Origin of the sequence: Streptomyces sp. A1277 (assembly GCF_004795015.1) — a bacterium.
Taxonomy (GTDB): domain Bacteria; phylum Actinomycetota; class Actinomycetes; order Streptomycetales; family Streptomycetaceae; genus Streptomyces.
In genome coordinates this window covers 1-111,524 of sequence record NZ_SSBI01000021.1, presented here as the reverse complement: position 1 = coordinate 111,524, position 111,524 = coordinate 1, and the positions used below count along the sequence as shown (strand labels likewise).

Below are 111,524 nucleotides of genomic sequence, written 5' to 3'. Positions count from 1 at the left end.
GATCTCCGGCCGGAGCCGCCCGGAGGGGGCGGCGCCGGCCGGTCGATGTCGCGCGGTCGGGGACTGCGTGAAGTGGCGGGTGGAGGGTGCCCGTCGTCGGGCGACGGGGCGGGGCGCCGGGGCCGGTCGGTGCCGGCGCCGGGCCCCGTTCGCGCGGTCCGCCCGGGTGCCGGGCGGAGCCGCGGCGTTCGTCAGCGGCAGCCGACGGTTTCGATCGCTCCGGCGTTCGGCGGGGTGCCCAGCGGTGCGCCGGAGAAGTCCCGGCCGCCGCTGCCTGCGATGACGGCACCGGCGTCGACGGCGGGAGAGCCGGTCTGGAGGCGGTAGCCGCCGACGGTGCCGAGGCCGGTGGCGTGGCCCGGGTTGCACAGCATCGGGTTCGCCCCGCTCCCGGCGGGGTCGGCCGGCCGGTTCTGCACCCAGGAGGAGATGACGTTGTTGCCGAAGGTGAAGCCGGTGCCGGCCGCCAGGTCGAACCCGGCCGTTCCGCTGCCGCCCTTGTAGACGATGTTGTTCCGGAACCTCACGTTGCGCGGGGCGTCGACGTCCTCGTTGACGACGGTCTGGGTGATGCCCTCACCTATGTAGATGGTGTTGTTGTAGAACTCGGCGCTCTCGATCTGCCCCCGGCAGGTCTCGATGCCGCGGTGGTGGTCGTTCTGGCTGATGTTGTAGCGCACCACCGAGCCGCGCTGGATGTTGTCGTGGGTGCAGAGCAGGAAGAACCCGCCCTCGTTGTCGTGGCTGAGGTTGTACTGGAACGTCGAGTCGACGGTGGCGCCGTCGATGTCGTAGGCCATTCCGTCCTTGGTGCCCTTGCCGCCGGACACCTCGTTGAACTGGGCGAGTGTGCCGTTGGCGTTGTACGGCCAGATCCCGGCGTTGTACTCGGCAGAGCGGCGGTTGAAGCCCTCGACGGTGTTGTGCTCGATGAGGGCGCCGAGGGTGGTGTTGACGACGATGCCGTCGCCGCCGATGTCGCTCAGGTGGTTGCCCCGGATGACGACCTGCCGGGCGCCCAGCCAGTTCGCGGCCTCGGTACAGCCGACCTCGGGGCGGCAGTTCCAGGTGCTGAGCTGGATGTTGACGCCCTGCCGGTCGACGCGTTCGAGCCGGTTGTCGAGGATGCTGACGTCCTCGAAGGTGGTCGGGGTCCGCTCACCGGTCACCAGGAACGCGATGCCCTGCGACCCGTCCGGTCCCTTGGTGTCGTCGCCCGCCACGTCGTGCATGTACACATCGCGGATGACATAGCCCCTGCCGGTCCCGAAGTCCTCCAACTGGGCGGTGATGCCCCGTCGTTGGGTACCGGGCCGGCCGGCGTTGGTGATTTCGAGTTCTTCGACCACCACGTGCTGCTGGTTGAACAGGCGGACGGCCGTGGCGGCTCCGGCCCCGTCGACGACGGCGCGTCCGGCCGCGTCCCCGTAGCTCGCGATCGTGAAGGGCGCCTCGGCGGAGCCCGAGCCCTTGGTCTCAAGGGCCCCGGTGCAGGTGGTTCCCCGCTTGAGGAGCAACTGGTCGCCGGGGCCGAAGGTGTGCGCGGCGAACGCGCCGAGGCTGTTCCACGGCGCCGACTTGCTGCCGTCGCCCGCCTCGGTGGCCGAGCAGTCGACGTAGTACGGGGCCCCGGACGGCGCCGCCTCCTGTGTGCCGGACCCCGGCGCGGCTGCCGCGGAGGAGGCGGCGGGACTCAGTACGGCAAGGGCGAGGGCGGCACCGAAAACGACGGCTCGCTTCCGGCCCGGGAGCCGTGGGGGGATCATCCTCATGTGTTCTCCTTTCCTGGACCTGCTGCGTTGCGTGGGCCGGCCCCGGGGGCTCCGGGGCCGGTCACGGTCATTCGGCGAGGAGGCGGCGTTCCTCGCGCCGGCGGCGCTGGCGGGACGGGTCGGGGACCGGTGAGGCCATGAGCAGCCGCCGGGTGTAGGGGTCCTGCGGCTCGCTGGTCACCTGCTCGGCGTCACCGACCTCCACGAGCCTGCCTCGGTACATGACCGCCACCCGGTGGCTGATGTGGCGGACGACGGCGAGGTCGTGGGAGACGAACAGGTACGCCACACCGGTCGTCTCCTGGATTTCCAGGAGCAGGTCGAGAATGCGGGCCTGGGTGGGGAGGTCCAGGGCGGAGACGGGTTCGTCGCAGACGATCAGCCGGGGTTCGAGCGCCAGGGCGCGGGCGATGGCGACGCGTTGACGCTGTCCGCCGGAGAACTCCCTCGGGAGCCGCGCCGCGGCGTCGTGCGGCAGCTGTACGCGGTCGAGGAGCTCGGCGATGCGGCGGTGCACCGCGGTGCGCTCCCCGCCCTGGACGAGCAGCGGCTCGGCCAGGGTGTCCCCGATGGTCAGTGCCGGGTTGAGCGAGGTGTACGGGTCCTGGAAGATCACCTGGACCCGGTTCGCGACCCGGCGGCGCTCCCGCACCGAGAGGTGGGAGATGTCCTCGCCGTCGAAGTGCACCGTCCCCGAGGTCACCGGCGCGAGGCCGAGGACCGCACGGCCGAGCGTGGTCTTGCCCGAGCCGGACTCCCCGACCAGGCCGACGGTTTCGCCGGGGGCGACGTCGAGCGAGACCCCGTGCAGAACGCGGAAGGGCTTCTGCCGCCGCCTGCGCGCGGGATACTCGGTGACCAGGTCGCTTATGGCGAGCAGCGGAGAGGTCATCGGGCGAACTCCTTGCCGACGGGCTCCTTGAGCAGGGGGGTCCGCGGCGGCTTCCCCTCCAGTACGGAGTCCAGCATCATTCGGGTGTAGGGGTGACGCGGGCTCTCGAAGAGGGGATCGACCTCGTTCTGCTCGACGATCCTGCCGAGCCGCATGACCGCCACCCGGTCGCAGATGTCGGCGACCACCCCGAGGTTGTGGGTGACCATGACCATGGCCATCCCGCGTTCCCGCTGCAGGTCCCTGAGCAGGTCCAGGACCTCGGCCTGCACGGTGACGTCCAGCGCGGTCGTCGGCTCGTCCGCGACGAGGACCTTCGGGTCGCAGGAGACGGCGCCGGCGATGAGCACCCGTTGGGCCATGCCCCCGGATATCTGGTGGGGGTAGCTGCGGTAGGTGCGCTCCGGGTCCGCGATGCCGACCCGGTCCAGCAGTTCGAGGGCACGGGCCCTGGCCGCCGCCCGGTCAAGACCGAGCCGCCGCCTCATCGGGTCCGCGAGCTGCGAGCCCACGGTGAAGGAGGGGTCCAGGTTCGACATGGGTTCCTGCGGCACGTAGGCGATGCCGGTGCCGAGCAGGCGGCGGCGTTCCTTCGCCGAGCGGGCTTCCAGCCGCTCCCCCTGATACGTGATCGAGCCGCCGAGGACCGTCGCGTCACGCGGCAGCAGGTCGAGGAGGGCCCAGGCCGTCTGGGTCTTGCCGGAGCCGGACTCGCCGACCAGGCCGAGCACTTCGCCCGCGCGCACGTCGAAGGAGACGTCGTCGACCACGGCTTTGTGCCCGTCCGGGACGGGGTAGCCGATGGTGAGTCCTCGTACCGAGAGCACGGCGTCCGGGCGCTCCGCGTGCGCCACCGGGGCGGCGGTGGTGTCCTTCGTGCCACGGGGCTCGGCGGCCTGCGCGGCGTCCTGTCCCCGGTCCCCTGCCCGGCCGGCGCCCGCGCGCTTGCGGCGCCCGCGGGAGGGGCGGTCCTCCAGCACGTCGCGCAGGCCGTTCCCGAAGAGGATCAGTGCGACGTTGACCAGGCCGAGCGCGATGCCGGGCCACAGCATGAGCAGGGGGGCGATGTACAGGTTGACCAGGGCCTCGTTGAGCATCGTGCCCCACGCGGGCACGGAGGTGTCGGCCAGCCCGATGAACTCGAGACCGGCCTGGATGCCGATCGCCGCCACCGCGGTCAGTGCCGCGTGGATGATGAGGGGAGCGCGTACGGCGTTGAGTACGTGCCGCGTCATGATCCGCAGGTCGGAGAGGCCGGAGACGCGGGCCGCGTCGACGTAGAGCTCGTTGCGCACGCCCATGACGATGTTCCGGGACAGCCGGTGGAAGCCGGGCGCCAGGAGCACCCCGAGGACGGCCATGCTCAGCCAGACACCGCTGCCGAAAGCGGCGCGCACCGCGAGCAGCACCATGACGTTGGGCAGGGCCATCAGCAGGTTGTTGACCCACTCGGCGCCGAGGTCGAACTTCTTGCCCGTGTAACCGGAGATCAGACCGGTCGTCACGCCGAGCCCGACCGCCACGAGCAGGGCGAGCACCGCACCGCCGAGCGTGGTCCGCCCGCCGTACAGGAGGCGCGAGAGGACGTCCCGGCCGGCGCTGTCGGTGCCCAGCAGGTGTTCGCCACCCGGGCCCTGGAGGGCTCGGGTGATGTCGCCGGTGTGCGCGTCGAACGGCGCGATCCACGGAGCCAGGAGTGTGGCGAGCGTCAGCAGGAGCAGGATCGCGAGGGAGGTCGCGGCCATGGGCGAGCGCAGGAGTTTGCCGGTCAGCCGCTGCCGTCGTGGCGTGGGCAGGCCGCCGGCGAGATCGCCGGGAGGGGGCAGGGGGGCGGTCATGACAGCCTCACCTTCGGGTTGAGCCATCCGTTGAGGAGGTCGGTCAGTACGTTCACGACGACGACGATCAGCACGGAGATGATCACGGCACCCATGACGATGGGAATGTCGCCCTTGGTCGTCGCCTCCACCGCGAGCGATCCGATGCCCGGCAGGGCGAAGACCTGCTCGATCATCACGGCACCGGACATCAGGCCGATGAAGTTCAGGGACAGCACGGTGAGGGTGGGCGGTGCCGCGTTGCGCAGCACGTGGCGGAGCAGCACCGTGCGTTCCGCGGTGCCCCGGCTGCGCAGGGTGCGTACGAAGTCCCGGTCGAGCGTGGCGATGGTCGCGCTGCGGACCTGCTGGGCGAGTCCCGATACGGCTCCGAAGGCCAGCGAGAACACCGGCAGGGCCAGCGAGGAGAACCAGCCGCCGACCGAGGTCTCCATCGGGGTGTAGCCCGTCGCGGGGACCAGGCCCCACTGGATGGCCACGACCGAGACGAGGACCAGCGCGAGCCAGAACCCGGGGAAGACGAGACCGAGCACGGAGACGGCCTGGAGCGCCCGGTCCACCCAGCCGCGCCGGACGGCCGCGATCAGCCCGAGGACCACCGACACCGCGCACGAGACGACGATGGTGCCGACGGCCACGGAGAGGGTGACCGGAATCCGGTTGACCAGCAGGTAGGTGACCGATTCCCCGTTGAGCCAGGAGGTGCCGAGGTCTCCCTTCAGGGTGCCGCCGAGCCAGTCCCAGTACTGGACCAGGACGGGCTTGTCGAGACCGAGCGAGGCGGCCTTGTGGGCGACGGCCTGGTCGGACGCCTCGTCGCCCATGATGATGCGGGCGATGTGCTCGCTGTTGACCAGCATGAGCAGGAAGACGACCAGTGAGGAGCCCAGGACCAGGATGATGCCCGCGCCGAGGCGCCGGGCGACGTAGCTAACCATGCCTTCTCCCTGGTGGTGCGCCCGGGGCGCGGCCTGCCGCCGCGCCGCCGGGTCGGTGACGGTGCGCGATCACTTGGCCGACGCGTAGTTGTAGATGGAGGGAACGGCCTGCCCGTTCTGCATCTCCACGGTGATGTCGGGGCCCGTGTAGTACGGCTGCTGGATGCGGTACCAGGGGCTGAACCAGGCGTTCTCGACCAGGTAGGTGTTCAGTTCCCGGTAGGTGCCGCCGCTGTCGCCCCCGGAGGCGGTGGTGATCTTCGAGAGCAGGCCGTCGACCTTGTCGTCCTTCGAGCCCAGGACGTTCCACGGGGCCTTTTCGGTGATCAGCTGCGAGATGTTGCCCCAGGCCACGACCTGCTGGCCGAAGGCCGTGTAGGCGGCGCCGTACTTCCCGGACTGCTGCTCGGGCTGGTACTGGGCGGAGGGCACGTTCGTCCAGCTCACCTTGATGCCGACCGCGGCGAGCTGGTCCTTGACGACCTGCGGGATCGCGGGGTCGACGTCGGAGGACGACGGCATCTTCAGGGCGAAGCCATTGGGGTATCCGGCCTCGGCGAGCAGGCTCTTGGCCTTCTTGACGTCGTACTCGTACCTGTCGTCGAGTTCCTTGACGTACGCCTCGGACGCCGGGTTGAAGATCTGGCTGGTGACCTCGCCGTAGCCGAGTCCGACGTTCTTCAGGACGGCCTTCTTGTCGATGGCGTAGTTGATCGCCTGGCGCACCTTGACGTCGCGGAGGGCCGGGACCTTCTTGCCGCCGCGGTCGAAGAGCGACAGCCCCTGCCAGTCGCCCGACACGGTGTGGACGGTGAGCGTCTTCACCGCCTTGACCTGGCTGATGGTCTTGGCGGTGCCTATCGCGCCGTCGATCTGGCCGGAGCGCAGCGCGTTGAGCCGGGCGTTCTCGTCGGCCATGGGCTCGATCACGATGCGGTCGAACTTCTGCAACTCGGGGTTCCAGTAGTCCTTGTTCGCCGTGTAGACGTACTTGGCCCCCGGAGTCGTCTGCCCGCGGTCGAGGCGGTAGGCGCCGGAACCGACCGGCTGGGTGGCGATGTCCGGGTTGTCGAACTGCTTGGTGGACTGCATGAGTCCGGCGGGGCCGCCGAGGTTGTACACGAGGGAGGGGTCCGGCGTGGAGAGGTCGATGACCAGTGTCGCTGCGCCCGACGTGCTGATGTCCTTGACCGCGCCGAGGCTGCCGGAGAGCGGTCCGTCCGCCTTGCGGAAGCGGTCGAGGTTGGCCTTGGCCGCCTCGGCGTCGAAGGCCGTGCCGTCGGTGAACTTGACGTCGTCGCGCAGTTTCAGCGTCAGCCGGGTGTTGTTCCGCGCGTACTCCCAGCCGGTCGCCAGCATGCCGGTGGTCTCACCGCTGGGCAGGCGGCGGACCAGTGTGTCGAACACGGGCTGGAAGTACTGGACGAACTGGGCTTCCCGGGACTGCGCGGGGTCGAACGACTGGGGTTCGACGCCGGCACCGAGCACGAGTTCCTTCGTGGCGCTCCCGCTGTTCGCCGCCGTACCGCCGCCGCAGCCGCTCAATGCAAGCATCAGGGCGGCCGCCGCGGCCACGGCGGTCTTACGTCCGGGTGAGTGCACGATGACTCCTTCGAGTTCAGCACGTAAGCGGTGCGGACGGCTCTCGCGGTTCCCACAAGCGCTGACCCAGCTAGCTATGTGCATGGTTCTATAGGTGGCGTTGACTGTACGGCCGGTTTCCCTGAGTGTCTATGGGTATTGAGATATAGTGAGGTTCTTATGAACGAGCCAACGCGTCTGACCAAGATGGAGTGCATCCTCCTCGGCCGGCTGGCCACCAGGCCGATGGCCGGGTACGACCTGCACAAGTGGCTCGCCAAGGAGGGGCCGTTCTTCGGCTACGTCCCGCAGCCGTCGCAGATCTACCGCCAGCTGGGCAAGATGCTGGACAGGGGCTGGGTGCACCTGGAGATCGACCGCAGGAACACCGGGCCGGACGCCAAGCTCTACCGGCTCACCGACGCCGGTCTCGACACCTTCCGGGCGTGGGCGGAGTCGCCCTACACGCCGAGCGTCCGGCCGCTGGACGCCGACTTCCAGATGCGGATGCTGCTCACCGGGGTCCTCGGCCCGCACATCGCCCTGCGGGTGCTGAAGACGGAGATCGACTACCGGCGCGCGCAGGAGAGCGCCAGTCAGCCCTACCAGGACGACATCGACCCCGACGAGGTCCGGTTCCCGCTCGACATGGACTGGCACCGGGAGCTGGTGCGGACGGTGGGCGAACGTTCCTTCCTGCTCGGTCAGACCAACCTCAACTGGCTGGAGATGACCTACGCCCGTCTCACCGCGGAAGCGGAGAACGCCGCCGCGGCACAGTCCGCGACATCCAGCCACAGCTGAGGAGCCACCCCATGCGGATCATCTACGTAGACGTCGACACGCTCCGTCCGGACCACACGGGTCCGTACGGGTACGGGCGCCGGATCACGCCCAACCTCGACGCGTTCGCCGAGCGGGCCGCGGTGCTGGAGGGCTACTACGCCAGCGACTCCCCGTGCGTCCCGTCCCGGACCGCGCTGACCAGCGGACAGTTCGGCATCACCAACGGCGTCGTCGGGCACTTCGGCGACGCGGCACGCTTCCGCATCGACCTCGGGCACGGTCTCGAAGGCGGGCGTCCCCTCCTCGGCCAGCACCTCGGCGCCCACGGCTACCTGACCGCCGGCATCTCCTCCTTCGCCGAACGGCACCGGGCCTGGTACTTCTCCGGCAACTTCCGCGAATCCATACGGGCCACCCCCGATGTCGGCGACGAGCCGGCCGACATCATCACCGACCGGGCGCTGGAGTGGATCGGCGGCCACCGGGACGACGAGGACTGGTACCTGCACCTGACCTACTGGGATCCGCACATGGATTACCTCCAGGACCCGGAATGGACCGACCGGGCCCGCGCTTCCGGCCCCCCGCCCGCCTGGCCGGACCAGAGCGCGATCGACGCCCACGCCGAGGTCTACGGCCCCCGGTCGGCCCTGGACTTCATGTACTCCGACGGGCTGTTCGAACCCCGGGTCCCGTACAACTTCCCGCAGTCCATCCGCACCCGCGCCGACTACGAGAAGCTCATCAACGGCTACGACGGGGCGATCCTGTACTGGGACCACCACTTCGGGCGCCTGCTGCGGGGGCTCGAGGAGCTCGGTCTGCGCGAAGAGGTCGCGATCATCGTCAGCGCCGACCACGGCGAGTCCTTCGGCGAGCAGGGATCCTACGCCGAACACGGCCTCGCCAGCGAGTCCGTGCACCGCCTCCCGCTGATCATCCACTGGCCCGGTGTCACCGGCGACGAGCAGCGGCGCAGCGACGCCCTGCTGTACAACCTGGACCTGGCGCCGACCATCTGCGACCTGCTGGACCTGCCCGTTCCGCACAAGTGGCAGGGCAGTTCGTTCGCGGAGCTCGTCCGCGGCGGCGAGATGGAGTCGCGTGAGTACCTGGTCCTGAGCCACGGCGCCCACACCTTCCAGCGGGCGGTGCGCGACCGCGACCACCTGTACATCCGCACCTACCATCCGGGGGCCTTCCGGGCCGAGTGGGAGTCGCTCTTCCACGTCACCGAGGACCCGTACCTGACCAAGGACCTCTCGGAGTCGGACCCGGAGCGGATGACCCTGATGCGCTCCCGCCTCACCGAGTGGTGGAACACCTACGCCGGCCGGCCCGGGTCGCTGCCGGACCCCATGCAGACGGCCCTCCAGCAGGGGCCGACCCTCTACAACGACCCCGACCTCTACATCGAACACCTGCGCCGCACCGGCCGGGACCATCTCGCCGACGACCTGCGGGCCCGGCTGACCCCGGACAACGGCGCGGTCGTCACCTCGTGGACGGCGCAGGCGGACCCGCACCGCGCCGGAAAGATCGGTCCGCGCCCCGGCCGCCGGTTCGCGGAGACGCGTGAGGACCTCTTCTGAAGCCGGCTCCCTCCCCCGGGAAGGAAGCCGTAGGGAACGAGATGACGAAGTGGGAAAGCCGATGGCCCCGAACAACTCCCCCGCCACGCCCGCGACCGGTACGGGCGCCGACCCGGCCCCCGTACCCGCGCCGGTGAGCGCCTGCTGCTCGCCGGGGCGCAGGACCACGCCCGAGGGCGGTGTCCGTGTGCCGCGCGGCCGGGCGCGGGGCGGGGCCACCGGCCTGGTGACCCTGCCTGGCGGGGCCTTCCGGATGGGTACGGACCACGCCGACCGGTTCGAGTCGGACGGTGAGGGGCCCGTGCGGGAAGTACGGCTGAGCCCTTTCAGGATCGCGGCGACCACGGTGACGAACACGCAGTTCGCCCGCTTCGTGAAGGAGACCGCGTACCTGACCGACGCCGAACGGTTCGGCTGGTCGTATGTCTTCCACCTGCTGGCGTCACCGGCCGCGCGCCGGGCCGCGCCGCCCGCCGCGGACCGGACGCCCTGGTGGCTCGCCGTCGACGGCGCCTGCTGGCGCGCCCCCGAGGGCCCCGGTTCCACCGTCGGTGACCGGCAGAACCACCCCGTCGTCCACGTCTCCCACAACGACGCGCTGGCCTTCTGCGCCTGGGCGGGGGCCCGGCTGCCCACCGAGGCCGAGTGGGAGTACGCGGCGCGCGGAGGGCTGGACCAGGCGCGCTATCCCTGGGGGGACGAGCTGACCCCGCGCGGCGCGCACCGCTGCAACATCTGGCAGGGCGCCTTCCCGCACCACAACACCCTGGCGGACGGGTATCCGGGGACCGCGCCGGTGAAGTCCTACCGCCCCAACGGGTTCGGCCTGTGGAACGTCGCGGGCAACGTCTGGGAGTGGTGCGCGGACTGGTTCGGCGTCGACCACCCGGCAGCCCCCCTGACCGACCCGGCCGGCCCGCCCGAGGGCACGGACCGGGTCATCAAGGGCGGTTCGTACCTGTGCCACGACTCCTACTGCAACAGATACCGCGTGGGTGCCCGGAGCAGGAACACCCCCGACTCGTCGACGGGCAACACCGGCTTCAGGGTCGCGGCGGACGCGTCGAACGGGGCCTGACCCGCGCACCCCGCCTCAGGGCGCCGTGCCCCACGGCGCCTCCGCCTCCAGCTGCGCCGCCAGGGCGAGCAGCGTTCCCTCTCCGCCGAGCGGGGCGCCGAACTGGACGCCGAGGGGCAGGCCCCGGCTGTCGTGGCCGAAGGGGAGGGACATGGCGGGCCTGCCGGTCACGTTGTAGACGCTGGTGAAGGCGGAGCTGACGGAGGCGTGGCGGTAGATCGTCTCCGGGGCCGCGGTGTCGAGGGTGCCGAGGAGGGGGGTGGGCTGGGCGAGGGTGGGGCTGAGCAGGACGTCGAAGTGGTCGAAGGCGGCCGCGGTCTCCCAGCCGATCTCCTGGGCGCGGCGCAGAGCGCGGCTGACGTCGGCCGCCGGCAGGGCGCGGTAGGTGTCGTACACGACGCGGGTGAAGGGTTCGATGTCGTCGTCGGCCAGCGGCCTGCCGAGGGCGGTGAGGCGGGCCTCGATCTGGGCGACCAGGTCGGCGCCCATCAGGACGGCGGAGGTGGCGGCGACGTCTCCGGGGCGGTAGCGGGCGGTGGTCTCGGTGACGTCGTGGCCGAGGCGTTCGCACAGCAGGGCGACGGCTCGGGCCGCTTGCGCGCACTCCGGGTGGACCTCGGGTCCTTCGGGGAGGGCGGTGAGCAGGCCGATCCGCAGCCGGCCCGGGGCGCGGCGGGCGAGTTCGGTGAAGGGGGCGGCGGGGGCCGGGGTGGCGTAGGCGTCGCCGGGCAGGGGCCCGGCGGCGACGTCGAGGAGCAGGGCGCTGTCCCGGACGGTCGTGGTGAGGGCGTGGTGGACGGAGACGAGGCCGGAGAGGGTGGTGGGGCGGGGCGCGGGCGAGACGCGTCCCCGGCTGGGCTTGAGGCCGAAGAGGCCGCAGGCGGCGGCCGGGATGCGGATCGAGCCGCCGCCGTCGCTGGCGTGCGCGACGGGGACCATCCCGGCCGCGACGGCCGCCGCCGAACCGCCGCTGGAGCCGCCCGGGGAGCGGTCGGTGTCCCAGGGGTTGCGGGTGGGGCCGAAGAGCGCGGGTTCGGTGGAGGCGTTGAGCCCGAATTCGGGGGTGTTGGTGGTGCCGAGGACGACGGCCCCGGCGCGCCGGTAGCGGGCCACGAGCTCGCTGTCGCGCCGGGCGGTGGCGGTGGCGAAGAGGCGGCTGCCACCGGTCGCGGGCAGGCCCTCGACGTCGGTGCCGAGGTCCTTGATCAGGACCGGGACGCCGTGCAGCGGGCCCTCGGGCAGTCCGGCCGCCACCTCGGCGAGCGCGGCATCGAAGCGGGTGTGGATCACCGCGCCCAGGCGGGGGTTGTCCTTCTCGATGCGGGCGACGGCCTGTTCCGTGACGGTCCGGGCGTCGGTGGCGCCGCTGCGGACCGCCTCGGCCGTGGCGACGGCGTCCCGGGCGCTCACGACACGTACCCGGCGGGCTTGCCCCAGGTCTCGCGGCGGGTGGTGTCCCGGTCGACGAGGACGCAGCGGGTGCCGGTGAAGTTGGTCGGCATGCACTTGTTGCAGTGGATGCACAGCGAGGGCGTGGTGTCGTCCCGGCTCAGGCGGTTGATCAGGTCGGGCTCGCGCAGCAGGGCCCGGGCCATGGCGACGAACTCGAAGCCCTCGCGCATCGCCCGGTCCATGACGGGCTTGGTGGTGATGCCGCCGAGCAGGATCATCGGGAGCTTCACGGCGGCCCTGATCTGGCGGGCGTCCTCCAGGAGGTAGCCGTCGCGGTAGGGGTAGCTGCGCAGGAACCGCTTGCCGACGAGCTTGACGCCGAGCTTGATCGGCTGCGGCATGATCGCGGAGAAGTCGTCCAGCGGGGCGTCGCCCTTGAAGAGGTACATCGGGTTGAGCAGGGAGCTGCCCGCGGTCATCTCCAGGGCGTCGACCGTGCCGTCCTGTTCGAGCCACTGCGTGACGGGGATGGCCTCGTCCAGCCAGAAGCCGCCGGGCACCCCGTCGTCCATGTTCATCTTGGCGATGACGGCGATCCGGCCGCCGACCGCGTCGTGGACGGCCCGCATGATCTCCCGGGCGAACCTGGCCCGGTTGGCCAGGCTGCCGCCGTACGCGTCGGTGCGGTGGTTGACCTTGGGGCTGAGGAAGGAGCTGGCCAGGTAGTTGTGGCCGAGGTGGACCTCGACGGCGTCGAAGCCCGCATCGACGGCGCGGCGGGCGGCCTCGGCGTGGGCCTCGGTGACGCGCCGGATGTCGGCGAGGCTCGCCTCCTGGGCCCAGCTGAGGGTGGTGGCGTGGAAGTGTTTGGACGGGGAGAGCGCGGGGGCGCCGTTGCCCTTGGGGTTGGCGACGGGGCCGCCGTGGCCGATCTGCGCGCTGACCGCGGCGCCCTCGGCGTGGACCGCGTCGGTGAGCGCGCGCAGGCCGGGCATCGCCTCGTCGGTCCAGTGGATCTGGTGGCGGTCGGTACGCCCCTCCTTGGCGACGGCGCAGTAGGCGACGGTCGTCATGCCGACGCCGCCCTTGGCGTAGGCGACGTGGAAGTCGACGAGGTCCTTGGTCACCAGGGACTTGTGGCTGAGCCCTTCGTAGGTGGCGGCCTTGATGACGCGGTTGCGGAGCTTGAGCGGGCCGAGCTGGGCCGGGGCCAGGACGTCGGGCGTCTCGGTGGTGGTCATGCGGGGTTCCTCTCGGACGGGGCGTGGTGGCAGGCGATCCGGTGGCCGGGGCGGATCTCCCTGAGCAAGGGCTCCTGCTCGGCGCACCGGTCGGTGGCGAGCGGGCAGCGGGTGCGGAAGCGGCAGCCGGAGGGCGGGTTCAGCGGGGACGGGAGTTCGGCGGCGGTCCCGGCGGGCGAGGGCTCCGGTTCGCCGAGCGGTCCCGGGCCGCGCTGGACCTCGGGGAGGGAGGCGAGCAGCAGCCGGGTGTAGGGGTGGGCGGCCTCGTGGTGCATGCCGTCGGAGGGCAGGACCTCGCAGACCTTGCCGAGGTACATCACCATGACGCGGTCGCTGATGTTCTTCACCACGGAGACGTCGTGGGCGATGAACACCATGCTCAGCCCGCGCCGGCTCACCGTCGTCTCCAGCAGGTTGAGGATCTGCGCCTGGACGGACACGTCGAGGCTGGAGACGGGTTCGTCGCAGATCAGCACCTCGGGGTCGAGGAGCAGGGCGCGGGCGATGCAGACCCGCTGGCACTGGCCGCCGGAGAGTTCGTGCGGTCTGCGCTCGCGCACGGTCGCGGGGTCGAGGCCGACGTCGCGCAGGGCCGCGTCGATCCGCTCGTCCTTGCCGCGGGGGTCGTCGCCGCTCCCCCAGATCGAAGGCCCTTCCCACACCAGGTCCTTGACGCGGCGGCGCGGGTTCAGGGCGGAGACCGGGTCCTGCATGATGATCTGCATCCGGGCGCGGGCGCGGCGCAGCTCTTCGGGGGCGAGCCCGGTCAGGGTCACGTCGCCGAGGCGTACGGTTCCGGAGTCCGGGGGCGGCAGCTGGATCAGGCAGCGGCCGACGGTGGACTTGCCGCAGCCGGACTCGCCGAGGATGCCGAGGGTTTCGCCCGCCGCGACCTCCAGGCCGACGCCGGAGACGGCGTGCACCTTCTGCCCGCGGCCTGCGGGGTACTCCACGACGAGGTCGTCGGCGCTCAGCGCGGGGGCGGGGCGGGTGCTCGTCATACGGCGGCCTCCTCGGCGGCTCCCAGGGGGTGGTGGCAGGCGACGGCGCCGGATTGGCCGTGCCCGGTGAGCCGGGGGGACTCGGTGGCGCAGCGCTCGGTCGCCAGGGCGCAGCGGGGGGCGAACCGGCAGCCGGGTGGCGGGTTCAGCAGATGGGGCGGGCGGCCCTCGATGGTGGGCAGCAGGGTGTGCGGGGGCTGGTCGATGCGCGGCACGGAGGCGATGAGGGCGCTGCTGTACGGGTGCCGGGGGCGGTCGAACACGGCGGCGGTGGGGGCGTATTCGGCGAGGCGGCCGGCGTACATCACCGCGACCCGGTCGGTACGGCCGGCGACCGTGGCGAGGTCGTGGCTGATCAGGATCGTCGCCATGCCCAGGTCCCGGGTCAGCGTCTGGAGCAGGTCGAGGATCTGCTTCTGCACGGTGACGTCGAGCGCGGTGGTCGGTTCGTCGGCGATGAGCAGGCGCGGCCCGCAGGCCAGGGCCATGGCGATGACGACGCGCTGCCGCATCCCGCCGGAGAGCTCGTGCGGGTACTGGCGGGCGCGGCGGGCCGGTTCGGGGATGCCGACCTGCCGGAGCAGGTCTACGGCGCGTTCGCGGGCCGCCGTACGGTTCAGTTTCTGGTGCAGCCGGACGCTCTCGGACAGGTGGGTGCCGACCTTCTTGACGGGGTTGAGCGAGGTCATCGGGTCCTGGAAGACCATGGCGACCTCGGTGCCCCACAGGGCTCTGCGCCCGGCCGGGCCGAGGGCGTGGACGTCCTGGCCGCCGAGCAGGACGGTGCCGGAGACGGTGGTGGCGGGGCCGTCGGTGATCAGGCCCATCAGGGTGCGGCCGAGGACGGACTTGCCCGAGCCGGACTCCCCGACGATGCCGAGCGTTTCGCCTTCGCGCAGGGCCAGGCTGACGCCGTCCACGGCCTGTACGGGGCCCTGCGGGGTGTGGAAGACGGTCCGTACGTCGGTGGCGCTCAGCAGGACGGGCGCTCGGGCGTCCGTGGTGGCCGGGGGCGTTTCGGACAGGGGCTTGGTGGTCACAGTTTCACGCTCCGGGAGTCCCAGCGCCCGCGAGCCTTCTCGCCGACGATGTTGAAGGCGAAGACGGTGAGGAAGAGGAACGCGCCGGGGACGAGCACGATGTGCGGGTGCTGCTCGAACACCCGGCCCTCCCCCTCCGCGATCATGTTTCCCCAGGTGGGTTCCGGTGGCTGGATGCCGAGTCCGAGGAAGCTGAGGGACGCCTCGGCGACGATGAGGACCGAGATCATGACGACGGCCAGTGACAGCAGGGGCAGCAGGACGTTGGGCAGCAGTTCGCGCAGGAGGATGCGGGAGCGGGTGGCTCCCATGGCCCGGGCGGCGACGACGAATTCGCGGTTGGCGTACGCCATGGTCGTGGCGCGGGCGAGCCGGACCATGCCGGGGATCGTGAGCAGGGCCAGCGAGAAGGCGATGTTGCGCAGGTGCGGCTGGAGGACGGTCGCCAGGGCGATGAGCAGGATCAGCGGGGGCACGGCGAGCAGGGAGTTGGTGGCCATGCCCACGACCCGGTCGGCGGCCTTCCCGAAGTAGCCGGCGACCATGCCGATCGCGCCGCCGACGACCGTACCGATGGCGACCGCCGACAGGGAGATGAGCAGCGAGGAGCGGGCGCCGTACAGGGATCTGGACAGCAGGTCGAGCCCGAAGCCGTTGGTGCCGAGCGGGTGGCTGCCGGCGAACACCGGTCCGCTGAAGACGGGTTCGGCGACGGTCATCGCCACGTCCCGGTCCTCGGCGAGCGGCAGCCAGGGGGCGGCGAGCATCGCGAGGCCGAGCAGTACCAGCCAGCCGGCGCCGAACCAGAACACCACGTCGAAGCCGGGCCCCGCCCACCGCTTGCCGAGCCGGGAGGCGCCGGCCAGCGTCAGGCCGAGGCCGGCCAGGGCGACGGCGGTCCGGGCGAGCGGGACGAGCCGGCCCGTGCGCGCCCCGTACACCAGCAGGACGAGTCCGGCGGTGGTCAGGGCCAGGGCGGTGAGCAGCGGCAGCGGGAAGGCGGTCCGCGCACGCGGAACGATCTCAGACATGGACACGTCGCGTCCTCGGGTCTAGGTAGCCGTAGGAGAGGTCGATGCCGGCGTTGATCACCACGTAGATCACGGCGATGGTGAGCACCGCCCCCTGGACCATCGGATAGTCGCCCTGGCCCGCCGCGTTGACGATGAGCGTCCCCATGCCGGGCAGCGAGAACAGGTACTCCACCACGACGGTGCTCCCGATGAGCCGGCCCAGGCTGAGCCCGAGCAGGGTGACCAGGGAGAACGAGGAGGGGCGCAGGGCGTCGGAGAACAGGATGCGCAGCGGGTTCATGCCCTTGGCGCGGGCGGCGAGGATGTAATCCTCGCGCAGGGTGACGATGAGGTCGCCGCGCAGGACCCGGGTGAACATGGCGAGTTCGGCGAGCCCCACGGTCAGGGCCGGCAGGAAGGCGTGGTGCAGGTTGCCCACCAGGTCGCCGTCGCCGATGCGCACCCATTCGGCGCGCGGGAACCAGCCCGCCGAGTCGACCAGGACGAGCACCAGCAGCAGACCGGCCAGGAAGCTCGGCACGGACAGCACGCCGAAGGTGCCCGCGCCGATGACCCGGTCGGCGGCCGAACCCTCCCGGTACGCCGACCACATGGCCAGCGGCACCGCGATGGCCAGGGCGATCAGCAGTCCGAGGACCGCGATCTCGAAGCTGACCGGCAGCGCGGACAGCACCCGGTCGGTGACACCGCTCTGCGGGGGTACGACGGAGTGGCCGAGGTCGCCGGTGAGGGCGTTGCCCAGCCAGTGGAAGTAGCGGGTGACGAGCGGCTGGTCGAGGCCGAGGCCGTGGCGGACCTCGGCGTACTCGGCGGGCGAGCGTCCCGCCCCGAGGATGTCGACGGCCGGGTCCGAGGGCATCAGGACCACCAGGGAGAACACCCCGATGCTCGCGACGAGGAGCACGCCCACCAGTTCCAGGGCCCGCAGGGCGAGGCGGCGCAGGGCGGCGGGACTCATGGTTCCTCCAGTTCCGCCGGTGGCGGCAGGCCGGTCGACGGGGTCACTCGCTGATCCATGCCTCGCCGAAGAGGGCCATGTACTCGTCGGTGGGCACGATGCCGTGCACGTTCTTGCCCCAGGCGGTGAAGCCGGCGCTGGCGCCGAGGTTGACCAGGGGGACGTCCTCGTTGAAGAGGGTCTGGACGGCGTCCAGGACCCGCTGGGTCTCCGCGTCGCTGTCGGCGGCCTGCAACTCGACGAGCAGGGCGTCCATCTTCTTGTTGGCGTAGCCGCCGGGGTTGCCGTAGCTCCGGGAGTTCAGGACGCTCTGGAGGCGGTGGTAGGGGTCGCTCTCGGAGACGCTGGCCGCGCCGCGGCTGATGTCGAAGTCGTGTTCCACATAGGTCTTCGAGACCCGGTCCGCGATGGAGGGGACCATGTCGAGTTTCACCTTGAAGCCGACGCGTTCCAGCATCGCCTTGGTGACGACGGCCTTGGCGCGGGAGACGGGGTCGGTGCCGTCCATGTAGGTGAGCTTGCCGTCATAGCCGTCCTTCTTGGCCTCGGCAAGGAGCCTTTCGGCCTGGTCGAGGTCGACGCCGAGGGGCTTGACGGAGGAGTGCAGGCGCGATTCGGGCGGGAAGATCTCCTGGCCCGGCAGGCCCTTGCCGTCGTAGGCGCGTGCGGTGTCGAGCTTCGGGTCGAGCGCCAGCGCCATCGCCTTGCGGACGCGCAGGTCGCTGCCCGGACGACCGGAGCGGGTGTTGATGGTGATCATGTTGCCGAGGCCGGTGAGGGTCAGCTCCCCCGGGTGGCCCTCCTTCACCGCGTCGTCCACGACGTCGGGGCTGCGCATGTACGTCACGTCGGCGGTGCCGTCGTTGAGCGCCTCCAGCTTGGAGCGGTCGGCCTGCGGCCAGGTGAAGCGCAGCGCGTCGAGGTAGGGCGCGCCCTTCCAGTACTTCTTGTTCGCCTTGAGGACCATCTCCTCCTGCGGGGCGTACGAACCGAGCGTGAAGGGTCCGGCGCCGACCGGGCGGAAGGTCTTCGTGGCGTACGCGGCCGGCGCGACGATCATGCCGGGTGCCTGGGCGAGCATCGCGGGGAAGGCGGCCCACGCGCTGCGGAGGGTGAAGACGACGGTGTGCTCGTCGGTGGCCTCGGTCTTCGCGAGGTTCGGGGCCAGCAGCGCGGTGTCGGCGCCCTTGCTCCTCTGGTACCAGGCGATGCTGCCGACGACGGCCTCGGCGTCGAGCGGGGTGCCGTCGGAGAAGGTGACGCCGTCGCGGAGCTTCAGCGTCCAGGTCTTCAGGTCGGTGCTGCTCTCCAGCGACTTGGCCAGCCACGGTTCGTACTTCTTCGCGGCGGTGTCGTAGCGCATCAGCACGTCGTAGACGGCGGCCAGGGCGGAACCGCCGGACGCACCAGTGGCGTAGGTGACGGCGGGGCTGAGGCTGCGGGCCTCGCCGTAGTCCGCGAAGCGCAGGGTGCCGCCGCGGACCGGGGTGCCGCCCTTCGGCTGTTCACCGACGCTGCCGAAGGTGTACCGGCCGCGTTCGGTCTTCTGCTCCTTGCCGCCTGCCCCGTCGTCGGGTGAGGCGCAGGCGGAGGTGATCAGAGCCGCGGCGGCCAGAGCGGCGGCGAGGCGGGCTCTGGCCCGAGGTGCTCGCTTCATTTCTTCCTCCAGTTGTCCGGAGCCCGAAGTCGGGAAGAACAGGTGCCCGGGGCGGGAAGAGCGGTGCCCGTGGGGCGGGTGGGAAGAGCAGGTGCGGATGCGCCGGAGGGCGGGTGCCCGAGGGCGGATCGTGGGGGGACGCTATGGCCGTCGAAAACCGGCCGACGTGACGCATCCCACTCAGCGGGAACCCGGGCCGGGCCCGTTCGTACGGGGGCTGCGGGCGTGCTTCCGCTCCTCACGGCCCCGTGGCACGGTGTCCCAGTGACCGGAATCAGCCGGGGAACGAGGGCCCCCGACTGCCGAGACTGGCCTCGTCCGCGATCCCAGTGGAGTTCACGACGCCCAGGAGTCCCCGATGTCCAGCGAAACGGATCACCGCGCCGCCGCCCTCGCCCAGGTGGCCGCGCTCACCGGCCCGGGCGGCCGGTTCGAGCTTGCCGAGGAAGACGTGCTGGGCACCCGGCTGCCGGTGTTCACGCACCGCCATCGGGCCCTGCACGAGGTGCTGCACGCCTCCGTCGCCCACGCCGACCGTGAGTTCATCGTCACGGCGGACCGCCGCATCACCTTCGCCGCGCACGCGCAGCGGGTCGCGTCCCTGGCCCGGGTGCTGCGTGAGGAGTACGGCGTCGCGAAGGGCGACCGGGTGGCCATCGCGGCGGCCAACTCCCCGGAGTGGATCATCACGTTCTGGGCCGCCGTGTCCATCGGCGCGGTCGCGGTCGGGTTCAATGCCTGGTGGTCCGAGCGCGAACTGGCGCACGGCCTCGACGACGCGGAGCCCGCGCTCGTGGTGGCCGATGCCCGGCGGGCGGCGAAGCTGACCGGCTGCGTGGTGCCGGTGCTCTCCGTGGAGGAGGACATCAGCCGCTTCACCGCGGCCCACCCGGACGCGCCGCTGCCCTCCGCCGAGGTGGCCGAGGACGATCCGGCGGTCATCCTCTACACCTCGGGCACCTCCGGCCGGCCCAAGGGCGCCGTGCACACCCACCGCAACCTGCTGGCCGTGGTCGAGTACCACCGGCTGAACGAGGCGCTGGGACAGGCCCTGGGCGATCCGACGCCCCCGCAGGACCGGGTCTACCTGCTGACGCTGCCGCTGTTCCACATCGCGAGCCTGCACAACCTGGCCGTGCCGCGCCTGGCCACGGGCAGCCGGATCGCGCTGTACCAGGGCGCCTTCGACGTGGACGCCGTGCTGGGCATGGTCGAGCGGGAGCGCGTCACCAACTGGGGCGCGGTGCCCACCATGGCCCACCGGATGCTGGAACACGGCGGGGCGCACCGCTACGACACCTCCTCGCTGACGGCGTTCGCCCTGGCCTCCGCGCCTTCGTCCACCGCGTTCAAGGAGCGGCTGCGCGAGAGCCTGCCGTTCGCGAAGGACTCGCTGGTGGACAGCTACGGGCTGACCGAGACGTGCACCGCCGTCGCCGCCGCGAGCCCGCAGGAGCTGGCCGCCGCGCCCGGCACTCTGGGCCGGCCCGTCACCGGGGTACAGCTGGAGATCCGCGACCCGCTCGGCCAGGTACTCGGCGAGGGTGAGGAGGGCGAGGTCTGGGTGCGCAGCCAGTACAACATGCTGGGCTACTGGCGCGACCCCGGGGCGACCGCCGGGGCCATCGGCCCGGACCGCTGGCTGCGCACGGGTGACCTGGGGCAGCTGCGCGAGGGCCGGCTCCACCTCGGCAGCCGCAGGTCGGACCTGATCATCCGGGGCGGCGAGAACATCTACCCGGCCGAGATCGAGACGGTGCTCGTGGAGCACCCGGACGTGCGCGAGTGCCTGGTGCTGGGGGCGCCCCATCCCGACCTGGGCCAGGAGGTCGCGGCGGTGGTGGTCCTGGCGGCCGGCTCTGCGGTCACGGAGGAGGCGCTGCGGGAGTACGCGGCGGGACAGCTCTCCTACTTCAAGGTGCCCTCGCGGTGGCGGCTGACCGCCGAGGAGCTGCCGCGCAACGCGACGGGCAAGGTGATCCGGCACCGGGTACGGGTCTGAGCCGCGAGCGTGGGAGGGCCCCGGCCGCGTGAGGTGAACTCCTCGGCGGCCGGGGCCCTCGCGTGTCTGCCACGCCGGGCCCGCGCGTGTCTGCCGCACGCCGGACCCCCGTGTGTCTCCGCGCGCGCCGGGCCCGCGCGTGTCTCCGCGCGCGCCGGGCCCTCGCGTGTCTCCGCGTGCCGGCCCCGCGCGTGCCGGCCCCGCGCGTGCCGGGCCCGCGTGTGTCTGCCGCGCGCCGGGCTCAGAAGGCGCCGGGTCCGCGCAGGGTCGCCTCGGCGCCCCCGTCGATGTAGACCACCTGCCCGGTGATGTGGCTGTTGGCCTCGGAGGCGAGGAAGAGCACGGCGCGGGCGACGTCCTCGGGCTCCAGGTAGCCGCCCAGCGGCATCGGGACCGCCGCGTCCATGACCTTGCGCATCTCGGGGTCGTCGAAGAGGCCCGCGCTCATCGGGGTCAGCACGACGCCGGGCGCCACCACGTTCACCGGGATTCCGGCGTCCGCCCAGCCCTCGGCGACCGCGGTGCGCCGCGCCCACTGGGCGAGGGCCGCCTTGGACGAGGGGTACAGCTGCTGCGCGCGGCCCTCGGCCACCGCGCGGTCGGCGTGCGCGAGGGCCGTGGTCTCGTCGCCGGCCAGGCAGGCGGCGACGACGTCCGGGTCGGCCGTCTGGGTGCCGGAGACGGAGCCGATGGCCACGGCCCTCGGCCGCTCGGCCGCGGCGAGCGCCGGACGCAGAGCCGTCAGGAACTCCGTGGTGCCGAAGTAGTTGACGGTGACCATGCCGCGCCCCGGTACGGCGGTGCCGGCGCAGGTGACGACCGCGTCGACCACGGACCCGGCGGCTTCGGCGGCTGCCGCGGCGGCGGACGCGCGCCCCTGGGGCGTGGACAGGTCTGCGTCCACGTCGCCGCCCCGCAGGTCCACCCCGATCACGCGGTCTCCCTGGGCGCGGAGCAGTGCGGTCAGGGCGGCACCGATCCCGGAACCTGCTCCGGTGACGACGACATTGCGCGGCATGGGTACTCCTCAGCTCGGTGGATGACGCCTGCACCGTAGGAGTTCCGGGACCGGGCGGTGGCGCGTCGTCCCGCTGACCGGACGGGGCCGGTGCGGGCTTCCCGCCCACCGGGACCGGGTCCTCGCACGCGCGGCGGGGCGGCTTGGATGGCGTCTCGCTGCCCGTACCGTCCGGCCCGAGAGAGGTTCACCCATGCGGCTCGGCATCAACAGTCCCGTCGTCACGGCCGTCCCCGGCGTCCACTCCCCCTGGGAGCGCACCGCCGGCATCGAGGAGCTGGGGGCGGTCGCCGAGGCCGCCGACCGGCTCGGCTTCGACCACCTCACCTGCTCGGAGCATGTCGCGGTGCCCGTGGACATCGCGGAGCAGCGCGGCGGCACCTACTGGGATCCGCTGTCCACGTTCGGTCATCTGGCCGCCCGGACCAGCCGCATCAGGTTCGCCACCCAGGTCCTGGTCCTCGGCTACCACCACCCGCTGGAGATCGCCAAGCGCTACGGCACGCTGGACCGCGTCTCGGGCGGGCGGCTCGTCCTGGGGCTCGGGGTGGGCAGTCTGGAGGAGGAGTTCCGGCTGCTCGGCGCGGACTTCGAGGGCCGGGGCGCCATCGCGGACGACGCGCTCGCCGCCCTTCGGGCCTCACTGTCCCGGCGTGAACCCGCCTACCACGGCGAGCACTTCGACTACGAGGGCCTGGTGGTGGAGCCGCACGCGGTGCAGGACCGGGTGCCGCTGTGGATCGGGGGGCGTACGCCGCGTTCGCTGCGCCGGGCGCTCGCGCACGGCGACGGCTGGGTGCCGTTCGGGCTGCCGCTGGACCGGCTGGGCGAGATGGTGGGCGCGGCCGCGCTGCCGGACGGCTTCGAGGTGGTGCTGGGCGCGGGCCGCCCGCTGGACCCGTCCGGCGACGCGCAAGGGGCGGCGGAGGCGTTGCGGAAGGTGTCGGATGCCGGCGCCACGCTGGTCAGCGTGTCGTTGAGCGCCCGGTCGGCGGCCCATTACGTCGAGCAGCTGGAGGCGCTCGCCGCGGTCGCGGGCCTCACGGCCGGGGCGCGGGCGCGGGCATGAGCGAGGACCGGATCGCCGCCCTGGAGGCGCGGCTGCGGCTGCTGGAGGACGAGCGCGCCGTCGCCCGCGCGATGGCCGCGTACGGGCCGCTGGTGGACAGCGGTGAGGCGGACGCGGTGGCCGCGCTCTGGGCCCCGGACGGGGTGTACGACATCGACGAGCTCTACCTCGCGGGCCGGGAGCGGATCGGCGAGATGGTGCGGTCCCCAGCGCACCGGGGCTGGATACGGCAGGGGTGCGCGCATGTCGTGGGCCCCCCGCACATCACGGTCGAGGGCGACGAGGCGGTGGCGGTGTGCCATTCGCTGATGGTGGTGCACGAGGCGGGCCGGTACGTCGTGCGCCGGGCGACCGCCAACCACTGGCGGCTGAGGCGTGCGCCGGGGGGTGCGGGCTGGCAGGTGGTCACCCGCACCAACCGCATCCTGGACGGCCGGCCGGAGTCCCCCGCGCTGCTGGCCCGGGGCGTGCGCGGGGAACCGGCGAGCGGCTGACTCGCCCAAGCGGGGGCTCGGGTGGCACCCCGTCACCCGGCCCCCTGCGCGTACGCCGTCAGCGGGCCCCGTACACCGGCTGCGGCGCCTCGGCCTCGGCGAGCAGCTTCAGCGCCGCGTCGCCGGCCTCGGCGGGGCTCCACCGCGCGCCCTTGTCGGCGGTGGGGCCGGGCCGCCAGCCCTCCATCACCGTGATCCGGCCGCCCTCGGCCTCGAAGACCCGGCCGCTGACCCCCTCGCACGCCGGGGAGCCGAGCCAGACGACGAGCGGGGAGACGTTCTCCGGGGCCATCGCGTCGAACTCCCCCTCGGCGGGCGCTGCCATGGTGTCCGCGAAGGTGTCCTCGGTCATCCGGGTCCGGGCGGCGGGGGCGATGGCGTTGACCTGGACCCCGTACCGGCCCGTCTCGGCGGCGGCCACCAGGGTCAGGCCGACGATCCCGGCCTTGGCGGCGGCGTAGTTGCCCTGGCCGACGCTGCCCAGCAGCCCCGCACCGGAACTGGTGTTGATCACACGGGCGCAGGGGGTGCGGCCGGCCTTCGCCTCGGCGCGCCAGTGTGCCGCCGCGTGCTTGAGCGGCAGGAAGTGGCCCTTGAGGTGGACGCGCATGACCGCGTCCCAGTCGTCCTCGTCCAGGTTGACCAGCATCCGGTCGCGGAGGAATCCCGCGTTGTTGACGAGCGTGTCGAGCCGGCCGAAGGTGTCGAGCGCGGTGGCGACGAGGGAGGCCGCGCCCTCGGCGGTCGCGATGTCGCCGTTGTGCGCGACGGCCTCGCCGCCGGCCGCGCGGATCAGGGCGACGACCTCCTGGGCGGGGCCGGTGGCCGTACCGGAGCCGTCGATGCCCACGCCCAGGTCGTTGACGACGACCTTCGCGCCCTCGGCGGCGAGGGCCAGGGCGTGGGCGCGGCCGAGGCCCCGGCCGGCGCCGGTGACGACGGCGACGCGTCCGGTGCACAGAGCGGTCGATGAGGTCATGACGGGTGTCCTTTCCATCGGCGGGTCAGCGGGGGCGGGGGGGTCGTCACCACGGAGCGGTGTCCGTCACCACTGAGTGGTATGACGCTCTCCCGCCGCGTCCGCATCACTGCTACCTTGAACCAAACAAACGTTAGGTGGAAAGGTAGCTGATCTGCTCATGGGTGTCTCCACCTCCGTCCCGGAAGAGGGCATCGCCCTCGTCACCGTGGACTTCCCCCCGGTCAACGCCCTGCCCGTGCAGGGCTGGTACGACCTCGCAGCGGCGGTCCGGGCCGCCGGGGCCGACCCGGACGTGCGGTGTGTGGTCCTCACCGCCGAAGGCCGCGGCTTCAACGCGGGCGTGGACATCAAGGAGATGCAGCGCGCGACCGGACCCGAGACGCTGATCGGCGCCAACCGCGGCTGCTACGAGGCGTTCGCGGCGGTCTACGACTGCGAGGTCCCGGTGGTCGCCGCCGTGCACGGCTTCTGCCTGGGCGGCGGCATCGGCCTGGTGGGCAACGCCGACGCGATCGTGGCCAGTGAGGACGCGGCCTTCGGCCTGCCCGAGCTGGACCGGGGCGCGCTCGGCGCGGCCACGCACCTGGCCCGGCTGGTCCCGCAGCACCTCATGCGGGCGCTGTACTACACCTCCCGCACGGTGACGGCCCACGAGCTGCACCGGCACGGCTCGGTGTGGAGCGTCGTCCCGCCCGACCGGCTGGCCGCGGCCGCCCTCGCCCTGGCCCGGGAGATCGCCGCCAAGGACGGCTACCTGATCCGGCTGGCCAAGGCCGCCATCAACGGCATCGACCCCGTCGACGTACGCCGCAGCTACCGCTTCGAGCAGGGCTTCACCTTCGAGGCCAATCTCAGCGGTGTGGCCGACCGGGTGCGCGACGCCTTCGGCACGGACAAGGAGCAGCAGGCGTGACACAGGACAAGACGATGACGGCCGACGACGTCGTCGGCCGGCTGGAGAGCGGCATGACGGTCGGGATCGGCGGCTGGGGCTCGCGCCGCAAGCCGATGGCCCTGGTCCGGGCGCTGCTGCGGTCGGACGTCACCGATCTGACCGTGGTGTCGTACGGCGGGCCGGACGTCGGGCTGCTCGCGGCCGCCGGGAAGATCCGCAAGCTGGTCGCGGCGTTCGGCACGCTCGACTCGATACCGCTGGAGCCCCACTTCACGGCGGCCCGGCAGCGCGGCGCGTTCGAGATGGTCGAGCTGGACGAGGCGATGATGATGTGGGGCCTGACGGCGGGCGCCCAGCGGCTGCCGTTCATGCCGGTGCGCGCCGGTCTCGGCTCGGACCTGATGACGGTCAACCCGGCCCTGCGCACGGTCACCTCGCCGTACGAGGACGGGGAGAAGCTGGTCGCGGCGCCGGCACTGCGGCTGGACGCGGCGCTGGTCCACCTCAACCGCTGCGACGCGCAGGGCAACGGCCAGTACCTGGGCCCCGACCCGTACTTCGACGACCTGTTCTGCGAGGCCGCCGACCGGGCGTACGTCTCCTGCGAGCGGATCGTGGAGACGGCGGACCTGCTGAAGGAGCACGGGCCGCAGACCCTGCTGGTGAAGCGGCTGTTCGTGGACGGAGTGGTCGAGACGCCGAACGGGGCGCACTTCACCTCCTGCGTGCCCGACCACGACCGCGACGAGTCCTTCCAGCGCGCCTATGTGCGGGCCGCCCGGGATCCGGAGGCGTGGCCCGCGTTCGTCGCCCGGTTCCTGTCCGGGGACGAAGCCGCCTACCAGGCCGCCGTCACCGCGTTCCACCAGGAGGAGGCAGCATGAGCCGCACCGAGACCACCGCCGCCGCGCCGGCCGGCCGCGCCGAGTACTGCGTGGTGGCGTGCGCCGAGGCGTGGCGGGACGCCGGGGAGGTCCTCGCCAGCCCGATGGGCACCGTCCCGGCGATCGGCGCCCGCCTGGCGAAGCTGACCTTCTCCCCCGCCCTGCTGCTGACCGACGGGGAGGCCCTGCTGATGGGCGACACCCCCGCGGTCGGTGTGCGGCCGGGGAGCGTGGAGGGCTGGCTGCCGTTCCGCCAGCACCTGACGCTCACCGCGACCGGCCGCCGGCACGTGATGATGGGCGCCAGCCAGCTCGACCGGCACGGCAACCAGAACATCTCCTGCATCGGCGACTGGGCCAGGCCCGCCCGCCAGCTGCTCGGGGTGCGCGGGGCGCCCGTCAACACCTTGAACAACCCGACGAGTTACTGGGTGCCCAAGCACTCGAAGCGGGTGTTCGTGGAACACGTCGACATGGTGAGCGGCGTCGGCTACGACCGGGCCGCGGCGGCCGGCCCGTCCGCGACCCGCTACCACCGCATCCCGGGCGTCATCACCGACCTGGGCGTCTTCGACTTCGAGACCCCCGACCGCACCATGCGCATCCGCTCCCTGCACCCCGGGGTCGCCCTCGAACAGGTCACCGAGGCCACCGGCTTCGCCCTGTCCGTCCCCGACGACGTGCCGCTCACCCGGGAGCCCACCGAGGCCGAACTGCGGCTGATCCGCGAGGTCATCGACCCGAAGGGACTGCGCGCGCGGGAGGTCCCGGCATGACCGGGCCCGCACCGATGCCGACCGCGCTCACCGAGCTGACCGGGGTGCGGTACCCGATCGTGCAGACGGGCATGGGCTGGGTGGCCGGGCCCCGGCTGGTCTCCGCCTCCGCCCGGGCGGGGGCGCTCGGCATCCTGGCCTCCGCGACGATGGGCGTCGAACAGCTGCGTGCGGCGATCCGCGAGGTCAAGTCCCGTACGGACGCGCCGTTCGGCGTCAATCTGCGGGCGGACGCGGGCGACGCGGGCGAGCGGGTCGGCATCATGATCGAGGAGGGGGTGCGGGTCGCGTCCTTCGCGCTCGCCCCCTCCAAGGACCTGATCGCCCGCCTCAAGGACGCCGGTGTCGTCGTCATCCCCTCCGTCGGCGCCCGCCGGCACGCGGAGAAGGTCGCCGCCTGGGGCGCGGACGCGGTGATGGTCCAGGGCGGCGAGGGCGGCGGCCACACGGGCGAGGTGGCCACCACGGTGCTGCTCCCCCAGGTCGTGGACGCCGTGGGCATCCCGGTGATCGCGGCGGGCGGCTTCCACGACGGGCGCGGCCTGGTCGCCGCGCTCGCCTACGGGGCGGCCGGGATCGGGATGGGCACGCGCTTCCTGCTCACCTCCGACAGCACCGTCCCCGGCCCGGTGAAGGAGAAGTACCTGGCCGCCACCGTCAAGGACGTCACGGTCACCGACCGGGTGGACGGCCTGCCGCACCGCATGCTGCGGACCGCCATGGTCGACTCGCTGGAGCGTTCCGGCCGCGCCGCCTCGCTGCTGCGGGCCCTGCGGCACGCCTCGGCGTTCCGCCGCGAGTCCGGTGCGAGCTGGCCGCAGCTCGTGCGCGACGGGCTCGCGATGAAGCACGGCAAGGACCTGTCCTGGAGCCAGGTGCTGCTGGCCGCCAACACCCCGATGCTGCTCAAAGCCTCGTTGGTCGAGGGCCGCACGGACATCGGCGTGATGGCCTCGGGCCAGGTCGCCGGGCTCATCGAGGACCTGCCGTCCTGCGCGGAACTGGTCGAGCGGATCATGGACGAGGCGCGGGCGGCCCTGAAGGGCCTGCCGGCGGCCGGCTGAACCGGGCGTACGGGACCGGGGGCGCGCCGCTCACATGGCGCGCCCCCGGTCCGCGCCGCCCCTCAGAGGCGTTCGATGATCGTCACGTTGGCCTGGCCGCCGCCCTCGCACATGGTCTGGAGGCCGTAGCGGCCGCCGGTGCGCTCCAGTTCGTGCAGGAGGGTCGTCATCAGCTTGGTGCCGGTGGCGCCGAGGGGGTGGCCGAGCGCGATGGCGCCGCCGTTGACGTTGACCTTGTCCGGGTCGGCGCCGGTCTCCTTCAGCCAGGCCAGGACGACCGGGGCGAACGCCTCGTTGATCTCCACCAGGTCCATGTCGCCGATGGACATGCCGGCCTTCTTCAGCGCGTACGCGGTCGCCGGGATGGGCGCGGACAGCATCCGGATCGGGTCCTCGCCGCGCACCGAGAGGTGGTGGATGCGGGCCCTGGGCGTGAGGCCGTGCTCGGCGACGGCCCGCTCGGAGGCGATGAGCAGCGCGGACGCCCCGTCCGAGACCTGCGAGGAGACGCCTGCGGTCAGCCGTCCGCCCTCCACCACCGGCTTGAGCCCCGCCATCTTCTCCAGCGAGGTGTCCCGGCGCGGCCCCTCGTCCACGGTGACGTCCCCGTACGCGACGGTCTCGCGGGTGAAGCGGCCCTCGTCGATGGCGCGCAGGGCGCGCTGGTGCGAGCGGAGCGCGAAGTGCTCCATGTCCTCGCGGGAGATGCCCCACTTCTCGGCGATGAGTTCGGCGCCGTGGAACTGGTTGACGGGCGCGTCGCCGTAGCGGGCCCGCCACCCCCGGGAGCCGAGGTAGGGGCCGTCGGTGAGGCCGAGGGGTTCGGCGGCCTGGCGGCTGGCGAAGGCGATCGGGATCATCGACATGTTCTGGGTGCCGCCCGCGACGACCAGGTCCTGGGTGCCGGACATGACGCCCTGGGCGGCGAAGTGGACGGCCTGCTGGGAGGAGCCGCACTGCCGGTCGACGGTGGTCCCGGGCACCTCCTCGGGCAGGCCGGCGGCGAGCCAGGCGGTGCGGGCGATGTCCCCGGCCTGGGGGCCCACGGTGTCCAGGCAGCCGAAGACGACGTCGTCCACGGCGGCCGGGTCGATGCCGCCGCGTTCGACCAGCGCCTTGATGACATGGGCCCCGAGGTCGGCGGGGTGGACGGCGGACAGCCCGCCCTTGCGCCGGCCGACCGGGGTGCGGACCGCTTCGATGATGTATGCCTCGGCCATGACTGCTCCTTCGTTGCGAACGTGATGGGTGGGTCAGCCGCGCGCGGTGATGCCGGCGAGGACCATGGACAGGTACTGGCGGGCGATCGCCTCCGCGCTGTGGGCGCCGCCGGGCCGGTACCAGGAGGCGGCGACCCAGACGGTGTCGCGGACGAACCGGTAGACGAGGCGGACGTCCAGGTCGGCCCGGAATGCCTGTTCGGCGACGCCGCGTTCCAGCGTGCGCAGCCAGGCGTTCTCGAACTTGGGCTGTGAGCCCGCGAGATGGGCGAAGCGCGGCTGGGCGGAGAGGTGCTTGGACTCCTTCTGGTAGATGGCGACCGCGGGGCCGTGCCGGTCGATCTGCCGGAAGGACTGGGTGACGAGCGCCCCGAGGGTGTCCCGGGGGCCGAGTCCGGCGGCGAGCACGGTGTCGTAGCACGCCCACAGCTCGTCCAGGAAGGCGGTGAGGATCTCGTCGAGCATCGCCTCCTTGGAGTCGAAGTGGTAGTAGAGGCTGCCCGCGAGCATTCCGGCGGCGTCCGCGATGCGGCGGACGGTGGTGGCGTTGTAGCCCTGCTCGGCGAAGACCCGGGCAGCGGTGGCGAGGAGTTCGGCGCGTCGTTCGGCGTTGGGGTTCGGGGCGATGGCGCTCACGCCCTCTGGCTGCTCACCGAGACGGTCTCGCCCGTCAGGTACGAGGAGTAGCCGCTGGCCAGGAAGACGATGACGTTGGCGATCTCCCAGGGTTCGGCGTACCGGCCGAAGGCTTCGCGCTCGGTGAGTTCGGCGAGGAGTTCGGGCGTGGTGACCTTCACCAGGTGCGGGTGCATGGCGAGGCTCGGGGCGACGGCGTTGACGCGTACGCCGAAGTCGGCGGCTTCCAGGGCGGCGCAGCGGGTGAGGGCCATGACGCCGGCCTTCGCGGCGGCGTAGTGGGCCTGGCCGCGCTGGGCGCGCCAGCCGATGACGGAGGCGTTGTTGACGACGATGCCGCCGGCGGCGCTGTCCTTGAAGTGGCGCAGGGCGGTGCGGGTGCAGCGGAAGGTGCCGTTGAGGGTGACGTCGAGGACCTTGGCCCACTGCTCGTCGGTCATGTCCACGAGGTCGGCGGTACCGCCGAGTCCGGCGTTGTTGACGACGATGTCGAGCCGGCCGTGGCGTTCGGCGGCGAGCGCGAACAGGGCGTCGACCTGGTCCTGGTCGGTGACGTCGCAGGGCAGTGCGGCGACCCGGTCCGCGCCGAACTCCTCGGCGAGCGCGTCTGCGCTCTCGCGCAGGCGGCGCTCGTGGGCGTCGCCGATGACGATCCGGGCTCCCTCCTCAAGGAATTTACGGGCGGTCGCGCCGCCGATTCCGGCACCGGCGGCGGCGGTGATCACCGCGGTGCGTCCGTCCAGGAGGTGGTGGCCAGGTACGTAGGCCGGCCGGTGGGTCATGGGCGCAGCTCCTTGGGGAGGCCGAGGACGCGCTCGGCGATGATGTTGCGCTGGATCTCGTTGGATCCGGCGTAGATGGTGTCGGCGCGGGAGAAGAGGAACAGCCGCTGCCAGTCGTCGAGTTCGTAGGGCTCCTCGGGCGCGGTCATCCCGCCGGCGCCCAGGACGCTCATGGCCAGTTCGCCGAGTTCGCGGTGCCAGGTGGCCCAGTAGATCTTCCCGATGGACGCGTCGGGTCCCGGGGCGCCGGCCGCGACGCCGTCGAGCATGCGCAGGGCGTTGCAGCGGATGGTCTCCAGGCCGGTCCAGGCGTGGGCGAGGCGGTCGCGGATCAGCGGGTCGTCGGCGGCGCCGTTGCTGCGGGCCAGGGCGATGAGGGTTTCCAGTTCGCGCCGGAAGCCGACCTGCTGGCCGAGGGTGGAGACACCGCGTTCGAAGCCGAGGGTGGCCATGGCCACGCGCCAGCCGTCGCCGGGGGCGCCGACGATGTGCTCGGCGCGGGTGCGGGCGCCGTCGAAGAAGACCTCGTTGAACTCGCTGGTGCCGGTCAGCTGGGTGATGGGCCGGATCTCGACGCCGGGCTGGTCCAGCGGGACCAGGAGGTAGGACAGGCCCCGGTGGCGGGTGGAGCCCGGTTCGGTGCGGGCGACCACGAAGCACCACTGCGCCTCGTGGGCCAGTGACGTCCAGGTCTTCTGCCCGGTGACGACCCAGTCCGCGCCGTCCCGCTCGGCCCTGGTGCGCACGTTCGCGAGGTCGGAGCCGGCGTCGGGCTCGCTGTAGCCCTGGCACCACAGCTCATCGGCGGCGACGATCGGCGGCAGGAACCTGGCCTGCTGCTCGGGTGTGCCGAAGGCGACCAGTGTCGGCCCGAGGAGCTGCTCGCCGATGTGGTTGACCCGTGCGGGGGCGTCGGCCAGGGCGTACTCCTCGTGGAAGGCGACCTGCTGCTCGATGGTCGCGCCCCGGCCGCCGTGCTCCTTCGGCCAGCCCACACAGGTCCAGCCCTCGGCGGCCATGTGCCGCTCCCAGGCCAGCCGTTCGGCGAATGCCTCGTGCTCGCGGCCGGGGCCGCCCCGGCCCCGCAGGCCCGCGAAGGGCCCGGTGAGCCGGGCGGCCAGCCAGCCGCGGATCTCGGTGCGGAACTCCTCGACGCTGCTCATGGGGGTACGTTAATCTACCAAACACTTGTTAGGGAAGGAGGGGCCACGATGTCCGCTGCCCATGACGAACCGGTGCGCTACGAGAAGCGGGGCCCGGTCGCGACGGTGACCATGAACCGCCCGGACTACCGCAACGCGCAGAACTCCGCGATGACCTACGCCCTGGACCGGGCGTTCTACCGCGCGGCCGAGGACAACGAGGTGAAGACCGTCGTCCTGGCGGGGGCGGGCAAGCACTTCTCGGCCGGACACGACATCGGCACCCCGGAGCGGGACGCGCATCTGCCGTTCGAGCGGCGGGCGGGGCTGTGGTGGGACCACTCGGACAAGGAGGGCGCGGAGAGCCGCTTCGCCCGCGAGTCCGAGGTCTATCTCGGCATGTGCCGCCGCTGGCGCGAACTGCCGAAGCCGGTCGTCGCGTCCGTGCAGGGCGCGTGCGTGGCGGGCGGCCTGATGCTGGCCTGGGTGTGCGACCTGATCGTGGCCTCCGAGGACGCGTTCTTCGCCGACCCCGTGGTCCGCATGGGCATCCCCGGCGTCGAGTACTTCGCCCACCCCTGGGTGATGCCGCCCCGCATCGCCAAGGAGTTCCTTTTCACCGGCGACCGGATGAGCGCCCGGCGCGCCTACGAGGTGGGCATGGTCAACCGGGTCGTACCCCGCGAGGAACTGGCCGACCGCAGCCACGAGTTGGCATTGCGCATCGCGGAGATGCCGCGCATGGGCCTGGCCCTGACCAAGCGCGCGGTCAACCAGGCCGAGGACCTCCAGGGGATGCACACCGGCATGGACTCGGTGTTCGGCCTGCACCACCTGGCGCACGCCCACAACGCCGAGACCGCGCCGGACGCGCTCGGCGGCATGGACATCCGGGCGATGAAGAAGGCGGGCGGCTGATGGACCTCGACTTCGACGCGGCCGACGAGACCTTCCGTACCGAGGTGCGCGACTGGCTCGCCGCACATGTCCCGGCCACGCCCCTGCCCTCACTGGAGACCGCCGAGGGTTTCGCCGCGCACCGGGAGTGGGAAGCCGTCCTGGCCGCCGACCGCTGGTCGGTGGTCTCCTGGCCCGGGGAGTTCGGCGGGCGCGGCGCGTCCCTGCTGCGCTGGCTGATCTTCGAGGAGGAGTACTACGCGGCCGGGGCACCGGGCCGGGTCAGCCAGAACGGCATCAATCTGCTGGCCCCGACGCTCTTCGAGCACGGCACCGCCGAACAGCGGGCCCGCGTCCTGCCGGTGATGGCGCGGGGCGAGGTCATCTGGGCGCAGGCGTGGTCGGAGCCGGAGTCCGGTTCCGACCTCGCCTCGCTGCGCTCCACGGCGGTACGGACCGAGGGCGGCTGGCTGCTCGGCGGGCAGAAGACCTGGTCGTCGCGGGCCGCTTTCGCGGACCGGGCGTTCGGCCTGTTCCGCAGCGACCCGGACGCGGACCGGCCGCACCGGGGGCTGACGTATCTGATGTTCCCGCTGGACGCCGAAGGCGTCACCGTGCGGCCCATCGGGCGGCTCGACGGGAAGCCGGCCTTCGCCGAACTCTTCCTGGACGAGGTGTTCGTCCCCGACGAGGACGTCATCGGCGAACCCGGGCAGGGCTGGCGGGTCGCGATGAGCACCACCGGCAACGAGCGCGGGCTCACCCTGCGCAGCCCCGGCCGCTTCACCGCCGCCGCGGACCGGCTCACCGCCCTGTGGCACGAGCACGGCGACCCGGCGGACACGGCGCTGCGCGACCGGGTCGCGGACGCGGTGATCGGCGCCCGCGCCTACCGGCTGTTCTCGTACGCGGGTGCCTCGCGCGTCCTGCACGGCGAGGGCGGTCCCGCCGGGGCCGCCTCCAGCCTCAACAAGATCTACTGGTCCGAGCTGGACATCGCCCTGCACGAGACAGCCCTCGACCTGCTCGGCCCCCGCGGCGAACTCGCCGACCACGCCTCCGAGGCTCCGGACGGCGGCGGCTGGTCCGAGGGGTACACCTTCGCGCTGGCCGGCCCCATCTACGCGGGCACCAACGAGATCCAGCGCGACATCATCGCCGAGCGGCTGCTCGGCCTTCCGAAGGGACGCCGCTGATGCGTTTCCTCCTCGACAGGGAGCAGCGGGAGTTCGCCCGCTCCCTGGACGGTCTGCTCACCTCGTCCGACGTCCCGGCCGCGGTCCGGTCCTGGGCGGCCGGTGACCACGGCCCGGGGCGGGCCGTCTGGGCGCGGCTCGCCGATGCCGGGCTCTTCGCGCTCGCGGTGCCCGAGGAGCACGAAGGCCTGGGCCCGCTGCCCGTCGAACTGGCCGTCGCCTTCGAGGTGCTGGGCCGGCACGCCGTTCCCGGGCCGCTGGTCGAGACGGTGGCGGCGGCGGCCCTGCTGGACCGGCTCGGTGACAAGGACCTCGCCGCCGCGCACCTGCCCGCACTCGCCTCGGGCGCCCGCGTGGCCTCCCTGTGCGTGACGGCGCTCGGCCCGTACGCGCTGGACGCGGACGCGGCCGGCACGGTGTTCGTCGTGGCCGACGACACGCTGCGGGTGGCCGGCGGTTCGGGGCCCGTACAGCCCTCGGCCGACCCCGGGCGGCGCCTGGCACGGCCCTCGGGCGGTGCGGTCGTGGCCAGGGGCCCCGAGGTGACGGCCGCCGCCGTGTACGCGGCCGAGGTCGCCGCGCTCGCCACGGCGGCCCAGGCACTCGGGGTCGGCCGGACACTGCTGGCGCGTACCGTCGAATACGTCACCGGGCGCACCCAGTTCGGCGTGGCGATCGGGTCCTTCCAGAGCGTCAAGCACCGCCTGGCGGACACCTTGCTGGCGCTGGAGTTCGCCGAGCCGCTGGTGCACGGCGCCGCGCTCGCCCTCGCCGCCGGCGGCCAGGAGGCGGGCCGGGACGTCGCCGCCGCCAAGGCCACCGCCGGCGAGGCCGCGTACGGGGCCGCGCGCACCGCGCTCCAACTGCACGGAGCCGTGGGCTACACGGACGAACTCGACCTGTCCTTGTGGATACGCAAGGCCCGGCCACTGCGCGACGCCTGGGGCACCCCGGCCGCCTGCCGGGCGCGCGTACTGGCCGCCTGACCGCACACCGAGGGGAGAGCAGCCCGATGAGGCTGACGCAGGAGCAGGAAGAGCTGAGGGCGGCCGTGCGGTCGCTGCTGACGCGACATCAGGGCGGCTCGGTCTGGGCGCCGTTGGCCGAGCAGATCGGGGTCGCCGGGCTCGCCGTGCCCGAGGCGTACGGCGGGGCCGGCGGCGGGGCGCGGGATGTCCATGTGCTGATGGAGGAGCTGGGCCGGGTCCTGAGCCCGCTGCCCTGTCTGGGTTCCGCCGTCCTCACGGCGGGCGCGTTGCTGGCGTCCGGCGACGAGGAGGCGTGCGGCCGGCTGCTGCCGGGGCTCGCCGAGGGCACCTCGGTGGGCGCCCTGGCCTGGGCGGAGCAGGGCTCGTGGGACGCGGAGGCGATCCGCGCCCGTGCCGTGCCGCGTCCCGGCGGCGGCTGGCTGGTGACCGGGGCGAAGGAGTACGTCCTCGACTGGCCGGACATCGGCGTACTGGTCGTCGCGGCCCGCACGGACGCCGGGGTGTCGCTCTTCGAGGTGGCCCCGGGTGCCTCCGGGGTGCGCCGGGAACCGGTCGTGGCCATGGACTCCACCCGGGCCCTGGCGCGCTGGGTGTTCGACGGTGCCGCCGGACGCCTGCTGGGCCGGGACGGCGACGGCGGGCGGCAGCTGGAGCACGTACGGGACCTGGCGTGCGCGGCCCTCGCGGCGGAGCAGGTCGGGGCGGCCGAGCGCGGTCTGGAGCTGACCGTGGAATACGCCCGGGAGCGGGTGCAGTTCGGCCGGCCCATCGGTTCGTTCCAGGCGGTCAAGCACCGGCTCGCGGACGCCTATGTGCTGGTGGAGTCGGCACGTTCGGCGGCGCTGGGTGCCGCGTTCGCCGCCGACGAGGACCCGGGCGCACTGCCCCGGGCGGCCGCCGTCGCCCAGTCGGTCTGCTCCGAGGCGTTCTCGGCGGTGGCCGGCGAGATGATCCAGCTGCACGGCGGGATCGGCATCACCTGGGAGCACGACGCGCACCGCTACTTCAAGCGGGCGCACGGAGCGGGCGAGCTGTTCGGCGCACCCGCGCACCACCGGGCGCGGCTCGCCGCCGGGCTCGGGCTGGCCGCCCGATGAACGGGCTCCCGCAGACCGAGTCAGGAGAGCGCGACGCCATGGACATCGGCAACCCGCTGGACTTCACGGGACACGTGGTGCTGGTCACCGGCGGCACCAAGGGCATCGGCGCCGCCGTCGCCGAAGCGTTCCTGACGGCCGGGGCGGACGTGGTGGTCTGCGGCCGGAGCACCCCGCGGACCCTCCCTTCGGCCCGGGGCCGTGAGGCGGTCTTCGTACCGGCCGACGTGCGCGACCCGGAGGCGGCGTCCGCGCTGGTGGACGCCACCGTGGAGCGGTTCGGGCGGCTCGATGTCCTCGTCAACAACGCGGGCGGCTCCCCGGACGCGGACGCGGCCACCGTCTCGCCGCGTTTCGTGGAGAAGATCGTCGCGCTCAACCTCCTCGCCCCGTTCTACGTGGCGCAGCCGGCCCACCGGGTCATGCGGGCGCAGCAGGGCGGGGGCGCGGTCATCAACATCGGCAGCGTCTCCGCCCACGACCCGCAGCCCGGCACCGCCGCGTACTCCGCCGCGAAGGCCGGGCTGCTGGCCCTCACCAAGGCGCTCGCCCTGGAGTGGTCGCCGGCGGTCCGCGTCAACCACATCACCACGGGCCTGATCCGCACCGAGAGCGCCGCCTCGGTGTACGGCGCGGACGGCGGAGAGGCGGTGGCGGCGGTCATCCCGATGGAGCGGATGGCGGTCCCCGAGGACGTGGCGCGCGCCTGCCTGTTCCTCGCGAGCGGACTCTCCGGCTACATCAGCGGCGCGGACCTGGCGGTGCACGGCGGCGGGGAGTTCCCCGCCCGCTACCTCGCCGCGCGAACGGCCCGCTGACCCCGTACGCACAGCGTCCCGGACCCCCGCGGGGGTCCGGGACGCTGTGTCGTGCGACCGGGCGTCAGACGAGGTTGTCCTCGACGGTCAGGCCGAACGCGCCCCGGCCGTACATGGCGAGCGCGCGTTCCACGTCGTTGGCGACGTGGACGCTGCCCGCGTGGGCGTCGCGCCAGGCGCGTTCGACGGGGTTGCCGCGCCGCAGCGCGTTGCCGCCGGCGGTCTTGAAGAGCAGGTCGATCGCCGCGACGGCGCGCTCGGTGCCCCGGACCTGGTCGCGGCGGGTGCGCAGGCGCAGCTCCATGGGTATCTCCCGGCCCGCCGCGGCGAGTTCGGACAGTTCGCGCAGGTTGCGGTCCATCTGGAGCACGGTCGCGTCGATGTCGGACGCGGCGCGGGCGATGGCGACCTGGGCGAAGGGGTCCTCGGTGAACCGGCCGCCGCCCAGGCTGAGGCGGACGCGCTCCTTCATCCGCTGCACGTACGAGGCGTAGCCGCCGGACACCGCGCCGATCACCGGTGCGGTGATGGCGCTGGTGAAGATCGCGCCGAACGGCAGCCGGTACAGCGGGCCCGGGTTGACCTGCTGGCCCGGCACCTTCAGCCGGGCCTGCTCGTAGTTGCGCAGCACCCGGTGGGCGGGGACGAACGCCGACTCGACGATGATGTCGTTGCTGGCGGTGCCCCGGAGCCCGACCACGTCCCACATGTCCTCGATCCGGTAGTCGCGGCGCGGCACCAGGACGGTGAGGAAGTCGACGGGCCGGCCCTGCGCGCCGACGACGAGGGCGCCGAGCAGCGCCCAGGACGCGTGCTCGCAGCCGGAGGAGAAGCTCCACCGGCCGGTGAGTTCGTAGCCGCCGTCGACGGGGGTGAGCCGGCCCACAGGCGCGTACGAGGAGGAGATCCGGGTGTCCCGGTCCTCACCCCACACGTCCTCCTGCGCCTGCTTGGGGAACAGGCCCAGCTGCCAGGGGTGCACCCCGAGGACGGAGGCCACCCAGCCGGTGGAGCAGCAGACGGCGGAGATCGCCCGTACCACCTGGTAGAAGTCGGCCGGGTCGCTCTCCAGGCCGCCGTAGCGGGCCGGCTGGAGCATCCTGAACACCCCGGCGTCGGTCAGCTCGCGGACCGTGGCCTGCGGGATGCGCCGCTCCTCGTCCGTGGTGACGGCCCGCTTCTCGATGGCCGGCAGCAGGGCGCGCACCGACTCCAGAACCTCGTTGCCCATCGTCGCTCTCCCTCGCTCATCGCACCGTGAGGGGTGCGGTCAGATCGTGCGCAAGGCGGCTTTGTCCACCTTGCCCGTGGCGTTGCGCGGCAGGCTCCCGAGGACCACGACCTCGCGCGGGACCTTGAAGTTGGCGATCCGTTCGCGGCAGTGGGCGATCAGGTCGTCCGGGGCGGCACCGGCGCCGGGCCGGACCGTCACGAACGCGCGGCCGACCTCGCCGAGGCGGGCGTCGGGCACCCCGACCACGGCGGCCTCGGCGACGGCGTCGTGCCCGGCGAGCACCTGCTCGACCTCCGCCGGGTAGACGTTGAAGCCGCCGACCACGAAGAGGTCCTTGGAGCGTCCGGTGATCACCAGGTTGCCGCGTGCGTCGAGATGGCCGATGTCGCCGGTGTCGAGCCATCCGTCGGCGTCGACGGCCGCCGCGGTCGCCGCCGGGTCGTCCAGGTAGCCGAGCATGATGTGGAATCCGCGTACCAGGATGCGGCCGTCCTGACCGGCGGGCAGCGGGGCGCCCTCGGCGTCGCCGATGCGTACCTCGGTGCCGTCGATGGGGCGGCCCGCGGTGAGCGCGACGGTCTCGGCGTCGTCGTCGGCCGAGCAGACGGTGACCGTGCCGCAGCTCTCGGTCAGCCCGTACGCGGTGAGCACGTCGGGGAAGAGTTCGGCCCGCATCCGCCGCACGAGGGCGACCGGCACGACGGCGGCGCCGGTCACCGCGAGCCTCAGCGAGGACAGGTCGAACCGGTGCCGGGCGGGGGCGTCGAGCAGTTCGGTGTAGATGGTGGGCGGGCCCGGGAGCACGGTGATCCGCTCGGCCTCGACGGCGCGCAGGACCCGCTCCACGTCGAACACCGGCTGGAGGACCATGGTGGCGCCGCGTACCAGGCACGCGAGCACGCCGGCCTTGTAGCCGAAGCAGTGGAACAGCGGGTTGACGACCAGGCAGCGGTCCTCGCCGGTGACTCCGGTACGGCTGCTCCAGGCCCGGTACGTGGTGAGGTTCTGCCGGTGCGTGGTCAGGGCGCCCTTGGGGCGGCCGGTCGTGCCCGAGGTGAAGAGCAGGTCGGACGGGTCGTCGGGGTGTACGGCGGCGGCCCGGGCGGCGGCCTCGGCACCGGGCAGGTGCGCGCCCTCGCGCAGGAAGCGGTCCCAGGGCAGGGTGCCGGGCCCTCCCGGGGCGTCGTCGAACACCACGACCTGCTCCAGCGCGGGCAGTTGGGGCACGGGCCCGCCCGCATCGACGGCGTCCGGGCCCGCCCCGAGCATGGCGAGGTAGTCCTTGCCCAGGAAGCCGTTCTCGACGAACAGCAGCCGCACCCCGCCGCGGTCCAGGAGCCAGCGCGCCTCCTCGCCGCGGTAGCGGGTGTTGACCGGGACCAGCACCGCCCCGGCCGAGGTGGCGGCGAGCGCGGTGACCACCCAGTGGTGGCTGTTGGGCGCCCAGACGGCGATCCGGTCGCCGGGCCGGACACCGAGGGCGATCAGCGACTTCACGGCCGCGTGCACCCGGTCGCGCAGCTGCGCCCAGGTCAGCCGGGTGGAGCCGTCCACGACCGCGTCCCGGCCGGGGTGGCGGGCGGCTGCGAGGGCCAGGGCGCCGGGGATCGTGAGGGGGTGCTCGGTCTCGCTCATCTGCTCTCCGGGAGGGGGCGGCGGGGGGGGGGCGGCGGGCCGGTGGTGTCAGGAGGACGGCGGCAGGAGCCGCCGGGACGCCTCGTGGGCCGCGAGGGCCAGCTCGGCGCGCGGGAAGCCGCTGCGCTTCTCGGCCGCCGGGCCGTTGCCGCCCGCGATGTGGACGGGGCCGTCGGCGAGGTGTTCCAGCCCCTCCCGGGCGACGTCGTCGGGCTCGGCGACCCGCAGGCCCGGCAGGTCCATGCGCAGTCCGGCGCGCTCCATGGCCGGGGTGCGGGTCACGCCGAGCACCAGCTCCAGGACGTGCACTCCGTGCGGCCGCAGCTCCAGCCACAGGCCCTCCGCGAAGACCCGGCTGAATGCCTTGGCCGCCGAGTAGACGCTGATCTGCGCCTGGCCGAGGTAGCCGGAGAGCGAGCCGACGAGCAGGATGCCGCCCCGGCCGCGCTCCTTCATCAGGGCCCCGAAGTGGTGGGTCAGGGCCAGCTGCGCGGTGATGTTGAGGTCCAGGACGCCCTGCACCCGGTCCAGGTCGCCGGTGACGAACTCGTGGCCGTAGCTGTTGGCCCCGGCGTTGAAGACCAGCAGGCCGACCTCCAGGCCGTCCGTGGCAGCCCGGACCTTGTCCGGGGCCCCGGGGCCGAGCAGGTCGAGCGCGAGGGTGCGGACCTCGACGCCCCGGGCGCGGGCCCGGTCTGCGGTCTCCTCCAGGGGCCCGGGCTTGCGGGCGATCAGGACCAGGTTGATCCCGGCGTCCGCGAGCCGGTGGGCGAACGAGGCGCCCACGCCCTCGGACCCTCCGGCGACGACCGCCCACGGTCCGTACAGGTTCTTGTCGGTCATCGCGTACCTCTCTCGTGCCGGCCGGGCCCGGTGCCGCGACCGTAGAGCCCGTCTGCGGGGCGGTGCCCCGGGCATCCCACTGGCCGGGATGCCCGCGGCCGGGGGTCAGGCGGGCCGCCCGGCCATGTGGTGGACGGCCAGCGAGGCGAAGACCATGGCGGTGCCGATGGGGACGCCGGGGCCCGGGTAGACGCGGCCGGTGAACGAGGCGCTGGTGTTCCCGGCGGCGTACAGGCCGGGCAGCGGGCGGCCCGCCGTGTCCAGGACGCGCGCGTCGGCGTCCGTGCGCAGACCGCCCTTGGTGCCGAGGTCGGCGAGGACCAGCCGGGCCGCGTAGTAGGGCGGGCGGTCGAGCGGGACCAGGCAGGGGTTCGGCCCGGGCGCGTCGGCGGGGCTCGCGAAGAACAGGTCGTACGGGTCCTCGCCGCGGTGGTGGTCCTCGTCGGTGCCGGAGGCGGCGAACCCGTTGAAGCGGGCGACGGTCCCGGTGAGGGCGGCGGCCGGCACCCCGATGAGCCCGGCGAGTTCGGTCAGCGACTCCGCCCGCACCCAGGTGCCGGCCGCCAGGTGCTCGGCCGGCGCGGTGGGCGGCACGGTGATGGCGGGCAGGGCGCCGCCCTCCCGGGAGTCGAAGACCAGGTGGACGGCCGCGTCCGCTCCCTGGGCGGCGGCGATGGCCCGGCCCATGCGGTCGTACGGCAGGGACTCGTTGGCGAACCGCCGCCCCGAGCCGTCCACCATCAGCCCGCCGCGCAGGCCCAGGGTGAAGGCGGCCGAACCGTCCGGCAGTTCGGTCCCCGGGCACCACCACGCCTCGTCCAGGAGTGCGGTGGCGGCGCCCGCCCCGACCGCGGCGCGCAGCAGTTCCCCGGTGTTGGTCCCCCGGGGCGCCATGCTCCACGCCGCCCGGCCGGGCACCCCGTGCTCCGTGCGCAGGGTGCCGTCGCCCTCGAAGCCGCCCGCGGCCAGCAGGACCCCGCGCCTGGCCCGTATCCGGACGGTGCCGTGCGGGGTGCGGGCCTCGACACCGGTGATGCGGCCGTCCTCGGTGATGAGCCCGGTGACGTGGTGCTGGTTGCGGATGTGGGCGTTGCCGGTGCGGGTGAGGGCCAGCAGGAGGCGGCCGATCAGGGCGCGGCCCTGGGTGAGCGGGGCTGCGGGGTGGCCCTGGCCGGCCCGGTCCCGGTCGACGGCCGGGCGCACCAGGCCGGCGAGGCCGCCCAGCTCGGCCGGGTCCAGGTCGAGCGGGACGAAGGAGCGGCCGGCGTCCATGCGGCCGGGGGCGGCGACGTAGTCGGGGAACGCCTGCCACTCGAACGCGAGGGCCGGGTCGTCCTCCAGCCGGGCGACCAGGCGGGGCGCGTGCCGCAGGAAGGCGTCCCGGCGTGCCGCCTCGCCGTCGCCGAGCAGGGCCCGCAGATAGTCCCGGGCGTCTTCCGACGCGTCGCCGAGGCCGGCACGCTCCTGCACCTGGGTGCCGGGCAGCCAGCAGGCCGCCCCGGAGTAGGCGGAGGTGCCGCCGAGCAGCGCGGTCCGCTCCAGTACGACGGTGTCGAGGCCGCCCCCGGCCGCCGTCAGGGCCCCCGTCATCGCTCCCGCGCCGGACCCGACGACGATCACGTCGTGGGTGGCGTCCCAGTCCTGGCCGTCCCGCATGAGGTGTGCCCCTTCTGCCGCTCGGTGGTCGTGCGGGGCCAGCAGACCCTTTCCGGGGCGGCTGTGGCGGGGCCGGTCCCGCTGACCGGTACGGCGGGCGGACGGCACCTGACGCGGGCGGCGGGGGCGCGTATTGTCGGAGGCCGTTGACATGAACCGAACGCCGGGAGGAGGGGCGCGTGCCCAGAATCGCCGAGGCCAGGGCAGGGGCGGAGCCCAGCTCGCCCCGTCAGCGCGCACGCCGGCAGAGCATCCTGAAGGTGGCGGCGGACCTCGCCGCCGAGACCGGCCTCGAACGGGTGCAGATGCACGAGGTGGCGAAGGGCGCGGGCGTCGCGATCGGCACCCTGTACCGGTACTTCCCGTCGAAGACGCACCTGTTCACCGCGCTGATGGCCGACCGGATCGAGGGGTTCGCGGCGCGGGTGCCCGAGCGCCCGGCGGGCATGTCGCCCGAGGACGCCGTCTTCGAGACACTGGGCAGCGCCACCCGCAACCTGCTGCGCAGGCCGGCGCTGGCCACCGCGATGATCCAGTCGTCGAACGCCGCCCGCGCCTCGACCGTGCCGGACCTGGCCCGGATCGACTCGGGCTTCCTCGACCTGCTGCTGCGGGCCTGGGAGGTCGAGCAGCCCACGGAACACCACATCGCCCGGCTGCGGCTGCTGGTCCTGCTCTGGTACGGGGTCCTGCAGTCCCGTCTCAACGAACGGCTCACCCCGCAGGCGGCCGAAGCGGACCTGCGGATGGCCTGCCACCTGCTGCTCGCACCGGACCCGGACACGGACTGACCCGGCGGGCGCGGGTGCGCCGGCCGGGCCGGTACGCCGGTTGCGTGGGTACGCCGGTTCAGCGGGGCTGCTGCGTGCCCGTCGTGTCGAGTCCGGCGACGCTGTAGGCGGCGTAGCTCCGGTACGGGTCGCGGCCCTCGAAGTAGGGCGTCAGCAGGCCGTCGAGTTCCGCCGGGGTGAAGGTGCCGTCGGCGGCGGTGAACTTCTTCTCCACGGTGGGCGGGGCGAGCAGGGCGACCATGTCGCCGTAGACGACGAAGACCTGCCCGTTGATCCCGTCGGCGGCCGGTGAGGCCAGGTGCGTGACGAGGGTGGCGACGCGCTCGGGGGCCATGATGTCCAGGCCGCCGGGCGTGGTGGCGCCCTCGCCGAAGGCATCGGCGGTCATGGCGGTGCGGGCCCGGGGGCAGATCGCGTTGGCGCGCACCCCGTAGCGGGCCAGGCCCTGCGCGGTGGCCAGGGTCAGCGCGGTGATCCCGGCCTTGGCGGCGGAGTAGTTGGGCTGGCCGGGGGCGCCGAACAGGAACGCCTCGGACGAGGTGTTGACGACCCGGCCGTAGACCGGGGCGCCCGATGCCTTGCTCGCCGTGCGCCAGTGCACGGCGGCGGCGCGGGAGAGTCCGGCGTGCCCCTTGAGGTGGATGCGGATCACGTCGTCCCAGTCGGACTCGGTGAGGTTGAACAGCATCTTGTCGCGCAGCACGCCCGCGTTGTTGACGACGACGTCCAGGCCGCCGAAGGTCTCCACGGCGGCCTGCACCAGGCGGTCGCCCATCGACCAGTCCCCCACGTCGCCCGTCACGGCGACCGCGCCGCTGCCCAGCTCCTTGATCTCGGCGACCACGTCGTCGGCGGACGGGCCGACGTCGTTGACCACCACATTGGCCCCGAGCCCCGCCAGGGCCAGTGCCTCGGCGCGGCCGAGCCCCGCTCCGGCGCCGGTGACGACGGCGGTACGCCCCTCCAGGGTGTTCGCCGAGGGGGTGTTCGTCGCGCTCATGCTGCCTCTTTCCGGTGTTCCGTCGAGCCGCTGGATGGAGCGGCACACCCCGGGGTTGCGGTCGGGGTGTGCCTTCGGCTCATGAAACTAGTATTGATTTCAGTTTCGGTTCCCGTCCTGTCCCGTTGAGTGGGCGAAGGCGAGGGACACGGAGCCGAGTCCTTCGAAGTCGGCGCGGAACGTGTCGCCCGGGCGCACGTCGACCGCCGCGGTGCACGAGCCGGGCAGGATGACGTGGCCGGCTTCCAGCGTCACACCGAAGGAGGCCACCTTGCGGGCCAGCCAGGCGACGGCCTCGGTGGGGTCCCCGAGCACGGCGCTGGTGTTGCCCCGGGCGATCTCCTCGCCGTCCCGGTACAGCACGGCGGCGATGTCGGCGGGATCCAGGTCGGCCGGGCGGACGCGGGCGGCGCCGAGGAGGACCCCGGCGGAGGAGGCGTTGTCGGCGATGGTGTCGGCCAGCGCGATCCGCCAGTCCTTGATCCGGCTGTCGATGAGTTCGACGGAGGGGACGATGTACTCGGTGGCCGCCAGGACGTCGGCGGTGGTGCAGCCCTCGCCGGGGAGGCTCCGGCCGAGCACGTACCCGATCTCGACCTCGATCCGGGGGAAGCAGTAGCGGCCGGTGTCCACGGCGGTGTCCTCGCTGAGCACCATGTCGGAGAGCAGATGGCCGTAGTCGGGCTCGTCCACGCCCATCATCCGCTGCATGACCTCCGAGGACAGGCCGACCTTGTGTCCGTGGACGGTACGCCCCTGAGCGAGCTGTCTGCGGATGTTGATGAGCTGGATCTCGTAGGCGTCGGACGCGTCGATGTCCGGATAGGCCGCGGTCAGCGGCTCGACGGGGGTCCGGTCGCACTGGGCGGTCCACAGCAGGTCGGCGGCCTCGGCGCGCTGGGCGGTCTCAAGCATCGGGGGTCTCCTCGGGGGCGGTTGCGCCGGGGGCGAAGCGGGCCCGCCCGCCGGTCAGGACCGCGCGGTCGCCGGCGGACGCCTCGAAGAGCGCCGCCGCGCCCGCGGTGCCGTGCCGGGCCCGCACGTCGAGCCGGTCGCCGGGGAAGACGGGCGCGGCGAACCGGGCGTCCAGCTCCAGCAGGTCGGCGGGGTGGGCGCCGAGGCGGTCGGCCAGCGGCAGCAGGCTCGCGGCGAGCGTGCAGAGCCCGTGCAGGAACGGCCGGGGCATTCCGGCGGCCCGCGCCGCACCGGGGTCGATGTGCATCGCGTGCCGGTCGCCGAGCAGCCGGTAGAGCGCCGCCTGCCGGGAGTGGGTGGCGACGGTCGCGGTGAGCCCGGCGGGCTCCTCGGGCCGGCGCGGGGCCCCCGGTCCGCGTTCTCCGCCGAAGCCTCCCGCGCCGGGGGCGAAGAGCGACCAGGTGGCGGTGAAGTACGGGCAGTCCACCTCCACGTCGAAGACGGCGGCCGCGCCCTTGTCCCAGACCCGGGAGACCCTGGCCGTGGTGGTCAGCTCCCCGTCCGGCTCCAACGGGCGGTGCACGAGGAGGTGTTGGCTGCCGTGGACGGCGGAGGTGACGTCGAAGGCTCCGAGTGCGCCGAGCGCGTCGGGCGCCCACTGGGCCAGGGTCAGGGCGAAGGTGGGCAGCACCCGCAGGCGTTCCTCGTACACGAGGTCGAGGCGGTCGGCGGGGGCCCCGACGGCGAGGGCGTACAGGATCGCGTCCCGCGAGGTCCAGGAGACGGTACGGGTGCCGAGTGCGCGGCCCTGCCACGGGGACGCGGTCATCGGTCGGCCCCCAGGATCAGCCCGCTGGTGGGCACTGCGGTGCCGGCGGTGACCAGGACGTGGTCGGCCCGGTCGGGCTGGTTGACCGAGGCGCCCCGGATCAGCCGGACGCCCTCCGCGACGCCGTTCATGCCGTGCAGATACGCCTCGCCGAGCTGTCCGCCGTGGGTGTTGAAGGGCAGCGAGCCGCCGAGTTCGAGATGGCCGTCCGCGATGAAGTCCTTCGCCTCGCCGCGCCCGCAGAAGCCCAGTTCCTCCAGTTGGGGAAGGACCAGCGGGGTGAAGTGGTCGTAGAGCACGGCCGCGTCGATGTCGCCGGGGGCAAGGCCGCTCTGCCCGTACAACTGCCGTGCTACGAGCCCCATTTCGGGGATGCCGGTGATGGTGGGCCGGTAGTAGCTGGTCATCATGTGCTGGTCGGCGCCGAGTCCCTGGGCGGCCGAGCGGATCACGGCCGGCGGGTGGGGCAGGTCACGGGCGCGTTCGGCGGAGACGATGACGAGGGCCTGGCCGCCGTCGGTCTCCTGGCAGCAGTCGAGCAGCCGCAGCGGCTCGGCGATCCAGCGGGAGTCGCGGTGGTCCTGGAGGGTGATGGGGCGGCCGTGGAACCAGGCGGCCGGGTTGTTCGCGGCGTGCTTGCGGTCGACCACGGCGACCCGGCCGAAGTCGTCGGTGGTGGCCCCGTACTCGTGGAGGTAGCGGCGGGCGAACATGGCCACCCACTGGGCCGGGGTGCTCAGCCCGAACGGTGTCATCCAGGCGTAGGCGGCCCGGTCCGCCGTGGTGTCCATGGGCCGGTCGGCCTGCCCGAGCCCGTAGCGCTCGCCGGAGCGTTCGTTGAACGCCCGGTAGCAGACCACCACTTCGGCGGCCCCGGTGGCGACGGCCATGGCCGCCTGCTGCACGGTCGCGCAGGCGGCGCCGCCGCCGTAGCCGATGCGGGAGAAGAACGTCAGCTCGCCCATCCCGGTGTTCCGGGCCAGGTGGACCTCGGAGTTGGTCTCGGCGGTGAAGGTGACGAGCCCGTCGACGTCGGCGGGGGTCAGCCCCGCGTCGGCCAGGGCGGCGAGCACCGCCTCGCAGGCGAGCCGGAGTTCGCTGCGGCCGGAGTTCTTGGAGAATTCGGTGGCGCCGATCCCGGCCACGGCGGCGGTCCCCGACAGCGGAGTCCTGCTCATCGGCCCGCCTCCGGCAGCTGTACCGACACACTGCCGGTGACGTGGGCGCCCAGGCTGTTGGTGCCCCGGACGGCGATCTCGACGCGGCGGTCGGCGTCGGACTTCCCGGTGACGGTGCCGGTGAGCACCATGGTGTCGCCGGGGTGGTTGGGTGCGCCGAGCCGGATGCGGATGGCCTTGACGACGGCGGCGGGGCCGGCCCAGCCGGTGACGTACCGGTCGACCAGGCCGTTGCTGGTCAGGATGTTCATGAAGATGTCCTTCGAGCCGCGTTCCCGGGCGAGCCCGGGGTCGTGGTGCACGTCCTGGAAGTCCCGGCTCGCGAGCGCGGTGGCGACGATCAGGGTGCGCGTGACGGGGACGGCCAGCTCGGGAAGCACCTCCCCGACGGCCACCTCGTCGTACGTACGGGTGGGCGGGAGCGCGGTGTCCGGCTGCGGGGTCATGCGGTCACCGCCCCGCCGGTCACCAGGGCGCCCAAGTGGTCCAGGCCGGCACCGGGGCCGCCCAGGGTGGTGGAGATCTGCTTGCCCCACAGGAAGTGGCGGTGCACCGGGTAGTCGGTGTCGACGCCGATCCCGCCGTGCACGTGCTGCACCCGGTGGACGGTGTTCAGTCCCCCTTCGGCGGCCCACCACTGGGCCACGAGCGCGGCCCGGTCCGCCGCGAGGGCGTCGAAGGGCTCGGCCAGGGCGTCCACGGCCTGCCACAGCGTGACCCGCATGGCCTCGATGTCGATGTAACAGTCGGCGAGCTGGTGCTGCACGGCCTGGAAGGTGGCGAGCGGGCGGCCGAACTGCTCGCGCTCGCGCAGATGGGCGGCCGCGTGGCCGAGCGCCCCGTCGGCCACCCCTGCCTGGAGGGCGGCCAGTGCCAGCCGGGCGTGCCGGACGAGGTGGCCGAACGCCTCGCCGCCGGGTGTGCCGACGGCCTCGGCCCGGGCGCCGTCGAGGGTGAGGTGGGCGCTCAGGTCGTGGCTGGTGGTCTCGGCGTACTCCCAGCTCACCCCGGGGGCGTCGGCGGCGACCAGGAAGACGCCGGGGCCTGCGCCCGTCGCCGCGGTGACCAGGACGTGGGCCGCCCCGGCGGGCGCGGGCACCACGGCCTTGACGCCGGTGAGCCGCCAGCCGGCCCCGTCCTCGGCCGCGGTGGTCCGGGGCGCGAGCGGACCGTACGGGCCGAACTCCTCCAGCGCGACGGTGAGCCGCGCGCCGCCGTCCACCAGGTCCGCCAGCAGGGCCGCGCGCCGGCCGGCCGTGCCGTGGGCGGCGACGGTGAGCGCGCCGGTCAGCGCGGGCCACAGCGGGACCGGGGCCACGAGGCGGCCCTGTTCCTGGAGCAGGACGCAGAGGCCGGCCATGCCGAGCCCGGCGCCGGCGTCGGCTTCGGGGAGCACGGCGGCGAGCAGCCCGGCCGAGGCGAGGTCCGCCCACAGCCGCTCGTCCACGCGGGCCGGGGAGCACTCGACCTCGCGCAGCCGCTCGGGCGTGGCGTGGTCGGTGAGGATCTCCCGGGCCAGGTCACGTACCGCTTCGCACTCTTCTCCCAGGGAGAAATCCATCAGGGCGCCTCCGTCGCGGCGGGCCGGAAGACCGGCAGGGTCAGATCGGGGTCGGCGTCGAGCCAGTCGAGGACGACGGGCATGCCGATGGTGACGTCCTCGGGGGCGACACCGGTCAGGTTGGTGATGAGCCGGGTGCCCTCGGCGAGTGCGACGACGGCGACGAGGTACGGCGTGTCGAACGCGGGGTGCTTCGGGTGGTGGCTGACGACGAAGCTGTACACCTCGCCCCGGCCGCCGGCCTCCGCGGTGTCCCACTCCAGCGATCCGCACGCGGGGCAGCAGGGGCCCGGCGGGTGGCGCAGCAGGGCGCAGCCGGTGCAGCGCTGGATGAGCAGCCGGTGGTGCTTCGCGCCCTCGAAGAAGAAGGCGTTGTCCCGGTTGACGGCGGGGCGCGGGCGGAGGGCCGGCGCGGGGGTCTCCCCGGTCTTCGCCGGGCGGAACCTCAGGGTGCGCCAGCGCTGGGTGGCGACCGTCTCGCCGTCGGCGTCGGTGTAGGTCTTCACGGTGGTGACGAAGCGTCCGGGCCCGAGCCCGGTCCGCTTCTGTGCCGAGATGGACTCGACGCTCTCGCTGACGGCGACGCGGTCCCCCGGCACCAGCTCCCGCAGGAAGGTGAACTCGGAGTCGGTGGCCACCACGGAGGTGTAGCCGCCCTCGTCCAGCAGGGCCACCAGCGCGTCGAACCCGTCTTCGCCGCCGCGTGGGCCCACGGTGGCCGCGTAGCCGCGCATGGTCCACGCCTGGACCATCGAGGCGGGGGCCACCACCCCGTCGCGGCCGGTGGCGCGGGCCGCGCCGGCGTCGGTGTACACCGGGTCGGTGTCGCCCATCGCCTCCGCCCAGTGGCGGATCATCGGCTGGTTGACGGGGTCCTGGCCCGGGGTGCGGGGGCGCAGTTCGCGCCCGGTGAAGCTCTGGAGCCGTTCCTCGTACTCCTCCTGCCGCCGGTCGCCGCTCATGCGCCACGCCCCGCGCGCGGCAGCCCGAGCCCCTGGGTGGCGACCATGTCGCGCAGGACCTCGTTGACGCCGCCGCCGAAGGTGTTCACGATGCCCTGCCGGGAGAGCTGTTCGACCTGGCCGGCGAGGGCCGCGCCCGGTGATTCGGGCCGGATGCGGCCGGCCGCGCCCAGGATCTGGGTCAGGCCGCGCTGGACGTCGATGTGGGTCTCGGTGCCGTAGACCTTGGCGGCGCCCGCGTCGGCGCCGGTCAGGGTGTCGTCGGCGACGGCGGCGGTCATCTTCCAGTTCATCAGCCGCATCGCCTCCAGCCGGGCGTACGTGCGGGCGAACTCCGCCCGCACCCAGGGGATGTCGGCGGTGCCGTTCTCCCGGGCCAGGTCGAGGACCCGTTCCCACAGCTGGATCATGCGGCCGCCGAGTGCGGCGAGGCCGATGCGTTCGTGGTTGAGCTGGGCGGTGATCAGCCGCCAGCCGCCGTCCACCTCGCCGACCACGTCCCCGGCGGGGACGCGGACCCCGCTGTAGTACGTGGCGGTGACGGTCATCCCGCCGACGGTGCGGATCGGGCTCCAGGAGAAGCCGTCGTCCGAGGTCGGCACGATCAGGATGGAGATCCCCTTGTGCTTGGGCGCGTCCGGGTCGGTGCGGGCGGCGAGCCACACGTAGTCGGCGGTGTTGGCGCCGCTGGTGAAGATCTTGCTGCCGTCGACCACGTACGTGTCGCCGTCCCGGACCGCGCGGGTGGTCAGCGAGGCGAGGTCGGTGCCGGCTGCCGGTTCGGTGTAGCCGATCGCGAAGACGATGTCGCCGGAGAGGATGCCGGGCAGGAACCGTTTGCGCTGCTCCTCGCAGCCGTGTGCCATGAGGGTCGGTCCGACGGTGTTGACGGTCACGAACGGGAAGGGCAGGCCCGCCCGTTGTACCTCGTCGAAGAAGACGTACTGGTCCTCGGCGGGCCGGCCCTGGCCGCCGTACTCGGTGGGCCAGCCGAGCCCCAGCCAGCCGTCGGAGCCGAGCCGCTTGACGACCTCGCGGAAGCGGTCGCCGCCCACGCCCTCCTCGCCGACGCGGCGGCGCTCGTCCTCGGGCATCAGGCCCGCGAAGTACGCCCGCAGTTCCCGCCGCAGCTCCTGGTGCGCGGCGCTCTCGCGCAGTTGCATGTGTGGTTCTCCTCGGTTGTCGCCGGGCAGCGGGGGTGTCGGGCGGGTCAGGGCAGGAAGCGCCCGCGCCCGTTGGCCAGGAACTCGCCGCGCAGCGCGGCCTTGTCGTCGTCGGTCATCAGCGCGTACGCGGGCCGGCCGCGGCCCGCCCAGCGGTAGACCGGGTCGTCGGTGCGCCAGCCCTCCAGCTGCATCTCCTTCTTGCGGAGCTTGTTGGAGCCGGTGGTGGGCAGGGCGTGCGAGACGCGGACGAAGCGGGGTACGCCCTTGCTGCCCAGGTCCTCCTGGCGGGCCAGGAAGCCGGGCAGGTCCAGGTCCTCGAAGCGGGTGCGGCCGGGGAGTTCGAGTGCGGCCATGACCTGGTCGCCGGAGCGCGGATCGGGCACGCCGAAGACTCCGGCGGCCACCACGTCCCGGTGTCTGCGCAGGACGCGCTCGGTGAGCAGGGCGGAGGTGTTCTCACCGTCCACGCGTATCCAGTCGCCGGAGCGGCCGGCGAAGTAGAAGTAGCCCGCCTCGTCCACGTAACCGAGGTCGCCGGTCCAGTACCAGCCGTGCCGGACGCGCTCCGCGTTGGCCGCCTCGTTGTTGTAGTAGCCCTCGAAGCGGGCGGCGCCCCCGGTGTCGACGATCTCGCCGATGGCCTCCTCCGGGTTGCGCACCCGGCCGTAGGCGTCGAGCTGGGCGGGCGGGCAGGTCTCCCGGGTGGCGGGGTGGACGATGCGGACGCCGGGCCGGGCGGGCATGCCGAGCGCGCCGGTGGGGGCGTCCGGGACCCGCTTGAGCATGCCGGCGCCCTCGCTGGAGCCGTAGCCCTCGACCAGGCGGCAGCCGAAGCGGTCCAGGAAGCGGGCCGCGTCCTCGGGGGACGCCTCGGTGCCGAAGGCGTGCGTGAGCAGGTTGTCGGCGTCCTCGGCGGTCTCGGGGCGGGCCAGGATGTAGCCGATGGCCTTGCCGACGTACGTGAAGTAGGTGGCGCCGAAGTGGCGGACGTCGGGGAGGAATCCGGACGCGGAGAACTTGCGGGTGAGGGCGATGGTGGCGCCGGCGGTGAGAGCGGGGGCCCACAGCGCCATCAGCGCGTTGCCGTGGAACAGCGGCATCGGGCAGTAGCAGGTGTCGGCGCGGGTGATGTCGTACTTGGCGCTGTTGGCGGCGCCCAGCGCGGCGAGCCGGCCCTGCGAGCAGATCGCCGCCTTGGAGGTGCCGGTGGTGCCCGAGGTCAGCAGCAGCAGCATCGGTGTGGTGGTGGTGACACCGGGCGCGGCGGTCACCGGGCGGTGGACGGGCGGGGCCGGGCGCTCCCGGTACTCCGGGGTGTCCACCACCAGGAACCGGTCGCGGTCCACGCCGACGTCGAGCCCGTCCAGCAGGGCGAGGCCCGCCCGGTCGGTGACGATCATCGCGCAGTCGGTGTGCCGTACCTCGCGCTCCAGTTCGGCGCCGCGCCGGGTCGGGTTGATCCCGACGACGGCCGCGCCGGCCAGCGCGGCGGCGCCCAGCCAGAAGACGTACTCGGGCACGTTGTCCAGGAGTACGCCGATGTGGAAGGGCCCGTCGGTGCGCAGCTGCCGGGCCAGGGCGGCCCGGGCCGCGCTCTCCTCGACCACCTCGTCCCAGGTCCAGGACCGGTCGCGGGTCAGCAGGCCCGGGTGGTCGTCCCCGGCCCGGGCGAGCAGCAGGTCGGCGATCGTCTCGTGTGGCAATGTCGGTCCCTCTCACCCGGTGGACGGGTCTGCCGTTGGTACGCGGACGGGGCGCGGGGCGCGCGAGGTGTCGTGCGGTGGTGGCGCCGGAAGGGGCGCGGGCCGGCGTGCGGCGGGGGTCCGCGGGCCGGTCCGGCGCCTTCGGGCGGCGGTGCGCCCGCCCGGCGGCCGGACCCCGGGTCCGCGCCGCGCCGGTGGCGACGCTAGCCGCGGCCGGGCCGGCCTAGCGGGGGCCGTCCCGCTGACCGGGAGACGGGGCCGCGCCCGGTCAGCCGAAGTTGGCCTGGCCGCCGTCGAGCGGGATCGTGGCGCCCGTCAGATAGCGGGCGTCGGGGCCGCACAGCATCACCACGGCCCGGCCGATGTCCTGCTCGCAGTCGCCCACGTACCCCAGCGGGATGGACTCGCAGAACTCGGCGGCCTCCTCGGGGTTGGCCTCCTGCCAGCCCGCGTAGGCGGGTGAGGTGGCGTGCGGGGCGATGGCGTTGACCCGGATGCCGTCGCGGCCCCACTCGTTGGCGGCGGCCCGGGTCAGGGAGCGGAGCGCGGACTTGGCGGCCGCGTACGCCCCGTACGTGCTCAGGTCCCAGCGGACCATGGCGGAGGTGACGAGGTTGACGACCGACCCGCCGCCGTCCCGTTCCAGGTGCGGGTGTGCGGCCTTCATGAGGGCGAACGCCGCGAACGGGCCGCTGTCGAAGCCCCGCCGGAACTGCTCGTCGCTCAGTGACAGGAGCGGGCCGTAGCAGCCGGTGTAGGCGTTGTTGACGAGGATGTCGATCCGGCCGAAGCGCTCGGCCACGTCCTGGACCACGCCGGGGAGGCGTGCGGTGTCGAGGACGTCGACCACGAAGGGTTCGGCCGTCGCCCCGCGCTCGCGCAGCAGCGCGCAGGTCGTGTCCAGCTTGGCGGCGGTCCGGCCGAGGACGGCGACCGAGGCGCCTTCGGAGGCGAGGGCGAGGGCGATGCCCTGCCCGACGCCCTGCCCGGCCCCGGTGATGACCGCCACCCTGCCGTCGAGGTGTCCCATCGCTGCCGCCCCCTCAGCTCGGCCTGGGCAGGTGCTTGGCGATGAACAGCCCCTCGGCGGTGACGCAGGCGCTGCCCTTGGCGGTGATCTCGCCGACCGTGCGGATGCGCCGGCCGTCCACCGAGACCTGCCGGCCGGTGACGGTCAGCGGCTCGAACAGCGGGGTGGGCCGCAGATAGCGCAGGGTCAGCTCGGCGGTCATTCCGGAGGTGCCGCCCCAGTGGTTGGCGACCCCCAGCGTGTGGTCGAGCAGGAGTGCCGAGATGCCGCCGTGCACATGGCCGGGCGGCCCCTGGTAGGGCAGACCGAGTGTGACGGTGCCTTCGACGGAGCCGTCGTCGGCGCCGCGCAGGGTGAGCGGGGGTGCCAGGGCGTTCTCCGGACCGGTGACCGGGTCGTGCCGGGTGACGCCCTCGCCGCGCCACATCTCGGCGAGGCGTTCGCTCAGGGCGGGCGCCCGCTCGGTGAGCCCGTCCGCGAGGGCGTCGAGCCGGCCGGCGATCTCCTCCATGTCGGCGCCGGTCCCGTCCCCGGCGTGCAGCAGGGCGTCGATGACCCGGCGGGCCGCCGCCACAGCGGCGTCGACACCGTCCTTGTGCGGTTCGGCGACCAGGCGGGGTCCTTCGGTGGGCGCGGGGTGCGCCGGGCCGTCGCTCATCACGCGGTCACCGTCGCCGTCGCGTGGGTGAGCACGGGGGCGCCGTCGCGTCCGGGGCAGGCCGCGTGCAGCACGAGCCGTTCGGTGCCGTCGGCGGACGGGCCCTCGCGCCACACGGAGGTGGTCAGGGACTCGCCGGGGAGGAGGGGGCCGGCGAAGCGCACGGCGAGGTGGGTGAGCCGGGTGGCGTCGCCGTCCAGGACGCCGTCGACGAGGGCCTTGCAGAGCATGCCGTACGAGGCGAGGCCGTGCAGGATCGGCCGGTCGAGCCCGGCGGCGCGGGCGAACTCCGGGTCGGCGTGCAGGGGGTTGAGGTCGCCGTTGAGCCGGTACCACAGGGCCTGCTGGGGTGTGGTGGTGGAGGTGACGACGGTGTCGGCCGGGCGGTCCGGGGGTGTCACCCGCTCCTCCTCCGGGCCGGGGTCCTGGCTGAAGCCGCCCTCGCCGCGCGCCCAGACGCGGGTGGTGGACGTCCACAGCGGTTCGCCGGCGGGGCCCGTCGCGGCGGACTCCAGGACGATGAGGGCCGCCTTGCCCTTGTCCCAGACCTCGGCCACCCGCGAGGTGAGCGTCGCGGTGCCGCCGGCGGGCAGCGGCCGGTGGACCCGAAGCCCCTGGCCGGCGTGCAGGACGGCCCGCAGGTCGATGTCGATGCCGGGCAGGTGGAAGCCGGGCGGCTCCGCCTCGCCCGCGGAGATCCCGGAGCCGGCGACCACGGCGAAGGTCGGCAGCACGGTGAGGCCGTTCTCGTAGGTCAGGTGGAGCTCGGGGCCGGTGGCCGGGTCGGCGCCGGCTCCGAGGCTCAGGTGGTACAGCAGGACGTCGCGGGTGGTCCAGTGGATCTCGCGGACGGCGGGGTCCGCGGTCAGCGCCTTGTCGCGGTCGATGGGCATGTCAGCCTTTCCGGGTGGGCTCGGGGTCGCGGGGCAGGCCGAGCATGCGCTCGCCGATGATGTTCAGCTGGACCTCCGTCGTGCCGCCCGCGATGGACAGGCAGCGGCAGTTGAGGAACATCCAGGTGGCGTCGTGGCGCTCGCCCTCGCCGCTGAGCGATGCGGTGCCCTGCCAGTCCATGCAGGTCTCCCAGACCCGCTGCTGGTGTTCGACGCCGAGCAGCTTGGCGACGGACGCCTCGGCCCCCGGCTGCTGCCCGGAGACGCTGCGCAGGGTGGTGCGCAGGGCGAGGACGGCGCCGGTCTGCGCGTCGCAGAGGTGGCCGCCGAGCGTGGTGAGCTGTTCGTCGTCCAGGCCGTCGGACGCCGCGGCGATCTCCAGCAGCGCTTCGGCGCCGGAGCCGACCGAGTCGTGGGACAGGGCGACGCGTTCGTTGGCGAGGGTGGTCCTGGCGAGCTTCCAGCCGTCGCCCGGCGAGGCGACGAGCAGGTCGTCGGGGATGAACACCCCGTCCAGGAAGACCTCGTTGAACTCGGCCTCGCCGGTGATCTGCCGCAGCGGCCGGATGTCGATGCCGGGGCTCGTCATGTCGAGGAGGAAGTAGGAGATCCCCTTGTGCTTGGGCACCTCGGTGTCGGTACGGGCGAGCAGGACGCCCCAATGGGCGTCGAGGGCCATGGAGGTCCACACCTTCTGCCCGGTGACGCGCCAGCCGCCGTCCACCTTCTCGGCGCGGGTGGTGAGCCCGGCGAGGTCGGAGCCGGCGCCCGGTTCGCTGAACAGCTGGCACCACCTGAGGTCGCCGCGCAGGCTGGGGGCGAGGAACCGCTCCTGCTGGGCCGGGTCCCCGTGGGCGATGAGGGTGGGCACCACCCAGCCGCCGATGATCATGTCGACGGGGGTGAGCCCGGCGGCCGCCAGCTCCTCGGCGATGACCAGCTGCGCCACCGGGCCCGCCCCCTTGCCCCAGGGCGCCGGCAGATGGGGCGCGGTGTAGCCGTGGGCGGCGAGGTGGTCGGTGCGCTCCTTGCCCTCCAGCGCCTGGGCCGCCCGGAGTTCGGTGCGGACGCCTTCGCGCTGGGCCTCGGCCTCCGGCGGCAGCTCCACGCCCAGCCGGCGGCGGACCCCGTCCAGGGTGAGGGCGGCGACGCGGCGGCGCCAGGCGGCGGAGGGGCCGAGGGTGATGCGCAGGGTCTGGGCCCGGCGCAGCGCGAGGTGCGCCTCGTACTCCCAGGTGAAGCCGATGCCGCCGAGCACCTGGATGCAGTCCTTCGCCACGTCGAAGGCGGCGTCGACGGCGACCACGGCGGCGACGGCGGCGGCCAGCGAGGCTTCCCGGGGGTCGTCCGCGCCGCCGGGTCCGGCCGCGCGGGCGGCGTCCCAGGCGCAGGCGCGGGCCTGTTCGGCCCGGGCGAGCATGCGGGCGCAGCGGTGTTTGACGCCCTGGAAGAGGCCGATGGGGTGGCCGAACTGTTCGCGGACCCGGGCGTAGTCGGCGGCGGTGGTGACGCAGTGGTCGGCGAGCCCGGCGGCCTCGGCGGCGAACAGGGTCGCGGCGAGGTCCCGGGGCCTTCGCGGGTCGAGGTCGAGCAGGTCGGCGGCCGGCACGGGCACGGACCGTACGGTCACGCGGGACGAGCGGCGGGTCAGGTCGTGGCTGCGGACGTCGGCGGTGTCCACGGCGGCCCGGGGCAGGACCAGCCAGGTGGTGCGGCCCCCGTCCGAGGCGGGCAGGACGAACACGTCGGCGAGGTGGCCGCCGACGACGAGCCCCGAGGTGCCGGTGACGGTGGCCGTGCCGTCGGCGGCGCGGGCCAGGGCGAGGGTGCCGGCGTCGAGGCCGACCGCGCCGAGCGTGGTGCCGGCGGCGAGCGGGGCGAGGTGGGTGCGGTGTCCGGCGGCGTGCAGGACGGCCGACGCGAGGGTGGTCGGCAGGAAGGGCCCGGGGGCGGTGGCGCGGCCCAGTTCCTCGGTGACGACGGCGAGTTCGAGGAGCCCGTAGCCGGCGCCGCCGTCCTCCTCGGGCAGGTGCAGCCCGAGGAGGCCCTGTGCGGCGAGGCCGCTCCAGTGGGCGGGCAGGGTCTCCTTGTCGGCGTCGGCGGCCGCGCGCAGGGCGTCTTCGGTGATGTGCCGGTCGGCGAAGGCGCGTACGGCGTCGCGCAGGTCGAGGTGCTCCTCGGTGAGTCCGATGGTCATGGCGCGCCCCTCAGATGCGTTCGATGACGGTGGCGGTCGCGTGCGCGCCGCCGGCGCACATGGTGACCAGCGCGGTCGACTTGCCCGTCCGCTCCAGTTCGTGCAGGGCCTGGGTGATCAGCCGGGCACCGGTGGAGCCGACGGCGTGGCCGAGCGCGATGGCGCCGCCGTTGACGTTGACCTTGTCCAGGTCGGCCTTGTGGACCTGGGCCCAGGACAGGACGACGGAGGCGAACGCCTCGTTGATCTCGACCAGGTCGATGTCGGCGAGCGTCATGCCGGCGGTGCGCAGGACCCGTTCGGTCGCGGCGATGGGGCCGTCGAGGTGGTAGTACGGGTCGGAGCCGACCATGGCGGAGGCCACGATCCGGGCGCGCGGGCGCAGCCCTTCGCGGGCGGCGCGTTCCCGGCTCATCAGGAGGACGGCGGCGGCGCCGTCGCTGATCTGCGAGGAGTTCCCGGCGGTGTGGACGCCGTCGGGCAGGACCGGGCGGAGTGCGGCCAGGGCCTCGGGGGTGGTGTCGCGCAGCCCCTGGTCGCGGGTGACGGACACGGTATCGCCGGTGGGGCCCCCGGGGCCGAGGACGGGCGCCTGGATCTCGATGATCTGCCCGTCGAAGCGGCCTTCGGCCCAGGCGCGGGCGGCCTTCTGCTGGGAGGCGAGGCCCAGGGCGTCGGCGTCGGCCCTGGTGATGCCGCGGTTGCGGGCGATGCGTTCGGCGGCGGTGAACTGGTCGGGCATGTCCAGGGTCCAGCTCTCCGGGACCGGGGAGCCGTTGCCGGGGGTGAGCGCCGCGCCGAGGAAGACGCGGCTCATGGACTCGACGCCGCAGCCGATGCCGGTCTCGATGGCACCGGAGGCGATGAGGCCGGCGACGAGGTGGACGGCCTGCTGGGAGGAGCCGCAGGCGCAGTCGATGGTGGTGCAGGCGGTGGTCTGCGGGAGTCCGGTGTGCAGCCAGGCGTTGCGGGTGACGTTGTTGGACTGCTCACCGGCCTGGGTGACGCAGCCGCCGACGACCTGTTCGACGGTGTCCGGTGCGATGCCGGCGCGCTCCACCAGGCCCTTCTGGGCGAGCCCGAGGAGTTGCGCCGGGTGGAGCCCGGCCAGGACGCCGCGGCGCCGGCCGACCGGTGTGCGCGCGGCTTCGACGATGACGGCCTCGGTCATGGCTCTCCGTAAGGTGTGCGGGGCCCGTGGGGGGGGCCGGGACGCTGGGAATCGAAAATTAGAATTCATTCTCGAAAACGGCAAGGGGCAGTCCCGCTCAGTGGCCGGGCCCCGGTGAGCCGCCTCAGATGAGCGAGCCGCCGTCGGCCCGGACCCCGCCCCGGTGAGCAGGACCTTCTTCCCGTCGAAACGCTGCATGGGGGCTCCTTCGCGGTATGGCCCGTCGGACAGGGCGGCGGACTGTACGCGCGGCCGGCCCCGGGGCGCGGGTCCCGTCCCACCGACCGGGACGGGCCGCCCGCGGGCCTGAGGCGGCGCGTACCGGTCAGTGGGACTCCCCCGCCCGCACACCCGGGCCCCGGCCTAGCGTCCGGAACCTGGAGACCAAGGGTCCTCGAAGGGGATGAGAGCAACGTGAGCGCAGTCGACTCGGCACACGACGACGTCAGGGCCATCGAGGCCACCGCGGCACCCACCCGTTTCGCGCGCGGCTGGCACTGCCTGGGCCTGTCGGAGAAGTACAAGGACGGCAAGCCGCACGCGGTCCACGCCTTCGGGCAGAAGCTCGTGGTGTTCCAGGCGGGCGACGGCAGCCTCAACGTCCTGGACGCCCACTGCCGCCACATGGGCGGCGACCTCTCCCAGGGCACTGTCAAGGGCGACCAGGTCGCCTGCCCGTTCCACGACTGGCGCTGGGGCGGCGACGGCCGCTGCAAGCAGATCCCGTACTCCAAGCGGGTGCCGCTGCGCGCCCGGACGGCGGCCTGGCGGACGCTGGACCAGGACGGGATGCTCTTCGTCTGGAACGACCCGGAGGGCAACCCGCCGCCCGAGGACGTGCGCATCCCCCGCATCGAGGGCGCGACGAGCCCGGAGTGGACCGACTGGCTCTGGTACGAGACCGTCGTGGACGCCAACTGCCGCGAAGTCGTGGACAACGTGGTGGACATGGCCCACTTCTTCTACGTCCACTACTCCTTCCCGACGTACTTCGAGAACGTCTTCGAGGGGCACACCGCCACCCAGCGCATGCGCGCCACCGGCCGCCCCGACGCCCGACCCCAGGAGGACGGCAAGCAGCAGAAGACGATCGGCAGCACCTCGGTCGCCTCGTACCACGGCCCGTCTTTCATGATCGACGACCTCACGTACCACTACGAGACCGGCGATGTGGACTGCGTCCTGATCAACTGCCACTACCCCGTCGACGCGAACCGGTTCGTTCTCCAGTACGGCATCATCGTGCAGCGCTCGCCCGCCATGCAGGGCGAGGCCGCCGACCGACTGGCCGCCGGGATGGCGCAGTTCATCAAACTGGGGTTCGAGCAGGACATCGAGATCTGGAAGAACAAGGCGCGCATCGACAATCCGCTGCTCTGCGAGGAGGACGGCCCGGTCTACCAGCTGCGCCGCTGGTACGAGCAGTTCTACGTGGACGCCGCCGACGTGAGGCCGGAGATGACCGACCGCTTCGAGTTCGAGCTGGACACCACCCGGCCCGTCGAGGCGTGGCAGAAGGAGGTCGAGGCGAACCTCGCCCGCAGGGCCGCCGCCGCGGGAGGTCCGGCCTGATGCGGACCGACAACCGCCTCACCGACGGCACCCCGATGCGGCCGCTGACCTGCGAGCGGTGCGCCGCGCGGGTCCTGGTGCGCAAGAGCAGCTGGCAGCAGACGAGCGTGCAGTGGGACGCCCCGGCCGTGGCCGCCTGCGCGGAACGAAGCACGGCCGGCACGGCTTTCGGGGGCTGCGGTGCGCTGCGCGAGACGATCCGCGAGGCGGCGCTGGACGGCGCGATCGAGGTCGTGGACGGCTGACGGCTGACGGCTGACGGCTGACGGGGCTACTCGGCCGGCTCCCAGGCGCGGAGCAGGTCGAGCAGCCCCGCGTCCCCGTCGACCCGCAGGGCGGACGCCGGGATGCGGTCGTACAGGAAGAGGACGAGCTCACCGGCCGTGCCCCGGACGGATACGCCGGCGGGGCCGGGGCCCTGCCCGGCTGCGGGCGCCGGGATGCGGGTGGGGCGTGCGCCGTCGGCGTCGACCGTGAGGCGCCAGGAGTGGCCCTCGGCGGCGTGGAAGTCGAAGGCGGTGGGCCGGTGCGGCCAGGCGGCCGGTGTCGCGCAGCAGGTGAGGAGGAATTCCTCGACCCCGTCGAGTGCCGGCTCGGCCGGCACCGGCTGCGGCGCGCGCAGGGCCTGTCGTCACGTCACGTTATGAGGTGTGGTCACACCGACTGCCTATCACCGCGCTCCGCCGGCCGGACAGCGCATTTCACCGCCCGGGCGGGGTGAAGGCGGCCAGCGGTTCGGAGCCGGACCAGTCGTGGCCCCAGTAGCTGTCCGCGGTGATCTCCTCGGCGGTGTAGTGCCGTTCGTCCACGAGCATGCCCTCGCAGCCGTACTCGATGTCCCAGCCGCCGGGGGCGCGCACGTAGAACGACACCATCTTGTCGTTGGTGTGCCGGCCCAGCGTGGAGGACAGCGAGAAGCCGTGCTTCGCGACGTTGTCGAGGGCGCGGCCGACCGCGTCCAGGGTGTCCGCCTCGACCATGAGGTGGACGAGGCCGGGCGCCTCGCCGTGCGGGGCGGGGCAGACGGCGAGGCTGTGGTGGCGCTGGTTGACGCCCATGAAGCGGACCCGGCGCGACGACGAGCCGCCGCCGAGCCGCATCGCGCCGCGCGGCAGGAAGCCGAGCACCTCGGTGTAGAAGGCGATCGTCTCGTCCGCGCTGGGGGTGGGCACGACGATGTGGCCCATGCCCTGCGCGCCGGTGATGAACCGCTGGCCGAGCCCGGTGAGTACGGGGCTGTGGTCGAGGACGGGGGCGTGGAACACCTCGACGCCCACGCCGGCGGGGTCGGTGAAGGTGAGGGCCTCCTCCACGCCCCGGTCGTCGGCCTCCTCCTGGGTGAGCGGCTTGACCGCCGTACCGGATGCCTCGACGGCGCGGCCGACTGCGGCGAGCGCGAACCGGTCGCGCACCTCCCAGCCGACCGACAGCACCCGGTCGGTGTCGCCGGGCAGGACGACGAGCCGGGAGCGGCGCTCGTCCATGCGCAGGTACAGGCCGTCCGGGTCGGGCCCGGAGCCGACCGCGAAGCCGAGGGCGTCCACGGCGAGTTCGCGCCAGCGGCTGAGGTCGCGGGTCTGGACCCGGAGATACCCGAGTCCGCGGATCTGTGTCATGGGTCTTCCTCTCTGAACGGGCGTGGTGCGGACCGGGAACTCAGATCATCGAGCGCATCGGCCCCTGCGGCGGCTCGACGCCGATCTCGGTGAGGGCGGACGCGTGGAAGACCGAGCCGGGCACGTGGATGGCGTGCGCGAGCCCGGTGTGCGCGTCGCGCCAGAACCGCTGGATCGGGTTGTCCAGGCGCATCGCGTTGCCGCCGGAGCGGGCGACGATCTCGTCCACCGCGCGGACCGCCCGCCAGGCGGCGGCGGCCTGGGTGCGCCGGCCGACGGCGCGCCGCTCGAAGCTGATCTCCCGGCCGGCCGCGACCGCGTCGTACATCTGGCAGACGTTGTCCATGAGCGCCGAGCGGGAGGCCGCGATCTCGGCCGCCGCGTCGCTGATGGCGTAGAGGACGTACGGGTCGTCGCGCACGGCCTGGCCGGTGATCTGGACCCGGGTGCGCTGGTGGGCGAGGTGGTGGGCGAGGGCGCCCTCGCAGATGCCGATCACGGCGGCGGTGATGCCGAGCGGGAAGGCGGCCGAGAAGGGCAGCCGGTAGGCGGGGTTGGTCAGCCCGGCCTCGGCGGCCAGGGAGCCGTCGACCACCTTGGCGTACTCGATGACGCGGTGGGCGGGCACGAAGGCGTCCTCGACGACGACGTCCTTGCTGCCGGTGCCGCGCAGCCCGACCACGTCCCAGGAGTCCTCCACGATCTCGTAGTCGGCGCGGGGCAGGATGACGTGCACGGACTGCGGGGGGCTGAGCCGGTTGCCGTCGGCGTCGGCGAGGAAGCCGCCGAGGAAGATCCACCGGCAGTGGTCGGTGCCGGAGGAGAACTGCCAGCGCCCGTTGAAGACGTAGCCCCCGTCGACGGGCCGGAGCAGCCCCATCGGGGCGTAGGGGGACGCGATCCAGGTGTCGGGGTCCTCGCCCCAGATCTCCTCCTGCACCCGGGGGTCGGCCATCGCCATCTCCCACGGGTGGACGCCGACGACGCCGGCGACCCAGCCGGTCGCCCCGTCGCAGGAGGCGATCTTCATGACGGTCTCGGCGAACTCGCGCGGGTGCAGTTCGAGGCCGCCGTACGTCTTCGGCTGGAGCATGCGGATCGCGCCGACGTCCTTGAGGATCTTCGCGGCCTGGTCGTCCAGCCGGCCGAGCGCCTCGTTGGCGGGGCCGAGCGCTCGGATTTCGTCGGCGCGCTGCTCGACGGCTTCGATGACGGGATTGGACATGGGTGTACTCACTTCCCGGAAGAGTTCTTCTGTGCCGCGAGGGCGACCGCGATCTCGATGAGCTGGTCCTCCTGGCCGCCGACGAGCTTGCGGCGGCCCGCCTCCATCAGGATCTCGGCGCCGGACACCTGGTAGGTGGCCGCCTGCCGGGCGGCGTGCTTGAGGAAGCTGGAGTAGACCCCGGCGTAGCCCATGGTCAGGGAGAGCCGGTCGAGCAGGCACTCGCCGTCCATGGCGGGCCGGACCACGTCCTCGGCCGCGTCGATGATCTTCAGTACGTCGATGCCGGTGCGGATGCCCAGTTTCTCGGCGACGGCGGCGAACCCCTCGACGGGCGTGTTGCCGGCGCCGGCGCCGAACCGTCGGGTCGAGCCGTCGATCTGGGTGGCTCCGGCACGTACCGCGAGGACCGAATTGGCGACGCCGAGGCCCAGGTTCTCGTGCCCGTGGAAGCCGACCTGGGCGTCGGTGCCGAGTTCGGCGACGAGGGCGGCGATGCGGTCGCTGGTCTCCTCCATGACGAGGGCGCCCGCGGAGTCGACCACGTACACGCACTGGCAGCCGGCGTCGGCCATGATGCGCGCCTGGCGGGCCAGGGCCTCGGGCGGGCTGCTGTGCGACATCATCAGGAACCCGACGGTCTCCAGGCCCAGTTCGCGGGCGAGGCCGAAGTGCTGGACGGAGATGTCGGCCTCGGTGCAGTGGGTGGCGAGGCGGCAGATCGCGGCGCCGTTGTCGGCGGCCTCGCGGATGTCGTCCTGGAGGCCGAGCCCCGGCAGCATCAGGAAGGCGATCCTCGCCCGGCGCGCGGTCTTCACCGCGGCCTTGATGAGTTCCTGCTCGGGGGTGTGGCTGAAGCCGTAGTTGAAGGAGGACCCGCCGAGGCCGTCGCCGTGGGTGACCTCGATGACGGGGACGCCCGCGTCGTCCAGGGCGGCGACGATGGAGGTGACGTGGTCGACGGTGAACTGGTGCTGCTTGGCGTGCGAACCGTCCCTCAGGGACGAGTCGGTGACGCGGATGTCCAGGTCGGGGCTGTAGGGCATGACGCGTGTACTCCTCGGTGAGCGGGGGTCAGGCAGCGGCGCGGCGGGCGGAGATCCGCTGGGCGAAGCCCTCGCCGACCCGGGTGGCGGCGGCGGTCATGATGTCGAGGTTCCCGGAGTACGGGGGCAGGAAGTCGCCCGCGCCCTCCACCTCGATGAAGACGGCGACCCGGGCGAGGCCGCCGCTGACCGCGGTGGGCCCGTCGAACTGCGGCTCGGCGCGCAGCCGGTAGCCGGGTACGTACGCGGCGACGCGGGCGACGGTCTCGTGGACGGAGGCGGTGACGGCGTCCCGGTCGACGTCGGCGGGGACGGCGCAGAAGACGGTGTCCTGCATCAGCATCGGCGGCTCGGCGGGGTTGAGGATGATGATGGCCTTGCCCTTGGCGGCGCCGCCGATCGTCTCGATGCCCCGGCCGGTGGTGAGGGTGAACTCGTCGATGTTGGCGCGGGTTCCGGGCCCGGCGGACGGCGAGGCGACGCTCGCGACGATCTCCGCGTACGGGACGTCGGTGACCCGGGAGACGGCGTGCACGATCGGGATGGTGGCCTGTCCCCCGCAGGTGATGAGGGAGACGTTCGGCGCGTCGAGGTGGTCGCCGAGGTTGACGGCGGGCACGACCGCCGGGCCGATCGCGGCGGGCGTCAGGTCGATGGCCTGGATGCCGAGCGCGGCGTACTCGGGCGCGTTGGCCCGGTGGACGTACGCGGACGTGGCCTCGAAGACCAGGTCGGGGCGCTCCTCGCCGTCCAGCAGGGCGGCGACGCCGTCGGCGCTGGTGTGCAGGCCGTGGTCGGCGGCGCGCTTGAGGCCGGGGCTCTCTGCGTCGATGCCGATCATCCAGCGCGGCTCGATGGACTGCGAGCGCAGGAGTTTGTACATCAGGTCGGTGCCGATGTTGCCGGATCCGACGATCGCGGCGGTCGCCTTGGTCACGGTTCGAACCTCATCCGGGTCGAGTGGGTACGGGGAGCGGTCGGGGGTGTGGTGGTCAGCCGTCGTAGGTGATGTGCAGCCGGTCGCTGACCGGGCGGGCCTGGCAGGCGAGGATCAGCCCGTCCGCGAGGTCCCGCGCGTCCAGGACGTCGTTGCGCTCCATGGCCACCTCGCCCTTGACGAGGACGCAGGCGCAGGCGCTGCAACTGCCCTCGCGGCAGGAGTACGGGGCGTCCAGGCCGGCGGCGAGCAGCACGTCCAGCAGGGGCGTGTCCTGCGGCCAGTCCACGGTGCGGCGCTCCCCGTCCAGCTCCACCTCGGCGGTGCTGACGGGCCCGGTGGGTCCGGCCGCGGGGGTGCGCTCCGCGAAGGGGTCGCCGTTGAGGGAGGTGAACCGCTCCACGGTGACCAGCCGGTCCGGCACGCCCAGGTCGGTGAGCGCGCCGGTGGCCAGGTCCATGAAGGGGCCGGGCCCGCAGACGAAGGCGGGCCGCCCGGCGTACGGGCCGGCGAGGGACCGCAGAGCTGATGCGGTGGGCCTGCCCCGGTCGGACTCCAGCCAGTGCAGCACCGTGAGCCGGTCGCCGAACTCCGCCTCCAGACGGGTCAGTTCGTCGCGGAAGATGACGGACCGCTCGTCGCGGTTGGCGTAGATCAGGGCGGCGTGGCCGGTTCCGGCGTGCAGGGCGGACGTGAGGATCGACATCACCGGGGTGATGCCGCTGCCCGCCGCGAGCAGCAGGAAGTCGGTGTCGAGCGAGTCGGGGGTGAAGGTGCCGGCGGGCCGCAGCACCTCCAGGGTGTCGCCCTCGGTGACGTGGTCGCAGATCCAGTGGGAGGCGTACCCCCCGGCGGTGCGCTTCACGGTGACCTTCAGGTGCCGGTCGCGCACCGGGGAGCTGCACAGGGAGTAGCAGCGGGCGGCTCCGCCGGGCCGCTCGGTGGGCACCCGTACGGTGAGGAACTGGCCCGGCGCGTAGGCGAATGCGTCCCGGTGCTCGTCGGCCGGTTCCAGGACCAGCGAGTGGGCGTCGGCCGTCTCCCGGATCACCTCCACGACGCGCACGGTCAGCGGGGCCGGGCTCATGGCGCACCTCCGGGGGCGCCGGCCGGGCGGGGCGCCGGGGCGGTGGCGGCGTGCCGGGCGGCGACGTAGCCGAAGACGATGGACGGGCCGATGGTGGCGCCGGGTCCGGCGTACTCGTTGGCCATGACGGAGGCGGAGGTGTTGCCGGTGGCGTACAGGCCGGTGATGGGCGTGCCGTCCTCGCGCAGCACCCGGCTGTGCTCGTCGCAGACCAGGCCGCCCTTGGTGCCGAGGTCGCCGACCTCGATGCGGACCGCGTAGTAGGGGGCCTTGTCGATCTCGTCCAGGTTGGGGTTCTTCAGCGTCGGGTCGCCGTAGTAGCGGTCGTACGCGCTGTCGCCGCGCCCGAAGTCGGTGTCCTCGCCGGACCTGGCGAAGCCGTTGAACCGTGCGACGGTCGCGGCGAGCGCGTCCTCGGGCACGCCGATCCTCCGGGCCAGCTCCTCGATGGTGTCGGCGCGGTGCACGGTGCCGTTGTCGTAGAACGCCTTGGGGAAGGGCACGCCGGGCAGGACCTGGGCGAACGGGTAGCGGGCGCGGGCCTTGGCGTCCATGACGAACCAGGCGGGGACGTGCCCGCCGGCGAGCTGGTCGTGGACGAAGTTCACGTACGGCGACGACTCGTTGGTGAAGCGGTGGCCGTCGCCGGAGACGATCACCGACGGGGGGATGCACCGCTCCGAGACGAGCGGGACCGTCGCACCGGCCGGGTGGTGCACGGACGGCATCCACCAGGCGTCGTCCATGAAGTCGAGCGCGGCGCCGAGTGCCTGGCCGGCGAGGATGCCGTCGCCGGTGTTCTCGACGGCGCCGGCGCTGTGGTCGTCGCGGCTGCCCTCGGGGAGGTACTTCTCGCGCATCTCCTGGTTGTGGTCGAACCCTCCGGTGGCCAGGAGCACACCGTGCCGGGCGCCGACGCGCACCGCCCTGCCGTCCCGCTCGACGACGACGCCGGTGACCGCGCCGCCCTCGGTGACGAGTCCGGTCATCGGGGTGCGCAGCCAGAGGGGGATGCCCGCGTCCTTCAGCGCCATGCGCATCCTGGCGACCAGGGCGCGTCCGCCGGTGGCCATGTGGCGGCGGCGGATCAGGTTGGAGGAGACCCGCCAGGCGGCGGTCAGGGAGGCGCGGCGGCCGCGCCAGGTCCGCTTGACCATGGCGAGGTCGCGGTAGTCCTTCGCGGTGATCCACAGTCCGAGCGGGCCCTTGAGGCTGTTGGGCCGCTGGTACTTCTCGTCCTCGCCGAGCTTGCGGGTGTCGAAGGGCAGCGCCTCCACGGACCGGCCGAGCGGGCGGCCTCCGTCGTACTCGGGGTGGTAGTCGGCGTAGCCCTTGACCCAGAAGAACCGCATCCACCGGCTCCTGCCGAGCAGTTCCATCGCGGCCGGCCCCTGGTCGATGTACGTGTCCAGGCGTGCGCCGGGCACCCGCCCCTCGGTGAGCCGGTCCAGGTAGCGGCGTACGGATTCACGGCTGTCGTCGTGGCCCTTGGCCCGCAGCGTCGGGTTGTTCGGGATCCAGATGCCGCCGCCGGAGATGGCCGTGGTGCCGCCGTACTTGGCGCCTTTCTCCACCACGAGGGTGGACAGGCCGCTGTCGGCCGCCGTCAGTGCGGCGGCCATGCCGCCTCCGCCGCTGCCGACCACGACGAAGTCGTACTCCTCGTCCCAGGCCCCCTGGGCCGGGGCGCTCACGCCGCGTCCTCGCGGGTGAGGAAGGCGAGGACCGCGCTCTCCCAGGCGGCCTTCTGTTCGATCATCACCCAGTGCCCGCAGTCGGGGAACACGTGCAGCTCCGCGTCGGGAACGGTGCGCATCGGCAGCAGTGCCATGTCGACCGGGCTGACCCGGTCGTCGCGCCCCCAGGTGAGCAGGGTCTTCGCACGGAGCTTGTGGAGCATCGCCCAGTACGGTGCGGCGTCGGACGCGGCAGCGGCGGCGGCCTGGGCGGCGAACGCCTCGGTGCCGTACATGCGGCGGGCGGCGGCGAGGGTCTCGGGGTCGGTGGCCTGCGCCCACCGCTCCTCGATCAGCTCCTCGGTCACCAGGGACCGGTCGTACACCATGGAGTTCAGCCAGCGGACCAGGCCCTCGCGGGTGGGGTGGTCGGTGAATTCGGAGAGCAGCTTGATGCCCTCGCCGGGCCCGGGGCTGAAGAGGTTGCGGCCGATGCCGCCGATCGTCACGAGGCGCCGCACCCGCCCGGGGTGCGCCAGGGCGAAGCGGGTGCCGATGATGCCGCCCATCGAGTTGCCGATGATGTCGACCCGGTCGAGCCCGAGCCCGTCCAGGAACCGGGTCACGGCGGAGGCGGCCGTCGCCATGGGGTGCCCGTCGGCCGGGTCGCTGACCCCGAAGCCGGGGAACTCCAGGACGAGGCAGCGGAAGTGTTCGGCGAACACCGCGAGGTTGTGCCGGTAGTTGCGCCAGCCCGTGACGCCGGGCCCGGAGCCGTGCAGCAGGAGCAGGGGCGGGCCGTCGCCGGCCTCGTGGTAGCGCAACACGCCTTGTTCGGTGGCGAGTTCGCGGAGTGTGGAGTCGTGGCTGAGCTCCGTCATCATCCCTGCCTCGGTCGAGCTCGGTGTCCGGTGGACCTGAAGGGCCCGAGGGCCCCGGGCGGTCTTCGGCGCCGGGCGGCCCATGGGTGCCGTGTGAACGGTTCCTGGACGGTAACCACGGGGTACGGGGCGGCGCGGCGGACGTCTCGGTCAGCGGGATGACCGTGGCCGGGCGGGTTCCGGCGGCCCGCGAAGGCCCGTCCGCGGCACCGTTCCACTGATCGGGAACGCGTTCCCGGCGGCCCGGACGGCGGTCCTAGGGTCGGCCCCCTGCCCGGTCCCGGGCGCAGTGCCCCGCCCCCGTCCCCCAGAGGTGAACCCGATGACCGCAGAGCCGCTGTCCGCGCCCGAGGCGTGCGAGGAGACCGAGCCGACCCCCGCGCGGATGCGGCGCACGATGGGGAGTTTCGCCTCCGGGGTCACGGTGGTGACGGGCCTCGGCCGGGACGGCGTGCCGGCCGGCTTCGCCTGCCAGTCGTTCGCGTCCGTCTCACTGGAGCCGCCCCTGGTGCTGTTCTGCGCCGACCACCGGGGGCGCGCCTGGCCGAGGATCAGGGAGGCGGGGCGGTTCGCGGTGAACGTCCTGGCCGAGGAGCAGACGGATCTCTGCGGCCGGTTCGGGTCGGGCAAGGGCCGCAAGTACGAGGGGCTGGACTGGGAGGTCTCCCGCTGGGGGACGCCGTCCCTGCCGGGCGTCCTCACGCGGGTGCACGCCGATGTGTACGACGTGCGCGGCGCGGGCGACCACGATGTGGTGCTGGGCCGGGTCCTCGCCCTGGAGACCGTGAGCGAGGGCCGGCCGATGCTCTTCTTCCGGGGCGGCTTCGGCGTCGGAAGTCCGGTGGTCCCGGCACCGCCGGGGCCGTGGGGGTGGGGCGACCTGTGGGGGTGAGGGCGCCGGGCAGGCGCTTGCGGGGCAAGGGCGCCGGTCGACACGTACGGGGGTGAGGGCGCCGGGGCCGACGCGCACGGGGTGGCGGGGCCGTATACGTTCCCGACCCGCGAGCGCCCAGCGCTACTACTGCCAGTCCCCGTACTGCCCCGCGGCGAGCAGGCTGTCCATGGCCTGCGGCGACCACGTCTCCTCGGGTACGGCCGCCGCCCGCCGCCCGCCTCGCACCGGGGTCTGCCGCTCGGGGAACAGCTCGGCGGACACCTGCCGTGCCGCGTCCACGACCAGCGGGGCCACCTTCTCCAGGGGCGACCAGGCGTCCCCCACCAGCGAGATCGCGGCGACCGGGCCCTCCGGGCCCCGGATGGCGGCGGCCACGCACGCGATGTCCGGGAAGCACTCGCCGCGCTCGAAGGCGAGGCCGTGGCGGCGCCGGACGCGGTTGAGCTCCTGGTGCAGTGTGCCGAGGTCGGCGATGGTGCGCTGGGTCAGCCGGCCGATGAGCCCGGCGGCCCTGGCCTCCACGTCCTCCGGCTCCAGCCAGGCCAGCATCGCCTTGCCGAGCGCGGTCGAGTGGGCCGGTGCCCGGCCGCCGACGCGGGAGGGGACGGCCGCGGCGAAGCGCCCGCCGACCTTGTCCAGGTAGTGCACCTCGGCCCCGTCCAGGACGGCCAGGTGGACGACCATGCCGGTCTTGATCTGGAGGTGGTGCAGCCGGGAGGCGGCCGCCTCGCGAATCCTGCTGTGTGCGCCGTCCCCGCCGCCGAGGCCGAGCGCGCGGCGCCCGAGCCCGTAGCCGAGTCCGGTGTGCTCCAGCCAGCGCAGCCGTACCAGCTGGTCGAGGATGCGGTGCGCCGTCGACCTGGGCAGCCGGGTGGACCGGGCCACTTCCTCCAGGGACAGCCGGGCCGCCCTGCCTTCGAAGACGTCCATGATCAGCGTCACCCGCTCGACCATCGACGGCGGCAGCTCGCGACGAACCGGCACATGCACGTGAGGAGCATCATGGACAGCCGTCATGGGGAGCCTCCAGTCACAGACTGAAATGAATTCTTGTTTTCCGGAATGTAACAGCGCCCCCGGTCGCCGTGAAGGGATGCGTACGGCCGGTTCAAAATTTTGCCGAGGCTGCAAAATTGCATAGCATGCACCTTCATGAGCGACGACCCGCCCCTGGGGCTGCGTGAACGCAAGAAGCGCGCCACGCGTGACGCCCTGGCCGGCGCGGCCCTGCGCATGGCGGCCGACCGCGGCTTCGAGGACGTGACCGTGGAAGCGGTCACCGACGCCGTCGGCGTCTCCGTGCGCACGTTCTTCAACTACTTCCCGTGCCTGGAGGACGCGATCACGCGTCCCGGCCAGGACAACGCCGAACGGACCCGCCGGGCCGTGCTCAACGCCCCGGAGCACCTGACGGCGCTCGAAGCCCTCAGCGAGGCGATCGCCCAGGAACTCGCCCAGATCGAGGAGGACCACGACCGCTGGGAGCTCCAGATGGCGGTCCTGCGCAAGAGCCCCGCCCTGCTCCCCAACTTCCTGGCCGCCCGCGGCGCCGACGAGACCGCGATGGTCGCCGTCGTCGCCGAACGCCTCGGCCAGGACCCCGAGACCGACCTCTACCCCCGGCTCCTCGCGCATGTGGCCCTGGCCGCCGTGCGCACCGCCGTCGAGGTCTGGGTGGCGTCGGGCCGTACGCGCACCTTCCAGGGCCTGTACCGCGAGGCGTTCGCCGCGCTGGCCGCCGGCCTGAAGACCTGAGCGCGTCCGGCGCACCCCGCCGGGCCCACGTCACCCACCGCAGCACCACTCCGCGCAGAAGCGCTGATCGCGGAGCCAGTCACCAGAGAATGAGGAACGTCGGCCGATGACCGCTGCCGTCACACCCGAAACCGGCGCCGCCGGTGCGATCGAGGGGCCCGCGTCAGGCATGACGCGCGGCCAGATACTCCAGGCCATGTCGGGCCTGATGGCCGGCATGTTCGTGGCCATCCTGGCCTCCACCATCGTCTCCAACGCCCTGCCCAGGATCATCGCCGACCTGAACGGCAGCCAGTCCTCGTACACCTGGGTCGTCACGGCCGAACTCCTCGCCATGACGGCGACGGTCCCGATCTGGGGCAAGCTCTCCGACCTGTACGACAAGAAGCTGCTCATCCAGCTCTCGCTGTCGATGTTCATCGTCGGCTCGCTCGTCGCCGGCTTCTCGCACAGCGTCGGGCTGCTCATCGTCAGCCGGGTCGTGCAGGGCATCGGCGCGGGCGGTCTCACCGCACTCGCCCAGGTCGTGATGGCGGCGATCATCCCGCCGCGTGAACTCGGCCGCTACTCCGGCATCTTCGGCGCCGTCTTCGCCGTCGGCACGGTCGCGGGCCCGCTCATCGGCGGCGTGCTGGTGGACACCTCCTGGCTGGGGTGGCGCTGGTGCTTCTTCATCGGGGTGCCGTTCGCGCTGCTCGCCATCGTGCTGCTCCAACTGACCCTGAAGCTGCCGACGATCCGCCGGGAAGTGAAGATCGACTACGTCGGCGCCGTCCTCATCATGACCGGGGTCAGCGCGCTGCTGCTGTGGGTGACCCTCGCCGGCAACCGCTTCGACTGGGCCTCCTGGCAGACCGCCGCACTCGTCACCGCCGGTGTGGTCCTGCTGGCCGCCGCGGTCTGGGTCGAGTCCCGCGTCCAGGAACCGATCATTCCGCTGGACATCTTCCGCAACCGCACCGTGGCGCTGACGACGGTGGCGAGCATGCTGGTCGGTGTGGCCATGTTCGGCGGCACGGTGTTCCTCTCCCAGTACTTCCAGATCTCGCTGGGCAAGACCCCGACCACCGCCGGCCTGATGAGCCTTCCGATGATCCTCGGTCTGATGATCTCCACGACCGTGGCCGGGCAGATCATCTCCGCCCGGGGCAAGTGGAAGGGCTTCCTCATCGCGGGCGGCATCATCATGACGGCGGGCATGGGCCTGCTCTCCACGATCGGCGCCGACTCCTCGTTCGGCCTGCTCAGCGTCTACATGGTGGTGCTCGGCGTCGGTGTCGGCATGCTGATGCAGAACCTCGTGCTGGCCGCCCAGAACGACGTTCCCGCCGCCGAACTCGGCGCGGCCACCTCGGTGCTGTCGTTCTTCCGCAGCCTCGGCGGGGCCATCGGCACGAGCGCCCTGGGCGCGGTCCTCGCCCACCGGGTGGCCGAGGAGATGAAGAAGGGCTTCGGCGGCGCGGCGGACAACGGAGGCGCCGGCAGCGGCGTCCCCGACCTCAGCACGCTCCCCGAACCGGCGCGGCAGGTGGTCGAGCACGCGTACGGCGTCGCGACCGCCGACGTCTTCCTGATCGGCGCCCCCTTCGCGTTCCTGGCGCTGATCGCGGTGCTGTTCATCAAGGAGAAGCCGCTGCGGACGCAGAGCGGCATGGAGCGCCTCGCGGCGGAGAGCGCGGCGGCCGAGCCCGCCGCCCCGACACACTGATCCCCGCCCCGGGGCCCGCCCTGAGCGGGCGGGCCCCGGGGCGGCGTACAGGCCGTTCCACCTGCCATGGTGTCGCCATGACCCGCCCCTTTGGCACCCGCGCCACCGCCGTGGACCGCTTCCCCGACCAGTTCGCCCGCACCCGGCGCTTCTCGCTGGGCGTGCCCCGGCAGTTCACCGTCTCCCCGGACGGCGAGCGGGTGCTCTTCGTCCGGGGCACCTCGGGCACCGACCCGGTGAGCCGGCTCCGGCTGTACGAGAACGGCACGGAAAGGCTCCTCGCCGATCCGCTCGGACCCGGCTTCGCGCGGGAGCCCGCCGGTGAGCTGCCTCCGGAGGAACGGGCCCGGCGGGAGCGGGCCCGCGAGACCTCCTCCGGCGTGGTCTCCTACGCCACCGACGCGTCCGTGCGGCTGGTGGCCTTCGCACTCCGGGGCGCCCTCTGGGTGACCCGCACCGACGGCGGCCCGCCCCGCCGGCTGCCCACGGCGGGACCGGCCGTCGATCCCCGCCCCTCGCCCGACGGCACCCTGATCGCATACGTGTCCGCGGGCGCGCTGCGGACGGTACGGGCGGACGGCACCGGCGACCGTGCGCTCGCCGAACCGGACGGCGAGCACGTGACGTACGGCCTGTCCGACTACGTGTCGCAGGAGTCCATCGGCCGCTCGCGCGGCTACTGGTGGGCGCCGGACGGCGACGCGCTGCTGGTCGCCCGCGTGGACACGGCCGGTGTGGCACGCCGGTACATAGCGGACCCCGCCGACCCGGGGCGGCCGCCCCGCGAGGTGGCGTACCCGGCCGCCGGTACGGCCAACGCGAAGGTGTCGCTGCACCTGGTGCGGGCCTCCGGCGAGCACATCGACGTCCGTCTCCCCGAGGCCGCCGGCGAGGGGCATCCCGAAGCCGCGTGGACGGACCGGGCGTTCGAGTACGTCGTGGCGGCCGGCTGGGACGCCCTCGGCCCGCTGGTCTGCGTACAGACCCGGGACCAGCGCACCGTCCAGGTCCTGGAGGTGGACGCGAGCTCCGGCACGACCCGGACCCTGCACCGCGCACACGACCCCGCCTGGGTCGCCCTGCGCCCGGGCACCCCGCTGCGCCTGCCCTCCGGTGCGCTCGTCGTCCCGGCCCGACCCGGCGGCGACACCCAGGGTCTCGACATCGGCGGCACCGTCACACCGCCGGGCCTGGAGGTCCGCGAGGTGATCGGTGCCGCGGACGGGCGGGTGTACTTCACGGCGAGCGAGGAGCCCACGGAGATCCACGTCTGGTCGTACGACACCACCGGCCGGGGCGACGGCCCCGTCCGGGTCTCCGGCGTACCCGGGGTGCACACCGCCGCGGTCGGCGGCCCGACGCTGGTGCTCGACAGCCGGACGCCGGAGGGCCAGACGGTGACGGTGCTGCGCTCCGGAGCCGAGGCGGGCCGGATCGCGGTCCTGGCCGAGGAACCGCTCGTCGCCCCCCGGTCCCTGGCCCTCAGCCTGGGCCGGCGGGAGCTGCGCAGCCGGCTGCACCTGCCGTCCTGGCACCGGCCGGAGGCGGGCCCGCTGCCGGTGCTGCTCAGCCCGTACGCCGGTCACGGTATTCAACTCGTGCTGAAGGTGCGGATGTGGTGGACGGCGGTGGCCCAGTGGTTCGCGGAGCAGGGTTTCGCGGTGCTCGTCACGGACGGGCGGGGCACGCCGGGGCGGGGTGAGGCATGGGAGAAGTCGGTGCACGGCGACCGGCTGACGGCCGTCCTGGAGGACCAGATCGACGCCCTGCACGCAGTGGCCGGGGACCGTCCGGAGCTGGACACGACGCGGGTGGCGATGCGCGGCTGGTCCTTCAGCGGATACCTCGCGGCGGCGGCCGTGCTCCGGCATCCGGAGGTCTTCCACGCGGCGGTGGCGGGCGCGGCGCCGGCGGACCGGCGGCTCTACGACACCCACTGGGAGGAGCGGTTCCTGGGCCACCCGGACGTGCTGCCGGAGAACTACGCGCGCAACTCGCTGCCGGCCGAGGCCCCGGCCCTGACCCGGCCGCTCATGCTGGTGCACGGCCTCGCCGACGACAACGTGGCCGTGGCCCACACGCTCCGGTTCTCGGCGGCCCTCCTCGCGGCCGGGCGCCCGCACACGGTGGTGCCGCTGTCGGGGGCCGGCCATCTGGTGGGCCAGGACCGCACGGCGAGCGGGCTGTTGCGGCTGGAGCTGGATTTCCTGCGGAAGTCCTTGGGGCTCTGAGGGGGCGGGGCCGGGAGCCGGGGTTCATGTCCGCGCCCCGGCCCCCGGCCCGCGCCAGCAGTCGAGCAGCGCGTCGGTCGTGGTCACCGTCGCGACCAGCGCCAGGGTGTTGCGGATCATCGCGGGCGTGTAGTCGGCGGGCACCCCCGCGATGGCGTCGGCCGGCACCACCGCGGTGTATCCGAGGTTGACCGCGTCGAAGACCGCGTTGGGGATGGCCACGTTGGCCGATACGCCGGTGACCACGAGGGTGCGGCAGCCGAGGTTGCGCAGCAGGGCGTCCACATCGGTGCCCGCGATCGGGGAGAGCCCGTGCAGCCGCCGGACGACCAGGTCTTCGCCTGCGACCTCGATGGGGGCGGCGATCCGGACCGCCGCGGTGCCGGTGTGCTGCTGTACGGGGAGCCGGCCGGCGGCGCGGAAGAGGCGGGCGTTGCGGTTGGCGCCCCGGCCGTCGGGGCGGCGTTCGGCGACCGCGTGCAGCACCTGGACCCCGGCCTCGTGGGCCCCGGCGACGAGCCGGGCCACCCGGTGCAGCGCGCCCGAGCACACGGCCGCCTCGGCGAGTTCGGGCAGGGCGCTGTCGGGGCCGACCACTCCCTGCTGGCACTCGACGGTCATCAGGGCGGTGGTGGCCGGGTCGGTCAGTGCGGTGAGCTGTTCCCTGGGCGGCACGGCGGCCCCTCTCGGCGGCGGGTCGGCCGGGCCGGGGTCGGCGCCGGACCGGGGCGCGCGAGGGTAGCCCCCATTGCGCGCCGAGGGAAGAGACGCCATGCTTCCTGACACCCAGTCAGGTCGAACTCCGAACCAGCCGCAGGAGGCATGCCATGGCCGTCACCCAGCGCCGGAGCCGCCGGATCATGATGACGGACGAGGAGCGCGACGCGTATCTCGCCCGGCAGCGGACCTGCCGGGTCGCCACCGTCGGCGCGGACGGCCGCCCGCACGTGGGGGCGCTCTGGTTCTGCTGGGACGGCGCCTCGCTCTGGCTCTACTCGATCACCCGGAGCCTGCGGTGGTCGCAGCTGCGCCGGGACCCGAGGATCGCCGTGGTGGTCGACGACGGCGTGGAGTACGGGGAGCTGCGCGGCGTCGAGCTCTCGGGCGACGCGGTCTTCGTCGGCGAGGCCCCGCGCACCGGCGAGCCCTGCCCGGAACTCGACGCGCCCGAGCGGCTGTTCGCGGCGAAGTACTTCGGCATGGAGACGATGCCGCACGACGCGCGGCACGCCTGGCTGCGCCTGACCCCCGACGCCGTCACCTCCTGGGACTTCAACAAGCTCCCCGGCCCGCCCGGGGCGTGAGAGCGCGGCCGCCTGCCGCCGCTACCCGTCGCCCCAGGGCTCGTCCAGCTTCCTGCCCGCCTCGCGCAGGGCCGCGACCGCCGCCCGGATCGACGGCCGCCGGTCCGCGTCGGTCCGCCACACCGCGTGGACGTGCCGCCGCATCTTCTGGCGCACCGGCACCAGCCGCACCCCGTCGGGCACCGGCCCACGCCCGAGCCTGGGGGCCACGCAGACGCCCATCCCGGCGGCGATCAGGGCGAGTTGCGTGTGGTGCTCACCCGCGAGGTGGGCGATGCGTGGCTCGATCCCCTTGGAGCGGAGGGTGAACATCAGCCAGTCGTAACAGAATTCGCCCTCCGGCCAGGACACCCAGTCGTCACCGGCGAAGTCCTCCAGGTCGACTTCCGACCGCCCGGCGAGCGGATGGTCCGCCGGCATCGCGATGTCCGGGGCGTCGTCGAGCAGTTCCGCCCTGGTCAGCCCTCCTGGCACCGGGAGCCGTTTGTTGCTCCAGTCCAGCACCACCGCCAGATCGATGTCGCCCCTGAGCACCGCCCGGATGCCGGCCTCGGGCTCCAGCTCCAGGGTGCGCGCCCGCAGCTCGGGGTGTCCCGCGCGCAGGGCCAGCAGCGTGGCGGGGAAGAGGCCCCGGGCCGCCGTCGGGAACGCGCCGAGCCGGATCTCCCCCACCACCTCGCCCCGCTGGGCCTCGATGTCGGACTGGGCCAGCTCGACCTGCGAGAGGATGCGGGCCGCATGGTCGGCGAGCAGCCGCCCCGCGTCGGTGAGCCGCACCCCGCGCCCGTTCTTGGCGAGGAGCTGCTGCCCCACTTCGCGCTCCAGCTTCGCCATCTGCTGCGACACGGCCGACGTCGTGACGTGCAGCCCCTCGGCCGCGCCACTGACCGAGCCGAGCCGGGCCAGGGCGTCCAGGGTGCGCAGGCGCTCCAAGTTCAACATATAAGCGATGCTACGCGAATACCCGAACAAAATCTCACTTGTGCTACGAGGTGGGATTCGCCATCGTGGATCTCATGAGCGCACCGCCCGCACCCGGGCCCACCACCGAGCCGCCCGCCGCACCGGCAGCCCCAGCCCCCGCACAGACCGCCGCCCCCACCGGCCCCGTGCCCCGGCCGGCGCTGGACTGGCGGCTGCGCTTCGCGGCGCTCTCGCTCATCTGGGGATTCAGCTTCCTCCTGATCAAGGTCGGGACCGACGGGTACGCCCCGTTCCAGGTCACGTTCGGCCGGCTCCTGTCGGGGACGGCCGTTCTGGCCGTGGTCATGGTGGTGAAGCGGGAACGGCTGCCGCGCTCCGCGCGCACCTGGGGCCATCTGGCCGTCGCGGCCTTCTTCCTCAACGCCCTGCCGTTCTCCCTCTTCGCCTATGCCGAACTGAGCATCCCGTCGACGCTGGCCGGCATCTGCAACGCGACCTCGCCCCTGTGGGGCATGGCACTGTCGCTCGTCGCCCTCTCGGAGGACCGGCCGACCCGCCGCCGCGTCGCCGGTCTCGGGCTCGGCTTCCTCGGCGTCCTGACGGTGCTGGGGGCCTGGCAGGGCTTCTCCGGGCTGGACTTCAGCGGCACGGCCATGGCGCTCCTGGCCTCGCTGAGCTACCCGGTCGGCTGGATCTACGTCCGCCGGACGCTGGCGGGCAGCGGTGCGTCCACGCTCGCCCTCACCGGCAGCCAGCTCTTTCTCGGCACGGCGCAACTCGCCCTGGTGACCCCCTTGTTCTCCTCCGCCCCCGGGGGCTTTCCGCTGCTGCCCACCCTGGCCGTCGTCGCGCTGGGGGCCCTGGGCACGGGGGTCGCTGTGCTCCTCCAGTACGGGCTGGTCAACGAGGTCGGGCCGACGACCGCGCAGATGGTCACCTACTTCATCCCGGTGATCGCCACCGCCGCCGGAGTGGCCGTGCTCGGCGAGCAGTTGAGCTGGAACACCCCCGTGGGCGCGCTCGTCGTCCTGGCGGGTGCCGCGCTCACCCAGAGCCGGCGCCGCTCCGCCCCGGCCGCCCCCGCCGCCGCTCCCCCGCGCCGATCCGTGACCGGCTCACCACCTCAGCCGTAGCTCAGCGGGCGCGCGGGCCCCGCCGCCGCTGCCACCGCGTCCGCCAGGGGTCCGATGTCGGCGTCGGCGAGCGGCGAGACGGTGAGCCGGATGCCCTGGGGCGCGGAGATACGGAACCGCGCCCCGGGCGCCACCGCCCAGCCCGCGTGCAGCAGCCGCGCCACCGCCCCGGTCTCGTCGCTGACCGGGACCCACACGTTCATCCCGCTGCGCCCGTACGCCTCGATGCCCCGGTCGGCCAGTGCCCGCACGAGCGCGTCGCGGCGGCGGGCGTAGGACCGGGCCACCTCGCGCGTGTCCACCGCGTCCGTCCGCCACAGGTGCACCACGGTCCGCTGGAGCAGCCGGCTGACCCAGCCGGGGCCCAGCCGCTGGCGCCCGGACACCCGGTCGGCGGTGACCGCGTCCCCGGTCATCACGGCGACCCGCAGGTCCGGCCCGTACGCCTTGGCCACCGAGCGGACGAACGCCCAGCGGTCCGTCGCCCCCGCCAGGGGATACACGGGCAGGTCCACGATGGCGTGCCCGTGGTCGTCCTCGATGAGCAGGACGCCCCGGTGCCCGGAGAGGACCGCCCGCAACTCCGCGGCCCGCCCCTCGGAGACCGCCGCACCCGTCGGGTTCTGCGCCCGGTCCGTGACGACGACGGCCCGCGCGCCCGCTCGCAGCGCCGCGTCGAGCGCGTCCGGCAGCGGCCCCTCGTCGTCCAGCGCCATCGGGGCGGGGCGCATGCCGAGCGCGGGCACGAGGTCCAGCAGCCCGCCCCAGCCGGGGTCCTCGACCGCGACCAGGTCGCCCGGCCGCAGATGGGCGACGAGCACCCGCTCGATCGCGTCGAGCGACCCCGAGGTGGCGATCACCGGCCCGGCCGGAACGCCGTCGGCGTCCATTGCGGCGCGCGCGAGCGCCGCGAACTCCGGGTCGACGGGCGCCTGGGCGTACATCCCCGGCTCCCGGGCGTACGCCTGCGCGACCGAGGCGAACGCCTCGCCCAGCCGTGGCAGCAGCGCCGGGTCCGGATTGCCCTCGCCCAGGTCCCGCACCCCGGGCGGCGCCTCGACCCGCATCGACCCGCGCGCGGTGCTCGCCGGGCGCGGCCTGACCCGGCTGCCCCGGCGCCCGGCGGTCTCGATCACCCCGCGCTCGCGCAGGATGCGGTACGCCGCGGCGACCGTATTGGGGTTGACCTCCAACCGGATGGCCAACTCCCGCATGGGCGGCAGGACCTGACCGGGAGCCAGCTCCCCGGAGGCGACCCCCTGCTCCACACTGGCGGCGATTTCGGCTGCACGCCGCCCACTGATCCGATACTCTCCTAGCACAAACAACAGTATGCACTAGTGCAATGGAGTCCGCAATGCCGGAGACCGCACCCCAGCAGACCATGTCCCCGGACAGCGCGGCCGGCTACGAGCCGACCGGCCGCACGGTCCCCACCCGGTCGCGCGAGCGGGCCTCGTACGACCGCGAAACGGTCCACTCGATACTCGACGCCGCCTACCTCTGCCACCTCGGCTTCGTGCGCGACGGGGCGCCCGTCGTCCTGCCGACCCTCTTCGGCCGGGTCGGCGAACGGCTCTACGTCCACGGCTCGACCGGCTCGCGGCCGCTGCGGGCGGCGGACGGGAGCGAGGCGGGGCTGCCCGTGTGCCTGACGGTGACGCACGTCGACGGCCTGGTGCTGGCCCGTTCCGCCTTCCACCACTCGCTCAACTACCGTTCCGTGGTGGTCCACGGCACCGCGTACACGGTGACCGACCCCGGGGAGCGGCGCACCGCCCTCGACGCGATCGTGGATCAGGTGGTGCCGGGGCGTTCCAAGGACGCGCGGCCCGCGGACGGCAAGGAACTGGCGGCCACGGCCGTGATCCGGCTGGACCTGCGCGAGGTCTCCGCCAAGATCCGCACGGGCGGCCCGAACGACGAGCCCCGCGACCTCGCCCTGCCGCACTGGTCCGGAGTCGTCCCCGTCGCCCCCGCCTACGCCGCGCCGGTCCCGGCCGACGACCTGGACCCCGCGATCGAGGTCCCCGCGTACCTGAACACGCTCTGACCGGCCTACGCCGCCTCCCGGGCCCGCCACCACCCGCACGGCCCTACCGCCCGGCGGCGGCCCGCTCGCCGGACGTGTCCTCACCGGCCTCCCCGACCGCGCCGCCGGGTCCCGAGGCGACGGGTCCGGACGGCGGCCGGGGGGTGGCCGACTGCGCGATGAAGGCGCCGGCCAGGACGAGCGCGCCGCCGATGAGCTGCGGGGCGGCCAGGTGTTCGCCGAGCAGCACCCAGGCGAGCACGGTCGCGATGACCGCCTCCAGGCAGGCGACGACGCCCGCGACCGCAGGGGACAGCAGCCGCACGGAGACCACACCGGTGACGTACGCGATGACGGTGGCGAGCAGCACGATCCAGACCAGCAGCAGCCAGGCCGGCACCCGCGTGCCGTCCATGGCCGCGCCGCCGCCGAGCACCGACCAGTCCATGCCCCACGGGCGCGCGACCGCGGTGAGCACGAGGGCCCCGACGAGCAGCCCGTAGGCGATGACCCCGACCGGATGCGCAGGCTCCGCACCGCCCGGCGACGCCTCGCCGCCGCCCTGGTCGGAGAGGACGAAGTAGCCGACCTGGCAGCAGGCGGCGCCGAGCGCGAGCAGCAGCCCGACGACGTCGAAGCTCAGCCCGGCCCACACCTCGACCACGCAGGCCAGGCCACCGACCGCGAGCACGACGCCGAGGGCCGCCGCCCGGGTCACCGGCCGCCGCTGGACGAAGCGCACCCAGCCGAGGACGAGTGCCGGCGCCAGGTATTCCACCAGCAGCGCGACGCCCACCGGGATGCGGGAGATGGCGGCGAAGTAGCATGCCTGCACCCCGGCCACGGCCAGCAGCCCGAAGCCCAGCAGCAGCACGGGCCGGCCGCGTACCAGCGCCCGGTGGCGCCAGGCCACGGGCAGCATGACGAGCGCGGCGCCCGCCACGCGCAGCCAGACCACGTGGAGCGGGTCGAGCCCCGCCTCGATCAGCGGCTTGGCCGCCACTCCCGAACCGCCGAATGCGAAGGCCGAGGCGAGGGCGAGTCCCAGGCCGGCGCTTCTCCCCTGAGACGCGTGCATCGGCACATCATGGCAGCTGGGGTCAGGAGCGTCACCCCTGTGACACCTGACCGAGGTAACACTCCGATGTCATCCGCGCCCCTGACGTACGCCCACACAGCCTCCGGGCACGGAGCAACCGGGGGCCCGCCCGTACACGTCCCACAGGCAGGAGCGGTTGTTCGCGGCGCGACGGGAGGGGGCGGGGTGAGCTGGCTGGTGTCCCTGCCGGCGCTCGACGGGCGCGATTACGTCTACCGGGTCCACGCACCCCTGGACGCGCTGCCCGCGGATCTGTTCTGGGCCGCGTTCCACTGCCACGACGACGGGCCGCATCCGCGCGCGTCCGACCGCTTCGACGCGGCACTGATCCGGCGTGCGGGTCCGGAGCGGGCCGCACAGAACTGACGCTTCGTCAGTATTGAATGTTCCGGCCGCTGCGGCTACGTTCCGCGACACCGTAACCCGAAGCGAAGGGGTGGTCGCATGGCCGAAGTCAGTGCAGAGACACGTATCGGAGCACCGGCCGAGAAGGTCTGGGCCCAGCTCACCGACTTCAGCAGGTACGGGGAGTGGAACGCCACCCACACCAGCTTCCCCAAGGGCGGCCCGGCCGCACTGGAACTCGCGGCGACCTACGAGGAGAACATGAAGCTCATGGGCTTCCCGGCCGAGGTGACGTGGACCGTGTCGGAGCTGGAGACCGGCCGGCTGCTGACGACCACGGGCAAGGGCCCGATGGGCGTGAACCTGCTGATGCGCTACGCACTGACCCCGGACGGGGACGCCACCGCGCTCCGCATCGACGGCGAGTTCACCGGCGCGGCGGTCTCCTTGATGGCCGGCAAGCTCAGGGACTCGGCGACGGCCGCGCTCAACGAGTCGCTGCGCAAGCTGGACGGCCTGATCGTCGCCTGAACGACCGCTCCCCCGGCACGGGAAGGGCCCGGCGGTCTGCCGCCGGGCCCCCTTCCCCGCAACTCCCCCTCCGGCCGTCGCACCGCCCACGATCCGGTCCGGGGCTCAGTGCTCGTCGGCGAGGATCAGGTACAGCTTCTTGCGGGCGTCGTTGATGACCGTGAGCGCCTTCTCGCGCTGATCGGTGGAGCCGGTCTTCCAGACCTGCCCGAACGCCTCCATCAGACCGAACCCGGCCTGCCGGATCTCGTTCACGCCCTCCCAGTCGACACCGCGCCCGGCCTCTTCCCAGGGCGCCTCGGGCCCCGTCTCGGCCTCGGTGCGACCGGTGTCGGTGAGCGTGAACAGCTTCTTGCCGCCCTCGCTCGCGCTGGTGATCAGGCCCTCGTCCTCCAGCAGCTGGAGGGTCGGGTACACCGACCCCGGACTGGGCCGCCAGGCCCCGCCACTGCGCTCGCCGATCTCCTGGATCATCTCGTAGCCGTGCATCGGCCGGTCCTTGAGCAGCGCCAGGATCGACGCCCGCACGTCACCGCGCCGCGCCCGCCCCCGGCCACCGCCCCGACCGCGCCCGCCACCGAACGGGCCGCCGCCGAACGGCGGACCGAACGGCCCGAACGCCGCCCGACGCCCCTCGAAGTCACCCCGCCGCTCGTCGGGCCCACCCGGGCCGCGCCCGCGCCCGCGCCCATGACCGTGTTCGTGCCCGTGCTCATATCCATGTGAACGCATGACCGTTCTCCTTCTCACGTTGATCTTTCATGTATCGCCGACCTGTCGCGATGGCTCAACGATATATCGGAATAGTTCGCATGGCAACCCGGTGGCCGTGGCTCGTCCGCTGACCTGTGTCAGTGGATGTTGATCGATTGCCAGCAAAGGCGGATCAATTGACTTCTGTGCCAGTTAGGGATGACTGTCCGCAGGGTTTGTGACAGTGGAGGATGACCGCAGACGGCGACGATCACTCTGCTCGGCGGGTCTGTAGTGTGCGGCAATGACAAGAAGCGAGCGGCTCGCGGAGCAGTTGGACTGGTACTGGCGCAAGAACCTGCGGCCACGGCTGGAAGGTCTCACCGACGAGGAGTACTTCTGGGAGCCGGTGGGCGGCTGCTGGAGCATCCGCCCACGTGGCACGTCGGCCGCACCGATGTCGGACGGTTCGGGGGAATGGACGCTGGACTACGCGTCCCCCGACCTGGTGCCGGAACCGGCGCCGGTGACCACGATCGCCTGGCGCCTTGGGCACGTCATCGTCTCGTGCCTGGCCTATCGGGTCGAGTGGTACTTCGGCGGCCGGGACTTCGACTCCGAGGCGTTCGCCTACGCGGGGACCGCTGACGAGGCGCTGAAACAGCTCGATGAGATGTACGGGCGATGGAACGCGGGGGTCCGCGAGCTCTCGGATGCCGACCTGGAGAACCCGCCCGCGATGGGTCCCGAGCGGTTTCCCATGGAGAACAGAGTCCTGCACGTCAACAGGGAGCTGATCCATCATGGCGCCGAGATTTCCCTGCTGCGCGACCTCTACCGCTGGCAGGACGGAGCCGTACCGCGCCGAATATAACTTTCGGTAACCGGCGATCGAGCTTCGGAAATCTACGTGGCCTACGTGACGTTCCGTGGCTGCTGCCGCCGAGAGGCCTTTCAACCTTCCCCACGTTTTTCTTCGGGACAGGACAGCGTCGTCTTCCGTCGTCGATATGCCTTCTGGCGGCAGCGCTGGGAGCATGTCCGGCGCTGTGACCTGCGACTTCCTTCTGGCATAGGGCCTGAACAGACTGGGCAGCGTGGTGCTTCGAGGGGTTCGTTGCGGGTCGGGGCGAGGGCGTCAGCCCTCGCCCCGACCGTTTTGGGTGGAGCCGCGGGTCCCGGCAACGGGACGGGGCTCGGGGGTGTTGCCGCTCGTGCTTCTGCGGATGACTGGTAGGCCCGCTGCCGGCATCGGGCTGAACACGTGCGCCGCCGTGACTGTCCGCGGCCAGGAGGTAGTGGCTGTTCGCAGATCTCGCATGTGCGGGCAGGCGTCGGTTCCGGTTCCCGGGGTGGGGCGGGGGGACGGGGTGGTCTTGTTCTCCAGCGGTAGGCGGACTGACGACAGCGTTGCGAGCACGTGCGTCGTCGGCTCTTCGCGGTGCTCGGCGCCAAGGGGCCTTCGCAGACCGGACAGGCCGACGATGAGTCGTCCTCCGGGTTCGAAGACGCCTCGACGGTCTGTTGGTTGCGTTGCTGTCGTTCGAGGTAGGCGGTCCGTCGGCAGGCCGACGAGCAGAGCGGACGGCGCTGGCCGAACTGCATCCGCATGACTTTGCCGCAGATCCGGCAGGGTTCCCGGCGCCACTCGCTGGCGGGGTATCGCTTGCGGTGTCTCCTTTGTCGGCAGGCCCTCGAGCAGGTCAGGGGTTTGGCGCCGAACATCGACTTGCGCCGGATCGGGGCTCCGCATTCCTTGCACTCGATTGTGTTCAGGATCAGCTGAAGATCGGCCGGGTCGCGGCCGGCGGCAGCGGCGAGGCGTGGCCAGGTTGGTTTGCCGAGGTGTTGGGGTGGTTCGGCAAGGTATTTCCGCAGGTAGGCGGGAGGAAGGAAGTTCGCCTTGGCAAGGCGTGTGATGAACGAGGCGGCTCCTTCTCCGCGCTGCGGACGGACCGTGAACGGAAGGTGGGCGACCTCGGTGTCCGGGGCCGGCGACGTCATCCGTCGATGCCGGGCTGTTTGCGGCGGGAGGCGATGTCGAGGTCGACGGCCAGCAGACCGGCTTTGGTGATCTTCTCGGTGCCGGTGAGGATGGCGTCGACGGCGGCCCCGCGGAGCTGGTGGGACAGGGTGCCGATCATGCCGCCGGTGCGGGTGTGCAGGAACCGGTCCAGGCGGGTGAGGGTGCCGGGTTTGCGCTGGTGCAGCAGGAGGTTCGTCTCCAGCTGGGCGACCAGGGCCTTCCATTCCGCGTTGTAGGGGAAGGGGTGGGTGTCCACCCCTGTGAAGCGGGCGGCGATCTGGTCGCCGCGGGTGCCGGTCAGCAGGCTGCTGTCCTCGATGTCGATGCCCGCGTAGGCGAAGGTCGCCGGGATCCGCTCGGAGAAGTACTTGAGTGTGTCGGACGCGTCGGCTCCGACACGAGTCTGCAGCGAGATGTTGTGGATCTCGTCGACCAGGACGAGGCCGGTGCGGGCTTTGGTGCAGACGCCGACCACGGCTTCGGTGAGGTCGGTGATGTTGGAGCTTCGCAGGACCGGGAGGCCGAGGAACCGGGCGAACTCGGCGGCGATCATGCGGGGTGTCGCGGCGGGTGGAACGGTGATGTAGATGACCGGTATGCGCTCGTCCTGCCCGGGGTGCCGGCGACGGTCCTGGAGTTCGTGGGCCAGGCCGAGCTGGGTCAGAGCGATTGTTTTGCCGGTGTTGGCCGGACCGGTGACGATCAAGCCGCGGCGTGCGCTGATGGCACCGCGGTTGAGGACGGTCAGGCGACGTCCGCAGGTGACGGTGCGGCGGACAGTAGAGGTGGCGACCACTTGGAGACGGCCGTGGTGGTCGAGCCGGTCGTCGTCGTAGTCGTACTTCTCCTCTTTACTCAGGGCGTCGTACTCGTTCTTCGTCAGCAAGGTCATCGTGGTCCGGCTCGTCGACGCAACGAATTGCTGCCAGCCGGGCAGGACGGTCAGGTACTGGCCGAAGTCGTCGTGCGGGCCGCTGTCGGGCATCGTCGTCATGATCTCTTCCAAGGGTCCTCGAGCGGGTCGAAGAGCCCCAGCGGGATCACCTCGGCCATGGTTTCCTCGTCGTCCGCCGGCTCATGCGGGGCGGGTTCGTCCTGCGTGCTCGGCGGTGGCGGCGTGGTGGTGGCCTTGGTGCGGGCCGCGACGCGGCGGTCCTTCTTGGCCGTTGCGGCTTTCCGGCTCTTCTTCGCCGTCGGCCGGGCGGGGCCGGCGTGTGCGCGGGTGAGCAGGTCAGCGACGGCCTCGGCGAGTTCTTCCTCGGTGGCCTTGGGCAGTTGGTGGCTGACGTGGTCCCAGGCCAGGTCGCCGAAGGGGACCGGGGTGCGGTTCAAGTACTTCCAGGTCGCCTGGACCCATTCCCCGTCGCCGCGGTGATTGCGTACCCAGACGCGGGAGACGTCGTAGGGGTCACGGTGGACCTCCCAGAGCCCGCGTTTGGCGGTGATGCCCGAGTCGCGGCGTCGCATCGGCCCGAGTTCGGGGGCGTCGTAGGTGCGGTTGTTGATCCGGATGCCGTAGGAGTTGACGGCCCGCCAGGCCGCGGGCAGGAGTTCGATGTAGTCCTGGCCGCTGAGCGCGACCGGGACGTAGCCGCATGCCTCGACCAGGGCGGCGTACTTCTGGTTGGGGGTGAACAGGCGTCCGGGGTGGCTGGGGTCGCGCAGGCCCTCGTGCGGCCGGTTCTGCCATTTGGCGACGATCCACTCGTCCAGCAGGTCCTGGAGTTCGGGCAGTGACCACAGGTTCTCCTCCTCGGGATGCCGGCCGCGGTGGTCGGTGTTGCGGCCGGTGTAGCCGGGGAGGAACTGGGCGAACATCGTCGCGACGGAGCCCAGCATCTTCTCGATGTGCCCCTTTTCGAAGGGCGAGCCCTTGTGCGTGGGCTGGAAGTCGATCTCCAGGAACCGGCAGGACGCCCGGAAGTTGTGCGAGATGAACACCTTGCCGTGATCGCAGACGATCATCTCCGGGACGATCACCGGCTTGGCCGCAGCGTGCTCGAGGCGTTCGTCGATCGTCAGCAGGCGGCGGTGCGGCAGCACCGAGCGCGACATCTTCAGTGCGTCGATCCAGCCCGGCCGCATCAGTTCCGGCGTGACGGTGCGGGCCAGCAGCACGCTGGCGTCGACCGACTTCGTGGTGGGCCTGAGCACCGCCGCGGTCAGCGTCCTGGACGCGACGTCGATCATTCCGGTCAGTTCGACCTTGCCGACCACTCCGTCGTCGAGGCGGACCATGACGTCCAGCGGGGTGGAGTCGATCTGCATGACCTCGCCCGGAGCCGACACCGTCAGCTCTCCGAACGGGGCAGCAGCCCCATGGGCCATCGACCTCCGGGTAACCGCCGACCCGGTCGCGTGCGTGCCCGCCGCCAGCCTGTCCAGCAGACGGTAAAGCGTCCGCCGCGACGGCAGTTCGGCCAGGTCACCGCCGTTGTCCCGGAAGATCTCCCCAGTCCTCCAGATCAGGTAGGACCCGTTGCGTGTCGAGGTCTCGACGCCCTCCTTGATCGCCTGCCGCATCGCTGCAACGACGGCATCCGGTGCGTCACCGAACTCCTTGCGCTTGCGCCCCGGCCGGTGGTCCACGAGCCTGGCCAGTCCGACCAGGCCGTCCTCCATGTAACGGCGTCGCCGCAGCCCCACCGCCCCGGACTTGAGCTCATGGCCGAGGGCCGCGAGTTCGGCCGCCTTGCTCTTCTGGCGCGAGGTCACCGACGTGCCCGGTCCGTAACCTGGCCGCGGCGGTGTGCCGGGTTCGGCGCCGGGCGGCAGCCCGTGCAGGACCTCGAGGATGTGCCCTTCCCACCACAGTGCCCGCTTCATCACTTCGGGATCGAAGGTCTCCAGCAGGCCGGACGGAGGCAGCGGCATACGTTCGGGTTGGAAAAGGATCTCGAAGTTCGCCGTCTCGAACAGATCGATCAGGGCGACCACTCGGTGCGGTGTCTCAGCGTCCTCCAGCACCGCCGCCTGTGCGGTGACCTCGAGAACCCCCCTGACCTGGCCCTCGAACCGGACCCGCTGGCCGACCGCCAAGGCTGGCGGCCGCTTCAGGCTGCCCATGTGTTTCCCTCCGTCCAGACTAGGCTGTCGGTCTCCATCAGTCCTCCCACCAGGTCCGTCTTCAAGGCACCGGACCACAGCAGATGGAACAGCACCGGCAGAACCTGCAGACGGTCACCGACCAGCCCGGCGCCGTCCCAGAGCCCCATCGGTTCGCGGAAGACCTCCAGGAGCCGATCCGCCACCACCGCTGGCCGGCCGCAACGGGCCCTCCGATACCGGGACAGCCAGCGGACGTTCGCCATGAACACCGGTTCGGGCCGTCCGGCCCACTCGAACTCCCAGCCCACGGCCCGGCAGGCATGTCTGGTCGCGTCGAACGCCTCCTGCGTCGCCTCATCCATCTCGTCCTCGGCCCGGACGTCAACGATGCGGGCGCGGCCGTCGGACAGCCGGACGAAGTAGTCGGGAGCGTGCCGACGCTTGCGGATGCCGTCGTGCCAGTGCAGCCAGAACGGCTGCGAGACGATCGCGGCCACGTGCGGATCACGGTCCAGCAGAATCAGCCGGTCCCTCTCCAGCCATGACTCGTAGCCCACGTGATCCCGGACCGTCGCCGAGTAGTACCACCCGGCGAACCCGTGACCGTCCTTGCGCCAGCTGAACTCCCGTACCGGATCCGCAGCTTCAAAGGGCGTGTCCCAACTCGACCCCAGCGACCGGCGTACAAGCGAGCCGTTGACGGAAATAGCCAGGTCAAAGGCCGTAAGGGAGCCTCGTCCAACACACCGACAAGTGCCCCCACCACGTCCCCCGCCTGCTGTACGTCAGGTGATCATCCTTTGGTGGCACAAACTAGCGTTGATCATTCATCAGTGGCAATCGATCAGGGTTAACTGACACCAGGTCACGCCCGCCCGCGCCGTTCCCCGCACACCCCTGACCCCGGCGTGGCTGCGCTCATCGGCAGTGGCCGGTGAGGGGCGTGTCCGAGGGCAGCGCCCGCAGACGGACAGCGCCGGCCTCACCGGCCCCGAGGTGTATCCCGCCGCGGAACCCGGGCAGCCGCGGGAGGGCTACCGCCCTTCGCCCCGCAGCCCGAGCACGTACCCTGCGGTCAGCGCCACGCCCCTGTCCTCGTCCCGCGTCAGTTCCGCGAGCGCGCCCGACGCCGTGGCTCCGGGGATGTCCGCGAGCGCCTGGGTGAGGCCGCGGCGGGCGGACGGGCCCAGGGTGCTGTCGGCGAGGCGGGCGACGAGGCCGGCGGCGATGCGCTCGGCGGTCTCCGGGGCGGCGGCCAGCGCGGCCAGCGTGTCGGCCGCCTCGACGTCCCGGACCTCCTCCGCGACCATGTCGACCAGCGTCGGCACCGCATCGGCCACCCCGCGCGCCCCGAGCGCCGGAGCCGCTCGCCTGCGGACCGCGAGGTCGGGGTCGGCCAGGGCCGCCCGGAGCAGCGCGGTCGCCGCATCGCCCGGGGTCTCGGCGATGGCCAGGACCGCCCGCGCACGGACCTCGGCCGCGGGCGCCGCAAGGCCCTCTGCGAGCAGGACGAGTCCGCCGCCGGCCTGGGCCAGGGCCCACCGCAGGGCGCCGGCCACGACCGGGTCACGCTCACTGAGGACCGCGTCCACCAGGGCCCCCACCGGCACCGATGCCTCGTCCACCGAGGAGAGCGCCGCACGCTGGCGCGTGCCGGGGCTGCTGGACCCCAGCGCCTGGAGCAGGGCGACGGTGCGCAGGACCCCGTCCCAGTCCTCGGGCTCGGCGGCGCCGATCCGGCTCAACCGGGTCAGCAGCTCCGTCTCGCTCGCGATGCGCTCCCGCGTCCGGCGGGTGAGATCGTCGACGAGCTCCGCGGGGCTGAAGCCCGGATCGTCCAGCGCGCGCCCGACTTCGCGCAGCGTCAGCCCCAGGGACCGCAGGCTCTCGATGTGGAAGATCCGCCGGACGTCCGCGGCGGAGTACTCCCGGTAGCCGACGTCGTTGCGCCCCGTGGGCCGCACCAGGCCGAGCGACTCGTAATGCCTGAGCATGCGGGCGCTGACCCCGGACCTCCGTGCCACCTCACCGATCAGCACCGCGCGTCACCCCTCCTGACCGTAACCGCCCAGGGCCACCATGCGCTTCGCCTCCTCGATCGCGAACTCGAACCCGGCATCCGGGTCACGGAGCAGCTGCTGCGTGGCGAGCGCGTGCTGCCGCACCTGCGGGTCGGGGTGCGCCGTCGCGGTGCTCAGGACGGGCTCGACGGCCTCGCCCAGCGCGATCATCGCGCGGCTGAGGCTCAGCTGCGTCTCCCGCCCGCCGCGCCCGAGCTGTTCCGCCAGCGCCTCGGCGAGCCCGGGCTCCTCGCCCTCGGGTACCAGGACGACCGCCGCCCGCCAGGCGGCCCGCGCCACCTCGTCGTCGGCGTCGGTCAGCAGCGCCCGGGTGATGGCGGGCCACGCCTGCCGCTCCCCGGTCCCCTCCGCCGTCCTCTCCCCGGTCTTGGACAGCGTGTGCAGGGCCTGGCTGCGGGCCTGGGCGCGGTCCGAGCCGAGTTCACCGACGAGCGCGGGGACCGTCAGGGCGGGCGGGTGCCGGGTGAGCGCCCAGGTCAGCATCTCTCGTACGGAGAAGTCCGGCTCGGTCCCGCACCGCTCGACCAGCCCGTCGATGAGCCGCGGGTCCGGGGCCGAGCCCACCGCCAGCGCCGCCCTCAGCCGGACCGAGGCATCGGCGTGCCCCAGCCCCCGCAGCGCACGCGTCATGGTCGTGTCCTCGTTCGGCATGGTCATCCGGACCACCTCCTCGTCAGCACGAGTGAAGTGCTTGTCACTGTGACAAGGTCAAGCCGAGGCTCGTTTCCGGGCCGCCGACCCCGAATTGGCCTTGGTCCGTGGGCTCGCCCCGCGCTTACGGTCGGGGCATGAGGATTCGTACCGTCGACGCGTTCACCGACCGCCCCTTCACCGGCAACCCGGCCGGCGTCCTGCTGTTCGGCCCCGAGGGCTTCCCCGAGGACGGCTCACTCCAGCGGGTCGCCGCCGAGCTGAACCTCTCCGAGACCGCGTTCGCCCACCCCCTGCCGCCGGCTGGCGCGGCGGACTGGGCGCTGCGGTGGTTCACGCCGGTCACCGAGGTGGACATGTGCGGCCACGCCACGCTCGCCACCGCCCATGTCCTGCACACCACCGGGGCCGCGAGCGGCACCGTGCGCTTCGCCGCCCGCTGCGGCACGCTCACCTCCACCGCGCACCCGGACGGCTCGGTCACGCTCGACTTCCCCACCGCGCCACTGATCCCCGAGGCCGCGCCCGCCGGGCTCGCCGAAGCGCTCGGTGCCCAGCCGCTGTCCGTCCACGACACCGGCCCGCACGTGGGCGACCTGCTCGTGGAGCTGAAGGACGAGGCGGCGGTACGGGGCCTCGTCCCCGACTTCGCGGCGCTGGCCGGCCTCTCCCGGCGCGGTGTCATCGCCACGGCAGCCGCCGCGCCGGGCGCGGCGTACGACTACGTGTCGCGCGGCTTCTTCCCCGCGGTGGGCATCGACGAGGACCCGGTGACGGGCAGCGCCCACACCGCCCTGGCCCCCTTCTGGTCGGCCCGGCTCGGCCGCGACGAACTGACCGGACTCCAGGCGTCCGCCCGCTCCGGACTCGTCCGCACCTCGCTGCGCGGCGCCCGCACCCTGCTGACGGGCCACGCGGTCACGGTCCTGGACGGCGAGCTGCTCGTCGCCCCGTGACAACGGCGGGGGCGTACGGACCACCCCGTACGCCCCCGTGTCCCACGACCGCGCTCGCCGCCGTTCACGGCGTGGGCAGCCAGTCCACCTTCCCGGCGAGCAGCGCGTACCCGACGAAGGCGCCGATGTCGAGGAGCGCGTGCGCCGCGACCAGCGGTCCCACCCGCTGCCAGCGGCGGTACAGCAGCACGAAGACGATCCCCATCACCATGTTGCCGATGAACCCGCCGATGCCCTGGTAGAGGTGGTACGAGCCGCGCAGCACCGAACTCGCGACCAGCGCCGCCATCGGCGTCCACCCCAACTGCCCCAGCCGGCGCAGCAGGTATCCGACGACGATCACTTCCTCCAGCACCGAGTTCTGGAGTGCCGAGAGGATGAGGACGGGGAACTTCCACCACACCTCGGGCAGCGACTCGGGGACGACCGTGAGGTTGAACCCGGCGGCCCTGGCCACCAGATAGAACGCCAGTCCGGCGCTGCCGATCCCCGCCGCGACCACCGTGCCGCGCGCCAGGTCCTGCCCCGGCCGGGTGCGGTCGAAGCCGATGACCCGCAGCCCCGCCCCTTCCCGGATCAGCAGATGCGCCACCAGCGCCACGGGCACCAGAGCCGTCGCGATACCGAACAGCTGCCAGGCGAGATCCAGCCAAGGGCGGCCCGGAGCGTACGAACCGTTGAGGGTCGCCGCCTGATCCTTCAAACCCCCTGGTTTCGTCAGCGATCCGACAAAACTGATGAGGGCAGACACTCCGCTCGCCCCCAGCGAGAGCGCCAGCACGAGCACTGCCTCGGACCGGAGAATCCGTTGTGACACGGCCTCCTGGGGAAAAGAATCAGCCACACGCCCCGCCTCCACCTGTACACCTGCTCTCAGTTGTGCATTCGCGTCCCAAGCCCCTCGCCGCCCCGCTAGGGTCTCGAATGCAGGTACGAAGATCATGCGCGACAGGCCGGGGGGCGAGCGCCATTGCCGATGGTGTGGTCCCCCATTTCCTTGTTCATCCTCAAGGAGGGGCACCACCGACATGGGACGTCACAGCTTGCCCGACGACTACGCCGCGGCCGGAGGCGGGGACCGTCCACCGCGCCGCCGGCGCACCGTCGTCATCGCCACCGTGCTCGTACTCGCCGTGGCGGGGGGAGCGGCGATCGCGGTACAGGGCGGGTTGCTCTCGTTCTCGAAGTCGTGCGAGGACAGCGCCGTACACCTGTCCATGGTGACCTCGCCGGACATCGCTCCCGCCGTGCGTGCCGTCGCCGACCGGGCGCGCAAGGACGAGGTGCGCTCCGACGGCCGCTGCCTCGACGTGAACGTGGTGGCCCGCGACTCGTACAAGGTGGCGGACGCGCTCGCCAGCGGCACCCGCGCCCCCGACTACCAGATATGGCTTCCCGACTCCGATCTGTGGCTGAGCCGGGCCAAGGGCGACGGGGACGCCATCCCGATCACGCCGGGCGATTCGATCGCCTCCTCCCCCGTCACGCTGGCCATGGTCCCCACGGCCGCCAAGAGCCTGGGCTGGCCCAGGAAGACGTACTCCTGGGCGGAGTTGACGGGCGCGGCCATGGAGTCGGACAAGGTGCGGCTCGGCGCGGCCGACCCCGCGCGTTCCGCCACCGGCCTGCTGGCCCTGTCCAGCATCGGCGCGTCCGCCGGCAAGCAGGGCGGGGACAGCGACACCAGGGTCGCGGCCACCGCGAAGCTGCTCGCCCAGCGGATGTCGGACGGGGACACCCAGGTGGTGGCGACCCTGCCGCAGGACGGCTCCGGCGCCGAGGAGGGCAATCCGGCACGCAACCAGGCGGTGCTGCTCTCGGAACAGGCCGCCTTCGCCCACAACGCCGAGTCCACGGGCGACGGAAAGGTCGATCTCTTCTACCCGAAGGACGGCACTCCGCTGCTCGACTACCCGTTCACGCTGGTCGACGAGCAGAAGCAGAGCACGGACGAGAGCCGCGCCGCACTGCGCTTCATGACCCTGCTCTCCGAGGACAGCTCCCTGCGCACCCTCCAGGAGCACGGCTTCCGCACCACGGACGGCTCGGCCGACGAGAAGGTGGTCGCGGCGGCGGGTGGCGAGAAGCCTCAGCCGTACGCCGAGCGGCAGCCGCCCCCGCCCTCGGACGAGGCGCTCCAGGAGACGCTCGGCATGTGGACGATCACCGTGCAGAGCGCACGGCTCACCACGGTCGTCGACGCCTCGGGCTCGATGGCCACGATCGTGCCGGGCCGCAACCAGTCCCGCATGGACGTCACCAAGGCGTCCCTGATCCAGGCCCTCAACCAGTTCACGCCGAACGACGAGATCGGCCTGTGGGAGTTCGCCACCACGCTCGACGGCGACAAGGACTACCGCCGGCTGGTACCGACCTCCCGGCTCGGTGACGCGGAGAAGGGCGGCGGCACCCACCGGGAGAAGCTGGCCGCCGCGTTCGCCGCGCTCCAGCCCGTCCCGGACGGCGCGACCGGCCTGTACGACACGATCCTGGCCTCGTACAAGGAGGCGCAGCGCACGTATGTGAAGGGCAAGTTCAACGCGGTCGTGATCCTGACCGACGGTTCGAACCAGGACGAGCGGTCCATCTCGCGCTCCGCCCTCATCGACGAGCTGAAGGCCATCGCCGACCCGGACCGCCCGGTCCCGCTGCTGGCCATCGCGGTCGGCCCGGAGGCGGACCGGGAGGAGGTGGACCAGATAGCCCAGGTCACCGGGGGCGGCGGCTACCAGGTGAACGACCCGGCCGAGATCCAGGCGGTGATCCTCCAGGCCGTGATGACCGCGGGCCAGAACGGCCGCACGGCCGAGTAGCGGCGGTGGCCGGGGGCCGGGGCGCGTGCGGTGCGCCCCGGCCACCGGCCACGTGCCACGGCTTACGGCCGGGCCGCGCCCGCCCCGTCACAGCGTCCAGATGCCCACCGGCCAGCTGTGCACGGGGTCGCCGCCCTGCATCAGCTCCGCGTAGCGCCGGGTCATCGCGGCGAGCGCGGCGCCCCGGTCGAGCCCGGCCTCGCGCGCCCGGTGGTAGGTGTCCGCCTGCCAGGACGCGCCGTTCGTCCGCCGCTTGCAGCGCTCCTCGATGATCCCGAGGTAGTGGTCCCGGTCGGCCGGCTCGATGTTCCAGGCGTCGAGCCCAGCGGCGGCCAGCGGCAGCAGCTCGTCCCGTACCAGCTTCACCACCGGCACCCGGGTCAGGCCCCCGGAGCGGCCCGGCCTCGGCCACAGCAGCTCGGCGTCGATGCCCCGGCGGCACGCGGTCTCGAAGTTCTCCGCGGCGGCGGAGAACGGCATCCGGGTCCACACCGGACGCGACTCCTCCGCGAGGGCCCGGACCAGGCCGTAGTAGAGCGCGGTGTTGGCGATGACATCGGCGACGGTCGGGCCCGCGGGCAGCACCCGGTTCTCCACCCGGAGGTGGGGCACGCCGTCCGCCAGCCCGTACACCGGCCGGTTCCACCGGTAGACCGTGCCGTTGTGCAGGACCAGCTCCTGGAGGCGCGGCACCCCGCCGTCGGCGAGCACGCGCAGCGGCTCCTCCTCGTCGCAGATGGGCAGCAGCGGGGGGAAGTAGCGCAGGTTCTCCTCGAAGAGCTCCCGGACCGAGCCGATCCACTTCTCCCCGAACCAGGTCCGGGGCCGCACGCCCTGATTGCGCAGTTCGGGCGGCCGGGTGTCGGTGGCCTGCTCGAACAGCGGCGGCCGCGACTCGCGCCACACCTCGCGGCCGAACAGGAAGGGCGAGTTGGCGCCCAGGGCCACCTGGACGGCGGCGACGGCCTGGGCCGCGTTCCACACGTCGGCGAAACGTTCCGGCGTCACCTGGAGATGCAGCTGGAGCGAGGTGCAGGCCGCCTCCGGGGTGATCGATCCGGAGGTGCAGACCAGTCGCTCGACGCCTTCGATATCCAGCGAGAAATCTTCGCCGCGGGCCGCGACCATTTGATCGTTCAGCAGGGCGTAGCGGTCCACGTCGGAGAGATTGGACCGGACCATGTCGTCGCGGCCGAGCGTCGGCAGGATTCCGATCATCATGATCCCGGCATCGACTTCACCGGCCTTCCGGTCGGCATATCCGAGCCCGGTCCTCAGCTCTTCGGCCAGCTGATCGAGAACGCGCCCCGACAGATGGTGGGGGACTATGTTCACCTCCAGATTGAACATCCCCAGTTCCGTCTGGAAATCCTGGCTCGCGATGCGCTCCAGCACCTGCCCATTCAACATCTTCGGCATGGCGTCGGAGCCCGTCAGATTCAGCTCGATCTCCATGCCCATGAGGTTGCGCGGCCGGTCGAACCGCCGCTCGGCCAGAAGTCCGGACAGCGCCTCCAGGCACTGGTGCAGCTTCCTCCGGTACTTCTGCCGGTCGGACAGGTCAAAGGCGCCCGCGACGACCTTCTCCCCCATCGAAGTGTCCCTCCTCGAGTGGACAGCACGCGGCCGGGGCCGCTCGCATCACGATCGATAATGCCCGCAGGACGTGATCCGTAACGCCCCGCGGACGGCGCGCACCCGCTAATCTGAGCGCCGGGGCCCCCGGCACATTCACTCGGCATGAAGCCACGACCGGTTTCCCGTACGGAGGGCTCGTAAAACTCCGATGGGTTTCAGCCGACCGCGGTGCGGGAAAAACCCGAGGCGGCGGCTGCGCCGCTCGCGCCGAAACAGCACGATCTCCGCATAATAAAGTCCGGATACCGCCTTGCCGGCAATAGCCGTGGCGGCTAGTGGAAACACCGCGTGAACACGTGTCGTATAAACTCCGCGGACGAGGCAGAGAGTTGACGCACCGGCTCAGTCACCGGCCTCCTCCGGCCCCGCACGCCGACAGCGCCGTCTGCTGCACCCGCCCGCGCACCACCGTGTCTCCGAAGTGAGAGGCGAGCCAATTATGCCGCTGCATGTTCCCCCGGCCCCCGCGCCCGCGCTGAGAAGCGTTCTCGCGGCGCTCGGTTCACCGACCGCGGTCCGCGAGGCCCGTACCCCCGCCCTGCGGTCCGCACAGGGACCTCTGAGCCCCGAACACCCGCTGCCCGTCCACGTGCTGGACCTCGTCCCGGGCGGAGTCGCGCCCGTCACCCGGCTCGCCGCCTGGCGCTTCCAGATCCGCAGCACGGAGCGGGCGGTGGCGGCGGCGGACACCATGCTCACACCCGACGGCTGGGCCTTCTCGCACTTCTTCGAGGGCCCGTACATCGCCTCGACGGAGCTCGCCCTGCGCCAGGCGGAGGGAATGAGCATCCCCTGCCAGCCGAGGCTGCTGTCCATCCCCGACCTCTACATGCTGGCCCTGTGGCTGCACGGCGACCCCGAGGCCGACGCCTCCTGCGGCTCCCCCGCCCCGGCCGACCTGCTCGTGCCGCTGGCGCCCGCTCCGCCGGGCATCGCGGCGCACCGCCCGCACCGGGCCGCCGATCTCCTGCCCGTGATCACCACCCGCATCACCCCGGGCACGGGCCCCCTGCTGGGCTCCCCGGCCCCCGCCTGAAACCGGCGGCCCTCCCCTTCCGGGCGCTGTGCCCCGTCACCCGGTCCGGGCGGCGGGGCACAGCGCCCGGTCCGGCGTGCCGGGCCCGGCCCATCCGGACTAGTCCCATCCGGCCACCCCGAACCACCCGAAGGGGCAGTGCAGTTGAGTTGAGCCGTCCGGGCGGGTGACGCGTCATGGGAGGCGGGTAAGCGCTGCGGCGAAATCCCTGCGGATTGACGGCCGTGGGGCAACACTGGGACCGGACCGATCGAAACGGGGGCGGCCATGAACACCTCGCCACACCGCGGGACACTCAACTCGACGCAGCGAAAGAACCCATCCATGTGCCAGCATCAGCCACCCTGCCCGACAGCCGACTCACCCGACCGGGAAGCCGCCCGCCAGGTGGCGCACCACCCGGAACAGGGCTGGAGCCTGCTGTGCAACGGCGTCCTGCTCTTCGAGGACACCGGTGAGCTGCTTCCGGACGGGCAGATCATCGCCCCGCACAGGCATCTGGCGGCAAGCCGGGTGATGAAGGCGGCCTGAGCAGCCGCCCGGTACGGAAAGGGGCCGGCCCGGAGGAATCTCCGCACCGGCCCCGACGCATGTCCGCGTCACACCGTTCGATCCGGTGCCGCCGGATCAGTTGTCGTACGCGTCCAGGGGCGGGCACGAGCAGACGAGGTTGCGGTCGCCGAACGCACCGTCGATCCGGCGCACCGGCGGCCAGTACTTGTCCGCGGCCGGGACCCCGGCCGGGAAGACGGCCACCTCGCGGCTGTAGCCGTGCTTCCACTCCCCGCCCAGCGCAGCCGCCGTGTGCGGGGCGTTGGCGAGCGGGTTGTCGTCCGCGCTCCACTCCCCCGTGGCGACCTTCTCGATCTCGCCGCGGATGGCGATCATCGTGTCGCAGAAGCGGTCCAGCTCCGCCAGGTCCTCGCTCTCGGTCGGCTCGATCATCAGCGTCCCGGCGACCGGGAACGACATGGTCGGCGAGTGGAAGCCGTAGTCGATGAGCCGCTTGGCGACGTCGTCGATGCTGACGCCGGTCGCCTTGGAGATGGGCCGCAGGTCCACGATGCACTCGTGGGCGACCAGCCCGGCCGGACCGTTGTACAGGATCGGGTAGTGCGGTTCGAGGCGCTTGGCGATGTAGTTGGCCGCCAGCACGGCGACCTGCGTCGCCCGCTTCAGCCCCTCTCCGCCCATCAGGCGCACATAGGCCCAGGAGATCGGCAGGATGCCGGCCGAGCCCCACGGGGCCGCCGAGATCGGTCCGACACCCGTCTCCGGGCCGGCCGCGGGCTGCAGCGGGTGGTTGGGCAGGTACGGCGCCAGGTGGGCGCGCACACCGACCGGCCCGACACCGGGGCCGCCGCCGCCGTGCGGGATGCAGAAGGTCTTGTGCAGGTTCAGGTGCGAGACGTCGCCGCCGAACCGGCCGGGCTTGGCCAGGCCGACCAGCGCGTTGAGGTTGGCGCCGTCGACGTAGACCTGGCCGCCGGCGTCGTGCACCTCGGCGCAGATGTCGGCGACGTGCTCCTCGAAGACGCCGTGCGTCGACGGGTAGGTGATCATGAGCACGGCCAGCTCGTCGCGGTGCTGCGCGATCTTGGCCCGCAGGTCCTCGATGTCGACCTCGCCGTCGTCGGCGGTCTTCACGACGACGACCTTCATGCCGGCCATCACGGCGCTCGCCGCGTTGGTGCCGTGCGCCGAGGACGGGATCAGGCAGACGGTCCGGTTCTCGTCGCCGTTGGCGCGGTGGTACGCGCGGACGGCCAGCAGCCCGGCGAACTCGCCCTGCGAGCCGGCGTTCGGCTGGATGGAGACCGCGTCGTAGCCGGTGACCTCGGCCAGCCGCTCCTCCAGCTCGCGGATCAGCGTCAGGAAGCCCTGGGCCTGCTCGGCGGGCGCGAACGGGTGCAGCGCGCCGAACTCCGGCCAGGTGACCGACTCCATCTCGGCGGTCGCGTTCAGCTTCATGGTGCAGGAGCCGAGCGGGATCATGCCGCGGTCGAGCGCGTAGTCGCGGTCGGCGAGCTTGCGCAGGTAGCGCAGCATCGCGGTCTCGGACCGGTGCTGGTGGAAGACCGGGTGGCTCAGGATCTCGTCGGTGCGCAGCAGCGCGCCGGGCAGCGCGTCCTCGGTGGTGGCGTCCAGCGCCTCGACGTCGCCGTCGGCGCCGAAGGCGGCCCAGACGGCGGCGACCTGGGTGCGGGTGGTGGTCTCGTCGCAGGCGAGGGAGACGGTGTCTGCGTCGACGAGGCGCAGGTTCACGCCGCGCTCGCGGGCGTCGGAGAGGACGTCGGCCGCCTTGCCGGGGACGCGGACGGTGAGCGTGTCGAAGTACGCCCCGGTGACCACGTCCACCCCGGACGTACGCAGGCCCTCGGCGAGGATCGCGGCGTAGCGGTGGGTGCGCCGGGCGATCGTGCGCAGCCCCTCGGGGCCGTGGTAGACGGCGTACATGCCGGCCATCACGGCGAGCAGCACCTGAGCGGTGCAGATGTTGCTGGTGGCCTTCTCGCGGCGGATGTGCTGCTCGCGGGTCTGCAGGGCCAGCCGGTACGCCTTGTTGCCGTCGGCGTCCACGGAGACGCCTACGAGGCGGCCCGGGAGGCTGCGCGCGAACTTGTCGCGGACCGCCATGAAGCCGGCGTGCGGCCCGCCGAAGCCCATCGGCACGCCGAAGCGCTGCGTGGTGCCGACGGCGATGTCGGCGCCCAGCTCGCCGGGCGAGGTGAGCAGGGTGAGGGCCAGCAGGTCGGCGGCCACGGTGACGACGGCGCCCAGCTCGTGCGCCCGGTCGATCACGGGCTTGATGTCCCGGACGGCCCCGGAGGCGCCGGGGTACTGGAGCAGCACGCCGAAGACACCGCGCTCGGCGATCTCGGCCGGGATGCCGTCGGCGAGGTCGGCGACGACGACCTCGACGCCGGTGGGCTCGGCGCGGGTCTCGATGACGGCGACGGTCTGCGGCAGGGTGTCGGCGTCGACCAGGAAGACGCCGTTCTTGACCTTGCCGACGCGCCGGGCAAGCGCCATGGCCTCGGCGGCGGCCGTTCCCTCGTCGAGCAGGGAGGCGCCGGAGGTGGGCAGCCCGGTGAGCTCGGCGACCATCGTCTGGAAGTTCAGGAGGGCTTCCAGGCGGCCCTGGGAGATCTCGGGCTGGTACGGCGTGTAGGCCGTGTACCAGGCGGGGTTCTCCATGACGTTGCGCAGGATCACCGGCGGGGTGAACGTGCCGTAGTAGCCGAGGCCGATCATCGGGGCCAGGACCTCGTTGCGGTCGGCGAGCCGGCGCAGCTCGGCCAGTACCTCGGCCTCGGTACGGGCCTCCGGCAGCCGCAGCGCCTCGGCACTCTTGATCACATCGGGCACGGCGGCCTCGGTCAGCTCGTCGAGCGAGCCGTAACCGACCTGGGCGAGCATCTTCGCCTGCGCCTCGGCGTCGGGACCGATGTGACGCTGCTCGAAGGGAATGCCCTGTTCCAGCTCGGCGAGCGGGGTGCGACGGGGGGTCATGGTGGAGGCCTCCTGGTCTGTCACGACCTGCGAGGGGCACCACGGCGCGGGGTGCCCGAACGGCCTCCCCCTCTGTCATCTCAACCTGAGAGCTTCACCGGCACCACGGGCGCCGGCTTTCACCGTCGGTGAGGGAGAAGTCGCGCCCGGCCGATGGCCGCGCCCAACCCGCCCTGCTTTCCAGAGTGACCTCGTCCGCGCGGTACGGGGGCCTGAGAGATTCCGGGGAGGATTTGCTCCTTCGGCGCCTCCGGATCGGTTCCGGAGGACTCTCCCGCACGGGGTCAGCAGCCGTTGACAGCCTACCAGCGGGGTACACGACGAGAATTCTCGAGTGGCCGACACCACGCAACTGCACTTCTGTAGTGCTGTGGACCAGCCGCGACCCATGTGGGAGGGACCGTGCAGACCGACATCGACCCGCGCAGCCTGATCGGCCGCAAGGCTTTCGACCGCAAAGGCACCAAGATCGGGACCGTGGACGAGGTGTACCTCGACGACGCGACCGGCGTACCGGAGTGGGCGGCCGTGCGCACCGGCCTGTTCAGCCGGGACGCCTTCGTCCCGCTGGAGCCCAGCGAACTCGTCGAGGACACCCTGCGTGTCCCGTTCGACCGTGCGCTGATCAAGGACGCGCCCGACTTCGGGGTGGGCCGCCATCTCTCCCCCGAGCAGGAGCTCCAGCTCTACCGGCACTACGGGCTGGACTCCGCCCCGGGCGCCCCGGCCCCGGACCGCGACTTCGGCAGGCTGGCCGGCCAGGAGGAGTAGTCCGGCGGCTCCCGCACGAGCGGCAGCGGATCGGCGGGCCGCAGTGCGGGGTCGTCGATCCGGAACGTGCGCACCCGGCCGGGCTCGGACCCGGGTTCCTCGAAGCGCACGGTGACCCGGCCGACCCCGCTCCCCTGCACCCAGCCGTGTCCGTGCACGTCGTGCCGTACGTCGTGTCCGGCCGGCCAGCGCCGCGCGGCGGGCTGCTCGGCGGCTTCCGGTCCCGGCTCGGGCTCCGGCCGCCCCTCGCGGCTGTCGGCGGCCTTCTCGGGCCGCTCATCGGGGCCGCCCGGGAGAGCGGCCGCCGCCCGCTCGCCGGCCGCCTGGGCGAACAGGTCCTCCTGGGTGAAGTCGGCGAGCCCCGTGACGCCCACGCCAAGGAGCCGCACGCCCCCGGTGGTGTCCACGGACTCCAGGAGCCGTGCGGCGGCCTCCCGTACCACGGCGGGGTCGTCGGTGGGGCCGCGCAGGGTCTCCGAACGGGTCAGGGTGGAGAAGTCGTACCGGCGCACCTTCAGCACCACCGTGCGCCCCGACCGCCCGGCCGCCCTCAGCCGCTGGACGCACCGGTCGGCCAGCCGCTCCACCTCGGTCCGCACCCGGACCCGGTCGTGCAGGTCCGTGTCGAAGGTGTCCTCGACCGACACCGATTTCGCGTCGCGCTCGGCCACCACCGGCCGGTCGTCGTAGCCGAACGCCATCCGGTGCAGCGAGCCGCCGTGCGCCTTCCCCAGCAGCCGTACGAGCTCCGCCTCGCCCGCCTCGGCCAGGTCGTCCACCGTGGTCATCCCGGCGCGGCGCAGATGGTCCGCGGTGGCGGGGCCGACGCCGGGCAGCGTTCTCACCGGCATGGGAGCGAGCATGTCCCGCTCGGTGCCGGGCTCGATCAGCCGTATCCCGTCGGGCTTCGCCTCCTCGGAGGCGATCTTGGCGAGCATCTTGGAACCCGCGAGACCGACCGAACCACTCAGCCCGGTGACCGCCTCGATCGCCTCGCGCAGCTGCCGGCCGATCTCCAGGGCCGAGGCGGCGTCGTCGGCCATGGAGCCCGCTTCCAGGTCGACGAATGCCTCGTCCAGGCTCAGCGGCTCCACCAGCGGCGAGAGGCGGCCCAGCAGCTCCATGACCTGGTCGCTCACGGACCGGTAGAGCGCGAAGCGCGGAACCAGATAGGCGGCGTTCGGCGCGAGCCGCCTGGCCTGCGCCATCGGCATGGCCGAGTGCACCCCGAACCGCCGTGCCTCGTACGAGGCGGTCGCGACGACCCCGCGGGGGCCGAGCCCGCCCACCACGACCGGTTTGCCGCGCAGGCTCGGCTTCGCCGCCTGCTCCGCGGAGGCGTAGAAGGCATCCATGTCCAGATGCAGGATGGTGGGCGCGGCTCTCACACCAGCCGATGGTGCCCTACGGCACTGACAATCGCCCCGCCACCACTGCCCGCTAGGCCGCGATTCCCGTCCCGGACGGGGCGCTCAGTGGCTCAGACGGCCCGGTTGCGGCGCCGCGCGAGCTCGTCGGTGGGGTTGTGCCCGATCAGGGTCTCCCCGGTGTCCACGCGCTCCCCGTGCAGCTGTGACAGCGCGGCGTCCACGTCCCGCCACACCACCCCCACGGCGATACCGAAGACGCCCTGGCCCCCTTGGAGCAGGTCCACGACCTCGGCGGGCGAGGAGCACTCGTAGACCGTCGCCCCGTCGCTCATCAGCGTCATGCGCTCCAGATCCTGGAAACCACGGGCCCGCAGGTGCTGGACCGTGGTGCGGATGTTCTGGAGGGCCACACCGGTGTCGAGGAAGCGCTTCACGATCTTCAGCAGGACGACGTCCCGGAAGCTGTAGAGCCGCTGGGTGCCCGATCCGTACGCCGGACGGACACTCGGCTCGACCAGGCCGGTACGGGCCCAGTAGTCGAGCTGCCGATAGGTGATCCCCGCCGCCGCGCACGCCGTCGGCCCGCGATAGCCGATGTCGTCGGCCGATGCCACGCCGCCCCCCGCCACAGCAGCCGGCACCGCCGGCTGCCTCATGGTGCGGTCGGCTGTACTCCCCTGCTGCGGATACGGCGCACCCGCCGCCGTACCGTCGCCGCTGCTTCTCACGCCGACCTCCGTCCTTGACCTGCCCACTCGAAGGTAGGCAGTCACCCGGGGTGCGTCAACGATCGCCACACTCGGCACGCCGAGTGATAATCACCCTGAGGGTGGTTTCGCGTGACCCTCGGCGGGGAAAGGCTCACCGGATATGCCGACGGCGGCCCTCGGGGACGTCACTGGCTGTTGTTCGTACCGAAGTCCTCCGGCGAGATCTGGTCGAGGAACTCGCGGAACTTCTCCACCTCGTCCTCCTGCTCGTCGGGGATCGCGATCCCCGCGTCGTCGAGCACCCCGTCACTGCCGTAGATCGGCGTGCCGGTGCGCAGGGCGAGCGCTATGGCGTCCGAAGGACGCGCGCTCACCTCGACACCGCTGGCGAAGACCAGCTCCGCGTAGAAAACCCCTTCGCGCAGGTCCGTGATGCGGACCTCGGTGAGCTCCTGACCGACGGCCTCGAGCACATCCTTGAAGAGATCATGGGTCAGCGGCCTGGCCGGAGCCATGCCCTGCTGGGCGAAGGCGATCGCGGTCGCCTCACCAGGACCGATCCAAATGGGGAGGTACCGGTCGCCTCCCACTTCACGCAGGAGCACGATCGGTTGGTTGGAGGGCATTTCCACCCGGACACCCACAACGTCGAGCTCGTTCACACAGCAACCCTAGGACGTGCTCGGCAGGTTTGGGTAGTCGGGCTCGGCCGACATCAGTGGAGCCGCACCTGCAGGGCGGTCTGCACGAGGGCGGAATGCAGCCGTACGGACAGCTCTGCCAGCTCCTTGGCGGTGGCCTCGGCATGCGCTCTGGTCTGCGGATTCCGGTGCCGGCGCAGCGGCGCGACCACCTGCTCGATGAGTCCCGCCTCCCGGTCGGCGGCCGCCCGCATGGCCCTCAGATGACGGGGTTCCAGACCGAATCGCCCCAGATCCGCCACAAGCCTGGCGACGGTCACCATCTCGGCGTCGTAGCCGCCGTCCGGCGTCGGTGCGACGAGGCCGTAGGACTCCCAGGCATCGAGGTCGCTCTCGGTGACCTCGGCGGCGACCAGCAGCTCGGCGCGGCCGATCCGGGCCGCCGTGGCCCGCCCGGGCCCGCCCGTCCAGCCGCCGTCCGCCGCCTCCCGCCGCTCCCCGTCCGGGGAGGGCAGGGCCACCTGCTCGCCCCGGGCGAGGGCGTCCAGATGCTCACGGATGACCTTGAGCGGGAGGTAGTGGTCCCGCTGCATCCGCAGCACCTGGGCGAGCCGCTCGACGTCGGCCGGGGTGAACTTGCGATAGCCGGAAGGCGTCCGCTGCGGTTCGACGAGCCCTTCGGCCTCCAGGAACCGGATCTTGGAGATGGTGACCTCGGGGAACTCCTCCCGCAGGTGCAGGAGCACCGTGCCGATGCTCATCGGCCGGTCGTCGGCGGCGGTGCCGTTCCCGGCACCGCCGCTCGGTGTTCTCAGCATGGGCCTTCCTGAGGGTCCCCCCGGACGGCGTCCGGGGGCGGGTCAGATGCCGCGCTGGCTCGCGTAGAAGACCAGCCGGTACTTGCCGATCTGCACTTCGTCGCCGTTGGACAGGGCGACGGAGTCGATCCGCTCACGGTTGACGTAGGTGCCGTTGAGGCTGCCGACGTCCCCGACCGTGAAGCTGCCGTCGGCGTTGCGGCGGAACTCCACGTGACGGCGCGACACCGTCACGTCGTCGAGGAAGATGTCGCTCTGCGGGTGGCGGCCGGCCGTGGTCAGCTCGCCGTCCAGCAGGAAGCGGCTGCCGGAGTTCGGGCCGCGTCGCACCACCAGGAGCGCCGAGCCGAGCGGCAGGGCGTCGACGGCGGCCTGCGCCTCGGGAGACAGCGACGGCACGGCGGTCTGGCCGGTCGCCTCCGCCTCGTATGCCTCCAGGCCCGAGATGGAGATGGTCGACGTCGTCTCCGAGGCACGCTCGGGGACCCCGCCCCGCAGCGGCGCACCGCAGTTGGAGCAGAAACGGCTGGCCTCGGCATTGCGGTGGCCGCACCTCGTACAGACCGGCATGGACGAAGCCTCCTGGCTCGGGGCTCCGAAACCTATGCGGCCGGGACCGGCAGGGTCAACGGACGACGCGCCGGGACCGCCCGGGTGGTCACCCCCCTGGCCCGCCACCTGGTCGCGGAAGAGCGGGCGCTCCGAGCCCTGCTCGTCGGGCTGACCATGGCGCGGCGCGCGATGCCGTGCGGCCTCGTCGCGTGCGCTCTTGCCGAACAACTTCCCAAACAACTTCACGGGCGATTCCCCTTGACCGAAACAGACCCGCCCGTGGGGCAGGACGAACCCTGAATGAACACACCTGCCGACCCGGACATCTGCACAACGTCCGTATCCACTCGACAGTTTCCACCACGCGCCGCGATTACGATGCGGCGACCCCCCGCAACCTTCCGCTCGTGTCCCCCGACGCCCGGGCGCCCGGGGCTCACTGGCCCGACGACCGAGCGTAGTCAGGCCGCTTTGCCGGTCGCAAGGCGTCCACGACAATGTCGTCGGCCCGCGCCACATGCACCGTGGCCTGCTCCTTCTCCAGCGTCTGCACCACACCCCCGGGGATGTTGAGCGCCGGTTCCAGATCCTGCGGCTTGCCGATGACCTTGAAGACGTACGGGGCGGTGATCTTGCGGCCGTCGACCTTGACGGCACCGCCTTCGCCGGAGAAGTACGTATTGGCCACCACGCGTACGCCGTTGACCTCGACCGCCTCGGCGCCGGCCGCCCTCAGCTCCTGCAGGGCGTCGAGCAGCATGTCGGGCCGCACGGCTCCACCGGGGTCGTTCACCGTCAGCGTGATCCCCGGGCCGTGCGCCGCCACGGTGCCCGCGAGCACACCTAGTTGCCGCTCCTTCTCGACCGTCTGCTTCCGGGCCTCCTCGGCCTGGTCGGAGCTGTTCTCCAGCTCCGTGCGCTGGTCGTCCAGGCGCTGCTTCTCGTCCTCCAGCCGCTGTGTACGGTCGTCCACCTCGTCCAGGATGCGCACCAGGTCCTCCTGGCGGGCACCACGCAGAGCGCTGTTGTCGCTGTTGGACCGCACCTGGATGGCCAGTCCCAGGCCGAGGACGAACAGCAGCAGGGCGACGATGAGTTGGGCGCGGGTGACCCGGGGCGGCCAGATGCCGGCGACCAGCCGCTGGCGCCCGGTGAGCTCCTGGGGGGCGTCCGCCGGCTGGTCGCCGGGCCGCTCCCCGCCGTCGTCGAAGGCGTCGTTGCTCATCGGCATCAGGCCCGGAAGACGTGCCGGCGGATCGCCGCGGCGTTGGAGAAGATCCGGATGCCCAGCACGACCACCACACCCGTGGAGAGCTGGGCGCCGACGCCCAGCTTGTCGCCCAGGAAGACGATGAGGGCCGCCACGACGACGTTCGAGAGGAACGAGACCACGAAGACCTTGTCGACGAAGATGCCGTCGAGCATGGCCCGCAGCCCGCCGAAGACCGCGTCGAGGGCGGCCACGACGGCGATCGGGAGATAGGGCTCGACCACCGCCGGCACTTCGGGCCGGACCAACAGTCCGACCACGACTCCCACGACGAGGCCCAGTACGGCGATCACGATGTGCCCTTCCCTGTGTCTGCAGCCTTGTATGGCTCTGCGGTCCGTACGATCAGGCTGGGGGCGGCCGGGAGATCCACCTTCTCCTGGACGGAGATGCTGGTCCTGATGTCGAAGGTGTCCTTCAGCGCCTGCAGGTACTGGCCGTCGGCGCTGTCCCGGAAGGCCGCGCCGAGCTTCTTGCCGTCCCCCACCGCGAGCACCGAGTACGGGGGCGCGAGCGGCTTGTTGTCGACCAGTATGGCGTCGCCCGCGGCCCGGATCGCCGACAGGGCCGTCAGACGCTGCCCGTTGATGGCGATGGCCTCGGCGCCGGACTGCCACAGGCCGTTGACGACCCGCTGCATGTCCCGGTCCCTGACCCGCCCGGTGTCGGAGAAGCCGCTGGTCTCCCGCGGTCCGCCACCGCCCTGGTCGGTGTCCTCGGCGTCGTCGACGACGACCTTGACCCCCGGACCCCGCACGGGCGTCGCCCCGGAGAGCAGCGCCACCAGCTCGGCCTGGTCGCCCCCGTGCTCCTGCAGGGCTTTGCGCTGGCGCTTGCTCACGTCGTCGCGGACGTCCTCCACCTGCGCCTCAAGGGTGTCGGCCGCCGTCGTCTCCGCGTCGATCCGGTCGATGAGCTCCTGGCGCTCCTTGGCCAGCACCGGGGCCGTCACCCGCGCCTGGGCGGCGCCGAGTGTGACGACGAGTGCGGCCAGGACCAGGCACGCGGCGAACCCGAGCTTCGCCTTGAGCGTACGGGGCATGCCCGCCTGCCCCTCGGCCGCGCGCCGCGCCGCCGCTTCGGCGTAGCCGTCGTCGAGGCTGTGCTCCATCACGTTGGTCAGCAGCAGCATGGACGCGTCGGGGCGTTTGGGCGGCGGGGCCGTGCTCCGACCTGGGGGCTGCTGCGACATGCCGCACATCGTCGCATGTCGCGGCGGCATCCGCCGAATGGCCCCACCATTGGCCCGCCGGGCGCGGAAACGGGCAGCCGGCCCGTCCCCGGGCCGGCTGCCCGTTCACCCTTCCGGCGGCCGGACTCAGTCGCCCGCGCTGTCGACGACCGCCGCCCACTCGTCGAGCAGCGCCTGCGCCGAGGCGTCGTCGGGGCCTTCCGCCCAGAGGTGGGTGACCGCTTCCGCCCGGTCGGGCAGGACCATCACCCAGCGCCCGTCCGCCTCCACGACCCGTACGCCGTCCGTCGTGTCGACGTCACGGTCTCCGGCGGCCTCCACGACCCGGCGCATCACCAGGCCCTTGACGGCCCACGGCGTCGCGAGGTCGCGGCGCAGGACGTGGGCGCGCGGGATGCGGGCATCGATCTGGCTGAGCGTGAGCTGGGTGCGGGCCACGAGGCCGATGAGCCGTACGAATGCGGCCGTTCCGTCGAAGACGCTGCTGAATTCGGGAACGATGAAGCCGCCGCGCCCGTCTCCACCGAAGATGGTGCCTTCCTCACGCCCCACCCGGGTCAGGTCGTCGGGCGACGTCGTCGTCCACTCGACCTGGGTGCCGTGGTACGCGGCGACCTGCTCGGCGACCCTGGTGGTGGTCACCGGCAGCGCGACGCGTCCGCTGCGCCGCTCGGCGGCGACGAGGTCGAGCATGACCAGCAGGGCCCGGTCGTCCTCCACGATCCGGCCCCGCTCGTCGACGAGCGAGAGCCGTTCGCCCACGGGGTCGAACCGGACGCCGAAGGCTGCCCGCGCCGAGGAGACGATCTCCCCCAGCCGCACGAGCCCGTTGCGCCGGGTCTCGGCCGACTCGGTGGGGCGCGATTCGTCAAGACCGGGGTTGATGGTGAGCGCGTCCACGCCCAGCCGCCCCAGAAGGCTCGGCAGCACGAGCCCCGCGCTGCCGTTGGAGGCGTCGACGACGACCTTGAGCTGTGCGTCGGCGATCCCCGTCGTGTCGACGTTCCGCAGGAGGGCCCCGGTGTACGAGTCGAAGACGCTGGACGGGAAGTAGATGTCCCCGATCTCGCCCGGGAAGGCACGCCGGTACTCCTGCCTGGCGTAGACCCGGTCCAGCTTGCGCTGCCGCGCCTGGGAGAGGTCCGCTCCGCGTTCGTCGAAGAACATGATGTCGACGGAGTCGGGCACGCCCTGCGAGGTCCGGATCATGATCCCGCCGGCACTTCCCCGCGCGGTCTGCTGCCGGGCTACGGGCAGCGGTACGTTCTCCAGGTCCCGTACGTCGATGGCGCTGGCCTGGAGCGCGGAGATCACGGCCCGTTTGAGGGCGCGGGCGCCACGGGAGTGGTCCCGGGCGGTGGTGACGGTGGAGCCCTTCTTGAGCGTCGTCGCGTAGGCGCCGGCCAGCCTGACGGCCAGCTCCGGAGTGATCTCCACGTTCAGGATTCCGGAGACCCCGCGCGCCCCGAAGAGATGCGCCTGCCCACGGGACTCCCAGATCACCGAGGTGTTGACGAAGGCACCGGCCTCGATGGTCTTGAAGGGGTAGACGCGCACGTTCCCCTGGATGATCGATTCCTCACCGACGAGGCACTCGTCGCCGATGACGGCGCCGTCCTCGATCCGGGAGGCGCGCATGATGTCGGTGTTCTTCCCGATCACGCAGCCGCGCAGGTTGCTGTGGTCGCCGATGTACACGTTGTCGTGGACGACGGCCTTGTGCAGGAAGGCACCGCTCTTCACGACGACGTTCGATCCGATGACCGTGTGCTCGCGGATCTCCACGCCGGCCTCGACCTTGGCGTAGTCGCCGATGTACAGCGGCCCTCGCAGGACTGCGTCGGGGTGTACGTCCGCACCCTCCGCCACCCAGACCCCGGGCGAGATCTCGAAGCCGTCGATCTCCACATCGACCTTGCGCTCGAGCACGTCGGCCTGGGCCTTCACGTAGCTCTCGTGCGTGCCGACGTCCTCCCAGTAGCCCTCGGCGACGTAGCCGTAGATGGGCTTGCCTTCCTTCATCAGCTGCGGGAAGACGTCTCCGGACCAGTCGACGGAGACGTCGGCGTCGACGTAGTTGAAGACCTCGGGCTCCATGACGTAGATGCCCGTGTTGACGGTGTCGGAGAAGACCTGGCCCCAGGTGGGCTTCTCCAGGAACCGTTCGACCTGGCCCTCCTCGTCCACGATCGTGATCCCGAACTCCAGGGGGTTGGGGACACGCGTGAGGCAGACGGTGACCAGTCCGCCCTTTTCCTTGTGGAAGGCGATGAGGTCCGTGAGGTCGAAGTCGGTGAGCGCGTCGCCGGAAATGACGAGGAAGGTGTCGTCCTTCAACGCCTCTTCGGCATTCTTCACGCTGCCCGCGGTGCCGAGCGGCTTCTCCTCGTTGGCATAACTGAGCTCCATTCCGAGCTCTTCGCCGTCCCCGAAATAGTTCTTCACCAGAGAGGCGAGGAACTGGACGGTCACGACCGTCTCATTGAGCCCGTGCCGTTTCAGCAGTCGGAGCACATGCTCCATGATCGGCCGATTGGCTACGGGCAGGAGCGGCTTGGGCATGCTCGAGGTCATGGGGCGAAGACGAGTGCCTTCGCCGCCAGCCATCACGACAGCCTTCATGTCGGAAACGTCCTCCTTGAGAGACGACGGTCGAGCCGACTTCACCCGTCAGGGCAGCATCTGTGTCATCAGCTGCGGGCCGGCGACGTTGCGCGGCACCACTTCAACGAGCTCAATCGGCTACTGCATCCGCCTTGACGAGTCGGCGGACCTGAACCACGTAAAGGATTCCTGCCCACCAATACAGGGTTGTACCCCACCCTGCGAACGCCCATCCGAAAACGGTGGCCACCTCTGCCAGCCAACCACTTCCGTCGCTGAGCAGCAACAAGGGGAATGCGTACATGAGGTTGAACGTGGCCGCCTTGCCCAGAAAGTTCACCTGCGGCGGCGGGTAGCCGTGCCGGCGCAGGATTCCCACCATCACGAGAAGCATCAGCTCGCGGGCGAGCAGAGCCGCGGTGAGCCAGAGAGGCAGGATCTCGCGCCAGGTCAGCCCGACGAGAGTAGAAAGGATGTAGAGGCGGTCGGCGGCCGGGTCGAGGAGTCGGCCGAGGCTGCTGATCTGGTTCCATCGACGCGCGAGCTTGCCGTCGAGGTAGTCACTGACGCCGCTGAACATCAGGACCAGCAATGCCCAGCGATCGCTCTTGGGTCCGCCGAACTCGGGGCGGAGAATCAGCCACAGGAAGAGAGGTACGCCGACGAGGCGCGCCATGCTGAGGATGTTGGGGATGGTGAGTACCCGGTCCGTCTGAACGCGGGTCTCCTGGACCTCCACCCGGGGGCCTCCTGTGTCAAGAACGTGCCAATGATGCCCCCTGACCCTACCCTCAGCCTCCGCAGGCGGGTGCACAGGGGTGGCCGAGGAGGTCTGGAAACGCAGAAGAGCCCCGTGCCACAAGGGCACGGGGCTCTTCCTAAAAGGAGTTCGGCGGCGTCCTACTCTCCCACAGGGTCCCCCCTGCAGTACCATCGGCGCTGAAAGGCTTAGCTTCCGGGT

At 72.6% G+C, this 111,524-nt stretch carries 100 protein-coding genes, 1 rRNA gene, 1 pseudogene and 1 riboswitch; of the genes and pseudogenes, 33 read left to right on the top strand and 69 right to left on the bottom strand.

Going from position 1 to position 111,524, the window contains the following annotated elements; genetic code table 11:
- Positions 1-191 precede the first annotated feature (191 nt).
- The 5 genes from E6R18_RS16575 to E6R18_RS16555 form a co-directional block, all read right to left on the bottom strand.
- Positions 192-1,772 (bottom strand): right-handed parallel beta-helix repeat-containing protein, encoded by a 1,581-nt coding sequence (locus E6R18_RS16575; protein WP_136317663.1) that lies wholly within the window; start codon positions 1,770-1,772, stop codon positions 192-194.
- A gap of 67 nt (positions 1,773-1,839) precedes the next feature.
- Positions 1,840-2,664: an ATP-binding cassette domain-containing protein gene (locus E6R18_RS16570; RefSeq protein ID WP_136317662.1), complete on the bottom strand. Its 825-nt coding sequence runs from the start codon at positions 2,662-2,664 to the stop codon at positions 1,840-1,842.
- Positions 2,661-4,502 carry a dipeptide/oligopeptide/nickel ABC transporter permease/ATP-binding protein gene (locus tag E6R18_RS16565; RefSeq protein ID WP_206308300.1) on the bottom strand — a complete coding sequence of 614 codons (1,842 nt, stop codon included), beginning with the start codon at positions 4,500-4,502 and terminating at the stop codon, positions 2,661-2,663. Before E6R18_RS16565 ends, E6R18_RS16570 begins: the two co-directional genes overlap by 4 nt.
- Positions 4,499-5,440, bottom strand: a complete 942-nt coding sequence (locus E6R18_RS16560) for an ABC transporter permease (RefSeq protein ID WP_136317660.1) — start codon at positions 5,438-5,440, stop codon at positions 4,499-4,501. Before E6R18_RS16560 ends, E6R18_RS16565 begins: the two co-directional genes overlap by 4 nt.
- Before the next feature lie 69 nt (positions 5,441-5,509).
- Positions 5,510-7,042 (bottom strand): ABC transporter substrate-binding protein, encoded by a 1,533-nt coding sequence (locus E6R18_RS16555; protein WP_168712371.1) that lies wholly within the window; start codon positions 7,040-7,042, stop codon positions 5,510-5,512.
- A 159-nt stretch (positions 7,043-7,201) separates the two neighbouring features.
- On the opposite strand from E6R18_RS16555, the gene E6R18_RS16550 reads away from it, so the two are divergent.
- The 3 genes from E6R18_RS16550 to E6R18_RS16540 all read left to right on the top strand — a co-directional run bounded on the left by E6R18_RS16550 (position 7,202) and on the right by E6R18_RS16540 (position 10,477).
- Complete coding sequence (locus E6R18_RS16550) at positions 7,202-7,825, top strand: PadR family transcriptional regulator (RefSeq protein ID WP_136317658.1); 624 nt, start codon at positions 7,202-7,204, stop codon at positions 7,823-7,825.
- A gap of 11 nt (positions 7,826-7,836) precedes the next feature.
- Complete coding sequence (locus E6R18_RS16545) at positions 7,837-9,399, top strand: sulfatase (RefSeq protein ID WP_136317657.1); 1,563 nt, start codon at positions 7,837-7,839, stop codon at positions 9,397-9,399.
- Positions 9,400-9,460: 61 nt separating this feature from the next.
- Positions 9,461-10,477, top strand: a complete 1,017-nt coding sequence (locus E6R18_RS16540) for a formylglycine-generating enzyme family protein (RefSeq protein ID WP_136317656.1) — start codon at positions 9,461-9,463, stop codon at positions 10,475-10,477.
- Between the two features lie 15 nt (positions 10,478-10,492).
- On the opposite strand, the gene E6R18_RS16535 is transcribed toward E6R18_RS16540, so the two are convergent.
- Genes E6R18_RS16535 through E6R18_RS16505 form a run of 7 tightly spaced genes read right to left on the bottom strand, consistent with a single transcriptional unit; the run spans position 10,493 to position 18,800 of the window.
- Positions 10,493-11,887, bottom strand: coding sequence for an amidase (locus tag E6R18_RS16535; protein WP_136317655.1), 1,395 nt, complete (start codon positions 11,885-11,887; stop codon positions 10,493-10,495).
- On the bottom strand, positions 11,884-13,110 hold the full coding sequence (locus E6R18_RS16530) for an NADH:flavin oxidoreductase (protein ID WP_136317654.1): 1,227 nt from the start codon (positions 13,108-13,110) through the stop codon (positions 11,884-11,886). Before E6R18_RS16530 ends, E6R18_RS16535 begins: the two co-directional genes overlap by 4 nt.
- Positions 13,107-14,111 carry an ABC transporter ATP-binding protein gene (locus E6R18_RS16525; RefSeq protein ID WP_136317653.1) on the bottom strand — a complete coding sequence of 335 codons (1,005 nt, stop codon included), beginning with the start codon at positions 14,109-14,111 and terminating at the stop codon, positions 13,107-13,109. The genes E6R18_RS16530 and E6R18_RS16525 overlap by 4 nt, the downstream gene beginning before the upstream one ends.
- A complete protein-coding gene (locus tag E6R18_RS16520; protein ID WP_136317652.1) occupies positions 14,108-15,151 on the bottom strand; it encodes an ABC transporter ATP-binding protein in 1,044 nt (347 codons plus the stop codon). Before E6R18_RS16520 ends, E6R18_RS16525 begins: the two co-directional genes overlap by 4 nt.
- Positions 15,148-16,182 (bottom strand): ABC transporter permease, encoded by a 1,035-nt coding sequence (locus E6R18_RS16515; RefSeq protein WP_136317651.1) that lies wholly within the window; start codon positions 16,180-16,182, stop codon positions 15,148-15,150. Before E6R18_RS16515 ends, E6R18_RS16520 begins: the two co-directional genes overlap by 4 nt.
- Entirely contained in the window at positions 16,175-17,143 is a 969-nt protein-coding gene (locus tag E6R18_RS16510) for an ABC transporter permease (protein WP_136317650.1), read from the bottom strand. The genes E6R18_RS16515 and E6R18_RS16510 overlap by 8 nt, the downstream gene beginning before the upstream one ends.
- Positions 17,144-17,186: 43 nt before the next feature.
- Positions 17,187-18,800, bottom strand: coding sequence for an ABC transporter substrate-binding protein (locus E6R18_RS16505; protein WP_136317649.1), 1,614 nt, complete (start codon positions 18,798-18,800; stop codon positions 17,187-17,189).
- Between the two features lie 358 nt (positions 18,801-19,158).
- On the opposite strand from E6R18_RS16505, the gene E6R18_RS16500 reads away from it, so the two are divergent.
- Complete coding sequence (locus E6R18_RS16500) at positions 19,159-20,802, top strand: class I adenylate-forming enzyme family protein (protein WP_136317648.1); 1,644 nt, start codon at positions 19,159-19,161, stop codon at positions 20,800-20,802.
- A 241-nt stretch (positions 20,803-21,043) separates the two neighbouring features.
- Here the strand turns inward: E6R18_RS16500 and E6R18_RS16495 are convergent, their stop codons facing one another.
- Positions 21,044-21,820, bottom strand: a complete 777-nt coding sequence (locus E6R18_RS16495) for an SDR family oxidoreductase (RefSeq protein WP_136317647.1) — start codon at positions 21,818-21,820, stop codon at positions 21,044-21,046.
- A 193-nt stretch (positions 21,821-22,013) separates the two neighbouring features.
- On the opposite strand from E6R18_RS16495, the gene E6R18_RS16490 reads away from it, so the two are divergent.
- Both E6R18_RS16490 and E6R18_RS16485 read left to right on the top strand, forming a co-directional pair.
- Positions 22,014-22,889 (top strand): TIGR03619 family F420-dependent LLM class oxidoreductase, encoded by an 876-nt coding sequence (locus tag E6R18_RS16490; protein WP_136317646.1) that lies wholly within the window; start codon positions 22,014-22,016, stop codon positions 22,887-22,889.
- Entirely contained in the window at positions 22,886-23,383 is a 498-nt protein-coding gene (locus E6R18_RS16485) for a nuclear transport factor 2 family protein (protein ID WP_136317645.1), read from the top strand. Before E6R18_RS16490 ends, E6R18_RS16485 begins: the two co-directional genes overlap by 4 nt.
- Before the next feature lie 58 nt (positions 23,384-23,441).
- On the opposite strand, the gene E6R18_RS16480 is transcribed toward E6R18_RS16485, so the two are convergent.
- Positions 23,442-24,362 carry an SDR family oxidoreductase gene (locus tag E6R18_RS16480; RefSeq protein ID WP_136317644.1) on the bottom strand — a complete coding sequence of 307 codons (921 nt, stop codon included), beginning with the start codon at positions 24,360-24,362 and terminating at the stop codon, positions 23,442-23,444.
- 160 nt (positions 24,363-24,522) lie between these two features.
- On the opposite strand from E6R18_RS16480, the gene E6R18_RS16475 reads away from it, so the two are divergent.
- From E6R18_RS16475 to E6R18_RS16460, 4 genes are read left to right on the top strand one after another with little or no spacing between them, the layout of a single operon-like run.
- The gene (locus tag E6R18_RS16475; protein ID WP_136317643.1) at positions 24,523-25,278 is read left to right on the top strand and encodes an enoyl-CoA hydratase family protein; all 756 of its coding nucleotides are present in this window, start codon (positions 24,523-24,525) and stop codon (positions 25,276-25,278) included.
- Between the two features lie 14 nt (positions 25,279-25,292).
- Entirely contained in the window at positions 25,293-26,144 is an 852-nt protein-coding gene (locus E6R18_RS16470) for a CoA-transferase (protein ID WP_136317672.1), read from the top strand.
- The gene (locus E6R18_RS16465; RefSeq protein ID WP_136317642.1) at positions 26,141-26,920 is read left to right on the top strand and encodes a CoA-transferase; all 780 of its coding nucleotides are present in this window, start codon (positions 26,141-26,143) and stop codon (positions 26,918-26,920) included. The genes E6R18_RS16470 and E6R18_RS16465 overlap by 4 nt, the downstream gene beginning before the upstream one ends.
- Positions 26,921-26,934: 14 nt before the next feature.
- On the top strand, positions 26,935-27,984 hold the full coding sequence (locus tag E6R18_RS16460; protein ID WP_136317671.1) for a nitronate monooxygenase: 1,050 nt from the start codon (positions 26,935-26,937) through the stop codon (positions 27,982-27,984).
- A gap of 62 nt (positions 27,985-28,046) precedes the next feature.
- Here the strand turns inward: E6R18_RS16460 and E6R18_RS16455 are convergent, their stop codons facing one another.
- From E6R18_RS16455 to E6R18_RS16440, 4 genes are read right to left on the bottom strand one after another with little or no spacing between them, the layout of a single operon-like run.
- On the bottom strand, positions 28,047-29,204 hold the full coding sequence (locus E6R18_RS16455; RefSeq protein ID WP_136317641.1) for an acetyl-CoA C-acetyltransferase: 1,158 nt from the start codon (positions 29,202-29,204) through the stop codon (positions 28,047-28,049).
- A 33-nt stretch (positions 29,205-29,237) separates the two neighbouring features.
- Positions 29,238-29,840, bottom strand: coding sequence for a TetR/AcrR family transcriptional regulator (locus E6R18_RS16450; protein WP_136317640.1), 603 nt, complete (start codon positions 29,838-29,840; stop codon positions 29,238-29,240).
- Entirely contained in the window at positions 29,837-30,622 is a 786-nt protein-coding gene (locus E6R18_RS16445; protein WP_136317639.1) for an SDR family oxidoreductase, read from the bottom strand. The genes E6R18_RS16450 and E6R18_RS16445 overlap by 4 nt, the downstream gene beginning before the upstream one ends.
- On the bottom strand, positions 30,619-31,785 hold the full coding sequence (locus tag E6R18_RS16440; protein WP_136317638.1) for an acyl-CoA dehydrogenase family protein: 1,167 nt from the start codon (positions 31,783-31,785) through the stop codon (positions 30,619-30,621). The genes E6R18_RS16445 and E6R18_RS16440 overlap by 4 nt, the downstream gene beginning before the upstream one ends.
- Positions 31,786-31,833: 48 nt before the next feature.
- Here E6R18_RS16440 and E6R18_RS16435 point away from each other — a divergent pair, with 48 nt between their 5' ends.
- From E6R18_RS16435 to E6R18_RS16415, 5 genes are read left to right on the top strand one after another with little or no spacing between them, the layout of a single operon-like run.
- Positions 31,834-32,682: an enoyl-CoA hydratase gene (locus tag E6R18_RS16435; RefSeq protein ID WP_136317637.1), complete on the top strand. Its 849-nt coding sequence runs from the start codon at positions 31,834-31,836 to the stop codon at positions 32,680-32,682.
- Positions 32,682-33,857 (top strand): acyl-CoA dehydrogenase family protein, encoded by a 1,176-nt coding sequence (locus tag E6R18_RS16430; protein WP_136317636.1) that lies wholly within the window; start codon positions 32,682-32,684, stop codon positions 33,855-33,857. Before E6R18_RS16435 ends, E6R18_RS16430 begins: the two co-directional genes overlap by 1 nt.
- Positions 33,857-34,843 (top strand): acyl-CoA dehydrogenase family protein, encoded by a 987-nt coding sequence (locus E6R18_RS16425; RefSeq protein ID WP_136317635.1) that lies wholly within the window; start codon positions 33,857-33,859, stop codon positions 34,841-34,843. The genes E6R18_RS16430 and E6R18_RS16425 overlap by 1 nt, the downstream gene beginning before the upstream one ends.
- A 26-nt stretch (positions 34,844-34,869) precedes the next feature.
- The gene (locus tag E6R18_RS16420; protein ID WP_136317634.1) at positions 34,870-35,943 is read left to right on the top strand and encodes an acyl-CoA dehydrogenase family protein; all 1,074 of its coding nucleotides are present in this window, start codon (positions 34,870-34,872) and stop codon (positions 35,941-35,943) included.
- 38 nt (positions 35,944-35,981) lie between these two features.
- Positions 35,982-36,761, top strand: a complete 780-nt coding sequence (locus E6R18_RS16415) for an SDR family oxidoreductase (RefSeq protein ID WP_136317633.1) — start codon at positions 35,982-35,984, stop codon at positions 36,759-36,761.
- Between the two features lie 64 nt (positions 36,762-36,825).
- Here E6R18_RS16415 and hsaA read toward each other — a convergent pair whose 3' ends face one another.
- The 4 genes from hsaA to E6R18_RS16395 form a co-directional block, all read right to left on the bottom strand.
- Positions 36,826-37,992 carry a 3-hydroxy-9,10-secoandrosta-1,3,5(10)-triene-9,17-dione monooxygenase oxygenase subunit gene (gene hsaA / locus E6R18_RS16410; RefSeq protein WP_136317632.1) on the bottom strand — a complete coding sequence of 389 codons (1,167 nt, stop codon included), beginning with the start codon at positions 37,990-37,992 and terminating at the stop codon, positions 36,826-36,828.
- A gap of 39 nt (positions 37,993-38,031) precedes the next feature.
- Positions 38,032-39,630 (bottom strand): FadD3 family acyl-CoA ligase, encoded by a 1,599-nt coding sequence (locus E6R18_RS16405; protein WP_136317631.1) that lies wholly within the window; start codon positions 39,628-39,630, stop codon positions 38,032-38,034.
- Positions 39,631-39,678: 48 nt separating this feature from the next.
- On the bottom strand, positions 39,679-40,473 hold the full coding sequence (locus tag E6R18_RS16400) for an SDR family NAD(P)-dependent oxidoreductase (protein ID WP_136317630.1): 795 nt from the start codon (positions 40,471-40,473) through the stop codon (positions 39,679-39,681).
- 105 nt (positions 40,474-40,578) lie between these two features.
- Complete coding sequence (locus tag E6R18_RS16395; RefSeq protein ID WP_136317629.1) at positions 40,579-42,129, bottom strand: FAD-dependent oxidoreductase; 1,551 nt, start codon at positions 42,127-42,129, stop codon at positions 40,579-40,581.
- A 179-nt stretch (positions 42,130-42,308) separates the two neighbouring features.
- Here E6R18_RS16395 and E6R18_RS16390 point away from each other — a divergent pair, with 179 nt between their 5' ends.
- Positions 42,309-42,920 (top strand): TetR family transcriptional regulator, encoded by a 612-nt coding sequence (locus E6R18_RS16390; RefSeq protein ID WP_206308299.1) that lies wholly within the window; start codon positions 42,309-42,311, stop codon positions 42,918-42,920.
- Positions 42,921-42,978: 58 nt separating this feature from the next.
- On the opposite strand, the gene E6R18_RS16385 is transcribed toward E6R18_RS16390, so the two are convergent.
- The 14 genes from E6R18_RS16385 to E6R18_RS16320 all read right to left on the bottom strand — a co-directional run bounded on the left by E6R18_RS16385 (position 42,979) and on the right by E6R18_RS16320 (position 58,183).
- Positions 42,979-43,920, bottom strand: a complete 942-nt coding sequence (locus E6R18_RS16385; RefSeq protein WP_136317628.1) for a 3-oxoacyl-ACP reductase — start codon at positions 43,918-43,920, stop codon at positions 42,979-42,981.
- 99 nt (positions 43,921-44,019) lie between these two features.
- Complete coding sequence (locus tag E6R18_RS16380; RefSeq protein WP_136317627.1) at positions 44,020-44,835, bottom strand: 2-keto-4-pentenoate hydratase; 816 nt, start codon at positions 44,833-44,835, stop codon at positions 44,020-44,022.
- Positions 44,828-45,664, bottom strand: coding sequence for a MaoC/PaaZ C-terminal domain-containing protein (locus E6R18_RS16375; RefSeq protein ID WP_136317626.1), 837 nt, complete (start codon positions 45,662-45,664; stop codon positions 44,828-44,830). The genes E6R18_RS16380 and E6R18_RS16375 overlap by 8 nt, the downstream gene beginning before the upstream one ends.
- Positions 45,661-46,842, bottom strand: a complete 1,182-nt coding sequence (locus tag E6R18_RS16370) for a lipid-transfer protein (protein WP_136317625.1) — start codon at positions 46,840-46,842, stop codon at positions 45,661-45,663. The genes E6R18_RS16375 and E6R18_RS16370 overlap by 4 nt, the downstream gene beginning before the upstream one ends.
- Entirely contained in the window at positions 46,839-47,288 is a 450-nt protein-coding gene (locus E6R18_RS16365) for a MaoC family dehydratase (protein ID WP_136317624.1), read from the bottom strand. Before E6R18_RS16365 ends, E6R18_RS16370 begins: the two co-directional genes overlap by 4 nt.
- Positions 47,285-48,403 (bottom strand): acyl-CoA dehydrogenase family protein, encoded by a 1,119-nt coding sequence (locus E6R18_RS16360; RefSeq protein ID WP_136317623.1) that lies wholly within the window; start codon positions 48,401-48,403, stop codon positions 47,285-47,287. Before E6R18_RS16360 ends, E6R18_RS16365 begins: the two co-directional genes overlap by 4 nt.
- The gene (locus E6R18_RS16355) at positions 48,403-49,365 is read right to left on the bottom strand and encodes a MaoC family dehydratase N-terminal domain-containing protein (RefSeq protein ID WP_136317622.1); all 963 of its coding nucleotides are present in this window, start codon (positions 49,363-49,365) and stop codon (positions 48,403-48,405) included. Before E6R18_RS16355 ends, E6R18_RS16360 begins: the two co-directional genes overlap by 1 nt.
- Positions 49,362-50,528 carry an acyl-CoA dehydrogenase family protein gene (locus E6R18_RS16350; RefSeq protein WP_136317621.1) on the bottom strand — a complete coding sequence of 389 codons (1,167 nt, stop codon included), beginning with the start codon at positions 50,526-50,528 and terminating at the stop codon, positions 49,362-49,364. Before E6R18_RS16350 ends, E6R18_RS16355 begins: the two co-directional genes overlap by 4 nt.
- A gap of 47 nt (positions 50,529-50,575) precedes the next feature.
- Positions 50,576-52,234, bottom strand: coding sequence for an AMP-binding protein (locus tag E6R18_RS16345; protein ID WP_136317620.1), 1,659 nt, complete (start codon positions 52,232-52,234; stop codon positions 50,576-50,578).
- A gap of 268 nt (positions 52,235-52,502) precedes the next feature.
- Positions 52,503-53,264 carry an SDR family oxidoreductase gene (locus tag E6R18_RS16340; protein WP_136317619.1) on the bottom strand — a complete coding sequence of 254 codons (762 nt, stop codon included), beginning with the start codon at positions 53,262-53,264 and terminating at the stop codon, positions 52,503-52,505.
- A gap of 13 nt (positions 53,265-53,277) precedes the next feature.
- A complete protein-coding gene (locus E6R18_RS16335) occupies positions 53,278-53,922 on the bottom strand; it encodes a PaaI family thioesterase (RefSeq protein WP_136317618.1) in 645 nt (214 codons plus the stop codon).
- Positions 53,922-54,815, bottom strand: a complete 894-nt coding sequence (locus tag E6R18_RS16330) for a MaoC/PaaZ C-terminal domain-containing protein (RefSeq protein WP_136317617.1) — start codon at positions 54,813-54,815, stop codon at positions 53,922-53,924. Before E6R18_RS16330 ends, E6R18_RS16335 begins: the two co-directional genes overlap by 1 nt.
- A 1-nt stretch (position 54,816) precedes the next feature.
- Positions 54,817-57,012, bottom strand: coding sequence for an acyl-CoA dehydrogenase (locus E6R18_RS16325; protein ID WP_136317616.1), 2,196 nt, complete (start codon positions 57,010-57,012; stop codon positions 54,817-54,819).
- Positions 57,013-57,022: 10 nt separating this feature from the next.
- Entirely contained in the window at positions 57,023-58,183 is a 1,161-nt protein-coding gene (locus E6R18_RS16320) for a steroid 3-ketoacyl-CoA thiolase (protein ID WP_136317615.1), read from the bottom strand.
- A gap of 414 nt (positions 58,184-58,597) precedes the next feature.
- On the opposite strand from E6R18_RS16320, the gene E6R18_RS16315 reads away from it, so the two are divergent.
- Both E6R18_RS16315 and E6R18_RS16310 read left to right on the top strand, forming a co-directional pair.
- Positions 58,598-59,755: a Rieske 2Fe-2S domain-containing protein gene (locus E6R18_RS16315; protein ID WP_136317614.1), complete on the top strand. Its 1,158-nt coding sequence runs from the start codon at positions 58,598-58,600 to the stop codon at positions 59,753-59,755.
- A complete protein-coding gene (locus tag E6R18_RS16310; RefSeq protein WP_168712370.1) occupies positions 59,755-60,000 on the top strand; it encodes a ferredoxin in 246 nt (81 codons plus the stop codon). Before E6R18_RS16315 ends, E6R18_RS16310 begins: the two co-directional genes overlap by 1 nt.
- Positions 60,001-60,026: 26 nt before the next feature.
- Here E6R18_RS16310 and E6R18_RS16305 read toward each other — a convergent pair whose 3' ends face one another.
- From E6R18_RS16305 to E6R18_RS16270, 8 genes are all read right to left on the bottom strand, one after another.
- Entirely contained in the window at positions 60,027-60,359 is a 333-nt protein-coding gene (locus E6R18_RS16305; RefSeq protein WP_346764990.1) for a hypothetical protein, read from the bottom strand.
- A 97-nt stretch (positions 60,360-60,456) separates the two neighbouring features.
- Positions 60,457-61,371: a VOC family protein gene (locus E6R18_RS16300; protein WP_136317612.1), complete on the bottom strand. Its 915-nt coding sequence runs from the start codon at positions 61,369-61,371 to the stop codon at positions 60,457-60,459.
- Between the two features lie 40 nt (positions 61,372-61,411).
- The gene (locus tag E6R18_RS16295; RefSeq protein ID WP_136317611.1) at positions 61,412-62,596 is read right to left on the bottom strand and encodes an acyl-CoA dehydrogenase family protein; all 1,185 of its coding nucleotides are present in this window, start codon (positions 62,594-62,596) and stop codon (positions 61,412-61,414) included.
- A gap of 8 nt (positions 62,597-62,604) precedes the next feature.
- Positions 62,605-63,642 carry a 4-hydroxy-2-oxovalerate aldolase gene (dmpG, locus tag E6R18_RS16290; protein WP_136317610.1) on the bottom strand — a complete coding sequence of 346 codons (1,038 nt, stop codon included), beginning with the start codon at positions 63,640-63,642 and terminating at the stop codon, positions 62,605-62,607.
- A gap of 28 nt (positions 63,643-63,670) precedes the next feature.
- The gene (locus E6R18_RS16285) at positions 63,671-64,579 is read right to left on the bottom strand and encodes an acetaldehyde dehydrogenase (acetylating) (RefSeq protein ID WP_136317609.1); all 909 of its coding nucleotides are present in this window, start codon (positions 64,577-64,579) and stop codon (positions 63,671-63,673) included.
- Positions 64,580-64,634: 55 nt separating this feature from the next.
- Complete coding sequence (locus E6R18_RS16280; RefSeq protein WP_136317608.1) at positions 64,635-65,666, bottom strand: ferredoxin--NADP reductase; 1,032 nt, start codon at positions 65,664-65,666, stop codon at positions 64,635-64,637.
- Positions 65,663-67,360, bottom strand: a complete 1,698-nt coding sequence (locus E6R18_RS16275; protein ID WP_136317607.1) for an FAD-binding protein — start codon at positions 67,358-67,360, stop codon at positions 65,663-65,665. The genes E6R18_RS16280 and E6R18_RS16275 overlap by 4 nt, the downstream gene beginning before the upstream one ends.
- Positions 67,357-68,226 (bottom strand): alpha/beta fold hydrolase, encoded by an 870-nt coding sequence (locus tag E6R18_RS16270; protein ID WP_136317606.1) that lies wholly within the window; start codon positions 68,224-68,226, stop codon positions 67,357-67,359. The genes E6R18_RS16275 and E6R18_RS16270 overlap by 4 nt, the downstream gene beginning before the upstream one ends.
- 319 nt (positions 68,227-68,545) lie before the next feature.
- Between E6R18_RS16270 and E6R18_RS16265 the strand changes: the two genes are divergently transcribed.
- Positions 68,546-69,115 carry a flavin reductase family protein gene (locus tag E6R18_RS16265; RefSeq protein ID WP_136317605.1) on the top strand — a complete coding sequence of 190 codons (570 nt, stop codon included), beginning with the start codon at positions 68,546-68,548 and terminating at the stop codon, positions 69,113-69,115.
- A gap of 126 nt (positions 69,116-69,241) precedes the next feature.
- On the opposite strand, the gene E6R18_RS16260 is transcribed toward E6R18_RS16265, so the two are convergent.
- Entirely contained in the window at positions 69,242-70,072 is an 831-nt protein-coding gene (locus tag E6R18_RS16260) for an IclR family transcriptional regulator (RefSeq protein ID WP_206308301.1), read from the bottom strand.
- A 198-nt stretch (positions 70,073-70,270) separates the two neighbouring features.
- Here E6R18_RS16260 and E6R18_RS16255 point away from each other — a divergent pair, with 198 nt between their 5' ends.
- From E6R18_RS16255 to E6R18_RS16245, 3 genes are all read left to right on the top strand, one after another.
- On the top strand, positions 70,271-70,873 hold the full coding sequence (locus tag E6R18_RS16255; protein ID WP_136317603.1) for a TetR family transcriptional regulator: 603 nt from the start codon (positions 70,271-70,273) through the stop codon (positions 70,871-70,873).
- A gap of 106 nt (positions 70,874-70,979) precedes the next feature.
- Positions 70,980-72,581: an MDR family MFS transporter gene (locus E6R18_RS16250; RefSeq protein WP_136317602.1), complete on the top strand. Its 1,602-nt coding sequence runs from the start codon at positions 70,980-70,982 to the stop codon at positions 72,579-72,581.
- A gap of 77 nt (positions 72,582-72,658) precedes the next feature.
- Positions 72,659-74,812 carry a prolyl oligopeptidase family serine peptidase gene (locus tag E6R18_RS16245; RefSeq protein ID WP_136317601.1) on the top strand — a complete coding sequence of 718 codons (2,154 nt, stop codon included), beginning with the start codon at positions 72,659-72,661 and terminating at the stop codon, positions 74,810-74,812.
- A 24-nt stretch (positions 74,813-74,836) separates the two neighbouring features.
- Here the strand turns inward: E6R18_RS16245 and E6R18_RS16240 are convergent, their stop codons facing one another.
- Positions 74,837-75,433 (bottom strand): isochorismatase family protein, encoded by a 597-nt coding sequence (locus tag E6R18_RS16240; protein WP_240799759.1) that lies wholly within the window; start codon positions 75,431-75,433, stop codon positions 74,837-74,839.
- Positions 75,434-75,639: 206 nt separating this feature from the next.
- Between E6R18_RS16240 and E6R18_RS16235 the strand changes: the two genes are divergently transcribed.
- Positions 75,640-76,116, top strand: coding sequence for a pyridoxamine 5'-phosphate oxidase family protein (locus E6R18_RS16235; protein WP_136317599.1), 477 nt, complete (start codon positions 75,640-75,642; stop codon positions 76,114-76,116).
- 21 nt (positions 76,117-76,137) lie between these two features.
- On the opposite strand, the gene E6R18_RS16230 is transcribed toward E6R18_RS16235, so the two are convergent.
- A complete protein-coding gene (locus E6R18_RS16230) occupies positions 76,138-77,058 on the bottom strand; it encodes a LysR family transcriptional regulator (RefSeq protein ID WP_136317598.1) in 921 nt (306 codons plus the stop codon).
- Between the two features lie 74 nt (positions 77,059-77,132).
- Between E6R18_RS16230 and E6R18_RS16225 the strand changes: the two genes are divergently transcribed.
- Positions 77,133-78,173 carry a DMT family transporter gene (locus tag E6R18_RS16225; protein WP_136317597.1) on the top strand — a complete coding sequence of 347 codons (1,041 nt, stop codon included), beginning with the start codon at positions 77,133-77,135 and terminating at the stop codon, positions 78,171-78,173.
- On the opposite strand, the gene E6R18_RS16220 is transcribed toward E6R18_RS16225, so the two are convergent.
- Positions 78,164-79,495 (bottom strand): aminotransferase class I/II-fold pyridoxal phosphate-dependent enzyme, encoded by a 1,332-nt coding sequence (locus E6R18_RS16220; protein WP_136317596.1) that lies wholly within the window; start codon positions 79,493-79,495, stop codon positions 78,164-78,166. The two genes, E6R18_RS16225 and E6R18_RS16220, sit on opposite strands and share 10 nt — an antisense overlap.
- 35 nt (positions 79,496-79,530) lie before the next feature.
- Between E6R18_RS16220 and E6R18_RS16215 the strand changes: the two genes are divergently transcribed.
- On the top strand, positions 79,531-80,226 hold the full coding sequence (locus E6R18_RS16215; RefSeq protein WP_136317595.1) for a pyridoxamine 5'-phosphate oxidase family protein: 696 nt from the start codon (positions 79,531-79,533) through the stop codon (positions 80,224-80,226).
- A 43-nt stretch (positions 80,227-80,269) separates the two neighbouring features.
- On the opposite strand, the gene E6R18_RS16210 is transcribed toward E6R18_RS16215, so the two are convergent.
- The gene (locus E6R18_RS16210; protein ID WP_136317594.1) at positions 80,270-81,283 is read right to left on the bottom strand and encodes an EamA family transporter; all 1,014 of its coding nucleotides are present in this window, start codon (positions 81,281-81,283) and stop codon (positions 80,270-80,272) included.
- Positions 81,284-81,469: 186 nt separating this feature from the next.
- On the opposite strand from E6R18_RS16210, the gene E6R18_RS16205 reads away from it, so the two are divergent.
- Together E6R18_RS16205 and E6R18_RS16200 are read left to right on the top strand one after the other, a co-directional pair.
- The gene (locus E6R18_RS16205) at positions 81,470-81,670 is read left to right on the top strand and encodes a hypothetical protein (protein WP_136317593.1); all 201 of its coding nucleotides are present in this window, start codon (positions 81,470-81,472) and stop codon (positions 81,668-81,670) included.
- A gap of 78 nt (positions 81,671-81,748) precedes the next feature.
- A complete protein-coding gene (locus tag E6R18_RS16200) occupies positions 81,749-82,180 on the top strand; it encodes an SRPBCC family protein (protein ID WP_136317592.1) in 432 nt (143 codons plus the stop codon).
- A 105-nt stretch (positions 82,181-82,285) separates the two neighbouring features.
- Here E6R18_RS16200 and E6R18_RS16195 read toward each other — a convergent pair whose 3' ends face one another.
- The gene (locus tag E6R18_RS16195; protein ID WP_136317591.1) at positions 82,286-82,912 is read right to left on the bottom strand and encodes a PadR family transcriptional regulator; all 627 of its coding nucleotides are present in this window, start codon (positions 82,910-82,912) and stop codon (positions 82,286-82,288) included.
- A 265-nt stretch (positions 82,913-83,177) separates the two neighbouring features.
- On the opposite strand from E6R18_RS16195, the gene E6R18_RS16190 reads away from it, so the two are divergent.
- Positions 83,178-83,747 carry a DinB family protein gene (locus E6R18_RS16190; RefSeq protein ID WP_136317590.1) on the top strand — a complete coding sequence of 190 codons (570 nt, stop codon included), beginning with the start codon at positions 83,178-83,180 and terminating at the stop codon, positions 83,745-83,747.
- Between the two features lie 1,126 nt (positions 83,748-84,873).
- Here the strand turns inward: E6R18_RS16190 and E6R18_RS16185 are convergent.
- The 5 genes and pseudogenes from E6R18_RS16185 to E6R18_RS16165 form a co-directional block, all read right to left on the bottom strand.
- Positions 84,874-85,893: an ATP-binding protein gene (locus E6R18_RS16185; RefSeq protein ID WP_136317589.1), complete on the bottom strand. Its 1,020-nt coding sequence runs from the start codon at positions 85,891-85,893 to the stop codon at positions 84,874-84,876.
- Positions 85,890-87,965 (bottom strand): Mu transposase C-terminal domain-containing protein, encoded by a 2,076-nt coding sequence (locus tag E6R18_RS16180; protein WP_136317588.1) that lies wholly within the window; start codon positions 87,963-87,965, stop codon positions 85,890-85,892. Before E6R18_RS16180 ends, E6R18_RS16185 begins: the two co-directional genes overlap by 4 nt.
- Positions 87,953-88,692 (bottom strand): annotated as a pseudogene (locus tag E6R18_RS16175) (TnsA-like heteromeric transposase endonuclease subunit). Before E6R18_RS16175 ends, E6R18_RS16180 begins: the two are co-directional and overlap by 13 nt.
- Before the next feature lie 289 nt (positions 88,693-88,981).
- Positions 88,982-89,986, bottom strand: coding sequence for a MerR family transcriptional regulator (locus tag E6R18_RS16170; protein ID WP_168712369.1), 1,005 nt, complete (start codon positions 89,984-89,986; stop codon positions 88,982-88,984).
- A gap of 6 nt (positions 89,987-89,992) precedes the next feature.
- Complete coding sequence (locus E6R18_RS16165) at positions 89,993-90,685, bottom strand: HEAT repeat domain-containing protein (RefSeq protein ID WP_136317587.1); 693 nt, start codon at positions 90,683-90,685, stop codon at positions 89,993-89,995.
- A gap of 131 nt (positions 90,686-90,816) precedes the next feature.
- Between E6R18_RS16165 and E6R18_RS16160 the strand changes: the two genes are divergently transcribed.
- Positions 90,817-91,635: a PhzF family phenazine biosynthesis protein gene (locus tag E6R18_RS16160; RefSeq protein WP_136317586.1), complete on the top strand. Its 819-nt coding sequence runs from the start codon at positions 90,817-90,819 to the stop codon at positions 91,633-91,635.
- Positions 91,636-91,699: 64 nt separating this feature from the next.
- On the opposite strand, the gene E6R18_RS16155 is transcribed toward E6R18_RS16160, so the two are convergent.
- On the bottom strand, positions 91,700-92,479 hold the full coding sequence (locus E6R18_RS16155; RefSeq protein ID WP_136317585.1) for a CPBP family intramembrane glutamic endopeptidase: 780 nt from the start codon (positions 92,477-92,479) through the stop codon (positions 91,700-91,702).
- Positions 92,480-92,663: 184 nt separating this feature from the next.
- Here E6R18_RS16155 and E6R18_RS16150 point away from each other — a divergent pair, with 184 nt between their 5' ends.
- Positions 92,664-94,448, top strand: coding sequence for a substrate-binding domain-containing protein (locus tag E6R18_RS16150; protein ID WP_240799756.1), 1,785 nt, complete (start codon positions 92,664-92,666; stop codon positions 94,446-94,448).
- Positions 94,449-94,535: 87 nt separating this feature from the next.
- Here E6R18_RS16150 and E6R18_RS16145 read toward each other — a convergent pair whose 3' ends face one another.
- A complete protein-coding gene (locus E6R18_RS16145; protein WP_136317584.1) occupies positions 94,536-96,041 on the bottom strand; it encodes a glutamate-cysteine ligase family protein in 1,506 nt (501 codons plus the stop codon).
- 484 nt (positions 96,042-96,525) lie between these two features.
- Here E6R18_RS16145 and E6R18_RS16140 point away from each other — a divergent pair, with 484 nt between their 5' ends.
- Both E6R18_RS16140 and E6R18_RS16135 read left to right on the top strand, forming a co-directional pair.
- Positions 96,526-97,122 (top strand): hypothetical protein, encoded by a 597-nt coding sequence (locus E6R18_RS16140; RefSeq protein ID WP_136317583.1) that lies wholly within the window; start codon positions 96,526-96,528, stop codon positions 97,120-97,122.
- 324 nt (positions 97,123-97,446) lie between these two features.
- Positions 97,447-97,653, top strand: a complete 207-nt coding sequence (locus E6R18_RS16135) for a DUF5999 family protein (RefSeq protein WP_136317582.1) — start codon at positions 97,447-97,449, stop codon at positions 97,651-97,653.
- Positions 97,654-97,749: 96 nt separating this feature from the next.
- Here the strand turns inward: E6R18_RS16135 and gcvP are convergent, their stop codons facing one another.
- Positions 97,750-100,635 carry an aminomethyl-transferring glycine dehydrogenase gene (gene gcvP, locus E6R18_RS16130; protein WP_136317581.1) on the bottom strand — a complete coding sequence of 962 codons (2,886 nt, stop codon included), beginning with the start codon at positions 100,633-100,635 and terminating at the stop codon, positions 97,750-97,752.
- Positions 100,636-100,825: 190 nt separating this feature from the next.
- A riboswitch (glycine riboswitch) is annotated at positions 100,826-100,922 on the bottom strand.
- A gap of 115 nt (positions 100,923-101,037) precedes the next feature.
- Between gcvP and E6R18_RS16125 the strand changes: the two genes are divergently transcribed.
- Positions 101,038-101,406: a PRC-barrel domain-containing protein gene (locus E6R18_RS16125; protein WP_136317580.1), complete on the top strand. Its 369-nt coding sequence runs from the start codon at positions 101,038-101,040 to the stop codon at positions 101,404-101,406.
- On the opposite strand, the gene E6R18_RS16120 is transcribed toward E6R18_RS16125, so the two are convergent.
- The 11 genes from E6R18_RS16120 to rrf all read right to left on the bottom strand — a co-directional run.
- Positions 101,331-102,794, bottom strand: a complete 1,464-nt coding sequence (locus E6R18_RS16120) for a DNA polymerase IV (protein ID WP_136317579.1) — start codon at positions 102,792-102,794, stop codon at positions 101,331-101,333. The genes E6R18_RS16125 and E6R18_RS16120 overlap by 76 nt on opposite strands.
- Before the next feature lie 92 nt (positions 102,795-102,886).
- Positions 102,887-103,504, bottom strand: coding sequence for a MerR family transcriptional regulator (locus E6R18_RS16115; RefSeq protein ID WP_136204881.1), 618 nt, complete (start codon positions 103,502-103,504; stop codon positions 102,887-102,889).
- Between the two features lie 167 nt (positions 103,505-103,671).
- Positions 103,672-104,148 carry a bifunctional nuclease family protein gene (locus tag E6R18_RS16110; RefSeq protein ID WP_003946924.1) on the bottom strand — a complete coding sequence of 159 codons (477 nt, stop codon included), beginning with the start codon at positions 104,146-104,148 and terminating at the stop codon, positions 103,672-103,674.
- Positions 104,149-104,201: 53 nt separating this feature from the next.
- Positions 104,202-104,945 (bottom strand): MerR family transcriptional regulator, encoded by a 744-nt coding sequence (locus tag E6R18_RS16105; protein WP_136317578.1) that lies wholly within the window; start codon positions 104,943-104,945, stop codon positions 104,202-104,204.
- Positions 104,946-104,987: 42 nt separating this feature from the next.
- Positions 104,988-105,851, bottom strand: coding sequence for an FHA domain-containing protein (locus tag E6R18_RS16100; protein WP_240799284.1), 864 nt, complete (start codon positions 105,849-105,851; stop codon positions 104,988-104,990).
- An 82-nt stretch (positions 105,852-105,933) separates the two neighbouring features.
- Positions 105,934-106,722 (bottom strand): DUF881 domain-containing protein, encoded by a 789-nt coding sequence (locus E6R18_RS16095; protein WP_136317577.1) that lies wholly within the window; start codon positions 106,720-106,722, stop codon positions 105,934-105,936.
- 5 nt (positions 106,723-106,727) lie between these two features.
- Positions 106,728-107,060, bottom strand: coding sequence for a small basic family protein (locus tag E6R18_RS16090; RefSeq protein ID WP_003970459.1), 333 nt, complete (start codon positions 107,058-107,060; stop codon positions 106,728-106,730).
- On the bottom strand, positions 107,057-107,959 hold the full coding sequence (locus E6R18_RS16085) for a DUF881 domain-containing protein (protein WP_136317576.1): 903 nt from the start codon (positions 107,957-107,959) through the stop codon (positions 107,057-107,059). Before E6R18_RS16085 ends, E6R18_RS16090 begins: the two co-directional genes overlap by 4 nt.
- Before the next feature lie 126 nt (positions 107,960-108,085).
- Complete coding sequence (locus tag E6R18_RS16080; protein WP_136317575.1) at positions 108,086-110,581, bottom strand: mannose-1-phosphate guanyltransferase; 2,496 nt, start codon at positions 110,579-110,581, stop codon at positions 108,086-108,088.
- A 112-nt stretch (positions 110,582-110,693) separates the two neighbouring features.
- On the bottom strand, positions 110,694-111,302 hold the full coding sequence (locus tag E6R18_RS16075) for a CDP-alcohol phosphatidyltransferase family protein (protein ID WP_136317574.1): 609 nt from the start codon (positions 111,300-111,302) through the stop codon (positions 110,694-110,696).
- A 148-nt stretch (positions 111,303-111,450) separates the two neighbouring features.
- Positions 111,451-111,524 (bottom strand): 5S ribosomal RNA (gene rrf / locus E6R18_RS16070); the annotation flags it as partial.

Bases quoted from the DNA above. Each gene is read 5' to 3' on its own strand.
- E6R18_RS16560 (WP_136317660.1), bottom strand. From the start codon at position 5,440: ATGGTTAGCTACGTCGCCCGGCGCCTCGGCGCGGGCATCATCCTGGTC.
- E6R18_RS16365 (WP_136317624.1), bottom strand. From the start codon at position 47,288: ATGACCCCGCAGCCGGACACCGCGCTCCCGCCCACCCGTACGTACGAC.
- E6R18_RS16545 (WP_136317657.1), top strand. From the start codon at position 7,837: ATGCGGATCATCTACGTAGACGTCGACACGCTCCGTCCGGACCACACG.
- E6R18_RS16235 (WP_136317599.1), top strand. From the start codon at position 75,640: ATGGCCGTCACCCAGCGCCGGAGCCGCCGGATCATGATGACGGACGAG.
- E6R18_RS16270 (WP_136317606.1), bottom strand. From the start codon at position 68,226: ATGATGACGGAGCTCAGCCACGACTCCACACTCCGCGAACTCGCCACC.
- E6R18_RS16340 (WP_136317619.1), bottom strand. From the start codon at position 53,264: ATGGGACACCTCGACGGCAGGGTGGCGGTCATCACCGGGGCCGGGCAG.
- E6R18_RS16575 (WP_136317663.1), bottom strand. From the start codon at position 1,772: ATGAGGATGATCCCCCCACGGCTCCCGGGCCGGAAGCGAGCCGTCGTT.
- E6R18_RS16165 (WP_136317587.1), bottom strand. From the start codon at position 90,685: ATGACCATGCCGAACGAGGACACGACCATGACGCGTGCGCTGCGGGGG.
- E6R18_RS16465 (WP_136317642.1), top strand. From the start codon at position 26,141: ATGAGCCGCACCGAGACCACCGCCGCCGCGCCGGCCGGCCGCGCCGAG.
- E6R18_RS16490 (WP_136317646.1), top strand. From the start codon at position 22,014: ATGCGGCTCGGCATCAACAGTCCCGTCGTCACGGCCGTCCCCGGCGTC.
- E6R18_RS16355 (WP_136317622.1), bottom strand. From the start codon at position 49,365: ATGAGCGGCGACCGGCGGCAGGAGGAGTACGAGGAACGGCTCCAGAGC.
- E6R18_RS16295 (WP_136317611.1), bottom strand. From the start codon at position 62,596: ATGTCCAATCCCGTCATCGAAGCCGTCGAGCAGCGCGCCGACGAAATC.
- E6R18_RS16515 (WP_136317651.1), bottom strand. From the start codon at position 16,182: ATGTCTGAGATCGTTCCGCGTGCGCGGACCGCCTTCCCGCTGCCGCTG.
- E6R18_RS16145 (WP_136317584.1), bottom strand. From the start codon at position 96,041: ATGGGGGAGAAGGTCGTCGCGGGCGCCTTTGACCTGTCCGACCGGCAG.
- E6R18_RS16420 (WP_136317634.1), top strand. From the start codon at position 34,870: ATGAGGCTGACGCAGGAGCAGGAAGAGCTGAGGGCGGCCGTGCGGTCG.
- E6R18_RS16565 (WP_206308300.1), bottom strand. From the start codon at position 4,502: ATGACCGCCCCCCTGCCCCCTCCCGGCGATCTCGCCGGCGGCCTGCCC.
- E6R18_RS16540 (WP_136317656.1), top strand. From the start codon at position 9,461: ATGGCCCCGAACAACTCCCCCGCCACGCCCGCGACCGGTACGGGCGCC.
- E6R18_RS16525 (WP_136317653.1), bottom strand. From the start codon at position 14,111: ATGACGAGCACCCGCCCCGCCCCCGCGCTGAGCGCCGACGACCTCGTC.
- E6R18_RS16215 (WP_136317595.1), top strand. From the start codon at position 79,531: ATGCCGGAGACCGCACCCCAGCAGACCATGTCCCCGGACAGCGCGGCC.
- E6R18_RS16260 (WP_206308301.1), bottom strand. From the start codon at position 70,072: ATGGTCGAGCGGGTGACGCTGATCATGGACGTCTTCGAAGGCAGGGCG.
- E6R18_RS16385 (WP_136317628.1), bottom strand. From the start codon at position 43,920: ATGAGCGCGACGAACACCCCCTCGGCGAACACCCTGGAGGGGCGTACC.
- E6R18_RS16265 (WP_136317605.1), top strand. From the start codon at position 68,546: ATGACCGCAGAGCCGCTGTCCGCGCCCGAGGCGTGCGAGGAGACCGAG.
- E6R18_RS16475 (WP_136317643.1), top strand. From the start codon at position 24,523: ATGGGTGTCTCCACCTCCGTCCCGGAAGAGGGCATCGCCCTCGTCACC.
- E6R18_RS16435 (WP_136317637.1), top strand. From the start codon at position 31,834: ATGTCCGCTGCCCATGACGAACCGGTGCGCTACGAGAAGCGGGGCCCG.
- E6R18_RS16460 (WP_136317671.1), top strand. From the start codon at position 26,935: ATGCCGACCGCGCTCACCGAGCTGACCGGGGTGCGGTACCCGATCGTG.
- E6R18_RS16140 (WP_136317583.1), top strand. From the start codon at position 96,526: ATGCCGCTGCATGTTCCCCCGGCCCCCGCGCCCGCGCTGAGAAGCGTT.
- E6R18_RS16500 (WP_136317648.1), top strand. From the start codon at position 19,159: ATGTCCAGCGAAACGGATCACCGCGCCGCCGCCCTCGCCCAGGTGGCC.
- E6R18_RS16250 (WP_136317602.1), top strand. From the start codon at position 70,980: ATGACCGCTGCCGTCACACCCGAAACCGGCGCCGCCGGTGCGATCGAG.
- E6R18_RS16095 (WP_136317577.1), bottom strand. From the start codon at position 106,722: ATGAGCAACGACGCCTTCGACGACGGCGGGGAGCGGCCCGGCGACCAG.
- E6R18_RS16505 (WP_136317649.1), bottom strand. From the start codon at position 18,800: ATGAAGCGAGCACCTCGGGCCAGAGCCCGCCTCGCCGCCGCTCTGGCC.
- E6R18_RS16300 (WP_136317612.1), bottom strand. From the start codon at position 61,371: ATGACACAGATCCGCGGACTCGGGTATCTCCGGGTCCAGACCCGCGAC.
- E6R18_RS16160 (WP_136317586.1), top strand. From the start codon at position 90,817: ATGAGGATTCGTACCGTCGACGCGTTCACCGACCGCCCCTTCACCGGC.
- E6R18_RS16310 (WP_168712370.1), top strand. From the start codon at position 59,755: ATGCGGACCGACAACCGCCTCACCGACGGCACCCCGATGCGGCCGCTG.
- E6R18_RS16470 (WP_136317672.1), top strand. From the start codon at position 25,293: ATGACGGCCGACGACGTCGTCGGCCGGCTGGAGAGCGGCATGACGGTC.
- E6R18_RS16480 (WP_136317644.1), bottom strand. From the start codon at position 24,362: ATGACCTCATCGACCGCTCTGTGCACCGGACGCGTCGCCGTCGTCACC.
- E6R18_RS16495 (WP_136317647.1), bottom strand. From the start codon at position 21,820: ATGCCGCGCAATGTCGTCGTCACCGGAGCAGGTTCCGGGATCGGTGCC.
- E6R18_RS16395 (WP_136317629.1), bottom strand. From the start codon at position 42,129: ATGCGGGACGGCCAGGACTGGGACGCCACCCACGACGTGATCGTCGTC.
- E6R18_RS16415 (WP_136317633.1), top strand. From the start codon at position 35,982: ATGGACATCGGCAACCCGCTGGACTTCACGGGACACGTGGTGCTGGTC.
- E6R18_RS16360 (WP_136317623.1), bottom strand. From the start codon at position 48,403: ATGGATTTCTCCCTGGGAGAAGAGTGCGAAGCGGTACGTGACCTGGCC.
- gcvP (WP_136317581.1), bottom strand. From the start codon at position 100,635: ATGACCCCCCGTCGCACCCCGCTCGCCGAGCTGGAACAGGGCATTCCC.
- E6R18_RS16230 (WP_136317598.1), bottom strand. From the start codon at position 77,058: ATGTTGAACTTGGAGCGCCTGCGCACCCTGGACGCCCTGGCCCGGCTC.
- E6R18_RS16240 (WP_240799759.1), bottom strand. From the start codon at position 75,433: ATGACCGTCGAGTGCCAGCAGGGAGTGGTCGGCCCCGACAGCGCCCTG.
- E6R18_RS16455 (WP_136317641.1), bottom strand. From the start codon at position 29,204: ATGGCCGAGGCATACATCATCGAAGCGGTCCGCACCCCGGTCGGCCGG.
- E6R18_RS16445 (WP_136317639.1), bottom strand. From the start codon at position 30,622: ATGACCCACCGGCCGGCCTACGTACCTGGCCACCACCTCCTGGACGGA.
- E6R18_RS16375 (WP_136317626.1), bottom strand. From the start codon at position 45,664: ATGACCGCGTCCCCGTGGCAGGGCCGCGCACTCGGCACCCGTACCGTC.
- E6R18_RS16280 (WP_136317608.1), bottom strand. From the start codon at position 65,666: ATGAGCCCGGCCCCGCTGACCGTGCGCGTCGTGGAGGTGATCCGGGAG.
- E6R18_RS16210 (WP_136317594.1), bottom strand. From the start codon at position 81,283: ATGCACGCGTCTCAGGGGAGAAGCGCCGGCCTGGGACTCGCCCTCGCC.
- E6R18_RS16255 (WP_136317603.1), top strand. From the start codon at position 70,271: ATGAGCGACGACCCGCCCCTGGGGCTGCGTGAACGCAAGAAGCGCGCC.
- E6R18_RS16430 (WP_136317636.1), top strand. From the start codon at position 32,682: ATGGACCTCGACTTCGACGCGGCCGACGAGACCTTCCGTACCGAGGTG.
- E6R18_RS16335 (WP_136317618.1), bottom strand. From the start codon at position 53,922: ATGAGCGACGGCCCGGCGCACCCCGCGCCCACCGAAGGACCCCGCCTG.
- E6R18_RS16150 (WP_240799756.1), top strand. From the start codon at position 92,664: ATGGGACGTCACAGCTTGCCCGACGACTACGCCGCGGCCGGAGGCGGG.
- E6R18_RS16550 (WP_136317658.1), top strand. From the start codon at position 7,202: ATGAACGAGCCAACGCGTCTGACCAAGATGGAGTGCATCCTCCTCGGC.
- E6R18_RS16425 (WP_136317635.1), top strand. From the start codon at position 33,857: ATGCGTTTCCTCCTCGACAGGGAGCAGCGGGAGTTCGCCCGCTCCCTG.
- E6R18_RS16325 (WP_136317616.1), bottom strand. From the start codon at position 57,012: ATGACCATCGGACTCACCGAGGAGCACCTCGACCTGCGCGACGCCGTA.
- E6R18_RS16245 (WP_136317601.1), top strand. From the start codon at position 72,659: ATGACCCGCCCCTTTGGCACCCGCGCCACCGCCGTGGACCGCTTCCCC.
- E6R18_RS16185 (WP_136317589.1), bottom strand. From the start codon at position 85,893: ATGACGACGATGCCCGACAGCGGCCCGCACGACGACTTCGGCCAGTAC.
- E6R18_RS16225 (WP_136317597.1), top strand. From the start codon at position 77,133: ATGAGCGCACCGCCCGCACCCGGGCCCACCACCGAGCCGCCCGCCGCA.
- E6R18_RS16190 (WP_136317590.1), top strand. From the start codon at position 83,178: ATGACAAGAAGCGAGCGGCTCGCGGAGCAGTTGGACTGGTACTGGCGC.
- E6R18_RS16085 (WP_136317576.1), bottom strand. From the start codon at position 107,959: ATGTCGCAGCAGCCCCCAGGTCGGAGCACGGCCCCGCCGCCCAAACGC.
- E6R18_RS16510 (WP_136317650.1), bottom strand. From the start codon at position 17,143: ATGAGTCCCGCCGCCCTGCGCCGCCTCGCCCTGCGGGCCCTGGAACTG.
- E6R18_RS16135 (WP_136317582.1), top strand. From the start codon at position 97,447: ATGTGCCAGCATCAGCCACCCTGCCCGACAGCCGACTCACCCGACCGG.
- dmpG (WP_136317610.1), bottom strand. From the start codon at position 63,642: ATGCCCTACAGCCCCGACCTGGACATCCGCGTCACCGACTCGTCCCTG.
- E6R18_RS16195 (WP_136317591.1), bottom strand. From the start codon at position 82,912: ATGCGTTCACATGGATATGAGCACGGGCACGAACACGGTCATGGGCGC.
- E6R18_RS16530 (WP_136317654.1), bottom strand. From the start codon at position 13,110: ATGACCACCACCGAGACGCCCGACGTCCTGGCCCCGGCCCAGCTCGGC.
- hsaA (WP_136317632.1), bottom strand. From the start codon at position 37,992: ATGGGCAACGAGGTTCTGGAGTCGGTGCGCGCCCTGCTGCCGGCCATC.
- E6R18_RS16485 (WP_136317645.1), top strand. From the start codon at position 22,886: ATGAGCGAGGACCGGATCGCCGCCCTGGAGGCGCGGCTGCGGCTGCTG.
- E6R18_RS16370 (WP_136317625.1), bottom strand. From the start codon at position 46,842: ATGAGCAGGACTCCGCTGTCGGGGACCGCCGCCGTGGCCGGGATCGGC.
- E6R18_RS16405 (WP_136317631.1), bottom strand. From the start codon at position 39,630: ATGAGCGAGACCGAGCACCCCCTCACGATCCCCGGCGCCCTGGCCCTC.
- E6R18_RS16330 (WP_136317617.1), bottom strand. From the start codon at position 54,815: ATGCCCATCGACCGCGACAAGGCGCTGACCGCGGACCCCGCCGTCCGC.
- E6R18_RS16105 (WP_136317578.1), bottom strand. From the start codon at position 104,945: ATGCTGAGAACACCGAGCGGCGGTGCCGGGAACGGCACCGCCGCCGAC.
- E6R18_RS16080 (WP_136317575.1), bottom strand. From the start codon at position 110,581: ATGAAGGCTGTCGTGATGGCTGGCGGCGAAGGCACTCGTCTTCGCCCC.
- E6R18_RS16380 (WP_136317627.1), bottom strand. From the start codon at position 44,835: ATGCTTGAGACCGCCCAGCGCGCCGAGGCCGCCGACCTGCTGTGGACC.
- E6R18_RS16400 (WP_136317630.1), bottom strand. From the start codon at position 40,473: ATGACCGACAAGAACCTGTACGGACCGTGGGCGGTCGTCGCCGGAGGG.
- E6R18_RS16180 (WP_136317588.1), bottom strand. From the start codon at position 87,965: ATGGGCAGCCTGAAGCGGCCGCCAGCCTTGGCGGTCGGCCAGCGGGTC.
- E6R18_RS16440 (WP_136317638.1), bottom strand. From the start codon at position 31,785: ATGAGCAGCGTCGAGGAGTTCCGCACCGAGATCCGCGGCTGGCTGGCC.
- E6R18_RS16320 (WP_136317615.1), bottom strand. From the start codon at position 58,183: ATGACCGAGGCCGTCATCGTCGAAGCCGCGCGCACACCGGTCGGCCGG.
- E6R18_RS16570 (WP_136317662.1), bottom strand. From the start codon at position 2,664: ATGACCTCTCCGCTGCTCGCCATAAGCGACCTGGTCACCGAGTATCCC.
- E6R18_RS16200 (WP_136317592.1), top strand. From the start codon at position 81,749: ATGGCCGAAGTCAGTGCAGAGACACGTATCGGAGCACCGGCCGAGAAG.
- E6R18_RS16350 (WP_136317621.1), bottom strand. From the start codon at position 50,528: ATGCAACTGCGCGAGAGCGCCGCGCACCAGGAGCTGCGGCGGGAACTG.